Genomic DNA, 85,958 nt, shown 5'->3' with positions numbered 1-85,958 from the left:
GGCCGGTCGGATCGGCCGGGGGCCGATCGCACCGCCCCATCCGGAAGCCGGCGCGATCTCGCGCTGTGGGCGCCTACAGAACCTGGCCGATCGAACCGCCACTCGGCGCGACCGCCCACCGACCGTCACAACTCCGACGCCACACGGGTCAACCTCCGGCCGCCGCCGTTGATGACCGAGCGCCGCTTCGGCACATCGTGAACGTGACGACCAGGGACCTGCGGGCCGACGCCGTAGCCCACCTGGCCTACCGCTCCCCGCACCGGCCTCACTCTCCGCCACCATCACCCGGCTACTCTGACCCCGCAGGGCCTGACCCGGCCCCTAGGCAACCACGGCGCGAGATCGCGCCGGTGTTGGGATTGGGCGGTGCGATCGGCCCCCGGCCGATCCGACCGCTCAATCCCAACACCGGCTTCCAGGCGATCTCGCACGCCTCGGCGAAGCCGAGGCAAAAAACACAGCCGAGGCGAAAGGACACGGAGTGGACGTCGCCGAGGCGCTGCCCACGGCCGCCGAGGTGGTCCGGCGGCGGCGGGTCGCGTTTCGGGTGAGTGCGCACGTCGCGTGGGTACTCGTGCTCGCCGTGGCGACGGAGCTGCGTGTGGGCCGGTTCGGCTTCCATCCGTCCGACCAGGGCTTCATCCTCGCGCAGGCGTGGCGGGTGTTGCAGGGCGAAGTGCCGCACGCCGACATCATCTCCGCGCGGCCGCTCGGCTCGGCGATCCTGCATGTGGTCGATTTCGCGCTGCCGGGGCCGCTGTTCTTCGCGTCCAGCGGTCTGGCGATGGTGCAGATCACCCTCGCGACGATCGCGTTCGCCGTGCTCGTGACGCGGCGGCCGGTGCTGTCGTGGGGACCCGGCCGCACGGCGCTGGTCGCGGCGGCGGCTCTGCTGAACCTCAACGGCTTCCCGCTCATGGCGTGGCACACCGTCGACGGGATCACGCTCACCGCGTGCGGCGCGTGGGCCCTGGATTCCGGGCTGCGCAAGGGAAACCCGTACGCGCGGCTCGGCGGGCTCGCGCTGCTGGGCGCGGCGGTGTTCGTGAAGCAGAGCTTCGTGCTCGCCGCGGTGATCGGGCTGGTCTGGACCTTGTGCTACCCGAACCGGCTGCGCCGCCTGCCGGGTGACCTGCCGGCGTTGGGCGCGTTCGGGATCGCCTACGTGGCCTGGGTGAGCATCGGCGGCGGCTTCGGCGAGATGGTCGGGCAGCTGACGGGCGGCGTGCCCGCGTACGGCGAACGGCTGCTCGGCCTGTGGCTGGAAGACCCACAGGTCCTGCTGCACCCTCCGGTGCGGGAGCTCACGTTCTTCGCCGCCATCGCCGTAGTGCTGCTGGTGCTGCGGCTCGCGGGCGAACGACTCGGCGCGGCCGGGCGCGCGGCGTCGTGGCTGCTCGCGCTCGGCGGCGCGGCCGCGGTGGCGTGGACGGTGGTCGACGGGCGGCTCACGGCTTCGTCGCGCTGGGCCGACGTGCTGTGGTGGATCCTGGCCGTCGCCGTCGTGGTCCACGCGACCGTGCGGCGCAAGGTTTCCTGGGCTGGGCTGCTCGTACTCGCGACGGGGTTCATGACGAGCCTGTCGTGGGGCAACGACACCCCGACGCTGCTCACCGGCTCGCTGGCGCTCACGGCGTTGCTGCTGCTGGGTTTCGTGCTGCCGGACCTTTCCCCGGTGCTGCGCCGCACGTGGCTCACCACCACGGCAGGCCTGGTCACGGTGGCACTGTGCGGCTGGGCGGTCGTGGCGCACCACGACGAAGCCGCGTACCTCGACCTGTCACACGACAAGCTCACGGCCGACCTCGGCACGGTCAGCCCGGCCATGCGCGGCATCCGCACGAACCCGGCGACCTACACCTACGTCGCCCAGATCCGCGACTGTCTGCAGCGCTACCCGGCCTCCCGCGTCGCGGTGCTGCCCGACAACCCGTTCGCGTACCCGGCTTTCGGGCTGCGCAACCCGTTCCCGCTGGAGTGGCCGCTGCCGTTGGAGATCGTCGGTGACGCGCCGCAGCGCATGCTCGCCACCGCGGCGGACCTCGATCGCGAGGGCGACTACCTGGTGCTGTTCGAAACCGTGCCGAACAAGACGCTGGCGCAGGGCGGCCCGGTGCCCGCTCATGTGGCGGTGGATGCGCCGATCGTCGACTACCTGGGGCTGGAGAACGCCTTGCGCGCGCGGCTGACCGGACAACCGGTGGCGTGCGGGAGCTTCGTCGGCAAGTGGGTGCGCTGAGGCTTCAGTCCGGCAACGTGTCGTCGGGCGAGCCGGCCGCCAACGTCGCGAGGACCTCGAGCGCGGCCGCGAGGGTTTTCTTGGGTGGAGCCGAAACCGCGAGCCGCACGGCGTTCGGCGCGTGCCCCGGCAGCACGGCGAACGAAGCCGCCGGCGACAACGCGATGCCGTGGCGGGCGGCGGCAGCCACGAACGTCTCCGCGCGCCATTGCTCAGGAAGCTCCCACCAGCGGTGGTACGCGGCCGGATCACCGACGACCGTGAACCCGGCGAGGCACTCGTCGAGGATCGTGGCGCGCTCGGCCGCGTCGATGCGCTTCGCGGTCTCGACCTCGGCCAGCGCGCCGCCGGTGATCCAGCGCGTGGCGGCCTCCATCGCGAACCGCGTCGAACCCCAGCCACCCGAACGGACGGCGCCCGCGAGCCGCGCGGTCCAGGCCGCCGGCGACACCACGAACCCCGCGGTGAGACCGGGCGCGACCCGCTTCGACAGGCTGTCGACGAACACAGTGCGCTCGGGCGCGAGCGCGGCCAGCGGTTCGACATCCGGGCGCAGGAACGTGTAGATCCCGTCCTCGATCACCGGCAGGTCGAGGCGCCGCACGGTGTCGGCCAGCTCGGCGCGGCGCGCGGGCGGCATGGTCGGCCCGAGGGGGTTGTGCAGCGTCGGCTGCACGTACAGCGCGCGCACGGGCGCCGCCGCGTGGGCGGCTTCGAGCGCGGCCGGGACGAGGCCGTCGGCGTCGGTTTCGATGGGCACGAGCTGGGCACCCAGCCGCGTGGCCAGCGCCTTCACCACGGGGTACGTCAGCGCCTCGACCGCGAGCCGCTCGCCCAGCGGCACGAAAGTGGAGATCGCGGCGGCGATGCCCTGGCGGCCGTTGCCCGTCACCAGAACCGTCGCCGGGTCGGGCTCCCAGCTGCCGCGAGACAGCAGTCCCGCTGCGGCTTCACGCACCGCTTTCGTCCCCGCGGCGCCGACGGGGTGCAGCGCGTCCGTGAACACGTCGGCGCGAAGCAGCGGCTCCAGCGCGTACGCGAGCTTCGCGGATTGGCTCGGCAGCACGGCGAAGTTGAGCTCGAGGTCCACGCGCGCGTCGCCGGGTTCGGCCAGCGCGGGCTCGGGCGCCGGGCGCGCGGCCCGTACGAAGGTGCCCCGGCCGACCTCCCCGACGGCCAGGCCGCGGCGGATCAGCTCGCCGTAGACGCGGGCGGCGGTGGAGCCGGCGATGCCGCGGTCGCGCGCGAACCGGCGTTGCGGCGGGAGGCGGTCGCCCGGCCTCAGCCGCCCGGCTTCGATGTCGGCGGCGAGTTCGTCCGCGACGACCCGGTAGTCATCCATCGCCACCTTCGCTTACGCCGTGAACCGCACAGAACCCCGTCCGCATGATGACACCGGCTGGTCACGTTCGGCGAATGCGACCCAGGGAACTCCCCGAACGAGGGTCACTAGGTTAGCCTAACCTGTGTGGACCAGACGATCGCGGAAGCACCGGCCTTGACCGAGCCCCGGCTGCACGCCGAGGAACTGACCCTCGCGTACGACGGGCGCACCGTCGCCGAAGACCTCGGCGTGGTCATCCCGGACAAGTCTTTCACGGTCATCGTCGGCCCCAACGCTTGCGGCAAGACCACGCTCCTGCGCGCGCTCGCGCGGATGCTCAAGCCCCGCAAGGGCTCCGTCTACCTCGACGGCTCGGTGATCTCCAGCTACGGCGCCAAGGAGGTCGCGCGCCGGCTCGGCCTGCTGCCACAGAGCTCCGTCGCGCCCGACGGCATCACCGTCGCCGATCTCGTCGCGCGCGGCCGCTACCCCCACCAGCGCCTGCTGCGCCAGTGGTCCCGCGACGACGCCGCCGTGGTCGCCGAGTCCATGGCGGCGACCGGCGTCTCGGACCTGGCCGAGCGGCTCGTCGACGAGCTGTCCGGCGGACAGCGCCAGCGCGTGTGGATGGCGATGGCGCTGGCCCAGCAGACCGACCTGCTGCTGCTCGACGAACCCACGACTTACCTCGACATCGCGCACCAGATGGACATTCTCGACCTGTGCGCGCAACTGCACGCCGAACAGGGCCGCACCCTCGTCGCCGTGCTCCACGACCTCAATCACGCCGCCCGCTACGCAACCCACATGATCGCCATGCGCGACGGCCAGGTGCTCGCCACCGGAACGCCCGAGGAGGTCGTGACGGAGGAGAACGTGGAGAAGATCTTCGAACTGCCGTGCCGCGTCATGCCGTGTCCCGAGACGAGCACCCCGCTGGTGATCCCGAAGGCGGGCCGGCGCGCCGCATAGTCGTTAGATTGGTGCCGGAGGTGCCATGACCCGCGAACTCTGGACCGCAGTCGACGACTACCTGGCCGAAGCCCTGCTCCCCGCCGACCCGGTGCTCGACGCCGCCCTCGCCGAGTCGGGCGCGGCCGGCCTGCCGGCCATCGCCGTGTCGCCCACACAAGGCAAACTGCTCAACCTGCTCGCCCTCACCGCCGGCGCCGGCTCGATCCTTGAGATCGGCACGCTCGGCGGCTACAGCACGATCTGGCTCGCCCGCGCCCTGCCGCCCGGCGGCACGCTGGTGACCTGCGAATACGACCCGAAGCACGCCGCCGTGGCGCGCGCGAACCTCGACCGCGCCGGCTTCGGGCCCGACGTGGCCGACATCCGCGTCGGCGCCGCTCTCGACACCCTGCCCACGCTCACGGGGCCGTTCGACTTCGTCTTCATCGACGCCGACAAGGCCAATCTCGCGCCTTACGTCGCCGAAGCCGTGCGGCTTTCGCGGCCGGGCACCACGATCGTGGTCGACAACGTCGTGCGCGACGGTGCCGTGCTCGAGGCCGCGAGCACCGACCCGTCCGTGCGGGGCGTGCGCGAGATGTTCGCGGCTCTCACCGGCGACGACCGCCTCGATGCCACCGCGATCCAGACGGTGGGAGACAAGGGTTACGACGGTTTCGTCCTCGCCCGCGTGCGCTGACCTGATCGCTTCCGTGAAGGGCGCCCGTGAACGGCGCCCTTCACGGCACGATCAGCGACCGGGCGGCGCCGTCTGCTTCGCGAGCGGAGGCGCGAACCTCGGCTCGATCCCACCGTTCTCCTTGATCGGCTGCCCCTGCTCCGCCTGCACCATGAACGTCCGCCAGATGTCCGCGGGCACGGTCGAACCCACCAGCTTCTTCCCCTGCGCGTCGAACAGCCGCCGTTCGTCGTCCGAGCCGACCCAGACGGCCGTGGCCAGCTGCGGGGTGTAGCCGATCGCCCAGGCGTCCTGGTTGTCCGACGAGTTGCCGTGCTGGAACTCGCCCGTGCGCAGGGCGGCGGGGCGGCCGTCGGGCAGGAACGTCTGCAGCACGTTCGTCACCTCGGCGGAGATCTTCGCGCTCACCCCCGGGTCGTCGGAGAACGCGGGGTGCGACTCGTCGTCGTGCTGCCACACGACGCTGCCGTCCTGGTCGAGCACCTTGTCCACGAGGTGCGGCGTCACGCGCATCCCGTCGGCCGCGAAGGTCCCGTACGCCCCGGCCAAGTCCAACGGCCGCAACGGATACCGCCCGACGGCGAGGCCCGAGCCGATCAGGAACCCGTCCTTCTCACGCAGGGTCGGCGAGCCGTCGACCGCCTCCGGGATGCCCGCGTCGCGGGCCGCGGCGCTCACCGCGTCGGCGCCGACGCGTTTGGCCAGCCCGATGTACGGCGTGTCCGCGCCCGAGGTCATCGCGGTGCGCAAGGTACAGGTCGCCGGGCATTTCTGCGGGTACTCGAAGTCCTCACCCAAGAAGTCGATCTTGCCCGGCGCGGCCGTGGGTTCGTCGGGCGAGACGCCGGCGCGCAGACCAGCCGTGAGCGTGAAGGGGTAGAACGCCGAGCCTGCCGGGTGTTCCGTGCCGGCGTAGTCGCGGACGCCGTTGTCGCCGCCGTCGTACGCGCGCACCGCCCCGGTGGACGGGTCCACGGACACGAGCGCGCCCCGGAACTCCTTCGGCTCGCCCTTCAGGCGGTCGGCCAGCGTCGAGCGCGCGGACGCCTGCGCCTTGCGGTCGAGCGTGGTCTGCACGACCAGATTCCCTTGCTGCAGCCGGGAAAGCGAGAACCCGTCCTGTTCGAGCTCGCTGAGCACTTGCTGCTTCACGTGGTACTCGTCGTAGGTCACGCTCGCGCGAGTCTCCGACGGCGGCAGGATTTCCTTGCCGGGGTAGGCCATCGTGGCGGCGTCGGCGGGCTTGACGTAACCGCGCTGCACGAGCTTGTCGCGCACGTACGTCCAGCGTTTGGCCGCGTGTGCGTCGCCGGAAACGGCGGGGTCGTGCACCGAGGGCGACTGGATCATCCCGGCCAGGAACGCGGCTTCGCTCCAGGTCATGGAGTCGTCGAGCGGCCGGCCGAAGAACGCGTTCATCGCCGCGGCCGGGCCGAAGGTGCCGCGGCCGAAGGAGATGATGTTCACGTAGCTGGTGAAGATCTGTTCCTTGCTCTGCTGTTGCGTGATCTTCGTGGCGAGCACCAGCTCCTGCAGCTTGCGCCCGAGCGTCGCGTCGTCATCGCCGGTCGACTTCTTGATGTACTGCTGCGTGATCCCCGAGCCGCCGCCGACGCCGGTCAGGAACGCGCGGCCGATGCCGGTGGGGTCGAAGCCAGCGTTGTCCCAGAACGTCGGGTCCTCGGTGGCGATGATCGCGTCGCGCAGCTTCGAGGGCACCTTGTCGTAAGGCACGAAGGATCGGTCGCCGTCGGCGGGCAGGACCTTGAGCAGCTCGCTGCCGTCGGAGTACTTCAGCTCCACGGTCTTGTCGAGCGAGGCGAGCACGTCCTGCGGGCTGCGGACGTCCATCAGAAGGTAGGCGACCCAGAACGCGATCAGCGGCAGGCCGACGAAGACGCCGAAGCCGCAGTACGCGATACGGCGGATCTTGCGCCACCGGCGGCGACGGCGGGCGCGGGGATCATCGGGCGGCTCGTTCGTGACACTGCTGGTGGCTCCATCCGTCTCGGCATCCGTGTCGCGTAGCACGATGGGACGACGGCCGGACGGGTGAAAAGGTTGTGCGGTTCGGTGAGAAATTCACGGCGGGTCACGACAGGAAGGCACGCAGCAGCGACGCCGTGCCCTCGATGTGCTCGGTCATCGCGTGGCGCGCGGCCACGGGATCGCCGGCGAGGATGGCGTCGACGATCGCCTCGTGCTGGGCGTTGGAGTGCTCCAGGTTGGGCTCGAGCAGGGGGATGCGGTCGAGCAGCTGGTTCACGCGCGTGCGGGCGTCGGCCATCGCCGTGGTGAGCGAGCTCGACGCCGTGACCTCGGCGATCGCGAGGTGCAGGCGGGAGTCCTTGCGCCGGTAGTCGACCAGGTCGGCGGCCGCGGCCTCCGCGAGCGTGGTCTTGAGGTGCTGCCGGTCGGCCGGGCTGAGCGTCCGCGCGGCAGCGGCCTCGGCGGCGCCGGTTTCGAGCACGTGGCGCAGGCACAGCGCGTCCTCGAAGGCGGCCGCGTCGATTTCTCGCGTTTTGCTCGGTGGCGGCTCGGGCAGGTTCTCGTTCACGAACGTGCCGCCGTAGCGCCCTCTTCGTGACTCCACGTAACCCGCGTCGGCCAGCGCGCGGATGGCCTCCCTGAGCGTCACCCGGCTCACCCCGAGCCGCTCCGCCAGCTCGCGCTCCGACGGCAGCCGCTCCCCCGCACCGACCACGCCGAGGCGGATGGCCTGCAGTAGGCGTTCGACGGTCTCCTCGAACGCGTTGCCCGCGCGCACCGGCCGGAACAGCGCCTCGTTCGCGCTAGCCACCGACGTCTCCACGATGGCGAGTCTAAGCCCGCCTGATTGCAGAGACTTCTTTGCAAAGGATCCTCTGCGGTCTACAGTGGTGCCATGAGCTCCCAGGGACGCACCGAACGGATCCTCGACGCACGCACCCTGCGCGCGCTCGCCCACCCGCTCCGGATGCGCCTTCTGGACCTCCTCGAACGCGACGGCCCCGCGACGGCCACCGGGCTGGGCAAGCGCGTCGGCGAGAGCTCCGGTACCACGTCCTGGCACCTCCGCCAACTGGCCGACGCCGGATTGGTCGCGGAAGACCCCGGCCGAGGCTCGAAACGCGAACGCTGGTGGAAAGCAGCACAGGACTCGACGACCATGCGCGCCGGCGACTTCGCGGGCGACCCGGAACTGGCCGGGCACCTGGCCTCGTTCCTGCACCAACTCGTGGTGCAGCGCTACGAGGAGGAGGCGCGATTCGTTGCCGAGCTGCCACGGTGGCAGGACAACTGGGAACAGAACGCCTCGATGGCCAGCAACCAGCTCTCCCTGACGCCCGAAGAAGCCCGGCGAATGTCCGACGACATCCTCGCCGTGGTCGACCGCTACCGCCGGCCCGCCCGCCCGGGCGACGACGCGGTGGTCACCCACTGGGCCGCGTTTCCGCGCACCGCCCACCCGGAACCCGACGCCGAATCCACCGAAGAACTGGGGACACCATGATTCCGCACGACTTCACCGAACACTTCGTCCACGCCCGTCAGGCCGAACTGCGCGCCGCCGCTTCTCGCCACCGCGTCACGGCCCGCCACCGACCCCGCACCCTGCCCGCGCCCACCGCCCGCCAGCGCCTCGGCTGGCTGCTGGTCCACACAGGATTGCGCCTGGTGACTGACCGGGGTCAACGACCGCAGATCACCTTGCCGGCTTGAGAATCGGCCGGGCTTCAGTCCACTAAGGACTTCCGACTCCCGCTTCAGCCGCCAGTCCACCGCGCCATCCGCCCCACACTCGGCCTCGCGCCTTCCTCCCAGCCGCTCCCTCTCCACACGGCTGATCCATTCGCCCAGCGAAAGGACCGCTCGTGCGGAGAGCGAAGCTTTTCCGCACCAAGACAGAACGCGTTCGATCACTGATGCCCGCGTTCGCCGCTGTGGTGTGTCGGTGAGCGCATGTAGGTTCGGTGGCTCGCGTGTCGTCGCCGATTTTCCAGGTGTGTCGCAGGCGCCCGTCCTGCTGGGGCGGCCGGTTTCGGCCGCCCCAGCAACCGACCCTGCTTCAGCCTGCGCGGCCCAGCAGTCACGGTCTCTTCCGCCGAGCCCGGTATTCCTGTCCGCGCTTGTCTGACTGCTTGTACACGGCGTCCGGTGATTCCGGTGCCGGCCACACGGAGATCCGGTAGTCCTCGACGGGGTCCCAGACGTTGAGATGAGGCGCGATGTCGCGGCCGCGCGCGTGCACGCGCAGCCGGTAGGAGCCGGGTCCCGAGTGGGCCAGCTCGGGGAAATCCGGAGGATCTTCCCCCATGCCGGCGACGATGAGTTCCCCGTACTCCGAATCCACCGAGACCTCGGCTACTTCGTCCCAGCCGTCGAGCTCGACCGAGTCGGGTGCGGTGTCGAGAGCCTGCACGGTCACGGTGACCGAACCCGTATGGATGCCGGTGAGGACAACTGCCCCGTTGATGAAATCCGTCCCCACGAGACCGTTGGCGTAAGCAAGGCTTGGGAACGGCAGGTCCGCGCTCAAGTCCCTGATGGCGAAATTCCCGTGACTCATGCGCAGGTCAGCGGTCTCCGTCCACACCGGCTTGTTCATACGCCCACCCATCGCTCGCCCGCCCCCGTAGATCGCTGTCAAGAACCGCGTAGTGCCCCAAACGCAAGATGGGACCGTTCGCCCTCCGAACGGTCCCACCAAAGCCACAGAGCGCTCAGCACTCGATGACGTTCACCGCCAGTCCACCGCGCGCGGTTTCCTTGTACTTCACCGACATATCGGCCCCGGTCTCGCGCATGGTCTTGATCGCCTTGTCCAGAGTCACCACGTGACTGCCGTCCCCACGCATCGCCATCCGCGCAGCGTGGATCGCCTTCGAGGCGCCCACGGCGTTGCGTTCGATGCACGGGATCTGCACCAGCCCGCCGACCGGGTCACAAGTAAGACCCAGATGATGTTCGACACCGATCTCCGCCGCGTTCTCCACCTGAGCCGGCGACCCGCCCAGCACCTCGGTCAACCCTGCCGCCGCCATGGCCGAGGCCGAGCCGACCTCACCCTGGCAACCGACCTCCGCGCCCGAAATGGACCCGGTCTGCTTGAGGATCGAACCCAGCGCCCCCGCCGTCAGCAGGAAAGTGACGATGCCGTCGTCCGAAGACCCGCGGATGAAGCGCTGGTAGTAGTGCAGCACAGCCGGGATGATCCCCGCGGCGCCGTTCGTCGGAGCCGTGACCACGCGCCCGCCCGCGGCGTTCTCCTCGTTCACCGCCAGCGCGTACAGGCTGACCCAGTCCATGGCGTACAACGGATCCCCGACGCCGTCCTCGGCGATCAGCTTGTCGTGCAACGCCTTGGCGCGCCGCGGGACCTTCAGGCCGCCCGGGAGCACGCCCTCGTGGGCGATGCCCGCCGAAACGCAAGCGGCCATCACGTCCCAGATCTCCAGCAAGCCGGCCCGAACCGAAGAAGCGGGACGCCACGCCAGCTCGTTCGCCAGCATGATCTCGCTGATCGGCAGCCCCGTCGCCGCGCAGTGGCTGAGCAGGTCGGCACCGGTGCGGAACGGGTACGGCACCGGCGTCGAGTCCTCCACGAACACCGCGTCCGTCTCGTACGACTCGTCGCGCACGAAGCCGCCGCCCACGGAGTAGTACGTCCGCGTGCGCAGCTCGGAAGAGCCGGAGAAGGCCCGGAACACCATCCCGTTCGGATGCGCCGGCAGCGACTTGCGCCGGTGCATCGTCAGGTCGACATCCTCGTCGAACGAGATCTCCCGGACGCCACCCAACAGCAACCGCCCCGAAGACCGGATCGCGGCGACCCGCTCGGGCACTGTCTCCGTGTCGACGGACTCCGGACGCTCACCCGACAGCCCCAGCAGCACGGCCTTGTCACTGCCGTGGCCGAACCCGGTCGCGCCGAGCGAACCGAACAGCTCGGCCTGCACCCGCGTCACGCGGTCCAGCACGCCGTCGTCGACGAGACCGTCCACAAAGGTCCGCGCGGCCCGCATCGGGCCGACCGTGTGGGAGCTCGACGGCCCGATGCCGATGGAGAACAGATCGAAGACGCTGATCGCCATTGACCCGCCCCTTCCCTCTAGTGTCTGGCCAGCAGCGAGCTGGCCTCTTGCGCTGCGGGGCCTTCGGCCGCGAGGTGCGCCAGGTTCTCCGGCAGCTCCTCACCGCGGTGGGCCTTGGTCTGCGCGTAGAGCCGGCCCGCGCGGTACGACGAGCGCACGAGCGGTCCCGCCATCACGCCGCTGAAACCGAGCGCCTCGGCCGTCTGGGAGTGCTCCACGAACTCCTCCGGCTTCACCCAGCGGTCCACGGGGTGGTGCCGCGGCGACGGGCGCAGGTACTGCGTGATCGTGAGGATTTCGCAGCCCGCCTCGTACAGGTCGCGCATCGCGGCCCCGACCTCGTCGGGCGTCTCGCCCATGCCGAGGATCAGGTTCGACTTCGTCACCAGCCCGGCCTCACGGGCCTTCGTGATGACCTCCAGCGAACGCGCGTAGCGGAACCCGGGACGGATGCGCTTGAAGATGCGCGGCACCGTCTCCACGTTGTGCGCCAAAACCTCCGGCCGCGAGCCGAAGACCTCGGCCAGCTGCTCGGGGTCGGCGTTGAAGTCCGGGATCAGCAGCTCGACACCGGTGCCCGGGTTGAGCTCGTGGATCTGCCGGACGGTCTCCGCGTACAGCCAGGCCCCGCCGTCATCCAGATCGTCGCGCACGACGCCCGTGACGGTCGAGTACCGCAAACCCATGGCCTGCACGGATTCCGCGACCTTGCGCGGCTCGGTGCGGTCGAGGGCGGACGGTTTCCCGGTGTCGATCTGGCAGAAGTCGCAGCGGCGGGTGCACTGGTCCCCGCCGATCAGGAACGTCGCCTCACGGTCTTCCCAGCACTCGTAGATGTTGGGACAGCCCGCTTCCTCGCAGACGGTGTGCAGGCCCTCCCGGCGCACCAAGCCCTTCAGCTCGGTGAACTCCGGCCCCATCCGCACCTTCGTCCGGATCCACGACGGCTTCTTCTCAATGGGCGTCTCGCTGTTGCGGACCTCCAGCCGCAGCAGCTTGCGCCCCTCGGGCTGCGCGCTCATCGCGACAGGTCCGAGTACAGCGGGTGCTTCTTCGCCAGCAGCTCCACGCGCCCGCGCAGCGTCTGCGCCACGGAGTCGTCGAAGTCCGGCTTCAGCGCCTCGGCGATCACGTCGGCGACCTCGGCGAAGTCCTCCGCGCCGAACCCGCGCGTGGCCAGCGCCGGCGTACCGATGCGCAGGCCGGAGGTGATCATCGGCGGCCGGGGGTCGAACGGCACCGCGTTGCGGTTCACCGTGATCCCCACGGAGTGCAGCCGGTCCTCGGCCTGCTGACCGTCCAAAGCAGACTGGACGAGGTCCACGAGCACCAGGTGCACGTCGGTGCCACCGGTGAGCACGCGCACACCCGCCTCGGCACAGTCGGAACGCGACAGCCGGTCGGCCAGGATCCGCGAACCCTCGAGGGTGCGCTCCTGCCGCTCGCGGAACTCGTCGCTCGCCGCGATCTTCAGCGCCACGGCCTTGGCCGCGATCACGTGTTCCAGCGGCCCGCCCTGCTGACCGGGGAACACCGCCGAGTTGATCTTCTTCGCCAGCTCCTCACGGCACATGATCAGGCCGCCGCGCGGGCCGCCGAGGGTCTTGTGCGTGGTCGTGGTGACGATGTCCGCGTGCGGCACCGGCGAAGGGTGCAGCCCCGCGGCCACCAGGCCCGCGAAGTGCGCCATGTCCACCATCAGGCGAGCGTCGACCAGGTCCGCAATCCGGCGGAACTCCGCGAAGTCGAGCTGGCGCGGGTAGGCCGACCAGCCCGCGATGATCAGCTTCGGCTTGTGCTCCACGGCCAGCCGCTCGATCTCGGCAATGTCGACGATCCCGGTCTCTTTGTCGACGTGGTAGGCCACGACGTTGTAGAGCTTGCCCGAGAAGTTGATCTTCATCCCGTGCGTCAGGTGGCCGCCGTGCGCCAGGTCGAGGCCGAGGATCGTGTCGCCCGGCTTCAGCACGGCGAACATCGCCGCCGCGTTGGCCTGCGCTCCCGAGTGCGGCTGCACGTTCGCGTGCTCGGCACCGAACAGCGCCTTCGCCCGGTCGATCGCCAGCTGCTCGACCACGTCGACGTACTCGCAGCCACCGTAGTAGCGACGGCCGGGGTAGCCCTCCGCGTACTTGTTGGTCAGCACCGAACCCTGCGCCTCGAGCACACCCACGGGCGCGAAGTTCTCCGACGCGATCATCTCCAGCGTCGACTGCTGGCGGTCGAGCTCAGCCGCCACGGCCGCGGCGACCTCCGGGTCCACATCGGACAGGTGGGCGTCGAACGTCGTCATTCAGTTCTCCTGGGTGAGCGCGGCGTACGCGGTCGCGTCGAGCAGCTCCGGGACGTCGCCCGTGAGCCGCACCTTCAGGAGCCATCCTTCGGTGTAGGGGTCGGAGTTCACGATCTCGGGGGTGTCCGATGTGGTCTCGTTCACCTCGACGACCTCGCCGCTCACCGGCGAGTACAGCTCGCTCACGGACTTCGTCGACTCGACCTCGCCGAACACCTCGCCCGCGGTCACCGTGGCGCCCACGGCGGGCAGCTGCACGAACACGATGTCGCCCAGCGACTCGGCGGCGAAGGCGGTGATGCCCACGGTCGCGACGCCGTCCACGACGGACAGCCACTCGTGTTCCTTGGTGTAGGACAGGTTCTGAGGGATGCTCACGGTGCTGGAATCCTTTCAGTGCGGCGCAGCCGCTCCGTTGAGGGTGGCGGTGGGGCGGAGGCCGGGCTCTCAGGCTCGGGAGTAGAAGGGCAGGGCGACGACCTCGACGGGCTCGATCCTGCCCCTGATGTCGACGGAAAGCTTCGTACCAGGCTCGGCGTACGCCCGATCGACGTACGCCATCGCGATCGGGTAACCCAGCGTCGGCGAAAGCGCACCACTGGTCACTTCGCCCACCGAAGCGTCGCCGGAAAGCACGGCGTAACCGTGCCGCGGCGCCCGGCGACCGGTGGCCCTCAGCCCGACCCGCACGCGCGGAACGTCCGCCTTCGCCAGTTCCTCCAGCGCGGCCCGGCCCACGAAGTCACCCGGCTTCTCGAACTTCACCACGCGGCCCAGGCCGGCGGCGAACGGGTTCAGCTCACGCGAGAGCTCGTTGCCGTACAGCGGCATCCCGGCTTCGAGCCGTAGCGTGTCGCGGCACGCCAGCCCGCACGGCACCAGCCCGAACGCCTCACCGGCGTCGGTCAGCGCCCGCCATAACGCCGGCGCCTCGGCTGCCGGCACGTACAGCTCGAACCCGTCTTCACCCGTGTAACCGGTGCGGGCCAGGAGCACGTCGTGCCCCTTCACCACGGCGGGCACGCTCGCGTAGTACTTCAGCGCGCCCAGGTCGGCGTCGGTCACCGCGGCCAGCACGTCGACCGCGCGCGGGCCCTGCACGGCGATCAAGGCCGTGTCCGCGGACCGGTTCTCCACCACGGCGTCGAACCCGGCCACGCGCTCGGCCAGCGCTTCGGCGACCACGTCGGCGTTGCCGGCGTTGGCCACGACCAGGTACTCCTCGTCGGCGAGCCGGTAGACGACCAGGTCGTCGAGCACGCCGCCGTCGGCGTCGCAGATCATCGTGTAGCGGGCGCGGCCCGGCTTCACGCCGGTGAGATAACCGACCAGCGCGTAGTCGAGCACGTCGGCGGCCTGCGCGCCGCGGACGTGGATCTCGGCCATGTGCGACAGGTCGAACAGCCCGGCCGCCTCGCGCACGGCCTTGTGCTCGGCCAGCTCACTGGCGTAGCGAACCGGCATCGACCAGCCCGCGAAGTCGGTGAACAGCGCACCCAGTCCCTTGTGGACGGCGTGCAGGGAGGTCTCTCGGGCTGCGTTTGATTCAGGCACGAGTCTCAGCCTTCGTACGCGTTGAGGGGCGGGCAGGAGCAGACGAGGTTGCGGTCACCGCGCGCCCCGTCGATCCGGCGCACCGGCGGCCAGTACTTGTTCTTGCGCGACACACCCGACGGGTACACCGCCAGCTCACGGTCGTAGTCGGCGGTCCACTCGCCCACCAGCGTCTCCGCCGTGTGCGGGGCGGCGCGCAGCGGGCTCGTCTCGGCGGTCCAGCGGCCGGCCGCGACCTGGTCGATCTCGTGGCGGATGGCGATCATCGCGGCGCAGAAGCGGTCGATCTCGCCGAGGTCCTCGCTCTCGGTCGGCTCCACCATGAGCGTGCCCGCGACCGGGAACGACATCGTCGGCGCGTGGAAGCCGTAGTCGATGAGCCGCTTCGCGACGTCGTCGACGGTCACGCCGGTGTCCTTGGTGATGCCGCGCAGGTCGAGGATGCACTCGTGCGCGACCAGGCCGTCCTGCCCGGTGTAGAGCACCGGGTAGTGCGGCGACAGGCGGGCGGCGACGTAGTTGGCGGCGAGCACCGCGACCTTCGTGGCCGCCGTGAGGCCGGGCGCGCCCATCATGCGCACGTACGCCCACGAGATCGGCAGGATCGACGCCGAGCCGTAGGGCGCGCCGCTGATCGGGCCGACACCGGTGGCCGGGCCCGCGGCGTCGAGCAGCGGGTGGTTCGGCAGGTACGGCGCGAGGTGCGCGCGCACCGCGACCGGGCCGACGCCGGGGCCGCCGCCGCCGTGGGGGATGCAGAACGTCTTGTGCAGGTTCAGGTGCGACACGTCGCCGCCGAACTCGCCCGGCTTCGCCAGGCCCAGCAACGCGTTGAGGTTCGCGCCGTCCACGTACACCTGGCCACCGCCGTCGTGCACGATCTTCGCGAGCCGCTCGATGCCGTGCTCGTACACGCCGTGGGTGGACGGGTAGGTGACCATGATCGCCGCGAGCGTCTCGCGGTTCGCGTCCACCTTGGCCTGCAGGTCTTCGAGGTCGACGTTGCCCTCGTCGGTGCACTTCACCACGACCACGCGCATGCCCGCGAGCACCGCCGAAGCCGCGTTGGTGCCGTGCGCGGACGACGGGATCAGGCAGACCTCGCGCTCCGGCTGGCCGTTGGCGTGGTGGTAGCCGCGGATGGCGAGCAGGCCCGCGAGCTCACCCTGGCTGCCGGCGTTGGGCTGCAGGGAAACCTTGTCGTAGCCGGTCACCTCGGCGAGCCAGCCCGACAGCTGCGCCACGAGCCGGTGGTAGCCCTCGGCGTCCTCGGCCGGTGCGAACGGGTGGATGCCCGCGAACTCGCGCCAGCTGATCGGCTCCATCTCGGTGGTGGCGTTGAGCTTCATCGTGCAAGAGCCCAGCGGGATCATGCCGCGGTCGAGCGCGTAGTCCAGGTCGGCGAGCTTGCGCAGGTAGCGCAGCATCGACGTCTCGGAGCGGTGCGTGCTGAACACCTCGTGGGCCATAAAGCCACTTTCGCGCACGATGCCGCTCGGCAGCGCGGTGGCGGTGGCCCCTTCGGCGTCCACACCGAACGCGCGCAGCACCTGCGCGAGGATGTCCGGCCGGGTGACCTCGTCGCAGGCCACGCGCACGTGGTCGGCATCGACGTGCCCGAGGTTGATGCCCGCCTCGCGCGCGGCCGCGTGGACCTCGGCGGCGCGGCCCGGAACGTGCGCGACGACCGTGTCGAAGAACGATTCGTGCACGATCTCCACGCCACCGGCGCGCAGGGCCGCGGCGAAGCCCGCCGCCAGCTCGTGCACGCGGGTCGCGATGGCCTTCAGGCCGTCCGGGCCGTGGTACACGCCGTACATCGCGGCCAGCACGGCCGGCAGCACCTGCGCGGTGCAGATGTTCGATGTCGCCTTCTCGCGGCGGATGTGCTGCTCCCGCGTCTGCAGCGCGAGCCGGTACGCCATGTTGCCGTCGGCGTCCACTGACACGCCCACCAGCCGGCCCGGCAGCGAACGCTCGAGCCCGGCGCGCACGGCCAGGTAGCCCGCGTGCGGGCCGCCATAGCCCAGCGGCACGCCGAAGCGCTGCGTCGAACCCGCGGCGACGTCGGCGCCGAACTCGCCCGGCGAGGTGATCAGCGTGAGCGCGAGCAGGTCGGCGGCCACTGTGTACAGGGCGCCCGCGGCCTTAGCAGCCTCGGAAATGGCGTGGTAGAAGCCGCGGCCGCGCAGCGCGCCCGAAGCGCCCGGGTACTGCACGACGACGCCGAAGAACTCTTCCGGAAGCCCGGTGAGCAGGTCGCGCACCTGCACGTCGATGCCGAGCGCGGCGGCGCGCGTGCGCACGACCGCGATCGTCTGCGGCAGGCATTCGGCGTCGAGGACGATCACATTGGACTTCGACGTCGACGAGCGCCGCATCAGCGTCATGGCCTCGGCGACGGCGGTCGACTCGTCGAGCATCGACGCGTTGGCGGTGGTCAGGCCCGTGAGGTCGGCGACCATCGTCTGGAAGTTCAGCAGCGCTTCGAGCCGGCCCTGGGAGATCTCCGGCTGGTACGGCGTGTAGGCGGTGTACCACGCGGGGTTCTCGAGCACGTTGCGACGGATCACGCCCGGCGTGACGGTGTCGGAGTAGCCGAGGCCGATCATCTGCGTCATCGGGCGGTTGAGCGCCGCGAGCGCGCGCAGCTCCGCGGTGGCTTCCTCTTCGGACGCCGCGGCGGGAAGGTCCAGGTCACGGGTGGCGCGGATGGCGGACGGGACGGCCGACTCCACGAGGGCGTCCAGGCTTCCGTAACCGCATTCGGCGAGCATCTTGGCCCGCTCGGCCTCAGCGGGGCCGATGTGGCGGACGTCGAACGGTGTGGAGGTGATGGGAGCTCCTCTTGCCGGGCACCGGGCACAGTGGTGCGCTGGGAACTCCCCCTCTGTCATGGGCACCTGAGAGTTTCACCGCACAGCGCGGCTTTCACCTTGGGTGAGGCGCGGGTGCGCCTGCTTTCCAGAGTGGCCTCGCGCGAAGCGGTAGTGGGTACCTGAGAGATTCCGGGGAGTTTGCTCCTTCGGTGCCCCACCGGTCTCATGGGGGCTCTCCCGCTCCTGCTCGAACGGCCCGGTATTCACGTTTGTGTGCTGGCGGCCACGGTACCTGCCGCTTTGTACGCCAGTCTACCTCGGACGGTTCACGCCACACCCGCCGAGCCGCGGCTGAAGGTGCGCAGGTGACGGGTCTGCGCGCGGAGCGTCACGGGGACCTTCGTGATCTTCGGCGGTCCTGCCAGCAACGCGCACAGGTCGGCACAGCGCGTGAGCAGTACGGCGAGGTCGCGCAGCTCCTCGTCGTCGGTCCCGAGGCAGGACTGGGCGCACAGCGACAGCAGTCGCGCGGCCTCGCCGCACATCGCCTTCACGGACATACGCACCATCGCGACGTCGGCGGCCATGCCGGAGCAGCGGTCGAGCGTGTCGGCGCACAGGCGCGACATCGACGCCGCAGCGAGCATGACCGGTCCCATCGTGGCCGGCTCGCTGCCAGGGTCGGCTTGTTCGGCTCGCCGCGCGAACGCCCGTTCGCACCGCACCCGGCACAGTTCGCAGAGGTCGGCGATCTCCTGCAGCATCGGAGACGCTTCGCGGATCGGCATGGCACCCTCCCGGACCGGGCGACCGGGCCGGTCGCCACGGTTCCGGTCTACCCACCGCGAAACCGGACAGGGGGCGTCGCCACCGGAACAGGCGGAAGATCAACCCGTCCCGGTGACGTCTGTCCGAAAGCTCTGTCTAAAGGCTCTGTCTAAAGCGGAGTGACGTACGCGCCCGAAATGCCACCGTCCACGAGGAACTGCGACGCCGTGATGAAGCTGGCGTCGTCGCTGGCCAGGAAGGCCACCGCGGCCGCGATCTCCTCCGGCTCGGCGAACCGGCCGACGGGCACGTGCACCAGCCGCCGCGCGGCGCGTTCCGGGTCCTTCGCGAAGAGCTCCTTCAGCAGCGGCGTGTTCACCGGTCCCGGGCACAGCGCGTTGACGCGGATGTTCTCCCGCGCGAACTGCACGCCCAGCTCGCGGCTCATCGCGAGCACCCCGCCCTTCGACGCGGTGTAGGAGATCTGCGAGGTCGCCGCACCCATCACGGCCACGAACGACGCCGTGTTGATGATCGAACCCTTGCCCTGGCGCCGCATGTGCGGCAGCGCGGCCTTGCAGCACAGGTACACCGAGGTCAGGTTGACGCGCTGCACGCGTTCCCATGCCTCGAAGCCGGTGGTGAGGATCGAGTCGTCTTCAGGAGGCGAAATGCCGGCGTTGTTGAACGCGACGTCGACCGCGCCGAACTGGTCCACGGCCGTCTGGAACAAGGCCTCCACCTGCTCGGGATCGGTCACGTCGGCCTGTACGAACAGTCCCCCGACCTCGTCGGCCGCCGCCTTGCCCTGCTCGGGCGTGAGGTCGCCGATCACGACCTTCGCGCCCTCGCTCGCCAGCCGGCGCGCCGACGCGAGGCCGATGCCGCTGGCCCCGCCCGTGATCACGGCGACGCGGCCCTCGAAACGCTGCACCATCTCTCTCATTCCTCCGTGCTCAGGAAAACGTTCTTCGTCTCGGTGAAGGCCGTCGGCGCGTCGGGTCCCAGCTCACGGCCGAGGCCCGACTGCTTGAACCCGCCGAACGGCGTCCAGTACCGCACCGACGAGTGCGAGTTCACCGAAAGGTTCCCCGACTCCACCCCGCGCGCGACGCGGAAGGCCCGCCCGACGTCGCGCGTCCAGATCGACCCGGACAGGCCGTAGTCGGTGTGGTTGGCCATGCGGATGGCGTCGGCCTCGTCGTCGAACGGCACGACGGCCACGACCGGGCCGAAGATCTCGTCGGCGGCCAGCGGGTCGGCGAGGCTTGCCGGCGTGACGACGGTGGGCGCGAACCAGTAACCGGGCCCTTCGGGCGCGCTACCGCGAAACGCAACAGGTGTCGCGTCAGTGACGTACGACGACACCTTCGCGTGGTGCGCCGCGGAGATCAGCGGGCCCATCTCCGTGCCGTCGTCGCCGGGATCGCCGACGACCACGCCCTGCACCGCGGGCTCCAGCAGTTCCATGAACCGCTCGTGGACGCTGCGCTGCACGAGGATCAGCGAGCGCGCGCAGCAGTCCTGGCCGGCGTTGTCGAACACGCCGTACGGCGCCGTCGCGGCGGCCTTCTCCAGGTCGGCATCGGCGAACACGACGTTGGCGTTCTTGCCGCCCAGCTCCAGCGTCACGCGCTTCACCTGCGCCGCGCAGCCGGCCATGATCTGCTTGCCGACCTCGGTGGAGCCGGTGAAGACGACCTTGCGGACCAGCGCGTGGTCCACGAACCGCTGCCCCACCACCGAACCCTTGCCCGGCAGGACCTGGAACACGTCCTCGGGGATGCCGGCCTCGCGGGCGAGCTCGCCGAGGCGGATCGCGGTGAGCGGCGTGAGCTCCGCGGGCTTGAGCACCACGGTATTGCCGGCCGCGAGCGCAGGCGCGAAGCCCCAACCCGCGATGGGCATCGGGAAGTTCCAGGGCACGATCACGCCGACCACGCCGAGCGGCTCGTGGAAGGTCACGTTCACCCCGCCGGGCACCGGGATCTGTTGCCCGATCAGGCGTTCCGGGGCCGCGGAGTAGTAGTTCAGGACGTCGCGGACGTTGCCCGCTTCCCACCGCGCGTTGCCGATGGTGTGGCCGGAGTTGGTCACTTCGAGGCGCGCGAGGTTCTCGAGGTCGGCCTCGACAGCGTCGGCGAAGCGGCGCAGCAGCCGCGCACGATCGCCGGGGGCGACGGCTCGCCAGGCGCCGAACGCGGCGTGCGCGCGGGCGATCGCCGCGTCGGTCTCCTCGGCGCTCGTGAGCGCGACCGACCGCACCACCTGTTCGGTGGCGGGGTTGATCACGTCGAACATCCTCGTCACTTGCGCTCCTCTGCTGCTCGGGCTGCGGCTTGGGCGGCTGCTTCGGCTGCTTCGGCCAAGGCCCGGAACAGGCGGACGTCGCCGGTGTCCTGCTCGGGGTGCCACTGCACGCCGAGCAGGAACTCGTCACCGGGCAGCTCCGCGGCCTCGACGGTGCCGTCGGCGGCGTGCCCGGACGCGACGAGGCCGTCGCCGAGCCGGTCGATGGCCTGGTGGTGGTAGCAGTGGCCCTTCGTCTCGGGCCCGAGCAACGCAGCGGCGCGAGTGCCGCCGACGAGGGTGATGCTGCTGGTGCCGAACGTCGCGGGCGCCGGCTGGTGCGCGGTGTCGCCGAGGGACTCGGGCAGGTGCTGGCTGAGCGTGCCGCCGAGGGCGACGCTGATCACCTGCAGGCCGCGGCACACGCCGAGCACTGGCTTGCGCGCCTCGCGGGCCGCCTCGAACAGGCCGAACTCGAAGGCGTCGCGGTCCGGGCGCGTATAGGTGGCCGGGTGTGGCTCGGCGCCGTACTTTTCCGGCTCGACGTCCGCGCCACCGGTGAGCACGAGCCCGTCCACGCGGTCGACGAGGCTCGCGTACGCGTCCGTCAACGGCGGCAGCAGCACCGGGATCCCACCGGCGGCCACCACGCAGTCGGCGTAAACCCGGTGCAGCAGCGTGGCTTCCGTGTCCCACGCGAGGAACTTGGCCTGCTCGACGTAGGTGGTCAGCCCGATGACGGGTTTTCGGGCGGCGTGCTCAGAGACGTTCGAAGCCACGGATGAGCTCCCAATCGGTCACGGCCTTCTCGAACGCCTCCCGCTCCACGCGGGCGGCGTTGAGGTAGTGGTCCACCACATCGTCGCCGAAGGCCTCGCGCGCGATGCGGCTGCCCGCCAGCACGTCCGCGGCTTCACCCAAAGTGGTCGGCACGGTCGGCTTGTCGGAGCCGTAGGCGTTGCCCGTGAACTCCGGCTCCAGCGGCAGCTCGTTCTCGATGCCGTGCAGGCCGGCGGCGATCAGCGCGGCGACGGCGAGGTACGGGTTCACGTCGCCGCCCGGCACGCGGTTCTCCACGCGCAGCGAATCACCGTGGCCGACCACGCGCAGCGCGCACGTGCGGTTGTCGGTGCCCCACGCGACGGCCGTCGGCGCGAAACTGCCGCGCACGAACCGTTTGTAGGAGTTGATGTTCGGCGCGAAGAAGTAGGTCAGCTCGCGCAGCGCGGCCAGCTGGCCGGCGAGGAAGTGCTCCATGGCCTTCGAGAAGCCGTGGTCGCCGTCGCCGGGAAGGACCGCTGACCCGTCCGTGCCGCGCAGGCTGAGGTGGATGTGGCAGGAGTTGCCCTCGCGTTCGTTGTACTTCGCCATGAACGTGAGGCTCTTGCCCTCCTGCGCGGCGATCTCCTTGGCGCCGTTCTTGTAAACGCTGTGGTTGTCGCACGTGGTGAGCGCCTCGGCGTAGCGGAACGCGATCTCCTGCTGCCCGGGGTTGCACTCGCCCTTGGCCGACTCGGGGTACAGGCCGGCGCCCGCCATCTCGTTGCGGATGCGGCGCAGCAGCGGCTCGACGCGCGCGGTGCCGAGCATCGAGTAGTCCACGTTGTACTGGTTCGACGGCTTGATGCCCTGGTAGCGCTTGTCCCACGCGGCTTCGTAGCTGTCGTCGAACACGATGAACTCGAGTTCCGTGCCGACGAACGCCTGCAGCTTCTTGTCGGCCAGCCGCTCCAGCTGCCGCCTGAGCACCTGCCGCGGCGACACCGCGACGGGCCCGCCGCCGTCGACGCGCTCTACGTCGGCGAGCACCAGCGCCGTGCCCTCCTGCCATGGGACGAGGCGAAGGGTGGTGAAGTCGGGGCGCAGCACGAAGTCGCCGTAGCCCGCATCCCACGAGGAGATCGCGTAGCCGTCCACGGTGTTCATGTCGACGTCGACGGCCAGCAGGTAGTTGCACGCCTCCGTAGCGTGGCCCACGACCTCTTCCAGGAAGTACTCGGCCGAGCAGCGTTTGCCCTGGAGCCGGCCCTGCATGTCGGTGATCGCGACCAGCACCGTGTCGATCGTTCCGGCCGCCACCTGCTCACGGAGCGCGTCGAGCGTGAGCAACCCTCGCCTGCCAGCCATGGCACCGCCCCAAAGGTTTGGATGGGATCCTTTGCGGGTTCTTCCTACCGGCCGGTGCTCGCGGGGTCAATCCGGCCAAAGGTACTGTTGGATTCCATTGCGTAAGAGCCTCGTATGTCCGGCTTGCCCGGCTGAGAAGAATCTGTGAATCGTGGGGGTGTGGGACCAAACGCGCCGTCTCGGGCGTTGGACGGGACAAGAGAGGTGAGAGGGATGACAGAAGCATTCACGCAGTCCACGATCAGCCGGCAGCAGGCGCGGCCACAGCTCCCGACCATGCCCACAGGCTGGCCGATCGGCTCCTACGAGTCCTACGAGCAGGCACAGAAGGCGGTCGACCACCTCGCGGGCACCGACTTCCCGATCAGCGACGTCACCATCGTCGGCATCCAGCCGATGCTCGTCGAGCGCATCGCGGGCCGCATGAGCTGGGGCAAGATGCTCAGCAGCGCCGCCATGTCGGGCGCGGTGTTCGGCCTGTTCCTCGGCCTGGTGCTCAGCCTGCTCAACCCCGCCGCGGGCCTGTTGTCCATCGTCATCGGCCTCGTCGCGGGCGTCGCCTTCAACCTGCTGTTCGGCGCCCTGGGCTACGCGGCCAACCGCAACAAGCGCGGCTTCGTCTCGCAAAGCCAGCTCGTCGCCCAGCGCTACGACGTCCTGTCGCAGCCCCGCAACGCCGAAAAGGGCCGCGCCCTCCTCGCGGACCTCGCCGCCCGCTCGGCCTTCGGCCACTGACGTAGCTCCCGAAGCTCGGGCGCCTGGGTCTCGAACCCGGGCGCCCGAGTTCTTTTTTGCCCACGTGCTGTGCGGCCGGGTCCGGTCAGACCTCCTGCCACGTCACCCCATCCGGACGCATGCCTCCGCTCCGCAAGAAATCCCGCGCCGCCTGCCTGACCACTGGCAAGGGCACCTCCACGTTGTCCTGAATTTCGCGCTCGTGCGTCATGTAGTCGTAGGCCAACCTCGCACCGGCTGGGTTGCCGTCCCAGGTCACGACACCACCCGACGGATCGGCGTGCGCGACGAATCCCCGATCGCCATGCACACCCAGCTGGAGAATCGCCCAGCCGTCGTCGTCGCGGCGGGACTGTTCCGCCACGACACACAACTCCGTGAGCAGCTCGTTGGCCCGTGCCGTCAGCTCATCCGATCCACTGATCAGCTCGGCGGCCTCGCCCCCACCCGGCGAGATCCACCTGCCGTGGGGCTTCTGACCCCTGCCGCGAGTTACGGGCGGCGGCAACTCGCGACGCTCGGCTTCGACGCGGCTCTCGAGCGCACGTCACTCACAAGACGGAACCGGGGGAGCAGCCCCGACCTCTGCTCCCCCGGCCCCTCGCGCGCTCTACCTCGTCGGCGGAGCAGGACTGGCCGGCGAAGTCGTCTTCGCCGGGGCCGACGACGTCGGCTTGGCAGGCGCACTGGAAGGAGCACTCGGCGCCGAAGTCACCGGCTTCGGGATCGCCGCGGCAAACGGCACGCCCGTCTGCTCGTGGCAATACCCGAGGTAGCCGTTGTAGCCGTCGCGGTTGCCGTTGGCGTCCTGGACGCCCTGGACGAGCTGCGGGCGCGGGAAGCGGTTGTCCTCGCCGACCTTCGAGCGGGTGCCGGTGTCCTGCTCGCAGCCATAGCGGGTGACGGTCAGCGGCCGGCCCTGGTCGTCGTAGAGGTAGACGTCCGTGAGCGGCTTGCCGGAGGCGTCGAAGGCGTAGACGTTGTCGACGTCCTCGTTGCCGTACCGCAGCTGCTGGTTGCCGTAGGTGTCCGTGGACGGCGACGAGTACGACGTCGTGTCCGGGTAGTACGTGCGGTGGGTGATCAGGTCGATCGCCGCGCCGAAGCCGCCGAACGCGCCGCCGATCACGAACGCCGACACCGGCACCGCGATCCACAGCAGCCGCCGGTCGCCGCCGGTCTTCGGCCCGGCCCAGATCGCCGCCGCTGCGGCCGCGATGAGGAACGGCAGCAGCAGAACCGCATACGAGTGCCGCACCATGAGCAGCAAGCCGAACCCGATCAGGGCCACCGCGCACACCACCCACCACGCGGGCTTCAGCGAACGCAGGTACGCCACGGCCTTGTCGCCCTCACGGTTCGAGCGCCACGACTGCACCGACTCCCGCGTCCGCACGACCTCGGGCAGCTCCAGCACGGCCGAAACCCCGCGGTGGAACAGGAAAATCAGGCTCAACGCGAACACCGGCGCCAGGAGCAGCAGACCCAGCAACCTGTCCGGGTCTAGGCTCACCGCCGCCGCGAAAGCGAACAACGCGAGCCCCGCGGCGCAGAACACCAAGCCCCACAAGGCAAATCTCGCTGCGAACAGGCTCGGGGCCTTCGCCGGAGCCAGCACGGCCGTGGCCGCCTCGGCACCCGCGGGCGCCGGCGGATAGCCCCCGGACGCCCGCAGCTCGGCCGCGTAGCTCTCCGGCGAGCCGAGCCGTTCGATGAGCTGCTCGACGCGCGCGTCGGCCCCCAGCTCGGTTTCCATCTCGGCCAGGTGCGGCCGGACGTCCTCCAGGATCTCCTCGATCTCCCCCGCGGGCAGATCGCCGAGCGCGGTGCGGACCCTCGCCAGGTACACGCGCACCGCGGTGGGCTTCTCCGTACTCATGCTGCCTCTCCCAGTAACCCGTTCATCGTCGACGCGAAACTCGCCCACGTCTTCCCCGACTCCTGCAGCCGCGCTCTCCCCGGCTCGTTCAGGCTGTAGTACTTGCGGTGCGGGCCCTCTTCGCTCGGCACGACGTACGACGTCAGCAACCCGGCCTTGTACAGCCGGCGCAACGTGCCGTAAACGGAAGCGTCTCCCACTTCCTCCAGGCCGGCCACACGAAGTCTTCGGAGCACGTCGTAGCCGTACCCGTCGTCTTCGCGAAGCACGGCCAGCACCGCCAGGTCCAGCACTCCCTTGAGCAGCTGACTGATCTCCACGGCACCCTCCAGTCTTGCGCTTGGAACGGTACCACGCATTGCGCAGTAGTGCGCACGGCGGACGGCCATTCGGCGGAAACCATCCGCGCGCAGAGGTGAAGATCAGACTGGAACGCCCAGCTCACGCCGGGTTTCGCGCCGCACGTCGGCCACCAGAGCCGAGCGCCGCCACGCGCGCGTCACCTCTATGAGCCACGCGGCCTCGGCACTCACGTCGGCGGCCACGGCCCGGCTCACGGGCGCGTCGGCATCGTCGGGCTGGAACCGGTGGTCCGCTTCGCGCGCGACGAGGGCCGCCGCGAGCGTGGCGGCTTCGACGGTCGCGGCCACCCGGCGCGTCGGCACGCCGTCGCGCAGGGCGCGGTCCACCACGCGCGCGGGCAGGTCCGGGTCGAAGTACGGCCGCAGCGCGAGGTGCCCGTCGCGGATCTCGATCACGCGCCGGTAGAGCGCGAACTCCGCACCGCGCCCGAGCCCGCTCGCCGGATCCAGGGCGATGCCCGGCACGGCGTCGCGCAGCACCGTCCACAGTGGCTCGATCCGGCGGTAGCCGCGGTACGCACGCACCCAGCGGAACGGCGTGGCGAGCGACGGCCCCCACACCGACAACGTCGACCCCGCCACCGCGAGCACTACACACGTGGCCCCCAGCACCGCGGCCGGCAGGTCCTCCGTCGCCCCGACGCGGCCATCCGAGATGAGCGCGGCCACGTCGTCGAGATCCCACAACGTCCACGCCACCGCCGCCACCACTCCGGCGAAGATCAGCCACAGCCCGGTGCGAAGCGAACCCGCGCGGGCGCGCGTGGCGAAGCGCGCGAAGAACACGGCGACGAGCGTCAGGCTGAGCACGCCGTACACGACGAACACCAGCTCGTACGCGATCAGGAACGGTCGCCCCTCAGCGGCGACGACCGTCTCGTCGCCCCAGCGGTCCGGGCCCGCAACGGTGAACAGCACGATCTCCACCGCGATCACGAACCACGACAGCACCGCGTGCCAGCCCAGGCGCGCGTCGGCGCCGAAGCGCATCGAGCGCGTGAACGCGACCGTGAACCCGATCGCGCCGAACTTGGCGAGGTCGCCGGCGAGCGGCGCGTACTCGGCGTACCAGCGGTGGTGGCCGGCCAGCTCGTCCATCGCCGGCATGCCGTCGGTGATGCCGAGCGCGATGCAGATGCCGAAGCCAGCGAGGAACCACAGCGTGCGCGCCGGCTGGTCGCGCCCGGCCTCGAGCAGCTTCACGCCGAAGCCGGCGAACCCGAGCACGCAGGCCAGGTACGCCAGCGTCTCGATCACGGATTCCGGCGGCGCGGGCGGCCGCCGAACATGTCGTCCATGCGGGCCATGCCGCTGTCCGGTTCCGGCCGCGGCGCCTGCACCTTCGCCACGCGCTGGGCGAGCAACGACGCCACCAGCTCGGCTTCCTGCTCCTCCACCGCCGAGTACGTGGTCCGCCCCAGCACGCGGCGGACCAGCTCGGGCGAAAGGTTCGGCATCAACGCACGGCTCACGGCGATGTCGATCGCCGCGCCTTCAGCGCCGGCGTCGGACCCGACGTGCCCGCACAGCAGGTGGCCCACCTCGTGCAGCAGGATGTGGCGCCGGTGCAAGGCCGTGGTGTTGGTGGGATAGAGGATGTAGTCGGCGCGCGCGGTGCTCATCAGCAGGCCGCACGGCCCGCCGGACGGCGCGTTCACCGGCATCAGCTCGATGGGCCGGCCGCGACCGGCGGCGATGCCCGCCACGAACTCGGCGGCGTCGAAGGGCTCGGGCAGCGCCGGCGCCTCGGCCAGGCGACGGCACCGTCGCCAGAGCTCGCGCTGCCGGTCCGCCACCGCTCAGTCCTCCTTCTTCACGCCGCTTCGCGCGGCCTCCCTCCGGGCGATCGCGTCGATCATGTCGCTGATCGTGTCGAGCCCGTCGGGCGAGAGCGTGATGGCCCGCAGCGCCACATCGCGGACACCGGCGTCGCGCAAGGCGCCGAGCAACGCCAGCTCTTCCGCGATCTTCACGCTCTGCTCGTCGTCGAAGAAGTATGCCGGAGGAACGCCGAAAAACTGCGCGAGCGCCTCGAGATGACGCTTCGTGGGGTTGTCGCGACGCCCGGTGCGCAGCTGCCAGAGGTACGTGGTGGAGAAGCTCTCCCCCGTCGCCTCACGGCACGCGCGGGCGACTTCCTCGTGGCTGTACTGCTCGCGGTCGGGCCGGCGCACGACGTGGAACAGCTGGTCGATCTTGTCGGCCAGCGACGATCTGTCCGGCTCCGTCATGCTGCTCCTCTTCCGCCGCGTTCATCCTAGTTGATCGCCCCGACAGGCGCATCAACGCGAGCTGCGGGGCCGCGGCTGGCACTTCGGGCAGGAGTAGGACGAGCGGTTCATGAACGGTTCCCGCCGGATCGCCGTTCCGCACCGGCGGCACGGTAGTCCCTCCTGGCCGTACGCGTCGAGGGAACGGGAAAAGTACCCGGATTGCCCGTTCACGTTGACGTACAAGGCATCGAAGGACGTGCCGCCCACGGCGAGCGCGGCGTTCATCACCTCGCCGGCGGCGGCCAGCAGCGCGCTCCCCTGGGCGCTGGTGAGCTTGTCGGTGGGCCGGGTGCCGTGCAACTTGGTGCGCCACAAGGCTTCGTCGGCGTAGATGTTGCCGACGCCGGAGACGAGGGTCTGGTCCAGCAGTGCGCGTTTGACCTCGGTGCGCCGCGAACGCAACGCCTTCACCGCAGCCGCCGGGTCGAACCGCGCGTCCATCGGGTCGCGCGCGATGTGGGCGATGGTGGCGGGCAGCAGGTCGCCCTCGACGTCGGCGAGATCGTCGAGCGCGAGGCCGCCGAACGTGCGCTGGTCCACGAACCGCAGCTCCGGACCGTCGTCGTCGAAGCGGACGCGCACGCGCAGGTGCTTCTCGTCGGGCGTGCCCTCGGGCTGCACCAGCATCTGGCCGCTCATGCCGAGATGCGCGAGCACGGCCTCACCGTGGGACAGCTCGAGCCACAGGTACTTGCCCCGCCGGCGCGCAGCCTCGACCACGACACCGGCCAGACGGCCGGTGAAGTCTTCGGCGCCGAGGGCGTGCCTGCGAATCGCGCGCGGGTGCAGGACCTCGACCTTGCTGACGGTGCGACCGGCCACGTGGGCCGCGAGGCCGGCGCGCACGACCTCGACCTCGGGAAGTTCGGGCATGGCGTCCATTCTGCCCGTGCGGTACGACAGTTCCGGGCCGGCGGGCGTCAGCCTTCGGACTTGGCCGAACCGTCGGAGCCGTGGCCCAGCTCTTCGGAGAGGGCGCGCCACGCCGTTTCGGCGGCCTTCTGCTCGGCTTCCTTCTTCGTGGTGCCGGAACCGTCTCCCAGCGGACGACCCGCGACGAGCACCGTGGCGGTGAACTCCTTGCGGTGGTCCGGACCGGTGTCCTCCACGCGGTACTCGGGCACGCCGAGACCGGAGGAGGCGGTCAGCTCCTGCAGGCTGGTCTTCCAGTCGAGACCGGCCCCGCGCAGGGGCGCCTCGGCCAGCAGGCCGTCGAAGAGGTGGTGCACGAGCTTGCGCGCGACCTCGATGCCGTGGGCCAGGTAGGTGGCACCGATCACGGCTTCGAGACCGTCGGCGAGGATGCTCGCCTTGTCCCGGCCGCCGGTGAGCTCTTCGCCCTTGCCCAGCAACAGGTGCGCCCCGAGTCCGCCCTCACCCAGCCCGCGGGCGACACCCGCCAGCGCGTGCATGTTGACGACGCTGGCGCGCAGCTTCGCGAGCTGGCCTTCCGGCAGGTCCGGGTGCGTGGTGTACAGGTGGTCCGTGACGACCAGGCCGAGCACCGCGTCGCCGAGGAACTCCAGCCGCTCGTTGGGCGGGAGCCCACCGTTCTCGTACGCGTACGAGCGGTGGGTCAGCGAAAGCCGAAGGAGCTCGGGGTCGAATTCGACCCCGAGCGCCTCGAGCAGTGTGATGGGATCGGCCGCGGGTCCCCCGGCGGACTTACCCCCCATGGTCGGCTGCCCGATCAGGCGGGCTCGACGACCTGGCGGCCGTTGTGCTGGCCGCACGTCGGGCACGCGATGTGCCGGAGCTTCGGCTGGCGGCAGGCGCGGTTGGAGCAGGGCACCAGCTGAACCGGAGCCGCCTTCCACTGGCTGCGGCGCGCGCGCGTGTTGGATCGCGACATCTTCCGCTTCGGGACGGCCACGAGTAGATCTCCTTCAGACTGTCTGCCCGCGTTCACGAGCCGAACTGACTTCTCCCGGATCGAGCTGGACGCTCGTCAGGCTTGCTCTCCGGAGCCGTGCGCAGGCTTTTCGCCCGCGTTCTCGTCGAATCGCTCGACCAGCGCGGCCCACCGAGGGTCTATCTTCTCATGCCCGTGTCCGGGCTCGAGATCGGCCCACTTGACGCCGCATTCGGTGCACAGCCCGGCGCAGTCCTCCTCGCACAGCGGCACGAGGGGAAGCGCCAGGACCACGGCGTCGCGGACGATCGGTTCGAGGTCGATCCGGTCGTCGATCAGCCGCGGGATCTCGTCCTCGTCGGTGGTCTCTTCCGTGGCCGTGCCGGGGTAGGCGAACAGCTCGGTGAGGTCGACCTCGATCTCCTCGGTGAGGGGGTCGAGGCAGCGCGAGCACGTGCCGGTGGCGGTGGCGCTTGCCGTACCGCTGACCAGCACACCCTCGACCACGGATTCGAGGAGCAGGTCGAGCTCGAGGACGGAGCCGGCCTCGAGCGAGATGACGTCGGGCACACCGAGGGCGGCCTCGAGCGGCACACTCCGGCGCACGTCGCGACTCAGGCCGGCGCGCCGGCCGAGCTCACGGGTGTCGACCACCCACGGGCTCTTGTCGTCGAGCTGCGCGGGGCGGGTGTTCTGGGCAGGGTTCTCTGACATCGGATACCAGGGTACGCAGGGTGCGCCAGTGGTTTCGCGCTGGTGCCGAGCGTCACTCCCGCAGGGGGTCAGACCTGGTAGTCGTACAGCGTCGGACGGCCGCCGCTGCCGCCCAGGTTCACCGGGGAACGCAGGTGGTTGCGGCCCGAGTCGACGGTGCGCAGCGTGGTCGCGAGCAGCTCCGAGAACTCGGCGAGCTTGCCGTCCACGTACGCGTCGCAGTCGGCGCGCTGGCGGTCGGCCTCGGCGTGGGCCTCGTCGACGATGCGGGCCGACTCGGCATGCGCGGCCTGGACCACCTCGGTCTGCGAGACGAGCCGCGTCTGCTCGGCGCGGGCGTCCTCGATGGCGCGCTCGTAGGCGTCGCGGCCGGCCTGGATCATGCGCTCGGACTCGGCGCGGGAGCGGTCGGTGAGGTTCTGGTACTCGGCCTGCCCCGCGGCGACCATGCGCTCGGCCTCGTTGTGGGCGTCGCCCATCATCTGCTCGGCGCGGGCGCGCGCGTCGGCGAGGATCCGCTCGGCCTCCGACGCGGCGTCGGACACCGTGCGCTCGGCCTCTTCGTTGGCGCCGGCCACCGTCTCGCCGGCTTCCTTGCGGGCGGCGTGCAGCAGGTCGTCGCGCTTGTCGAGCACGTCCTGGGCGTCGTCGACCTCGCCGGGCAGCGCGTCGCGGACGTCGTCGAGCAGCTCGAGGACGTCACCGCGCGGCACGACGCAGCTGGACGTCATGGGCACCCCGCGGGCCTCTTCGACGATCGTGACAAGCTCGTCGAGTGCCTCGAAAACCCGGTACACGGCCACTCCCTCAAGCAGTAATCCCCGTTCGCTACCGATCAGTCTGCCCGCTTGCCGGCCTGAAGCGGTGAACGCGCGCCGGACTGGGCGTGTCCTCTTGCGAACGACTCATGACGCAGCGTGCCGCCCCACCCGGCGCGGGTGGGGCGGCACGCAGGCCGGTCAGGGATTTCAGGAGTTGAGGTCGATCGCCTTGAACGTGGAGTAGCGGTCCGGCGTATAGGCCAGCTCGCCGCCCTTGCCCTTGATCACGCGGTCGTTGGTGCCCACCGGGAACAGCTGGTAGTAGCCCGCGGCGCAGGCCGGCAGCACGCCCTCGCGGTTCTCGTAGGTCTGGCCGGTCGCGCCGCTGCGCACCTGGTTCACGACCGACTTCGCGGCCGAGGACAGAGTGGAGTAGCCGATCTTCGCCAGGCCCGAGAGGTTGCCGCAGGAGCCGGTGTCGCCGCCGCCACCGTTGACGTCGATGACCTTGAAGGTCTCGTAGTGGTCGCCGGTGTAGAAGTACTCGCCGCCCTGGCCGGTGATGATCCGGCGCGTGCCGCGGTTGCTCGCACCGGGCGTGGGCACGGTGTACTCGTGGTAGTAGCTCGAAGCGCAGGACGGCAGGATGCCCTCACGGTTGTCGAAGACGACGCCGTCGTTCTTCGGGTACGGGAAGGGCCCGCCCTTCTGGATCAGGTTGTAGGTCGTCGTCGCCTCCGCGGGGAGCGAGGACAGCGATGTGTGCGAGAAGCCCGACAGGTTGCCGCAGGAGTTCTGCAGCACGGACGCCGGCGCCGCCGGGGCAGCGGGCGCCGCGACCGCGGCGGTGCCCAGCCCGAGGAATCCGACCAGCAGCGCGAACAGGACGGTCGCTAAACGCGAACGGTGGTTGGCCATTTTCGGACCGTAACCCGATCGGATGGTCGCGAGGCTGCCGTCAAGTGAACAGCTTCGAGCGTTCCCCGAAGTCCCGACGATGGTCGCAACCCGTTCGGGCGAATGCGCCGGATGAACGTGCGAAACCGCTCGGATCTTGTTCGGGTACGAACCGGATCATGTTCGCGAACGAGCGTTTTTCGTTCGGGACCGAGCTCAGCCCTGATGCGGGAACACCTTGCGGAGCCGTTCGAACACCACCGGCGGCACGAGCCGCTCAACGTCGCCGCCGAGCGCCGCGACCTCCTTCACCAGCGAGCTGGAGACGAAGCCGTAGGCCGGGTTGTTAGCCATAAGCAGCGTCTCGAGGCCGGTGAGCTCACGGTTCATCTGGGCCATCTGCAGCTCGTAGTCGAAGTCGCTGACCGAGCGCAGGCCCTTGGCGACGGCCGCGATGTCGTTCTCGCGGCAGTAGTCCACGAGCAGGCCCTGCCACGAGTCCACGCGCACGTTGGGGAGGCCCGCGGTGATCTCGCGCAGCATCTCCAGCCGTTCCTCGACGGTGAAGAGGCCCTTCTTGCTCTTGTTCACCCCCACCGCCACCACTACCTCGTCGAACAGGACGGAGGCCCGCTCGATGATGTCGAGGTGTCCGTTGGTGGCCGGATCGTAGGAACCGGGACAGACCGCACGCCGCATGCGCGGACGCTACCAAGCCGCGACGCTGCGCGCGCACTTCGTGACTGCTGCGTCACACCTGTGATCGACACGTGTACTCGGCCCAGTGCAGGGCGGTGTCGCCGTACTTCTTGTCGCGCGTGGGCGTGTAGGCGCCGGGCCAGTCGGGCGCGCCGTCGCGAGCGGCGCGTTCGATCACCACCAGGGCGCCGTCGGCGAGCCAGCCGCCTTCGTCGAGCGCGGCCAGCACGGAGCCGAGCGCCGCGGCGTCCACGGCGTACGGCGGATCGGCCAGCACCACGTCGAACCGGGCGGGCGCGGGCGCGGCGACCACGGCCTCCACGGGGGCGGCGCGGACCGTGCCGCCCAGGCCCAGGGCGCCGACGTTGCCACGCAGCACGTCGGCCGCGCGGCGGTCGGCCTCCACGAACCAGGCCTCGGCGGCGCCGCGGGAGAGGGCTTCGAGGCCGAGGGCGCCGGAGCCGGCGTAGAGGTCGAGCACGCGGGTGCCGTCGAGCTCACCGGCCACTTCGAGCGCGTTGAACAGGGCTTCGCGCACGCGTTCGGACGTCGGGCGGGTCCCCTTGGGCGGCACCTTGAGCCGCCGCCCGCCCGCCTTCCCCGCCACGATCCTCGTCACCCCGCCATCTTCGCCGAACGTCGCGGTGTGGCGTTGGGCAGGACTTGCTGAATCACGCGCGCGCGGGCGCGTACAGTCGTTCTTCGCCCTCGTGAGGCATCGAGTCGTTTAGGAGCGTTGCGTGTCGGAACCCCGGGTGAGACGGGCGGAGATCGCCGTCGAGCAGGCCCACGTGGATCGGGTCTACACCCGGCTCGCCGAGCTGCGGGTACAGGCCGAGGCGATGCGTACGAAGGGCTACGAGCTGGGGCAAGGCGCCCAGCGCGAGGCGATTTTCGAACAGGCCTCGATGCTTTTCGAACGCGACATGATGGTCTTCCACGCCAACCAGACCCTCCAGACGCTCGACGCCGAGTACGAGGGCCTCGTGTTCGGCCGGCTCGACCACCTCGACCGCGACCACATCTACGTCGGCCGCCTCGGCATCCGCGACAACGAGTTCGACAACCTCGTCACCGACTGGCGCGCGCCCGCCGCCGCGGCGTTCTACCAGGCCACGGCCGAGGAGCCGATGGACGTGGTGCGCCGCCGCGTCATCCGCTGCTCCGGGCAGAACGTGCTCGACGTCGACGACGACGTGCTGATCCCCGACGCCGTACCCGAGGACATGCAGGTCGTCGGCGAGGGCGCGCTCATGGCCGCGCTCGGCCGCTCCCGCGGTGAAAAGATGCGCGACATCGTCGCCACGATCCAGAAGGAACAGGACGAGGTCATCCGCGCGCCGTGGCGCGGTGTCACCGAGATCACGGGCGGTCCGGGCACGGGCAAGACGGCCGTCGCCCTGCACCGCGCCGCGTATCTGCTGTATCGCCACCGCCGCCAGCTCGGGGGCGCCGGCGTGCTCGTGATCGGGCCGTCCGGCGTGTTCACCACGTACATCTCGCGGGTGTTGCCGTCGATGGGCGAGACGAACGTGGAGCTGCGCGCCCTCGGCGAGGTGCTCGACGGCCTCGCCGCCACCCGCCAGGACACCTCCGAGCTCGCCGCGATCAAGGGCTCGCTGCGCATGCGGAAGGTGCTGCTGCGCGCGTTGCGCGATACACCGCCGGAATCGCCGCAGGAGATGCGCATCGTCTACCGCGGCGAGGTGCTCAAGCTCTCGGCGCGCGAGCTGGAGAAGGTCCGCCGCAAGGCCCACACCCAGGGCGCACCGCCCAACCGCGCGCGCGTGCGCACGGCCGAGCTGCTGCTGGGCGCGCTCGCCGACAAGGCCGAGGAGTACGCGAAGGCCGACGGCAAGCAGCTCGACCGCGCGGAGCTGATCAGCGACCTCGGCGAGCGCATCGAGTTCCACCGCTTCCTCGTCGTCTGGTGGCCAGTCCTGTACCCGGCGCAGATCCTCAAGTGGCTCGGCGACGAGAAGCGCCTCGCCGCGGTCGCGAAGGGCGTGCTCAACCGCCACGAGATCTCCCTCCTCGCCGCCGACTTCGCCGACCGTTCGCGCGGCTGGTCCGTCGCCGACGTCGCCCTGCTCGACGAGCTGCGCGTCCTCGTCGGCCCCGAGCCCAAGCGGCGCCGGCGCCAGACCGTCCTCGAGGCCGAGCCCGAGCGCGGCAGCACCGGCGGCGGCACCCACCGGCCCGAGCACTACGACGAGTACTCCCACGTCGTCGTCGACGAGTCCCAGGACCTGTCCCCCATGCAGTGGCGCATGGTCGGCCGCCGCGGCAAGTACGCCAGCTGGACCGTCGTCGGCGACCCGGTGCAGAGTTCCTGGCCCGACCCCGACGAGGCCGCCGCCGCGCGCGACCAGGCCTTCGGCGTGAAGACCACCCGCCGCCGCTTCACGCTGCGCACCAACTACCGCAACTCCGCGGAGATCTTCGACCTCGCCGCGAAGGTCGTCACCGGCCACGCCCAGGCCGACGAGCTCCCCCGCGCCGTCCGCACCACCGGCATCGAGCCCGAGGTCCGCCCCGTCGAGGCCGGCGCCCTGGAAGGCGCGACCCAGGCCGCGGTGAAGGAACTCCTCGGCTCCGTCGAAGGCACCGTGGGCGTCATCACGGCCATGGACCGCGTCCCCGAGGTCACCGCCTGGTTCACCGACGAGACCGACGAACGCCTCAAGGTCGTCGGCAGCCTCGACTCCAAGGGCCTCGAGTACGACGCCGTCGTCCTCGTCGAACCCATGGACCTCGTCACCGAGTCCTCCACCGGCCGCCGCGTCCTCTACGTCGCCCTCACCCGGGCGACCCAGCACCTGATCGTCCTGGCCTCCAACCCGGACTGGCTGCCCACCACCTGACCCGCCCGCCTCCAGCCATTTGCCTCTCAGCGGCGACGCCCCGTCTGGCTCGGCATCTCCGGTCTTGGCCAGGTGATCGAGTCGACCGGACTCTCGGACCCCGCGCCCGCCGTGCTCCCAGGTTCCGCGGCCGCCGCGCTCCCGGGGGCCCTGCAAGCACTGGCCGGCCCGGGCCTCGGCCGGCGAGCCGCGCGGCCGCGGCCGGGGTGGACCGGACGCCGGTTCGCCGCTGATCGGCGACACCCGCGCGACCCAGACGCCGAATGACCCGCGCCCATCAAGGGACCGAAGTCCATCGTCCGACCGTGAGGCTGGCCACAAGCACGCCACGCACCCGCCCTCTCCGACTCGTCCGCGTCCGCGCCGTGTCGCCGGGGTCGCGGGCCCGGCGACACGGCGCGGCCCGGATTCGCCACTGATCGGCAATGGCCTCGCCTGCCGCGGCGACCAGGACATCCACCCGAGCCCGGCACTCCGGCTGAGGCCACGCACCCGAGTTGACCGTGGCCGCAAGCCCGGCCCCCGGCCCGACCACGGATTCGCCGCCGAGTGGCGAAACCCTCGCCGCCCGGCGGCGAACCGTCGGTGCGTCCGATCTCGACCGAACTCCGGCCACCCGACCCTGACTCGCCGGGAAGGGAACAGCCGTCGTGTGCGTTACTGCTCAGCGTGAGTTCTCTGCCTGACGTCCCGCTGTCCGTGCTCGACCTCTCCCCCGTCTCGGACGGGCACGGGGTCGGCGAAGCGCTGCGCAACACCATCGACCTAGCCCGGCACGCCGAGCGGCTGGGGTACCGCCGCTACTGGCTCGCCGAGCACCACAACATGCCGGGCATCGCCAGCTCGGCCACGGTGGTGCTGATCGGGACCGTCGCCGACGCCACGGAGTCGATCCGGGTGGGGTCGGGCGGCATCATGCTGCCCAACCACGCGCCGCTCGTGGTGGCCGAGCAGTTCGGCACGCTGGAGGCGCTGCACCCGAACCGCATCGACCTCGGCGTCGGGCGCGCGCCCGGCACCGACCAGCGCACGGCGCTCGCGCTGCGCGGCCCCGGCGGGCTGTCCGCCGAGAACTTCCCCGAGCAGCTGATGGAGCTGCTCGAGTACTTCGAGAGCGACCCGGCGCGCGGCGTCAACGCCGTGACCGCCGAGGGCAACAAGCCGCCCCTGTGGCTGCTGGGCTCGTCCGGCTTCAGCGCGCAGCTGGCCGGCCGCCTCGGTGTGCCGTTCTCGTTCGCGCATCACTTCGCGGCCGAGAACACACTGCCGGCCGTGCAGCTCTACCGGGAGAACTTCCGCCCGTCCGAGACGCTGGCCGAGCCGTACGTGATGCTCGGCGTATCCGTGGTCGCCGCGGAGACCGACGAGCGCGCGCAGTTCCTGGCCGGCCCCAGCGGGCTGACGTTCCTCAGCCTGCGCCGCGGCCGCCCCATCGCGCTGCCAACGCCCGAAGAAGCCGCCGAGTACCCGTACACGGAGATGGACCGCGCGTTCCTCGCCGACCGGTTCGGCTCGAGCATCATCGGCTCGCCCGAGACCGTCCGAAAGGGACTCGACCAGCTCCTCGCAGACACGGGCGCCGACGAGCTCATGGTCACCACCATGGTCCACGGGCACGAAGACCGCCTGCGCTCCTACGAGATCCTGGCGGACCTCAAGAACTGACGGCACGAAGAAGAGAGATCCCGGCCCGGGTGGCCGGGATTTTTCTTTTCCGTTCCCCGCCACTAGTTCCTCGTCGTCGCTCAAGGGCAACACGGACCAACGCTGTGCACGACACCCATCCGTCTTGTATCATGCACGTGATACAAGACAGGGGGATCACACCATGCACCTCGACTCCGTGGTCGGCGTCGCGATCGCTTGCGGCCTGTTCGGCTTGGCCATCCTGTTCGTGCTCTGGCCAGGCCAACGCCAGGGCGCGCGCCTGCTCGCCAAATGGGGCTTGCCCGACGCGACCCCGGACCAGGTGTCCGTGGCCGTGCGCTACCTGCGCCGTCGCAGGTTCTGGTATCCGTGGCTCTTCGTGGGCCTCCCGTTCATTCCCGGCGCGGCGGACTTCGCGAACTCCATCGACCTCAACGCGATCATGACCGTGCTCCTCCTCGGCGGGTTGATCGCCGAAGTGCTCGCGCAACGTCCGTCTCCGAGCGCGCGACGCGAAGCCGTGCTGGCGCCACGCGGCATCCTCGACTTCGCCCCGTTGTGGGCGATCATCGTCTCCGCGCTGGCAGCGCTCGCCGCCGCGGCCCACCTCGCCGTGATCGGCGAATGGACGTTGTTCGGCATCACCGTCGCGGCCACCGCCGTCGCGTGGGGCGTGGTGCTCCTCGCCGTCCGACGGCCGGCCGCGGGTGATCCCGACGTCGACCTGGCGCTGCGCTGCCGCAGCGCACGCGTCGCGCTCGGGCTCGCCACCGGCATGTGCGCCTGGCCCGGCGGCAACTTGCCGTCGTTCCTGGCGTTCGTCATCACGCTGGCCGCGTTCATCGCTATCGCCACGCCGCCGCGGAAACTGCCCGCGCCGGTGACGGTGAAGTAGATGCCGTTGCGAGTGACCGTCGACGCTGACAACGGCATCGCACCCTGGCGTCAGGTCCACGACCAGATCGTCCGCGCGATCGGCACCGGCGCGCTGCCGGTCGACGCCCGGCTGCCGCCGATTCGTCAGCTCGCCCGAGACCTCGGGCTCGCCTCCGGCACGATCGCGCGCGTCTACCGCGAACTCGAGGCTGCCGGCTGGGTGACCACGGCGCGCGCCAAGGGAACAGTCGTCACCAGCTCGGCCGAGCGGCCGGACCGCGCCTCACTACTGCGCGATGCTGCCGCCGAGTACGCCCAGCGCGTCCGGGAGCTGGGTGTCGATCCTGAGGAAGCCGTCGATGCCGCGCGGGCAGCCCTGAGCGACGTTCCGCAGGACCAGCAGTGATCCTCTAAACCCCGGCCGGCGAGCTTTTCGCCATTTCGCAGACCATCTCCGGTACGGCTCGGGCACACCTCCTTCTGGCCGTACGCACTCGTGGTCGCGCACCGGGGCGAAGATCACCGCCGAAGCGGAACCGCCCGTGGGCAAACGGGTTCAGTCCTGCAGCAGCACCCTCCCCACCGCGGCGATCACGGGTTCGAGGATCTCGAGCTCCGTGCCCACGCATTCCGTGATCCCCGCGCCGATGACGTCCATTTCGGACAGTGCATCGATCGCCCGGACAAGCTCGCTGACCGTCAGCCCACCGGGCTCCGGATAGTTGACACCGCCGAAGGACGCCGGGTCCAACACGTCGAGGTCGAGGTGCAAGTACACCTGCTCACAGCCGGACTCTCGCAGCGTCGCGGCAGTGTTGTCGGTGCGTACAGCCAAACCTCGGCCGATGGCCTCTTCCTCCGGGGCATCGAAAGCCCGCGTTCCGAACAAGGCCACCCGGCCGGCTTCGAGCGCCGGGCTCGCCGCGAACTGCTCGTCACCCTCGCCGAGCAGCGACCGCAGCACCATGCCGTGGAACGCGCCCGAGGGCGACGACGAGGCCGTGTTCAGGTCGGGGTGCGCGTCGAACCAGGCGACGCCTAGCGCCGGGCCGTAGCGGTACCGCGCGACGCCGATCGGCACGAGCTCGACCCCGCAGTCGCCGCCGATCGTCAGGACCGGGCCGCCAGGTGCTTCCAGCGCGGCGAGTTGCGCCCCTCGGTTCGTGCCCGTGAGCACGGCCCGGTTGGCGACGCCCGACACCGCGTCGGAGGTTTCGGGGTCCTGGTGGATGTGGTGCACCGGCAGGCCGAGGACGTGCCCGGCCAGCTCGGAAAGCGCGAGGCAGCCCTCGACCAGTCCCCGTGCCCGGGGGCCGATCGCGCCCTGCCACTGCGGCACCGCGTTGATCAGCATGCGCCCGACGTTAGCGCGGCGACGCCGGTCGAGACGAGCCCGAGACGGCGCGAACGGTCCATTCGCGCCGTGATGGCACGAATGGACCGTTCGCGACCGTCGAAACTGGCGCCGCGGCGCGCTACTCGAGCACGATGAGGAGGTCCCCGCCCTCGACCTGCTGAACGGAGGTGATCGCCAACCGGCCGACCTTGCCCGCCGCCGACGCGGTGATCGAAGCTTCCATCTTCATAGCCTCGATCGTCGCCACGGTCGCGCCGGCCTCGATCTGATCGCCTTCCGCCACCTGCAGCGTCACCACACCGGCGAAGGGAGCGGCGATCTGCTTCGGGTTGCCCTTCTCGGCCTTTTCGGTCGCGGGCACGTCCGAGGCGATGGAACTGTCGCGGATCTGGATCGGCCGGATCTGGCCGTTGAGCGTCGACATCACCGTGCGCACACCGCGCTCGTCGGCTTCACCGATGGCTTCGAGCTCGATGAGCAGCCGGACACCGGGCTCCAGGTCGACCGCGTACTCCTCACCCGGGCGCAGACCGTAGAAGAAGTCCTTGCTGGACAGCACACTCGTGTCGCCGTAGGCCTCGCGGTGGGCTTCGAACTCCTTGGTCGGGCCGGGGAAGAGAAGCCGGTTCAGGGCCGCGCGCCGGTTGTCGGCGAGGTTCTTGCGGTCCTCTTCGGACAGTTCCGCCACAGGCTTGGCCGCCGAACGGCCCTCCAGAGCCTTGGTGCGGAACGGCTCCGGCCAGCCGCCCGGCGGGTCGCCGAGCTCGCCGCGCAGGAAGCCGATCACGGAGTCCGGGATGTCGAACTTGTTGGGCTCGGCCTCGAAGTCCGCGGGTGAGACGCCGGCGCCCACGAGGTGCAGCGCGAGGTCGCCGACCACCTTGGACGAAGGCGTGACCTTCACGAGGTGGCCGAGGATCTTGTCGGCCGCGGCGTACATGGCCTCGATGTCCTCGAAGCGGTCGCCGAGGCCCAGCGCGATGGCCTGCGTGCGCAGGTTGGAGAGCTGGCCGCCCGGGATTTCGTGGTGGTACACGCGCCCGGTGGGCGACGCGAGGCCGGCCTCGAACGGCGCGTAGATCTTGCGCACACTCTCCCAGTACGGCTCGAGGTCGCCGATCGCCTGCAGGTCGAGGCCCGTGGTGCGCTCGGAGTGGTCGGTCGCCGCGACGATCGAGCCGAGCGAGGGCTGCGAGGTGGTGCCGGCCATGGACGCCACGGCTCCGTCGACCGCGTCCGCGCCCGCCTGGATGGCGGCGAGGTAGGTCGCCAGCTGGCCGCCCGCGGTGTCGTGCGTGTGGATGTGCACGGGGAGGTCGAACTCCTTGCGCAGCGCCGTCACGAGCTTCGCGGCGGCCGGTGCGCGGAGCAGGCCAGCCATGTCCTTGATGGCCAGGATGTGCGCCCCGGCGCCCACGATCTGCTCGGCCAGCTTGAGGTAGTAGTCGAGCGTGTAGAGGTTTTCGTGGGGATCAGAGAGATCGGAGGTGTAGCAGAGCGCCACTTCGGCGACGGCGGTACCCGTTTCGCGCACGGCTTCGATGGCCGGCCGCATCTGCTCGACGTCGTTGAGGGCGTCGAAGATGCGGAAGATGTCGATGCCGGTTGCGGCCGCCTCCTCGACGAAGGCGTGCGTCACCTCGGTGGGATACGGCGTGTAGCCCACGGTGTTGCGGCCGCGCAGCAGCATCTGCAGGCAGATGTTGGGCACGGCCTTGCGCAGCTGCTCGAGGCGTTCCCACGGGTCCTCGGCCAGGAAGCGCAGGGCGACGTCGTAGGTGGCGCCGCCCCAGCACTCGAGGGACAGCAGCTGTGGCACGGTCGCGGCGACGACCGGGGCCACGGCCAGCAGATCCTTCGTGCGCACGCGCGTGGCGAGCAGCGACTGGTGGGCGTCGCGGAAGGTCGTGTCGGTGACGCCGAGCATCGGCGACTGCCGCAGCCAGCGGGCGAAGCCGGCCGGGCCCAGCTCGGTGAGCTTCTGCTTCGAGCCATCCGGCGGTGTCACGTCGGCGGGCAGCTTCGGCAGCTTCGCCGTCGCGTCGAGGGTGCGCGGGCGCTCGCCGTGGGGGCGGTTCACCGTCTGGTCGGCCAGGTAGGTGAGCAGGCGCGTGCCGCGGTCCGCCGAGTGGCGGGCGGTGAGCAGGTGCGGGCGTTCCTCGATGAACGACGTGGTGACGCGGCCTTCGCGGAAGTCCGGGTCGTCGAGCACCGCCTGCAGGAACGGAATGTTCGTGGAGACACCGCGGATGCGGAACTCCGCGACCGCGCGGCGGGCGCGGCCCACAGCGGTCTTGAAGTCGCGGCCACGGCAGGTGAGCTTCACGAGCAGCGAGTCGAAGTGGGCGCTGATCTCCGTGCCGGAGAACGCGGTGCCGCCGTCGAGCCGGATGCCGGAGCCGCCCGGGGAGCGGTAGGCGCTGATCATGCCGGTGTCGGGGCGGAAGCCGTTGGCCGGGTCTTCCGTGGTGATGCGGCACTGCAGCGCGGCGCCGCGCAGGTAGATCTTGTCCTGCGAGAGGCCGAGGTCGGCCAGCGTCTCGCCGGAGGCGATGCGCAGCTGGGACTGCACGAGGTCGACGTCGGTGACCTCCTCGGTCACCGTGTGCTCGACCTGGATCCGCGGGTTCATCTCGATGAACACGTGGTTGCCCTGGCGGTCGAGCAGGAACTCGACGGTGCCGGCGTTGCGGTAGCCGATCTTGCGCGCGAAGCGCACGGCGTCGGCGCAGATGCGGTCGCGCAGCTCGGGGTCGAGGTTCGGCGCGGGCGCGAGCTCGACCACCTTCTGGTGGCGGCGCTGCACGGAGCAATCGCGCTCGTAGAGGTGGATGACGTTGCCCTCGCCGTCGGCGAGGATCTGCACCTCGATGTGCCGCGGTTCGACCACGGCCTTCTCGAGGAACACCGTCGGGTCGCCGAAAGCCGACTCGGCCTCGCGGGCCGCGGCTTCGATGGACTCGCGCAGCATCGCCGGGTCCTCGACGCGCCGCATGCCGCGGCCACCGCCGCCGGCGACGGCCTTGACGAACACCGGGAAACCGAGGTCGTCGGCCGCGGCCACCAGGGCATCGACGTCGCTGGAGGGCTCCGACGAACCCAGCACCGGCACGCCGGCCTCGCGCGCGGCCTTCACGGCGCGCGCCTTGTTGCCCGTGAGCTCGAGGATTTCGGCGCTCGGGCCGACGAAAGTGATCCCCGCCTGCTCACAGGCGAGCGCCAGGTCCGGATTCTCCGACAGGAAGCCGTAACCCGGGTAGACCGCGTCGGCACCCGCCTTCTTGGCGGCCTTGACGATCTCCTCGACGGAGAGATAGGCGCGCACCGGGTGGCCGGGCTCCCCGATCTCGTAGGCCTCGTCGGCCTTCAGCCGATGGAGCGAGTTGCGGTCTTCGTGCGGGAACACGGCAACCGTGCCCGCCCCCAGTTCGTAGCCTGCGCGGAACGCTCGGATCGCGATCTCACCGCGGTTGGCCACCAGCACCTTGCGGAACATGCCCGGTCCTTCCCGTTTCGGATCGGTAGTGAAGGCACGTTACCCGGTTCTTCTCGCCCTCCGGGAGCTGAAGTCCAAGTGATGGACATCATGCGCGCCGACCTGCGTGCATGATGCGGGGATCTGGGGCTCGCCGCAACAGTCAGGACGTCGGTGCGGCCAGGGTGCAGAGCAAACGGTTGGCAGTGCCGGAAGGCACGTTTTTCAGCACGTCCGGGGTCGCTGCCTGCACCAACGCCTTGTCGACGTCGGCCGGCGCGGCGTCCGGGTGCAGGGATCGGTAGACGGCAGCGGCGCCCGCGGCGACGGCCGCGGCCATCGACGTACCCGATAACGTGCCGACGTCCGACGAGCCCGCGATGGGCGCCGGGATGTCGACGCCCGGCGCGTAGAGGTCGACGGGCGTCCCGAAGTCTGAGAAAGTCGCCACCTGGTCCTGCACGTCGCTCGCCGCGACGGTGAGCGCGGCCGGGACCCTCGCCGGCGAAACCTGGCTGTCGTCTTCGCCTCCTTCGCCCGCGGGGACGACGGTGGGCATCACCGCGGCGAGGCCGGCCACGGCGTTGTCGAGTTGCTCGTTGGCGACACCGCCGATGCCGAGCACGGCGACGGCCGGTTGGTGGGCGTTCTGAGCGACCCAGTTGATGCCCGCGATGATGTTGTCGGTGGATCCGCCGCCGTCCTTGTCGAGCACGCGGACCGGGAAGATCTGCGCGGCCTTGGCGACGCCGTAGCTGCGGCCGGCGACGATGCCGGCGACGCGGGTGCCGTGGCCGTTGGTGTCGGAGGTGTCGGCGCCGGTCGTCAGGAAGTCCTTGCCCGGCTGGACGCGGCCCTGGAAGTCGGGGTGCTTGGCGTCGACGCCGCTGTCGATCACGTAGACCGTGACGTCGGCGGCGTCGGATTCGTAGCGGTACTTCTGGTCGAGGCCCGTCCGTTGATCGATCCGGTCGAGCGCCCAGCTCGGGGGGTTGACCTGCGTGCCACCGGCCGCGAGCGCGGGCGAGTTTCCCGCCGCCACCAGCAGGAACACCGTTGTCGCCGAAAAAAGACCACGAGCCGTTCGGTTCCGCATTCCTGCGTCGTATCCCGAGCGCGCGGCGACGGCAACTCGACGTCACACGATGGGCTGGTCCGTGTTTGGGCTCGAAATCCGGTTGCCCACTCGCCGGTGCGCGGCGAAAGTGATCATGGAGCGAACCGGGGGGAACGATGAGCGCCAACGCGTACGTCGCCGTTGTCCTCTACGAGGCAACGAGCGATTCGCCCACGTACGAACCGCTGTACCGCGAAGACTTCGTGCTCGTGTATGCCGAGAGCGAAGAAGCCGCGCGCGAAGCCGTGGCCCGGCGCGTCGAAGGCGAGGCGGGCAGCCACCGCAACGAGCAGGGCGAGCTGATCACGTTGCGCTGCAAGCGGGTGGTCGACGTCGCACGCGCCCTCGATGACGACCTCACGCGCGACGCCGACCTGTACGCCCGGCACTTCCGCGATTTCGCCGCCTATCGGCGATTCGAACCGCTGATGGACGACTAGCTCCGGGGCACGTGGTCGCTGACGGACATCGTCGGCAGGTAGACCAGGGCATCGAAGGCCTGGATGACGTCCACCTGGGTGAACATGTGGGCGTGGCGCATGCTCGTCGGGCCCGCCAAGCCTTTCGCGCGGTTGGCACGCAGGTCGACGAGGCAGGCGTCGGAGCCGGCGAGGGTGGCTTCGACGCTGTCGTCGGCCGGCGGCGGTAGCTCTTCGGGGTGGACGCGGAAGCCGAGGCGTTCGCCCTCGTCCGGGGTGAGGCCGCTGGTGGTCCCGGTGCCGGCGGTGACGCCGAGGGTGAAGTAATCGTCGCCGAACTCGGCGGCCAGGTGGGTGCCGGCCGAGGGGAAGACCATGCCGGGCGCCGCGGCGAAGGGGACGCGCTGGAGGTGTCCGTTGTGGACCATCACGACGATCTTCGCGCCTTCGCCGTGTAGGCGGCGAAGCAGCTTCACGGTCGACGCCATGTATGTGTCGCGCGACGAACTCTGCATCGGCGGCGCGACGCCCGCCATCATCGCCGCCAGCTCGCGCAGGTACATGTCGATGCGCAGGGCGCCGAGGGCGTGGTGCTCGGCGATGGCGTGAGCGTCCCGGTCGCGCCACTGCGAGTAGACGGGTGCCAGCGATTTCAGGTGGGACAGGAGGGCGGTGAAGGCAGCCGTGGCGGCGTCGCGCGCGGGGGCGGCCATCGCCGCGTAACGGCCAGGGGCGACGGCACTGCTGACGGACGCGTATGGCCCCGAAGCGGTGAGGCCGGCCTCGACCATCGGGACGACGTCGGGGGCCACGTCCTCGAGGTAGCGCTGCACGGCCTTCAGCGCGGGCACGGGTGAGCCGCCGGAGCTCGGGACGTCAAGGCCGGCGTAGCGGACGCCGCCGTGGCCGCGGAGCCAGGTGAGCATGTCGTGGGCCTCGGGTGAGTCGCCGAGGGAGAAAGTGAAGCCGTCTCGCCCGATTTCGGCGACGTCACCGGGAGCGCCGCGCAGCCAGCCGTCGACGAGCTCGCCCTCGGCGAACCCCGACTCGAACCCAAGCACGGTGAAGCCGCGTTCCTCGACGAGGTGGCGCAGCAGCCGGTTGCGGAGCTCGCCGAACTCGCGGATGTGGTGGTTGTTCTCCCCGATCGCGACGATGCGCGCGTCTCCGATCAGGTCGGCGATCGATGAGACGTCGTCGGGCGAGAAAGGTGTGCGGAAGTCGAGGTCTGGCATACTGGGCACACTAACGCAACTGGAGTCGCACTTGGCAAGCGAATTGGCCGGAACCCGCCGACCGGGTGGGCGCACGGAACGCACGCGCCTCGCCGTGCTGCAGGCGACGCTGGACCTGCTCGCGGAGCGCGGCTTCACGAACCTCACGGTGGACGCGGTCGCTGACCGTTCGGGCGTGCACAAGACCACGATCTACCGCCGCTGGGAGTCGACGGACGGGCTCGTGGCCGCCGCGCTGCGCATGGGCACCGAACAGCCGTGGACGGCGCCCGACACCGGCTCCCTGGCCGGCGACCTGGCGGAGACGCTGCTGGAACTCGTGCAGTACTTCACCGAGCCCGGCCTGCGCGAGCTCCCGACGGCGTCGGTGCTGGCGGCCTTCCACTCCCCGCGGGCGGCGGAGGCGCTGCACGGGTTCTACGAGGACCGGCACGGCCGCTCGGCGGTGATGGTCACGCGGGCGATCACGCGGGGCGAGGTGCCGGCCGGGACCGACGCGGCGGAAGTGGTGCGGATGGCGAGCGGGCCGATCTTCTACCGGCTGTTCATCTCCCGCGAGTCGTTGACGGCGGCTGACGCGCGGGTGGCGGCGGAGGCGGCGGCGGCGGCGGCGCGGGCTGGGGTTTTCGTGCGGGATCCGGTGGGCGGGGGCGCGGGGTTGGAGGCTTGACCTCGGTGTCGCCGGTGGGTGGCAACGAGTTGTGGGCCGCAATGATCGTCGACGCGGGAACGCAGCCCATGCGGCGGCGAGAATCCGGTTTCTCCGAAGGAGTTCGGGTGACCACGACGGACCTCGGCTGCCGACTGTCTTGGCCCGAGATGTTCGAGGTGCTGAACACGAAGCCGGTGTTCCTGTTTTTGCAGGCGTTGCAGCCCTGACCAGGCAAACCGGCGATCGCCGTTGAGGGGCGAAAAGGGTCAGCCGCGGGGAGAGGTGCGATAGCGGACTTCCTCGATGGTGACCGTGCCGTTCGCGAGGGATTCGACCTTGGTGCGGCCGTCGGGGGTCCAGCCGGTGCGTTCGTAGAAGGTGCGGGCGCGGGTGTTGCCGGCGAGGACCCAGAGGGTGGCGGTGGGGAAGTCGGTGGCCAGGGTGGTGAGGGCGTGGGCGTGGAGGGCGCGGCCGTAGCCCTGGCTCCAGAATTCGGGCAGCAGGTAGATCGACGCGAGTTCGCCGGTGTCGGGGGTGGCGTCTTCGTCGCGGCTGGGGCTGGAGGCGGCGAAGCCGGCGATGGTGCCGTCGGGGGTTTCGGCGACGAGGACGGTGTGGCGGGGCGCCGGGGCGGTCAGGCTTTCCGCCCAGAAGGCTTCGCGGCGGGACGCCGAGAGGCCGGCGAGGAAGTCGGCCGGGAGGAGGCCGGCGTAGGCGGCCTGCCAGGAGCCGACGTGGACGCGGACGATGCCGGGAGCGTCCGCGACGACGGCGGGGCGGATGGTGACAGCCGAGCCAGGTGTGGTCGTCAGGTCGGAAGCAGCAGAGCTCGACGAAGTCACAGCGCCAGAGCCGAAGGTCGACGACGGCACAGCCCTGGAGCCGGCACTGAACACCGAAGCAGGCTCCGCACCAGAGCCAGAGCCCGAAGCAGGCACAGCGTCGGAGCACGAACGCGAACCTGAGCCAGAACCAGCCGAACGGCCCGAGGACTCCGAGGACTCCGAGGACTCCGACGCAGTCAACTCTTCTCCAAGTACTCCGCGCGCTCCATGTCCACCACATCGGACACCATCTGGGCCAGGCCAGGGTACGAAGCGAGCGTCGGGTCGCGCACCACGATTTCCTGGGACTGGGCGCGCGCCTCGGTGATCACGTCTTCGTCGCGCAGGAGCGAGAGCAGCTTCAAGCCCGAGCGTTTCCCGGACTGGGCCGCGCCGAGGATGTCGCCCTCGCGGCGGAGTTCGAGGTCCAGGCGGGACAGTTCGAAGCCGTCGGTGGTGGATTCGACGGCGGCGAGGCGTTCGCGGGTGGCGGTTCCGTCCAGCGTCTCCGTCACCAGCAGGCACAGGCCCGGCACGCTGCCCCGGCCGACGCGGCCGCGCAGCTGGTGCAGCTGGCTCACGCCGAAGCGGTCAGCGTCGAGGATGACCATCGCGGTGGCGTTGGGGACGTTCACGCCGACCTCGACGACGGTGGTCGCCACGAGGACGTCGATCTGGCCGGCGCCGAAGGCCCGCATGACGGCGTCCTTCTCGTCGGCGGGCATGCGGCCGTGCAGCGCCGCCACGCGAAGGCCCTTCAACGGCCCGCCCGCCAGCTCCGGCGCCACGTCCAGCACGGCGAGCGGCGGGCGCTTGTCGCTCTTGTCCGACGGGGGCTCGTCGCCGATGCGCGGGCACACGACGTACGCCTGGTGTCCCTTCGACACCTCCTCGCGCACCCGCTCCCACGCCCGGTCGAGCCACGCGGGCTTCTCCGCCACCGGCACCACGGTCGTCTTGATCGGCGAGCGCCCGACGGGCATCTCGCGCAGCGCGGACGTCTCCAGGTCGCCGTAGACGGTCATCGCGACCGTGCGCGGGATCGGCGTCGCAGTCATCACCAGTACGTGCGGCGAAGTGGAGTCCGAACCGCGCGAACGCAGGGCGTCGCGCTGCTCCACGCCGAAGCGGTGCTGCTCGTCGACCACGACGAACCCGAGGTCGGCGAACTGCACGGTGTCCTGGATCAGCGCGTGTGTGCCGACGACGATGCCTGCCTCGCCGCTCACTGTCTCCAGCAGCGACTTCTTGCGTTCCTTCGCGCCCATCGACCCGGTGAGCAACGTCACGCGCGTGGCCTTCTCCGCGGCCCCCAGCTCCCCCGCCATGCCGAGCTCGCCGAGCATTTCCCGCAGCGAACGCGCGTGCTGCGCCGCCAGCACCTCGGTGGGCGCGAGCATCGCCGACTGCCGCCCCGAATCGACGATCTGCAGCATCGCCCGCAGTGCGACCACGGTCTTGCCCGAACCCACCTCGCCCTGCAGCAGGCGGTTCATCGGGTGCTCGGTCGTCAAGTCCGCGGCGATCTCGTCGCCGATCGCGCGCTGGCCGGCAGTCAGGTCGAACGGCAGGCGCTTGTCGAACGCGTCGAGCAGCCCGCCGTCGGTGTGCGGGCTGGCCTTCGCCGGGCGCGACACCGCGGAATGGCGCCGCTGCGCGAAAATCAGCTGCACGGCCATCGCCTCGTCCCACTTGAGACGGTGGCGCGAAGTCTCCAGGTGCGCCCAATCTTCGGGCCGGTGGATGCCGCGCAACGCCCGTTCGAGACCGGGCAGCCCGTGCTGCTTCAGCACGTCGGCGGGCATCGGGTCGGCGTCGACCTCCAGCACGTCGAGCACCTGCCGCACGCATTTCGCGATCGACCACGTCGGCATGCCCTGCGCCGCCGGATACACGGGGATGATCTCGGCCAGGAAGTTGTCGACGGCCTCGGCTTCGCGTTCGGCGTCGAGCAGCTCGTACTCCGGGTTGGCCAGCTGCAGGGTGTCGCGGAACGCCGTGACCTTGCCCGCGAACAGGCCGGTCTTGCCCGGCGCCAGTTCCTTCTCACGCCACGCCTGGTTGAAGAACGCGCAGGCCAGCCGACGTTTCCCGTCGGTGATGACCATGTCGAGGATCGTGCCGTTGCGCGACTTCATGCGCCGCTTGCTGATCTTCTCGATCCGCGCCAGCACGGTCGCGTGCTCGCCCAGCTCCAAGCCGGCGATGTCGGTGAGCTCGCCGCGCTCGGCGTAGCGGCGCGGGTAGTGGCGCAGCAGGTCGGAGACGGTCTCGATGTCCAGCGCACCCGACAGCGCTTTCGCCGTCTTCGCGCCCAGCAGCAGCGGCAGCTTTTCGCGCAGCCCGGCCATTTCTATTCGACCCCCATCAGCAGCACGGCTCCGGCCTGGCCACTGGCATAACTCGTCAACTCCACTTCGGGGTGCTCCAGCCGCAGCTGCTCGGCGAGCTCCGCGGTCACGCCCGGCGGGGCGGCGGCCCCGCTCAGCACGGTGACCAGCTCGCCGCCGAGCGTCAGCATCCGGTTGAGCACGCTCATCGCGGCCGCGACGAGGTTCGTCTCCGAGGCCGGCGCCGGTTCGATCAGCACCACCTCGTCGTCGACCAGGCCGATCACGTCACCGGACTGGGCCCGGCCCACCCAGGTTAGCGACTCCTCGCCCGCGATCCGCACCTCGCCACGCCTGGTCGCCGCGGCGGCCTCGGCCATGGCGACGACGTCGTCGTTGACCCGCCGGCCTTCGTCGTGCACCGCGAGCGCGGCCAGCACCTGCACGGGCGACGTGCACGGGATCACCACGACGTCGCGGTCGCCCGCCATCGCGTGGCCCGCTGCCGCGTCGGCCGCGGCCGTGAGGTCGAGACCGCCCGGCAGCACGGTCACGTGCCTACCCGCGGCCTCGTTGAACAGCCCGATCATGTCCTCGACGCCGGGTTTCCCGCCGTCGGGCACGGCCAGCACGGCGACGCCCTCGGCCCGCAGCAGCTCGGCCAGCCCTCCGCCGTGCACCACGGCCACCACCGACCGGTCCAGCCCGCCACCCGGCTCGATCGGCGTGGGCGTGAGCAGCGGTTCGACGCGGATCCGGCGTGGGCGGCCCAGCTCCAGCCCCGCCTCGATGGCCGCGCCGATGTCGGCGCAGTGGACGTGCACGGCGTGGCTGCCCGAACCGTCGCCCGCCACCGTGACGCTGTCGCCGAACCCGCTCAGCTCCTTGCGCAACGCCGGCAGCCGCGCCTCCTCGACGCCGTCCAGCAGGTACATGACCTCCCACGCGTACGGCGCGGGCTCGGCGGCAGCAGGCGCCTCGACGGTGGCCGTGAGCTCGTGCTCGGGCTGCGTCGCGGTGCCGCTGATCACGCCGGCCAGCGCGTCGAGCACGGCGACGAGCCCTCGTCCGCCAGCGTCGACGACCCCCGCTTTCGCGAGGGCCGGCAGCTGCTTCGGCGTCTCCTCCAACGCGGCCGCGGCCGCCGCGGCGACGGTGGCGGCAACGTCGGCCAGCGACCGCGTGTCCTCCTGAACGGCTGCGGCCACGACGTGCAGCACGGTCAGCATCGTCCCGGCGACGGGCCGGCTCACAGCGCCCGTGGCGATCCGGTCGGCGTGCGCCAGCGCGGCCGCGAGACCGGCGCCGTCGAGGTCGTCGCCCTCCGCCGCCCAGTCGGCGATCCCCCGCACGACCTGGGAGATGATCACGCCGGAGTTGCCGCGCGCGGCGGCGACGGCGCCCTTCGCCAGCACGGTCAGCGCCTCGGCCACGTCCGACGGCTCCGCGGCGGCCAACGCGTCGCGCGCGCCCGTCAGCGTGTGCAGCAGGTTCGAACCCGTGTCGGAGTCCGCGACGGGGTACACGTTGATGCCGTTGATCGCCGGGCGCAGCACCTCCAGGCTGCGCACGCACGCCGCCGACCAGGCCGACACCGCCACCACGTCCAGCACCCGCACCCCGTAACCTCCTCGCTGGTTCCCGCGAGGGTATCGACTTCACGAGTGTCGATCCCGTAGGACTCGACCTCGCAGGCGTCGATCCTGCCGGAGTCAATCTCGCCGGTACCGCTCCTGCAGGTACGACCCCGTGCGGACCCTACCCAGACGAGTAGTTACTATGGTCGAGTTGCCCAGCTGGTCTGGGCGCCATTCTTTGTCCCATATCCAGAGGAGTTCGACGTGGCTGCCGTGTGCGACGTCTGTGGCAAGGGACCGGGCTTCGGCAAGTCGGTCTCGCACTCCCACCGGCGTACCAACCGCCGGTGGAACCCGAACATCCAGACTGTGCACGCCAAGATCGGCGTGTCCCAGCGCAAGCGCCTCAACGTGTGCACCTCGTGCATCAAGGCGGGCAAGGTCGTCCGCGGGTAAGGCGAAAAGCTTGGGATGGCGAGTGCTCGTGGAGAGCACTCGCCATTTTTTTCGCCTCACGTGTCTTCTGGGGGGGCGAACCCCCAGACCCCCGCCAGGGGCAAGCCCCTGGACCCCCGCGAGTGGTCACCACTCGATAGAGCCGCCTCTTGTCACCTCAGGAAGTCGGTCAGCACGGCGCGCAGCGATTCCGGGGCGTTGAGGACGCCGTGGTCCTGGCCGGGGATCGCCTCGTACCGCGCGTGGGGCACGGTCTCGGCGACGGCCCGGGCCGAAGCGGCCATCCACGCCTCCCCGGCACCGCCCGACAGCACGAGCGTGGGCACGGCGACGGCGGCCAACCGGTCGGCCGGCAGGCGGCCGCCGGGACCGGTCACGGTGATGTCGTAGGGCAGCGTGTGCGCGTAGCCGGCGAACCAGTCCCACACCGGTTGCCCCTTCATGGCCGCCACGCCTTCGGGCGGCACTGACACGCCTTCGGTCAGGAACAGCTCCACGGCGCCGTCGCGATCACCGCCGGCCACGACGGCGCTGATGCGCTCCGCGAGGTCTTCACCAGGGCGTGGCCGCTGAGAGTCCACGATGAACGGCGGCTCGTATACGGCCAGCTTCGTGATCGGCAGCCCCCGGGCCGCCGCTTCGAGAGCCAGGATCGCGCCCGACGAGTGGCCGAAAACCGCCGCCGCGCCGCCGACCGCGTCGATCACGGCCAACAGGTCGTCGAGCTCGCGCTCCACCGAGTACACCGGCGCGTCCCCGCTCTCACCACGGCCTCGCCGATCAACGGCAACGCCCTGGAACCCGGCTTCGGCCAGCACGACGGCGAGCGCGGCCACGGTCGTCCGGTCATTCACGGCACCGCCGACGAGCAGCACCGGCGACCCCGCGCCGTAGGTGTCGAACGCGATCGGCGTGCCGTCGGCGGAAGTGACGGTGGTGGTCATGGCTGTCCTCCTGGGTGTCGTTCTCACCTTGGAGGTCGGAGCGACGACCCGCGACCGGACAGGCTCAGGGAAGTTTCCACTCCACCGGCGCCGCGCCCTGGTCGGCCAGGAGCTGGTTCGCGCGGCTGAACGGCCGCGAGCCGAAGAAGCCGTTGTGCGCCGAAAGCGGGCTCGGGTGCGCCGACTCGATGCACGGGATCTCACCCAGCATCGGCCGCAGGTTGCGGGCGTTGCGGCCCCAGAGGATCGCCACCATCGGCTCGTCGCGGGCCGCGAGCGCCTTGATCGCCTGCTCGGTCACCTGCTCCCAGCCCTTGCCCTGGTGGGAGTTCGACTTGCCGGGCTGCACCGTCAGCGCGCGGTTGAGCAGCAGGATGCCCTGGTCGGCCCACGGGGTGAGGTCGCCGTTGGTCGGCAACGGGTGCCCGAGGTCCTCGGCGTACTCCTTGTAGATGTTGACGAGGCTCTTCGGCAGCGGCCGCACGTCGGGCGCCACCGAGAAGCTCAAGCCGACCGCGTGGCCCGGCGTCGGGTACGGGTCCTGGCCGACGATCAACACCCGCACGTCGTGGAACGGCTGCTTGAACGCCCGCAGCACGTGTTCACCCGCCGGCAGGTACGTACGGCCCGCCGCGATCTCCGCGCGGAGGAACTCCCCCATCGCGCTGACCTGCGGGGCCACGGGCTCGAGGGCCTGCGCCCAGCCGGCTTCGACGATTTCCTGCAGCGGTCGTGCGGTCACGGCCCGCGAGCCTAGCGCGGTGCGAGCGGGGTCACCGTGGCGGGTCGAGGCGCCGCAGCTCTTCGCGGAACCGTGCGCCGCGGCGCACGTACGAGTCGACCACCGTGGCGATCTGCTCGGCGGAGAACGACTTGTTCGGCCGCACCTTCGCCGGCACACCGAGCGCGATCTCGCCCGGGCCCACGTGCGAGTTGTACGACAGCACCGCGCCGGCGCCGACCATTCCGCCGTCCTCGATCACGGTTCCGTTCAGCACCACCGAACCCGACGCGATGAGGCAGCCGGTGCCGATCACCGCACCCTCGACGTGCACGGCGTGGCCGATCGCCGACGACGGCCCCAGGATCGTCGGGTGCCGCTTGGTGCAGTGGAGCACGCAGCCGTCCTGCACGTTGGAGCGTTCGCCGATCTCGATGTAGCCGTGGTCGCCGCGCAGCACCGTCTGCGGCCACACGGAAGCGCGCGGGCCGATGCGGACGTCGCCGATCACGGTGGCGTCGGGGTGGACGTAGGCGTCCGGGTGGATCGAGGGTTCGAGGTCGCCGAGCGCGTAGATCGCCAAAGCCGTCTCCCGTTGGTCACACGAGGTTCTTGCCGAAGCACCGGTTGTCGGGTTCGTCCTTGTACACGCCGAAACCCGCGATCGCCGTGTAGCCCGACGAACCGTAGAGGGCGATCGCCTCCGGCTGCTCGGTACCCGTCTCCAGCACGGCCCGCAGCCGCCCCGCCGCGACCGCCGTGCGTTCCAGCTCCGCCAGCATCACGCGCGCGAAACCCTTGCCCCGCGCGGATTCCACGACGTACATCCGCTTCAGCTCCACGTCGCCGGGGCTGAACACGGGCGCCGGCCCGTCGTGCGCGCGCCACGCGCCGGAGGCCACGGGCACGCCTTCGAGGTAGCCGACGAGGAACAGTCCACGCGGGGGCGCGAACTGCGAAGGGTCCATCGGCGTCGAGTCTTCGCTGCCGTAGCGGCGCACGTACTCGAGTTGCACTTCCGCCATCAGCTTGGTCGCGTCGGGATGGTCGTACGCGACCGCTCGGATCTCCACGGCGACGAGACTAGTGCTGCTGCCAGTGCTCCCAACCGCCTTCGTGACCATAATCCTTGCCGTCCACGGTCACGCCGGATCCCGGCATCGTCACCGCGCCGATCTTGCGCCAGCCCTCCGGCAGCTCGTCGAACGGCGGGAACGTCGCCGCCAGCGCGTGGTCTTCACCACCGGTGAGCACCCAGCGCAGCGGGTCGGCGCCGAGCGCGGAGCCCACTTCCTGCAGCCGCGTGGAAATCTCGAGCTCCGCGGTGCTCACGTCGAGCCCGACGTCCGACGCCTTGGCGATGTGCCCCAGGTCGGCGAGCAGCCCGTCGGAGATGTCGATCATCGACGTCGCGCCGGCCAGCGCGGCCTGCGGCCCGGCCGGGTACGGCGGTTCCGGGCAGCGCTGCGCGTTCACGACCCCGACCGGCGAACGGAACCCTCGCCGCAGCACGGCCAATCCCGCCGCCGCCCAGCCGAGTCGCCCGCAGACGGCGAGGACGTCGCCGGGCCGGGCGCCGGAGCGCGTCACGGGTTCGCGGTCTTCGAGGTCACCCAACGCGGTGACACTGATCACGATCTGGTCGGCGCTCACCATGTCGCCGCCGGACACCCCGACGCCGCCGCGGGTCGCCTCGGCCCACATGCCGTTCATGATCTCGGTCACGAGCTGGGCGGGAGTGTCCGGTGGACACGCGAAGCCCACGAGGACCGTGGTCGGTTTCGCGCCCATGGCCGCGACGTCCGACAGGTTCACCGCCACGGCCTTGCGCCCCACCTGCTCGGGGCTCGACCAGTCGAGGCGGAAGTGCACGCCCTGGACCAGCACGTCCGTGGTCGCCACCACGCGGCCGTCGGGCGCTGCGACCACGGCCGCGTCGTCGCCCGGGCCGAGCAGCGTTGCCGCCGGCTGGCGACGCCCGTTGGTGACCGCCTGGATCAGCGCGAACTCGCCTGTCCCGGCCACCGAGCCATCGTCCGGTGACACCGGTCACCTCCTGTTTCTCTCCGTGTACGAAGCCTCGACCACCGACAGTCGGATCCCCTAGGTTTTTCCCGGGGCTGGCGATACCTTGCCTACACCGTTCCTACCTCGACTCCATCGCTACCGACGAAAGGGCACGCCGTGGTCCACGCATACATCCTCATCCAGACCGAGGTCGGCAAGGCGGCCGCGGTGGCGGCGGAGATCTCCGGTGTGCCGGGCGTCACCAGCTCGGAGGATGTCACCGGTCCCTACGACGTGATCGTGCGCGCGACCGCGGAGACCGTGGACCAACTGGGCCAGCTCGTGGTCGCGAAGGTGCAGAACGTGGAAGGCATCACCCGGACCCTGACCTGCCCGGTGGTCCACCTCTGAGACGTGGTGCACTTCGGGGGTGGCAGATTCCGACACCGGCGCACCCCCGCGGGTGGTCCTCGTGGTCGCGGCCGTGCTCGTGGTCGCGCTGGCCGTGGTGGTCGCCTTCTTCGCGGTGACGAAGAAATCGGCGCTCAGCGGCGAGGGCGTCGCGAGTGGACCGCTCCCCCTCGTCGCCGTTCCCGCCCCTCAGGCGACCACGCAGGCGTGCACGACGGTCGTCGACGCGCTGCCCTCGACCTTGAAGTCCAACGGCCAGGACCTCGTCCGGCGCACGCTCGCCCAGCCCGCGCCGAAGGCCACCGTCGCCTGGGGTGACGGCGACGCGATCGTGCTGCGGTGCGGGCTGGACCGGCCGCCGGAGCTCACCCCGACCGCGCAGCTGCGCTTGGTCAACGGCGTGCAGTGGCTGCAGGTCACCGAAGACGCCGCGGCCACGTGGTACGTGGTGGACCGCGACGTCTACGTCGCGTTGACCGTCCCCGACTCGGCCGGGACCGGTCCCCTGCAGACGGTGTCGGACACCGTCAACGCGAAGCTGCCGGTCAAACCCTTGAAGTTCTGACCGTCCGGGCGGCGATCTCCTCCAGCGAGTCGCCCGTGGTGCGTGGCCCCAAAACGGCGACGTCGACGATCAGCACCACCATCGCGGCGGCCACGACGGCGAACATCCTGGTGGCGCCCTGCGCCTGCAGCACCGGCAGCAGGATGAACGGCATCGCCGCGGTGGCCAGGCGCGAGAGCGCGTACGCCGAACCGGCGGCCGTGCCGCGCAGCGACGTCGGGAACAGCTCGCCCTGGTAGGTGTGGAAGGCGTTGGAGAACACGTTGCTGGCGGCGGTGTAGCAGAAGCCGAACACCGCGATCGCCACACCGGCTGTCGAGTAGCCGAACGCGAGCCCGAACACCGCCATCGCCGCGGCGCTCGCGACGATCAGCCACTTGCGCTCGATCCGTTCGATGACAGGGATCGAGAGCGCGGAACCAATCGGGTAGCCGAGGAACGTGATCGCGCTGAACGTCAGCGAGTTCACGAGGCTGAACCCCTTGGCGGCCAGCACGATCGGCACGAGCGAGCCGAAGCCGTAGTAGCCGAACGCTTGCAGCAGCTGGAAGATGTAGAGCATCGACGTGCGCCGCGCCCACGGCTTGCGCAGGAGCGCGGAGAACCGCACGGGTTCCGGCGCGGGCGGTTCGGGCGCGGGTTCCGGGAGCGGTTGCGGCGCCGAGGCTTCGAGCTTGCGCACGATCTCGTCGGCTTCCGCCTCTCGCCCGCGAGCGGCGAGCCAGCGGGGCGACTCCGGCAACGTGAACCGCAGACCCCAGACGACGGCGGCGCCGAGCGCGCCGATCACGAACAGCCAGCGCCAGCCGTCGACACCGAGCGGTGAATGACCGGCCAGCGCCCGCGCGAGGAACCCGGCGGCGGGCACGCCGCAGAAGCCGAGCGTGTACGCCCAGGCTGTCGCGCGACCGCGGGCGCGCGCGGGCAGCAGGTCGGCGAGGTAGGCGTCGGCGACGGGAAGCTCGGCGCCGATGCCGATGCCGGCGATGAAGCGGCAGACCACGAGCATCCAGACGTCCGTGCTGAACGCGCCGAGCAGCGTGAAGACCGAGTACAGGCCGAGCGTCAGCAGGAACGCGCGGCGCCGGCCGAGCTGATCGGCGAGCTTGCCGAGGCAGACGGCACCCACGAACGCCCCGACGAACGCTGACGCGAGCACGTACTTCAGCGCGTCGGCCGTGACGCCGAACTCGTGCGTGAGCACGGTGCTGATCGTGGACGCGAGGAACAGGTCGTAGAGGTCGAAGAACGTCGCCACCCCCACCACGGCGACGAAGTACCGGTGCCGGCGGGTGACCGGGAGCCGGTCGAGCCGGGATGCGATCTGCACGCGTTGTCTCCTGCCCTGGCTCGGGCTTGCCGCGCGCGGGCCACGTCGGCGTCACCCGGTGCCACCGGATGATCACTGTAGTGGGTGACGTCGTTCGTCGGTTCGGCGGTTGTGGTCCGATCCTTTCCTGCGGCTGTTCATGATTTCGAAACAACGGAAACACCGAGTTGTTCCGGGCGACATCATCGGGAAATGCCGGGCCGGTGAAATTCTCCGTGATATCGGGCCTGGAATGTCAGGAGGTTTCTTTTCTTCACCGTTTGCACTTTCGCTCGACCCTGATCGTCGCAGCTCCGGGTCGACCGTTTCTCGTTGTACCCCTTGGCCTTTCGACCCCACGGTGCGCCGAGTGGACCTGTCGCGCGCCGAATTCCGCCTCGGAAAGGAATCACCAGTGCCGCCGATAACCGTGATCTTCGTCGTCTCGGGACTCGCCGTTTGGCTCAACGGCTTGGCATTTCTCGGGATCGGCGCCAAACCCGTCGAGGACGGCCCGAATCCACTGACCACGGTCGGCTGGGTGACGCTGCTCGCCGGCGTCGTGGACCTCCTGCAAGCCGCCGTGATCATCGCGACGGCGCCGCCCGCGACGGGCGTCCCGTTGGCCGGAATCGTCACGTTCTACGGCACGTTCTTCACCACGCTGGGCGTGACTCTCATGCGCGGCCTGGACCTCCGGCCGGTCGGCAACCTGGCCGTGGCGGTGGCCGTGGTGCCGCTGCTGTGGTGGAAATTCTTCGACGGCAGCTGGATGCTGCACTCGATCCTCGTGGTGTGGCTGGTCGCGTTCCTCGCGGTGGCAGCCACGACCTACGGCAAATTGCCCGGCAAGGTGCTCGGCGGGATCCTGACCTTCACGTCGCTCTACACGTTCCTGACGCCGGCGGCGCTGCTCGCGCTGGGTAAGTCGATCCCCTGATCACGTGACCACACAGGGTCACCCGGGTGGGTGACCCTGTGTGGCGTCAGCGGAGGCCGGTGCCGCGGGCGATGGCGGTGTCGATGAGGGTCGACAGGAGCGTGCTGTAGTCGACGCCCGTGACCTCCCACATCTTCGGGTAGGCGGACTTCGTGGTGAAGCCGGGCATGGTGTTGACCTCGTTGATCACGAGGTCGCCGGCTTCGGTGACGAAGAAGTCGACGCGGGCCAGGCCCTGGCAGTCGAGCGCGCGGAACGCCTCGACGGCCATGGTGCGCAGGCGGTCGGTGAGGGCGTCGTCGAGCTTGGCCGGGATGTCCAGCTCGGCGTCTTCGCCGAGGTACTTGGTCTCGAAGTCGTACCAGGCGTCCTCGCCCTCGGCGAGCACGCGGATCTCCGCCGGCAGCGACGCTTCCACGCGGCCGTCGGGGAACTCCAGCACCCCGCACTCGACCTCACGCCCGACCACGGCGGCCTCCACGAGCACCTTCGGGTCGGTGCGGCGGGCCAGCTCGATGGCGGCGTCCACATCGGACCAGTCGGTGACGCGCGAGATCCCGACGGACGAGCCCGCCCGCGAGGGCTTCACGAAAACGGGCAGCCCCAAACGTTCCCGGTCATTCTGGGCCAAAGTGGACTGTCCACGGCGGAGCGCCGCGTACGTGCCCACCGGCAGCCCTTCCGCGGCGAGCAGCTTCTTCGCGTACTCCTTGTCCATGGCGGCGGCGCTGGCCAGCACGCCCGGGCCGACGTAGGGGATGTCGGCCATCTCGAGCAGGCCCTGGATGGTGCCGTCCTCGCCGAACGCGCCGTGCAGCACGGGGAAGACCGCGTCGACGGTACCGAGCACCTCGGTCGCCTGCCCGGGGTCGACGGTGCGCAGCTCGCGGCTGGTCGGGTCGCCCGCCAGCACGAGCGCGCGGCCGGACTCCACGGTCGGCAGCTCGCGGCCCTGGATGCTCAGCTCCTTCGGGTCGCCGGTGCCGAGCACCCAGCCACCCTGCGGGGTGATGCCCACGGGGAGCACCTCGTAGCGCTCCGGATCCAGGTTCGCGATCACGCTGCCCGCCGACAGGCACGAGATGGTGTGCTCGCTGCTGCGCCCGCCGAACACGACCGCCACGCGGATCTTCTCAGCACTCATGGTCGCTCACCGTACCGGGTGACCACGCTCAACGGCGCGCACCCGGCGTTGCGACCGGTCCCCCGGCCCGTCCACCGGCGGGGGTGGTGGGTGCGGGTTGGGCATGATCAGGTGCTTGTTCGACGCTGGGGTGCCGCCGGATGCAGGCGCAGTCGGACCGTGACGGACGCCTCCCGCCGGTTGCCCGAGCGGACCAGTCGCGCTGCACACCGGTCACCACGGGACCGCTCGCGCTGGACGCCGGTCACTCACCGAGTCCGCGGGCCCCGACCGCGGGCGAGCACATCGGCCACGCGGTGCGGCCAGGGTCGGCCGCGCCGTGGCAAACGCGCCGCGACGAGGAGCACGCCGTATCGGCGGGGGGTCGACTGGTCCTTTGACGCCACAGCCGAGCGGCTATGGCGTCAAGGACCACTCGCGCTGCACGCCGCTCACCGCCGCAGCCGAAGCCGAAGCAGCACTACCCTCGGGGTCTGCGAAGCAACGCCGCCAGCGGCGGCATCGGCACGAGAACCTCGCAAGCGCGCCCCGCAGCGCCGAGAGCGACGACCGAGGTGCCACTGGACCACTCGCGCAGCACGCCACTCGTCACCGCCGGCGGAAACGCCCCGGACCTGCCGGTCTGCGAAGCAACGCCGCCAGCGGCGGCACGAGAGCCTCGTGAGAAAGGCCCGCAGCGCCGAGAGCGACGACTGAGGTGTCGCTGGACCACTCGCGCACCACGCCTCTCGTCACCACAGGCGAAGCATCGCCACCCTTGCGGTCAGCCAAGCAACAACCCGCCGCCAGCGGCGGCATCGTCACGAGGACCTCGCCAGCGCGCCCCACGGCACCGAAAGTGACGGCTGAGGTGCCACCGGACCGCTCGCGCAGCACGCCACTCGTCACCGCAGGCAGAGAAGCCCCGGACCTCGCGAGCAAACCCGCCTGCGGCCGCGCCGACACGAGAGCCTCGCGAGAAAGGCCCGCAGTGCCGAGAGCGACGACCGCGGTGCCACTGGGCCGTTCGCGCGGTGCGGCGGCCGCTGCGGAAGGCGCCGCACATCGGCCGTCAGCGGAGCAAACCCACCAAAGCCGGCAGCGCACTCACCAACGCCTCCCGCGAGCAGCCCGCATACCCGAGCGCAACCCCGTGCACGGTCGGTGTCCCGGCGAAGTGGCGGGCCAGCCCGTCCAGGCGGATGCCCTGGCGTTCGGCCTCGGTCAAGCAGCGGGTTTCCTGCGCGGCGGACGCGAAGGGGACCACGAGGTGGGCACCGGCGTCGTCGCCGAGGATGGGGATGGTGGCGGAGGTGAGGGCGTCGGACAGCAGAGAGCGTCGTTCGGCGAGTTCGCGGCGGAGTTTGCGCAGGTGGCGGCCGAGGTCGCCGTGGCGGGCGAGCTCCACCAGCACGCGCTGGCCGGCCGGGGAGGGGCGCGTGCCGGTGAGGTCGCGGTAGGCGAGCACGGCCTCGGTGACCGAGGCGGGCGCGACGAGCCAGCCGGCGCCGAGCGTGGGGGTGAGGATCTTGCTCGTGGTTCCCAGGTGGACGACGACGTCGGGCGCGAGGGCGGCCAGCATGGGCAGCGGGGCGACGTCGAAGCGCAGCTCGCCGTCGTAGTCGTCCTCGATGACGAGCATGCCGTCGGCGCGGGCGCGTTCCACGAGCTCCACGCGGCGCGCCGCGCTCATGCGGCTGCCCATCGGGTACTGGTGCGCCGGCGAACAATAGACCGCCCGCGCGCCGGCGGGGATCGCGTCGGGGCGGAGGCCCTCCTCGTCGACGGGCACGCCCACCACAGTCAGGCCGGCGGACCGGAACGCCTGCACGGCCCGCTGGTAACCCGGTTCCTCGAACGCCACCACCGCGCCGCGCCGCAGCACCGCGGCGGCGAGCTCCACGACGGCGGCCGTGGTCCCGCCCGTCGCCAAGACCGAGCCGGCGGCCAGACCGCGGTGCCGCAACAGGTGTTCCGAAACGGTCGCGCGGTACTCGGGCAGGCCGGCGCGGTGGGCGCGGACCAACGGCTCCGGGTCGGCCGCCGCCCGCCACGCGCGGCGCCAGGCCGCGCGGTCCAGACCGGCCGCCCACGGCGTGCCCGGCGTCAAATCCAGCACGGGCGCCGTCTCGGGTTCCGGCGCGAGCGGTCCCGCCGGGGACACCGACGCGGCCGCGCGCGTCGGCGGTGTCGTCACGTACGTGCCGGAGCCGTGGCGCCCGGCGATCCAGCCTTCGGCGTGCAGCTGCTCGTACGCGGCCGAGGTCACCGTGCGCGAAACCCTGAGCCGCTCGGCCAGCGCGCGCGTGGACGGCAGCCGGTCGCCGCCGCGCAGGTGCCCGCTCGCGGCGGCCTCGCGCAGGGCGTCGGCCAGCTGCACAGCCAGCGGCGTGCTCACCTCACGGTCGAGGCTCACCGGCAGCGCGGTGTCGGCGTACGACACGAATCCTCCTCGAACCGAACTGAGAAAGTGGACTTCCCAAGTGTAGAAGAAGTGGCCGTTCAACACGTCCACTCACCCGCGCGACACTGCGGACATGACGAGCCTCTCGCCGACCCCCCGCACGACCCTCGGCCGCAAGAAGAACCGCGCGGCCACCGACCGCGCGACGCTGCACGCCGTGCTCGACGAGGCCCTGATCTGTCACCTCGGCCTCGTCCGCGACGGCGCGCCGCTCGTGCTGCCCACCGGCTACGGCCGCGACAGCGACACGCTCTACCTGCATGGTTCCACGGGCGCGGCCAGTCTGCGCACCGCCGCACCGGACCTGGACGTCTGCGTCACCGTCACGCTGCTCGACGGCATCGTCTACGCCCGCTCGGTCAACAACCATTCCATGAACTACCGCAGCGCCGTCATCCTCGGCCGCGCGCGCCTCATCACCGACCGGGACGAGAAGCTCCACGCCTTGCGCGTGCTCACCGACCACCTCTCCCCCGGCTCGTGGGACCACGCGCGCGGCGTCAACGCGAAGGAGTTCGCCGCCGTCTCCGTCCTGGCGCTCGACCTCGCGGAAGCCTCGGTGAAGCTGCGCGCCGAAGGCCCTGATGACGAGCCGGAAGACGTGAGCGCCGACGAAGCCTGGGCCGGCGTCCTCCCGGTGAAAACTGTCTTCGGCGAGCCCGAACCCTCCGCCGACCTGCCCGCCGGCTGGAGCGTGCCCGAGCACGTCACCGGACGCGTCACCCAGCCAGAGGCAGCCGCACGGTGAACACGGTCTGGCCCGGCCGGCTCATTACCTCGACCGTGCCACCGTGTTCCACCACCAGCGAGTGCACCACGGACAGGCCCAGACCGGTGCCACCCGCCGACCGCGTGCGCGAGTTGTCGACGCGGAAGAACCGGTCGAAGATCCGCTGCTGATCCTCCGGCGAGATCCCCGGCCCGGCGTCCTCCACTCGGATCACCGCGAGGGAATCCAGAACGCTGACCGACAACCCCACCCGCGTCCCGGAAGGTGTGTGCACGGCCGCGTTCGCCAGCAGGTTGTCGAAAATCTGCCGCAGCCGCACAGGATCCGCGTCGACGAAAACCGCCGAAGTACCCAGCGAAATCTCCAGCGGATGCGCCGGCCGCCCCACCCGGAACGCGTCTGCGGCGGCCTCGGCAATCGGGACAACGTCCACTCGTTCGGGCCGCACCGGCGGCTCCGCGTCGTGGGCGTCGAGGCGCGCGAGCAGCAGCAGATCGTCGACGAGCACGCTCATCCGCGCCGTCTCCTCGCGGATCTTCGCCAGGTGCGCCTCGCGTTCCTCGGGTTCGTTCGCCGCCGCGTACCGGAAAAGGTCGGCGTAGCCCCGGATCGACGTGAGCGGCGTACGCAGCTCGTGCGACGCGTCGGCCACGAAACGGCGAAGGCGCTCGTTGGCGGCCGTCCGCGCGGCGAGCGACGACTCGATGTGCGTGAGCATCACGTTGAACGCCGTGCGCAGCTCCGCCACCTCCGCGCCGCCACCTGCGCCCGTCGCGCGCACCGGCAGGTTCGCGGTCCCCGTGAGGTCGTGCGACGCGATGTCGTGCGCCGTGCCCGCCATGTCCGACAACGGTTGCAGGCCGCGGCGCAGCACGAGCCGTCCCACCACGACGAGGATCGCCAGCGCGATGAGGAACGCGATCACCTCGACCAGCACCAGCTGCCGCACCGTGCTGTCCAGATCCGCCTGCGGCGCCGCGCTCAGCAACACCGTTCCGCTGCCGGCGGAATCCGTGGCGACCGGGCACGCGCGTACGCGATAAGGCCCGTCGCCGTGGATGTACACCGTGCGGAAGACGTCTCCACTCGTGGCGTCGGACGCGACGTCGGCGAGCGGCGTGATGTCGGTCGGCAGGTTGCTGCCGGGCTGCGGCGTCGCCACTCCCCGGTCGACCTCGAACACCGCCGAGAACCACGAGTAGACGATTTCCGGGTTGCCGTGCGAGCTGCGCAGCCCCGGCACCTGCGCGACCTGGCTCGTCTTGAGCTGCTCGTCGAGACGACGGCCGAGGTAGCCGTGCATGAACCCGACCGTGACGGTCCCCACGATCGCGAACACCACCAGCGCCAGCGCGCCGAGCCCGAACGCCAGCCGGGTGCCGAGCCGCGACGCGCGCCACGCGGCGTACCAGCGGCGAGCCCAGCGCCGCAGCCGCTTCACCGGCCTGCCCGCACGACGTAGCCGACGCCGCGCACGGTGTGGATCAGCGGTTCGGCGCCGTCGTCGAGCTTGCGGCGCAGGTGCGAGATCACCAGCTCGACGACATTGGACCTGCCTCCGAAGTCGTACTCCCACACGTGGTCGAGGATCTGCGCCTTCGTGAGCACGGCCGGCGAGCGGCGCATGAGGTACCGCAGGAGCTCGTACTCGGTCGGCGTCAGTTCCGCGAGCCGATCGCCGCGACGGACCTCGCGCGTGTTCTCGTCGAGCGTCAGGTCCGCCACGCGCAACACCGCGGTGCGCGGCGCGGGCGGCGCGGCCGCGCTCCGGCGAAGCACCGCCCGCAGCCGCGCCATCAACTCCTCGACGGAAAACGGCTTCACGAGGTAGTCGTCGCCACCACGGGTCAAGCCGGCGATGCGGTCGGCCGTCGCGTCCTTCGCCGTCAGGAAGACCACGGGCACGGCGTGGCCGTGTTCGCGCAGGCGGTCGAGCACGGTGAAGCCGTCGAGGTCGGGCAGCATCAGGTCGAGCACCACGATGTCGGGTCCGAACTCCGCCGCGCGGCTGAGCGCCGCCGCGCCCGAACCCGCGGTCACGGCCTGCCAGCCCTCGTAGCGGGCGACGGTCGCGACGAGATCGGCGATGTGCGGTTCGTCGTCGACGACGAGCAGCCGCACCGGGGTCGGGTTCTCCACCCCACCATCCTCCGTGACCACCGCGCGGGCGCGCGAGCGGAGCGCGCGGCCGACAGCCAGTCGACAGGTTCCGCCCAGATCCGCCACAGTTCCGCGGCGACGCTGGCGTTCGTGACACCCGAGCCGAAGGGATTCCCCGTGAGCGTCCTGACCCCGATCGCCGTCCCGCCCCGCCCCGCGGTGGCGCCCCGCGTGGTCGCCAAGGCGTGGATCTTCGCGTTCCTGGCGGCCAACATGGTGCTCGCCACGGTGTTCTTCGCCGTCGGCGACCTGTCGGACGACCCGCTGATCAGCGCCGGGCGCCTCGCCGGCATCTACGCGGCGCAGGCCATGGCCGTGCAGCTGCTGCTCGTCGCGCGCCTGCCGTGGCTCGACCGCCGGCTCGGTATGGACCGGCTCACGTCGTGGCACCGCTGGACGGGCTTCAGCCTGCTGTGGCTGCTGGTCGCGCACGTGGTGCTGGTGGTCGTCGGCTACTCCGCCATCGAGCGCACCAACGCGGCCGACGAGCTGGTACAGCTGGCCAACACCACCGAGGGGATCCTGCGCGCGATCGTCGCGTTCGTGCTCATCCTGGTGGTCGGCGCGGCTTCCGCCCGCTTCGCGCGCAAACGGATGGCCTACGAGACGTGGCACTTCGTGCACCTCTACACCTACGCCGCGGTGGTGCTGGCCTTCACGCACCAGATCACCGTCGGGCAGTCGTTCGCGAGCCACCCGGCCGCCCGTGCGTACTGGTGGACGCTGTGGCTGGGCGCGGGTCTGGCCGTGCTGGCCGGGCGCGTGCTCTTGCCGTTGCGACGCAACCTGCGGCACCGGTTGCGGGTGGTCGCCGTGGTGCCCGAGTCGCCCGACACCGTGTCCGTGTACATGACCGGCCGCGACCTCGACCGGCTGCCGGCTCGCGCGGGGCAGTTCTTCCTGTGGCGCTTTCTCACGCGTGACCGCTGGTGGCAGGCCAACCCGTTCTCCCTCTCGGCCGCACCCGACGGCCGCACGCTGCGGCTGACCGCCAAAGCCGTCGGCAGCTCCAGCGCGAGCCTGCGGTCGCTGCGCGTCGGCACGCGTGTGTTCGCCGAAGGCCCGTACGGCGCCTTCACCACCATCCACCGGCAACGGCCCAACGCGCTGCTGGTCGCCGGCGGCGTCGGCATCACGCCGATCCGTGCCCTGTTCGAAGACGTGAGCGGCCACGTCGTGCTGCTCTACCGCGTGCGGACACCGGCCGACGCCGTGCTTCTGCCCGAGCTGCACGCGCTGGCCAAGGCCCGCGGCGCGGTCGTGCACGTCCTCAGTGGACCGTCGGATCTGCACGGCCCCCACGGCCCCGCGCTCGGTCCCGCCGCGCTCCACGCGCTGGTACCGGACATCGGCGACCGCGACGTGTTCGTCTGCGGTCCGCCCGGGATGACGTCGGCCGTGCTGCGCAGCCTGCTGGAGCTGCGCGTGCCCGGCACCCAGGTCCACGCCGAACGCTTCAGCCTGGCCGCGTGAGGAGCTTCCGATGAAGAAGACGATTTTCGTGGTCGCGCTGTCGATCGCCGGGTTCGTGGCCGTGTGGCGGTTCGACCCGACGCCGGCGACGAGCAGCACCACCACGAGCACCCCTGCTCCGACAGCCGGCGCCGCACCGTCCACTTCGGCCGGTTCCGGCTCCGTGACCACGCAGGGCAGCGCCGAGCCGACCGAGTTCGGCACAGTGCAGGTGCAGGTGTCCTTCTCCGGCAGCCGGATCACCGACGTCACCCTCGTGCAGCAGCCGGACAGCGGCCGCGGCGTCGACGCGATCCCGCTGCTGCGCGAGGAGGCCCTGCAGGCGCAAAGCGCGGACATCGACACCGTCTCGGGCGCGACGCAGACCAGCGAGTCGTACATCAAGTCGCTGCAGGCGGCGCTCGACGCGAAGGGCTCGTGATGGCCACGCACGTCGAGCAGGTGATGGGCCTGCCCGTGTCGCTCGACCTGCGCGACGAAGGAGACTTCACCGGCGCCGTCGCCGACGCGTTCCGGTGGCTGCGCGAGGTCGACGCCCGCTTCAGCCCGTTCCGCTCCGGCAGCGAAGTGTGCCGCTACGACCGCGGCGAAACCACCGAACTCAGTGCGGACCTCGACGAGGTGCTCGGCCTCTGCGCGTTCTACGAAGACCTCTCCGGCGGCGCCTTCTCCGCCCGGCTGCCGGGCCGTGGCCTGGACCCGTGCGCCGTCGTCAAAGGCTGGGCCGTGCAGCGCGCGGCCGATCGCCTCCACGCGGCCGGCGCACGCCGGTTCTGCCTCAACGCCGGCGGCGACGTCGTCACCGCGGGCGAGCCGGAGTCCGGACGGCCGTGGCGCGTCGGCATCCGCCACCCCGAACAGCCCGAAGCGGTCTGCGCCGTGGTCGCCTCCCGCGACGGCGCCGTCGCCACCTCGGCCGCGTACGAACGCGGCGCCCACGTGCTCGACGGCCGCACCGGTCTGCCCGCCACCGGATTGTTGAGCGTCACCGTCGTCGCCGAAGACCTCACGCACGCCGACGCGCTGGCCACCGCGGCGTTCGCCCTCGGCGCCGACGGCATCACCTGGGTCGCCGAACAACCCGGCTGTGACGTGCTGATCGTCGACGCCCGGCGGCGTGTCCACCGCTCCCCCGGCCTCGCGCTCGCCTGACCCGAGTGTCCACAGTGCACTCGGTGAGATTCCGACCAGTGCCGACGTGATGCCGTTGTCACCGGATGTTCACGGTGGTGGTGAAACGCGGACCGGCGAGCCGCGTCGTACTGAGCGTGCTGCGGTTGACGACGGTTGCCGGTGTGGTGTGTGTGGTGGTCGCACCGTTCTTCTCGGGCGGCGCGACGAGAGCGAGCGGCGTGGGGCTGCTGTGGTTCGTCGCCGGGGCGCTCGTCGCCGCGGCGCTGGGGCTGGTGCGGTCGCGCAAGGTGCGGGTCATGGCGGCGGTTCTCGGGATCGCCACCGCAGTGGCCGCCGTGGTGCGGCTGGTGCTCGACGTGCGTGGCGGTGTGCCTGGCCTGGACACCCCGGTGCTCGCCGTGGGAGCGGTGGGGTGGCGGTCGGGCTGCTCGACTCCACGTCGTGGCGAATCCGTCCGCTCGGCTTGCTGGTGGCCGTCGTCGTGCTGGCCGCGACGATGGGGGCGCCGTTCGCCGCCGACCGGGTCGCCACAGCGAGCACGACCCGCGGCGTGCCGGACCTGACCCCCGAACCGGTGGCCGAAAAGCCCGGTGGCCGACACTGGTCCTGGCATCCACCGGCCGACGTGAGCGCGATGGTGGCCGCGGGGCACGGGGTCGTCGTCGCGGCCGCCGACGGTTCGCTGACGGCGCTCGACGGGCTCGACGGCAGCCACGACTGGTCCTACGCCCGGCCCGGCACGAGGGTCCACGCGCTGCTCGCGTCCGCCGACCGGCGCACGGTCGTGGCCGCTTTCGCGTCGAAAACCGACAGCGGCAACGACCTGGTGGTCGTCCTCGACGCCGACACCGGCACCGCGCGCTTCGACCGCGTGGTGCCGTCGGTTCTCGTCGAGACCGGGGAGATCCTGGTGGGCACCAAGACCTTGACCATCCGCGATGACGCGTACACCGGCTACGACATCCAGACCGGCGACGAACTCTGGCACTGGTCCGCGCCGACAGGCGTGCACGAACCCGTACCCCTTGCCCGCGCAAGCCCGGACGGTGGTGCTCGCCGCGCTGGAGTGCGGGCGTTCCGCGGGACTCGTCGCGCTCGACGAGGTGACCGGGCACGAACGATGGCGCCATGTGGTCGAGACCACTGGACCCGACGATGAACGGCTCGACATCTCCCCCGCCACGACCACCGACGGCGCCGTCGTGTGGCTGCGGCTCGTCGGCCGCGCCGCCGCCCCCGGCTCTGTCTTGAACGGCCTGTTCGACACCGAGACGGGCCGGCTGCTGGCCCAGCCGGCCCGTCTCGGTGGGTGCGGATGGACGTGGGACCGATTCCCGTGATCGAGCAGGAAAAGACGTCCGCCGAGGCCCTCGACCCCGGCACCGGCACCACGCACCCGATCGACCTAGGCGCCTGCCCCGAGCGCTCGGCCGACGCCACCACCCGGCACACGTATCTCCGCGCGTGCCAGGACACCGGCCGCCACCTGACTCTCCTCGTGCAGAGCTTCGACGGCAGCACGCCGACCAGCCGGGTGGTGTGGATGGACGGCTGGGGCCCGCTGTCGTGTCTGCGGCTCGTACCGGCGCCAGGTGCGATCGTCTTGGCGGGCAGCACCTACTGCGTCACACCCACACCGGTCGTCGGCTTCCCCGGCTGAGGTCGGCGAAACCGCCTCGCGTGAGTCCGGTCTTTTCGGGCAGACTGCGATCACCGCGACCGAGCAGGGGAGACCGATGCCGTCCATCGTCGAGAACACCACCTTCGACTGCGCCGATCCGTATGCGCTGGCCCAGTTCTGGAGCGGCGTCCTCGGCCGGCCCATTGCCGAGGAGGACGAGCCGGGCGACCCGGAGGTCGGCATAGAGCTCGACCACGGCGGCACTCTGCTGTTCATCCGCGTGCCCGATGGTAGCTGACACTGAGACGTAACCGCCGAGTGAGGTCACGCAGGGGCAGGCTTCGTCACTCTGCTGGCACCGACCGCGCACCCTATGTACCCTGGTCAGCGGCGTAGTGGATCTAGCGGCACGGGCGGTGAGATGGTTTCCTCCGGTTCTGGTCATGGGGCCGCGGGCGGCCGTCGCTGTCAGAGCTGCGGTGCGGCGCTGGCTGCCGACAACACCGCGCGCTTGTGCGGGAAGTGCCACCGTGAGCAGCGCGACCAGCTCCGCACGCCCCCCGCTCAGCTCAGGAACGAGTTCTTCGAGACGAACGAGTTCCGAGCAGCGTTTGAGAGTCAGCACATGGGCAAAGTCTTCAAGGCGTACCGGAACCATCCTCGGCACCTCCAGCTCTTCGGCAAGGGACTCAACCAAGAGCTTTTGGGGCGTTGGCTTGGGCTTACGCAAGCCCAGGTGAGCAAGATCGAGAACGGCAAGCCGGAGCAGAACCTAGAAGTTCTGCGGAACTACGCGCGGGTTTTGCACCTTCCCCAGCATCTTCTTTGGTTCGATTTTCCAGGCCAGAGCCGCCTTAAGGCGTCACAGCCGCGAACCGGCAAAGACTCGAACCCAAATGAAAAGCTGATCGTTCCGCAGTCGCAAGATGAGATTCTGCTCGCAAATACGGGCATGGACACGCTCGAACTGATCAACCGAATTCGGTCTTCTGCAATCAATTCATCGACCGTCGATGCCATCACGATCAAAGTCGAGCAGCTGTGCTGCGACTACGCACACATGGATGCGCAGGAGTTGATACAGACCGGCAGAGAATGGCTCAGCAAGATGACTGAGCTACTCGGCGGCCGTCTCAGCCTCGCGCAGCATCGAGATATTTTGAGCAACGCAGGGATGCTTTCATTGCTTGTCGGTTGCCTTGAAAACGATCTCGGCGACCAAACGGCCGCCGAGGCTACTCGACGCATGGCATTAGACCTGGGCAAAGATGCTGGCGAACCCGGCATTGTTGGCTGGTCCCATGAAATGCTCGCATGGTTTCACCTGACGGCAGGGAACTACCGCGCAGCCATTAATGCAGCAGAGGCCGGAATCCAAGCAGCGCCGTCTGAATCCGTAGCAGTGCAGCTCTACGGCCAGCAGGCAAAAGCATATGCCCGCATGGGCAAAGCGGAAGAGGTATATCAAGCGCTGGAAAAGGGTAGCGCTTTGCTTGACAAGTTGCCGTTCCCAGAGCGTCCGGATAATCACTTTGTTGTCGATCCCGACAAGTGGGACTTCTACGCGATGGACACCTACAGGATTGTTGGCCAAGACGATCTTGCGACGCGTAACGCCCTAGAAGTTATGCGGCGTGGCGTCCAGCCTGACGGCAAGATCATTACGCCAATGCGTAACGCTGAGGCACAGTTGACTCTAGGTGTGATTGCCGCACGGCGCGGCGAGACTGATGAAGCCGCCACGCTGGGCCTGGAAGCATTGCAGAACGGTAGGCAGAGTCGCCCTTCGCTTCTCATGGTTGCATCCGAACTGGAACATGAACTCGACACTTACGGAAAACGTGCCGGGGCAGACTTTCGCGATTTGTTCGACGAGATCAAACGCACATCGTGAACACGCCTGATCTCGTCATTCAATCGTGGTCCTGAGGTAGACGGCTAGAACTTCAGCATGGGCAGCAGAAGTCAACCGCTCAAGCATCATATCCTGCAAAAAGCCATTTTGTGCCAAATGACGCAGACTTGGCACGACCACGTGGCGGGTGTCAGTACACACAAGTTCGGAGATCAACTCGTCAAAGGCTTCCCGTGAACCACAATTGAACTCAAAGAAGAAGCGGACAAGACGCAGCCCCTGCCCCTTGGAATAAGCAACGACTCGGTTTTCAAGCCGTCGAATCTTGTCGTCCGCCACATCGCAGGGGACCCGCATGTAGCCGTACGCACGCGACAGCTTCAAATCGGCCCGCGTTTCGAGTGCCTCTGTCATTTCTACTCCATCTATTTAATTGAGGCGACGGAGTGCGTCCAAGACGCGCTTCATTTTGGCGTGGTCAGGAGTCTCAAGTGGTTGGACGTTCGTTCCGGGTTTGAGCGCCTGCCCTGGGGAGCGCTGCGGCAACGGCAGAACACCCGACATGCGCCCATCTTGGAGCCGATCGGCCTTCAACGGTTCACCTCATGGTCGTCGGGAGTCGTTCCGGCAGACAGGAGATTCCCCGCTCCAGGCGAGTAGCGGAGGCAGGTTTCACACGGCATTCCAGCTACGGCGTCTAGTTGTTCGAGGTCCTGGGTCACGAAAGTGGCACCGCAGAGTGCCACAACCCCGGAAAGACCCCGGTTTGCGTTTTCAGAAAGGGAGAAGAGATGACATACCCGTTTAGTCTCCCCCACAGTGCCAGGCTTGGGGCGAGCAACCATGATTCGCACTGTCACAGGCGCGCGCCTTTACTTACCAGTGCGACACGACCAGGAAGGACCCTCCTGAGTGACGCGAGCAGCAGCCCCAGCCGGGCACGCTTCCGACGCCTTGACATCCGCTCTTCCACCGTGGGCAAGGTGCGCAGTGCGGTCAACGTTGCACCACAGCGCGGACACGGATGGCCAGGTTCGGAGCACATCGCCGCAGCCGCGAACCGGATTCCGCATAGTCCGACAAACCAACCGTCCGACAATAGCCCGGCGGTCATGGCTGGATCTGATACCAGGTGATCCACGGCTTGACCGGCGGACGTGATGGCGGTGAGGTGCAGCGTCACCGCTCCCTTTTCCGGGCCGTTCATATTTCCCCTCTTTCCCACGTTGTTTATCCCTGCCGATGTCTCTAGTAGCTGTCGTATGGCCGCCATTCAACGCAAGTGGGCCGCGTTCGCGTTTCGAGCCATTCGAGTAGCGCCGCCCGCGTTTGCGATACCGGGATTAGCGCAGTGCGCGGGAAGACAGCCCCGGTCGAGCCATTGAAAATAAGGTCAAGATCATGGACCGGCCGCCGGGGGTTGTAGGAATTAGCTATGGGCATGGCCGGATCGTCGTTGTCCATGTAGTTCAGTGCAGCAAGGCCGCGTGCAGTGGAAACGCTGAATCGGAGCTGGTGATTGGGGATGGGGCCGGTTTTTGAGCTGCGATACTCGACGTCGCCGACGAACAGGGTCGTCTCCCAGTGGACGTGATCCGTCGCCAGGATCGCATCAACCAGGTTGACCGACTCCCTCAGTCCGTACGTGACGCGCGCAACGCCCGTGGTCAGCGAGGCCGTGAGGATCATGCGGGGGTCACGTCGCTAGAAGCGAGATACGGGGCCATGAGCGGTTGCCTGCCCTTGCGATCGACTGTCAGGGGTAGATGACAACCGTGCAACCCCAGCCCGGACGCGTCTATATCAATCCGGGAATGCAGCATGCCGCGCCGGAATATCCGCAGGTGAGCCACCTGGACCGCGTTAGGCGACGGCTCCGCCTTTCGCACCCCGCGCATGAGCGTCCGGCACCATCCCCAAGACCCGCGTTCGAGCAAGTCACCAGGCTCCGTCACGACCCACCCTGCGAGCCTCTACGGCGGAGTTTCCGCAGGTCAGAGGATTCCGGCCTGAGAATCTTCATGATCAACATACCAGTCGAGAATATGTCTTCAAATTTATTCTTTCTGAGAATAATGGATGAGACCAATTCACGGCCTGAGCTGGGGATATTCCGCAAGCGGAATAGCGATATGCAAGCGCAAGAATAGTGGTTTCTTTCGCCCCGCGGCTTACTTGAGTTATCGGTTCGCACAAGCGGGCCGGTTCCTCAACCAAGGGAACCAAAACCATTATGAGTAACCATGTTTCTCGCGCCATTTCGACCGGCGTGTTTACGATCCGGGAAACCAGCTGGGTTCTCGGTGTCAGTGAGTCCGAGGTGTGCCGGTTGATCCGAGTGGGCGTGCTGCCCCAGGTTCGCCGTCGCGGTCGGCTGGTCGTGCCCGCGTATGTGGTGGCGCGGCTCCTGCCTGCTCCCAGCGACAGGGGGCAGCAGTGAACTACGAAGAGGAGTTCTACTCCGACATTGCCGCTGGGCTCGACAGGTTGGAGGCCGTGCCGACCTGGGCACTTTCCGAAATCGTCACCCGTGATGGCGCTTGTATGTGGGTGTCGGCCTGTCCTGAAGACCATGAGTGGACCGGGGATGAGACGAGCGATCGGGCCGTGGCCGCGCGGATCTGCGCCGGTTGTGGCCTCCGGGACGAGTGCTTGGAGCTGGAGTTCCGCACGGCGGGGTTCGCCACGCTCGGCGTGTGGGGTGCGCTGGCCGAGGACGACCGGCGTGCCGCCCATCTCGCGTGGTCGCGGCGACGGGACGGGGGCCGGGCATGAACCTGACTCCTACCCAGTTGCTTGCGGCGTTGGCAGTGGCACTCGTCGTGTTGTGGCTGTCGCGTGCGTCGGCCCGTCGTGCCCGGCGTGAGGCGGACGCGGCCCGGGCAAGCGCACGGCTGTTGTCACTGACAGGTCGGGTTGTGGCCGGGGCAGTGCTGCTCACGGCGGTGCAGTGGATGGCGTTCACGTATCCCGGTTCGCCGTGGCTGCTCCGCGCTGCTGCGCTCGGGCTGCCTGCTCTGGTCACGTCCTACACGCTGACCAAAGCGCTCACGGTGACCGCCGTGGACGTCCGGCGTGAGACGCGGCGGAGTGGTCGCCGATGAACACTCCAAGCAACGGCGGTTTCGAGCCGATCGAACGGGTTGCGGAGCAGGTGGACCGCCTGTGCTGGTCGGGTGTGCTGCTCGGGCTGGCATTCACGATGACCAATGTTCAGCAGTTCGCCGCGAACGGTGCCACGGCGTGGTCACTGCCGTGGTTCACGGCATGGCTGCTCGACCCCATGGTGTCGGTGGTGCTGCTGTCGATCCTGCGGGCCGAACAGGTCACGGCCCGCTACAAGGTCCGCACTGGCGGATGGGTGCGCGCGGCGAAGTGGTTCACGCTCACGGCCACGTATGTCATGAACACTTGGGAGGCGTTCACGGCCGGAAGTCCGTCGCGGGTGGTGCTGCACTCGGTACCGCCGCTGGTCGTGTTCGTCGCCGCTGAGGCCGTGACCGACCTGAGGGACAAGCTCGGTGCCGCTCTGTCGGCTGCCCAGTCGGCAGTGGGTCCCGTGGCGTTCATGAACGCCACTGCTCAGCGGCACGCGGACACCGCCGGACCTCAGCCGGCATCGACGGCAGACACCGCGCCGGCGGCGCCGGCCGGGCCGATGCCGGCTGAGCTCACCTCGGACAACACCGCAGGTGAACCGAACCCATCGACGGACACGGAGCCTGAACGTCGGCGGGCAGGACGTAAGTCGTTCGCCGAGTACCTGGCCGTTGCCCGGAAGGCACGGACGCCAGAGGTGATCGTGACGCCGGCGTGGGTCCGGGAGGTCACAGGATGCTCGCGCGGGTTGTCCTCGCGCCTCGCGGCCACGCTCAAGACCGAAGGGGGTGGCCGGTGATGACGAACTCGGAGAACCCGCACGACTCCGGCCGCACCGACGAGGGCGAGCTGGTGCCGAAGGTCTACGACGCGGAAATCGTCCCCGACAACGATGGAGCGGCCCGGGACCGGCGGCCCGCGCCGGTGGTCCGGCGTGCGGCGATCGAATGCACGGGCTACCTCATCCGCCGTGTACGCGAGTCCGACCGGATCGCTCGGTGGCGCGGGCTGGTCGCCTATCGGGCCCGCAAGCTGCCGTTGGACCTGCTGCGGTTGCTGTGGTTCCTGCTGCGCGGACATACCCGCTGGGTCGTGAAGGGATGGACCTGGGCTACGTACGCGGATCTGCGCAGCGATGTGCGGCAAGCTCGGATGGCGGGCGACGCCCAAGCCCGCCGAGAGGCACAGGAGACTATCCGGGCAGACGCGAAAGTACGGTGGGCCAAGCTCGGTATTGGCGTACGCCGCGCCGTGGTCACTACGGCCGTGGTCCTGGTCGTGCTCGTCCTGCTTGCGCTGACGAACATGCTGTTCGACCGGGCAGACATGCCGCGTTGGCTGGCCACGATATACGGCGTCCGGGACTTCTGCGGTGCGGCAATCGGTGTCGTGGCGCGGTGGCTGGCCGTCCTCGGGCCGGTCGGTTGGATCGTGGCGGCCGTGTGGGAAGGACGCGACCGCACACCAGGCGCGGCCTGGCTCACCCGACCCGACCGTGCCGACGCGGAGTCTTGGGTGGACGAACGCATGATCTCCCGGGCCCTCGCACATCTTGCGGTCGCGCCGCTCAACGCGTTCTTCAAGAGCGGTGGGGAGCTCGTCTACCTGACGTCGGCGCGCAAGGACGGAGATGGGACGTTCGCGCGTATCCGATTGCCATTGGGCGTCACCGCCGACATGGTGGCCGACCGCCGCACGACACTCGCGGCGAACCTCGGCCGTGCCTCCCTGGAAACCTGGCCCACCAAGGGCGATGAAGACGGAGTGCTGGACCTCTGGGTTGCCGACAAGGGCACCCTTGCCGGTGGCGCTGGTGACTGGCCGCTGCTGCACGACGGCACGGTGGACGTGTTCGAGGGCGTGCCGTTCGGGCTGACTCAACGCGGGCTGATCGTGAACGCGCCTCTGCTGGAGGCCAACTGGCTGATCGGTGGACGCCCCGGGCAGGGCAAGACCTCGGCGATGAGGACCCTGCTGCTCGGCGCGGCGCTGGACGCCACCGCCGAACTGTGGGTCTACGTGATGGGCGAAAGTCCCGATTTCGAACCCTTGAGGCCGCGCCTGAGCCGCTACCGGATGGGGATGGACGACTCGGTGGCCGCCAACGCCGTAGCAGCCCTTAGGGACCTCACGGAGGAGATGGAACGACGCGGCCGGACGCTGGGCGCACAACCGGGTCAGCCGCCGAAGGTGTCCCGCAAGCTCGCCGACCGCCCCGCGCTCGGACTGCACCCGCTGATTCTGGGCATCGACGAGTGCCACGAACTGTTCCAGCACAAGAAATATGGCAAGCAAGCCGAAGAGCTGGCTGTTCGCCTGATCAAACGCGGCCGCAAGTACGGCATCATCCTGCTACTGGCCACCCAGTCGCCGACGAAGGACAGCATCCCCAAGGAGATCACCCGCAACGTGTCGTGCGGGGTGGCGTTCGCAGTTGCCGATCACATCGCCAATGACGGACTGCTGGGAGCGGGCCGGTACCGGGCGGGTATCCGCGCAACCGAACTGCGGATGAAAACCGACCGGGGCACGTGCGTGGCCGTCGGCATCACCGATGAGCCGTGGGAGCTGGTGCGCGCCTTCTACGTGCGCTTCGAAGACGGAACCGACATGGTCAGCCCTGTCATCACCCGGGCGATGGCCCTGCTCGCCGAGCAAGGGCGGCAGCTAGCCGTAACCGCACAGGAGGATGACGACGCGGCGGCACCGGTGGACCACCTGGCCGATATCGAGGCGGCGTGTACGGGAGAGAAGCGTGTGCGCACGCAAACCGTGCTCGCCCGGCTGGTCGCGCACAATCCCGACGAGTACGACGGGTGGACCCTCACCGACCTCTCTGCCACCCTTGCCCGCCACCACATCGCACCGGTCAAGTCCCACGGGATCATGGTCATCCGGGCCGGCGACGTAGCGTTCGCGCTCGCGGTCCGCGAGGACGAACCGGCGGGGGAAGACCCTGGGGAGGCCAAGGGGAGCCGGGGAGTTCTCCCCCACTCCGCAGACACCCCCGCTCCCCCACCTGAACAGGGAAAACCCCGGCGGGGGAGGCCGAAGAACGCCGACCGGGACACCTCCGCAAAACCCGCAAAACCGGCTGAGTCGCCAACGCAGCCGGACTCCCTCCCCTGCGACGGACACGCCGAGGGAGGCGGCGATGACGGATAGAGCGGAGAGCACGGCCGACCCTCCGGAGCGAGCCCGCGCAACCCGTGCTCTGGACGACCCAATCACGCTGGGGCGGGCGGCACGCATCGTGCGACTAGCCCTGGCCCGTAAGACCGGACGGCCTGATGAAGACCACACACTCAAGGCAGAGACACTCACGCCCCCATAACAATCCTGAACACGGCCGGGCTCCCCACCGGGAGACCCGGCCCTTTTTTGGCAATCTTCTTCTGCACCCCGACGTGAGACAAGCCGGCGTCGCGTTGTTCGCGATCCTGGCGTCGGTGCTCTCCGGCTGGGCGATGTGGCCCTGGGCCGGTGCCCTGGGCGCATTGATCGTGCTCGCGCTCTCAGGTGCGCGGCTGCGCCTCGACCCGGTCTACACCCTCGCTGCGGCGCTGCTCGTGACCGACGTGTGGTTCCTCGCCACGGTCAACCCCTCGTGGTGGGCCGTGCTCGCCGGCACCGTGGTCACCGGCGCAGCGACCCTCAACCTGCGGCTCCGGACCCGCCGGCGCGAGACCCTCGGTGCCCTGGCGCTCGGGATGCTGCTGGCCGGTGGGATCACCGGTCTGCTCGTCGACGCCGCTCTGGCCCGCGCAGACGCCGAGCGGGACCTGCAGGCCGCGCACCACGCCGCAGTGCCGCGGATCCTGCCCCACACTCCCGGGGCGATGGTCGCGTTCCTCGTCGAACGGATCGGCCACCCGACCCCCGGCAACGTCGCCGACGCCTGCCTCGCGTTCAGCCCCCACGCCCAGCAGCAACTCGCCGCCGCGCACCACGCCGAAGATGTCCTCCTGGTGTTGCAGGGACTCCATCTCCAGATAACGCCTCCACGGTCAGCCCGGCCGCGGCCAGCGAAGCGCGGTTGTGTCGCTGCAGCGCGGTGAGCGCGGCGGGTTCCGGTGGTTCGGGCAGCAGCACCGGCTCGAGCTCGACGGGGGCGTCGCCGACGCGGAAGTCGAAGCTGTGCCCGCCGACGTGGCCGTCCGCCAACGTGCACGGGCTGTACTCGCCGAACTCATTCGGCTCGGTTGCGACGGCGGGGCAGCCTGCCCAAATCTTCAGCTCCCGAGCGGGGTTGGTGACGTCGAAGGCCAGCCACCACTCGTCCTCGCCGCTCTGCTGGCCGAAAACGAAGTGCCGGCCCTCGTGCCGAGGTTCGAGCTCGCACCAGTGCAGCGGCTCCACCTCGTTCGAGGTGCCCGGCAGCGTCGCCAGGAACTGCCATTCGCCGACGGTGCAGAGCACGGTGGCCCCGCACCCGACCTGCACCCGGCTCACGCCCGTTCCCCTTCACACGATCGATGAACTGGTGATCATCTCCCGGTACGGTAGCCCGGCCGCGCCGCCAAGCTCACCGATCCGCGCGGGCCGCGACGCGTCCGACTGGCTGGACTCGCCGAGAGCCTCCACCACTTGTCGGTGCTGGTCGGTATACCGGAAGTTCCCCTCCTGCACGGAAGGAACCTGGCCAGCCCATGACGAAGTACGTGCACAAGATCTACGAACCCGAGCTGCGCCACCTGCTCCGGATCGACGCCACCCAGCCCGCGTTCTTTGGAGCACGGCCACACAGACCTTGACGCTTCTCCGGTAGCAGGCCAACTGCCGGCGGTAGGTCAGGCTGGCGGCTCGGGCTTGTTTGTACTTGGCGATCTCGTCCAGCTTGGTGCGCTGCTGCTTGATTGCGTCGACCGCTCTGCGCAGCGTCGCGCGAGGAGGTTCCCAACGACACGCCGCGCTCTGTCCTGCCATGGTCCGGACCTTCCGGGCGGAGGCAACCGGATCCGGAGACCGCAGCCGACCCGGACGACTGGGTCCGCCGCCACCACACCCCCCGTGTAGCCTTTCAACACACGACGCGGGGTGGAGCAGCTCGGTAGCTCGCTGGGCTCATAACCCAGAGGTCGCAGGTTCAAATCCTGTCCCCGCTACAGCGAAAAGGCCCGGTTTGCACATGGTGCAGGCCGGCCTTGCTCATTGGCGGATCGGTGGCGGATCCGCCAACTTTGCGAGACTGGTGCCTGAACCAGGCGACACGGCGTTCAGCACGGTGGCGAGCTCCGTGGCCACGCCGGCCGGCCGGGAGATGTACAGCTGGGCGTACAGCCAGCCGTCGGTCTCCAGGCCCTCCGGGTCCACACCCGCGCTCGAGAGCGTGTCCAGGATCTGGGTCTGCTCCTCCGCCGAGGCGAACCTCCGCTGCCGGAACACACCATCGACGCGGGCGCTCTGGTAGCCCAGCTCGGCCAGGCCTGCCGCGACCGGGTCGTAAGAGAACATCCGCAGCACAAAATGCGCCATCCACGGACGCGACCCGTGCGCGATCCGGGCGATGGTCTTGTCCGTGACGTACCCGACGCAGCCGGTCGAGATGACGAGGTCGACCCCGGCCAGCAGATCCTGTTGCGCCGGCGTCGGATCGTCCCGCTCAAAGTCCGCATGGATCGTGGCGTCGATGAAGCCGGCCGATTGCGCATAGGCCAGCGCCGGACCCGAGTTGTCGAGACCGATAAAGCGGACGTGTTCGGTACCCGCGCGCGAACGGACCCAGCCACGGTCGGCCGCGAGCAGCGCTTCGTGGTCGAGGGCGAGCACATCCGGGCCCGTGTAGTAGTCGTAGAGCTGGTCCATCGTCACGTCGCACCGTTGCAAGACCGCGTTGACGCCATACGAGCAGCCGACGTCGAGCACGGTCGGTTCCGCGACGCCGCGTTCGGCGCGGTACTCCTCGATCAGCTTGCTGAAGTAGGGCTTGGCCAGTTGTGGAATGAGGTAGCCGACCCCGCTCAGCGTGCCGAAGAAGGCACGCGGATCCGGCTCGGCGTAGATGTGATCAAAGGAGATCTTGCCGGTCGAGTCGATGGGCACCCCGGTCTCCTTACTAGACGATCTGGCGCCTCGGATGAGACGGTTGCGGGCCGGGCCTCGCTCACCCACATTCGCGGGTTGCCGGGCAGGGGCTGACGGCTCGGCCTGAGCCTACGAGTGTGGGCCTCGATGGTGGGATAGCTGGCGGGTGGAACTCGTCGGGGATCCCGCACGCTAAGCGCTCAAGCAGGCGGTCGTGGCAGCCCAGCTCGACGGCGCGACCTGGGCCGACGTCGCCCAGGCGCTCGAGGTGACCCCCCCCCAGACCGCGCACGAAACTGTCGGTGGTGGTCTGCCTACGAAGGGTCGAACCGGAGTCGAGGAGGCCCTGCCCGATGCCCGACGTCCCCCTGTACCACCGCGGTGAGGTGCCCGAGCACCTGATGACCACACGCAGCTGGCCGCGACCGGCCGGGTATCGGGCGATCTGGCTCGCCCCGACGGTTACCTGCTGGTGGAGCTGTTCGACTCCCGCACCCGGGGCAAGGAGTTCGTGGCGGAGCCAGCAGCACAAGCGAGGGGTGCGGCCGCTGATCAACCCGGGCGCACCCCTCGCCCGAATCGGCATCAGATGGCTATGCGACACCATCGGCGCACCTAGCAACCGCGAACACCCTGCGTAACAGATTTGCCCACAGTTCCGACTACCACCAGCACACTTGACCAAGGGATTACGACTTGTCCAAGCGCCTCCTCCTGCTCACCGCCACGGCGTTCGCCGCGTTCGGCCTGACCGCATGCGGCAACAACGCGCCGCCCGCCGCCCCGCACCACGACCAGGCCGAGATCGTGCCCATCACACCGCCGGCCGCCGCCGCACCACCCTCCGGGACGCCCACCTACCTGGCGAAGAGAGTCGGGGAACGCGCCGGAATCACCAACAGGGACGGCAGCGAAGCAGTCGACTTCTGGATCACGAAGATCAGCGTGGACCCGAAGTGTGACCCCTACAGCCAGCACGAGGCGGGCGGCAGACACACGGTCGTCCTGGACGTCACCGTGAAGACCTACACCGACAAGATCGCGGGGCAGCGCCTAAGCCCGTTCAAGGTTCTGCCCGGCACGATCAATCCATTCTCGCTCTCGACCGCTGGCAGCACCGGTGTCACCAGACGGATCGAGACGGACAGGTGCGTGACGACGCCGAAAAAGCTGCCGTCGACATACGCGCCCGGCCACGCCTACACGGGGCAGATCGCGTTCGCCACGCCCTACAAGAGCGGCAAAGTCCAGGTGACCCAGAGCTCCGGTTACTTCCAGAACAGCACCCTCGGGTGGGAGTGGTCGTACTGATCATCGGATGACCGGCAGAAGGCCCCAGATCGTCATCGCAGCGGCCGGGGCCTTCTCTCGGGTTCACGGCCGTCCGGGCCGTCGAGGGCCGGCAACCCGGTGAGCACCCCCCGACGGCGGCGGGCATTGGCGCGGGAGACTGAGCGAGATCGCCGGCTGGACCCTTGGCGAGTTGAGCGAGCCTCAGGCGTAAGTCGACGCTGTGGCCACGGTAACCGGGCAGTGAGCAGCCAGTTCGCCAGCACCAACTTCCCCAACCTCGACGTCGTCGACCGCGGAGACCACCCCGAACAGGGGTGATCAGCGCGCCATGCCCGAGTGCGGCTCGCTGCGGTTCTCGTAGAACAGCGGGGGTCACGGCAGTCGAGCTGGCAGCGCCGGGTCTTCTCCGGCGGTGATGAGGTCAGCGAGGGTGGGGGCGGCGGTGCCGGCGAGGTGGCCCGAGTGCGGGTGCACGGTATCGGCGAACGACCTCGCCGCGGCATAGGTACGGGGGAGCCCAGAAGCTCTTCGGCCAGCCGAGCACCACCGTCATCCACAATTCGCATGCACCCGGATCAATTCTGAGCAGGGCCAGGAGAATTCTTTTCGCTCCCGAAAAAGCGGGCCGGGCTGCACTATGAAGAACGCCCCGACCGGCGATCGGGGCGTTCGATAAGCCGAAAGCTCAGCTATTTAACATGCCCTCGACTGCACCGTTCGACGAATTGAAGTCGCCCGACACATCCTGGCCTGCCTCCTTGAGCTTCGCCGCCTGTTGAGCATCCTTCAAGGCCTGCTCCACCACATTGTTCGTCGCCCGCTTCGCCGCGTCTTCCTGGTCCCGAGTTGTCGTTGTTCTCTCCTCTGATCGGTTTCCATTGTGCTCCAAGCGCATATTCGGCAATGCCCCTAGCTGCGCACATCTATGGATTTTTTGGCCGATTTTACCCAGCTCTTCGTCTCCGACAAGCTATTCGTGCTGCCTTTTCGTCTGGAACTAGATCGTAAGGTGAACCCTTTTTGAGGCGATCTCGTTCAAGCTCGCCGATCGCCGGGGCGGCTCGGGGTGAGGAGCGGAACCCCGAATCGCTCGGGCCATCCTCCACACGACAGCCTCACGTGGCTGCTGGCCGCGTGGCGGCGACCCGTCGACGCCGAGCCTCTCCCGACGTCGCTCGGTGGCGCGGCGATACACCCCGCTGGCTGGCCGACTTTCGGCAGCGGGGCCTGATCAAGGCGCTGGCCGTGACCGGGCCGGCGCCGCATGCGGTCATGCGCCGCTCGGTGCGCAGCTGCATCCGCAACACGGTGGACGCCATGGCCGCGGCCACCACTCCCAGGACGAGTAAGCCGACGCTGTACCAGTTGAACTCCTGGGTCAGGACCCGCACCCACGGTGGTCAGCTCGCGGTGCCGCCGGCTGCGCGACCCACGGCCGGGGGACCTGCTCGCCCTGCACGAGCCGAACCAGTCGCAGCAGGGACAGATGATCAACGCGACGGTGGTGCACGCGAAGACGTTGCTGCACCCACGGGTGCCACAGCCGGACGACGGCCGGATGTACCGGTGCCTCACCGAGGCACCCGGCCGGGTGGCGGGCAGCCTCGTGCCGCTGTGCACGCTGACGTTCGAGCTCGCCGGCGGGCAGCTGTGGCCCCAGGTCGCGGATTGCCCGAACAGCCCCGCGGTCGCCGGCGTCGTCAGTTCTGTTGATCAGGCGGGCGGACGTCCCAGCTGATCGGGCTTCGTCGTCGGCGCCATCCAAGCGGCGCACGCCGCGCATGCCGGTCCGGTGGGCGGACTCGCGGCCCGGTCTACCGAGGGTAGAGGCGCCGCCGCGGGAAGTCGGCAACCCGGTGAATCGCTCGTCCAATTAGGTGTCTATCTGGTGAATTCGCCGCTAACTGGTTCAGACCATGCGGAGTATTGCCGGGTTTCATCCTCCGACCGGGACCCACAAGGGTGATACGGCGGAGCAACTGGAGGAGTACAACGATGAGATACAAGATGGGCGCGGTTCTCGCCGCGGCAGCGTCGTTAACGTTCGGCTTGAGTGGCGTCGCGAACGCCGCGCCCGCGGCGACCGATCAGGTCGCCCAGGTGCCGGCTGCCACGGCCTTGGCTGCTTGCGCGGGCCCCGTCTCGCCGGACGGCGGCGCCGGAGCCTGCTTCAACCCGACCGGGGAGCACCTGCTCAACTGCGACCTCCTCGCCGACGGCCACCACCCGGAGGTCTACTACTTCCGGTCAACCTCCCCCAACACCCTGCGCCACATCAGCGACGCGCCCGAGGCCGGCAACTGCGTCGACCACAACCTGGCCGACATTCCCGAATCCGGCTGGATCGACGTCCAGGCATGCAACTACGAGGGCAACACGGAACTCAGCTGCAGCAACTTCGTGCGCGAGTACGCCGCGGGCTGAGCACTCACACTGAAAGATCTGAACCACCGACCCCGGAGCCCACCATCTCTGGAAAGAGACGGTGGGCTCCACCCGCGTGCCGCGTTCTTCGCGAGGCCCTCGGTGCCGTGGTCAACCAGCGGGACGCATGACATTAGGCATTGAACTTTCAGTGCATGGTTTGCTCACTCGTCGTTCTCGGCGGGCTGGTGGTGGTCAGCCGGCCGGGGGCATGACCACCTGCTGGGGTGTGAGGTCAGCGGGGCGGAAGCCTCGCCAGGCGACGCGGCGGAGGCGTCCTTCGCGGGTCCAGGAGCGGTAGGCGACCTGGCCGACAAGCACGGGCTCGACCCATTGCGTGCCGTGGGCGTATTCGGGTGGGACGGGGTGGGCGAACGGGCTGGTCTCACGGGGAATCTGGGCGAGCAGCCGGTCGAGTTCGACGAGTGCTTGGCGGGTGAAGCCGGAGCCGACGTCGCCGACGAGACGGAGCTGACCGTGCTGGTCGTGGGCGCCGAGGACGAGGCTGCCGACAGTGTCCGCGCGGCTGCCATGGCCGGGTCGCCAGCCGCAGACCAGCAAGTCCTGTGTGCGGATCAGCGGGTGCTTGATCCAGCTGTGGCTGCGGCGGCCGGGCAGGTCGTGCGAGCCGATTTTCTTCGCGACAAGGCCTTCAAGCTGGTGTTCGCGGGCGATCGTTAGCAGTTGCTGCGGGTCGACGTCGCGATAGGCCGGCGTGATCACCGCGTGGGCGTCCTCGAGCGGGTGGAGCGCCTGCAGCAGCTCCCGGCGCTTCTCGTAGGGCTCACCGATCAGCATCTTCCGGCCGAGCATGAGCACGTCGAACACGTAGAACGACGCCGGGTGACGTGCGAGCAGCTCGCGGCGGGGCCGCAGTTGGTGGCGCGTCTGCAGATAGCCGAAGTCGGGCCGGCCCGCTTCGTTGAGTACGACGATCTCGCCGTCGAGGACCGCGACCCTGCCGTGCAGAGCCTCGGGTGAACACGCCGGCGAGGTCGGGGAAGGCCGGTGCGAGGTCGTTGCCGTTGCGGCTGGTCAGCTTGCTGGCCCCGCCCGGGCCGACGCGGTAGCAGCAGCGGAAGCCGTCCCACTCGAACTCCAGCGACCACCCGCTCCCGCTGGGCAGGTCGCCGTCGACGGCCAACATCGGCGCGATGGCGTAGGGCATCCCGTGGATGTCCGCGTCGATCGGAGCCCGCATCGCTCACCACCGCCAGCATTCAGCCGTGCTTGCTGTCCTGCGCTCGACGGTAACCCGGGTGCACATCAACACCGTCGTGCGCTGGAACACCGACGCCGCACCAGACTGGAGCCGCGCTTCGACGAGCACGGCGACCTCGTCGCCGACCTGCACGACACACGCGTGGCGCCGCCCGGTCGCTGATTCACCACCGCCGCCACTGTGGACCGGACGAGGCAGAAACGGCACGCGGCGCTGGTGCCGTGTGCCGAGTCGGTCGAAGTCGGGCGTCAGTCGCCGGCGCGGAGTTCGGTGTTGATGCGCTGGGCGTCGTGG

General features: G+C 69.8%; 84 protein-coding genes, 1 tRNA gene and 1 riboswitch. Of the genes, 34 read left to right on the top strand and 51 right to left on the bottom strand.

Annotation, left to right across the window (positions count from 1 at the left end; genetic code table 11):
- Positions 1–484: 484 nt before the first annotated feature.
- Positions 485–2,242: a hypothetical protein gene (locus ABZU76_RS44525; RefSeq protein ID WP_354882309.1), complete on the top strand. Its 1,758-nt coding sequence runs from the start codon at positions 485–487 to the stop codon at positions 2,240–2,242.
- 4 nt (positions 2,243–2,246) lie between these two features.
- Here ABZU76_RS44525 and ABZU76_RS44520 read toward each other — a convergent pair whose 3' ends face one another.
- Entirely contained in the window at positions 2,247–3,584 is a 1,338-nt protein-coding gene (locus ABZU76_RS44520; RefSeq protein ID WP_354882306.1) for a PLP-dependent aminotransferase family protein, read from the bottom strand.
- 126 nt (positions 3,585–3,710) lie between these two features.
- Between ABZU76_RS44520 and ABZU76_RS44515 the strand changes: the two genes are divergently transcribed.
- Positions 3,711–4,538: an ABC transporter ATP-binding protein gene (locus ABZU76_RS44515; protein ID WP_354882303.1), complete on the top strand. Its 828-nt coding sequence runs from the start codon at positions 3,711–3,713 to the stop codon at positions 4,536–4,538.
- A 25-nt stretch (positions 4,539–4,563) separates the two neighbouring features.
- Positions 4,564–5,220 (top strand): O-methyltransferase, encoded by a 657-nt coding sequence (locus ABZU76_RS44510; protein WP_354882300.1) that lies wholly within the window; start codon positions 4,564–4,566, stop codon positions 5,218–5,220.
- A 51-nt stretch (positions 5,221–5,271) separates the two neighbouring features.
- Here the strand turns inward: ABZU76_RS44510 and ABZU76_RS44505 are convergent, their stop codons facing one another.
- On the bottom strand, positions 5,272–7,149 hold the full coding sequence (locus tag ABZU76_RS44505) for a transglycosylase domain-containing protein (protein WP_354882319.1): 1,878 nt from the start codon (positions 7,147–7,149) through the stop codon (positions 5,272–5,274).
- Between the two features lie 163 nt (positions 7,150–7,312).
- Entirely contained in the window at positions 7,313–8,035 is a 723-nt protein-coding gene (locus ABZU76_RS44500; protein WP_354882317.1) for a GntR family transcriptional regulator, read from the bottom strand.
- 69 nt (positions 8,036–8,104) lie between these two features.
- Between ABZU76_RS44500 and ABZU76_RS44495 the strand changes: the two genes are divergently transcribed.
- Both ABZU76_RS44495 and ABZU76_RS44490 read left to right on the top strand, forming a co-directional pair.
- Positions 8,105–8,713: a helix-turn-helix domain-containing protein gene (locus ABZU76_RS44495; RefSeq protein ID WP_220237691.1), complete on the top strand. Its 609-nt coding sequence runs from the start codon at positions 8,105–8,107 to the stop codon at positions 8,711–8,713.
- Positions 8,710–8,922 carry a hypothetical protein gene (locus ABZU76_RS44490; RefSeq protein ID WP_354882297.1) on the top strand — a complete coding sequence of 71 codons (213 nt, stop codon included), beginning with the start codon at positions 8,710–8,712 and terminating at the stop codon, positions 8,920–8,922. Before ABZU76_RS44495 ends, ABZU76_RS44490 begins: the two co-directional genes overlap by 4 nt.
- Before the next feature lie 367 nt (positions 8,923–9,289).
- Here the strand turns inward: ABZU76_RS44490 and ABZU76_RS44485 are convergent, their stop codons facing one another.
- The 12 genes from ABZU76_RS44485 to ABZU76_RS44430 form a co-directional block, all read right to left on the bottom strand.
- Positions 9,290–9,808, bottom strand: coding sequence for a hypothetical protein (locus ABZU76_RS44485; protein WP_354882294.1), 519 nt, complete (start codon positions 9,806–9,808; stop codon positions 9,290–9,292).
- Positions 9,809–9,923: 115 nt separating this feature from the next.
- Positions 9,924–11,294 carry an L-serine ammonia-lyase gene (locus ABZU76_RS44480; RefSeq protein ID WP_354882291.1) on the bottom strand — a complete coding sequence of 457 codons (1,371 nt, stop codon included), beginning with the start codon at positions 11,292–11,294 and terminating at the stop codon, positions 9,924–9,926.
- 17 nt (positions 11,295–11,311) lie between these two features.
- Positions 11,312–12,316 carry a lipoyl synthase gene (lipA, locus tag ABZU76_RS44475; protein WP_354882289.1) on the bottom strand — a complete coding sequence of 335 codons (1,005 nt, stop codon included), beginning with the start codon at positions 12,314–12,316 and terminating at the stop codon, positions 11,312–11,314.
- Positions 12,313–13,587 carry a serine hydroxymethyltransferase gene (glyA, locus tag ABZU76_RS44470; protein WP_354882286.1) on the bottom strand — a complete coding sequence of 425 codons (1,275 nt, stop codon included), beginning with the start codon at positions 13,585–13,587 and terminating at the stop codon, positions 12,313–12,315. Before glyA ends, lipA begins: the two co-directional genes overlap by 4 nt.
- Complete coding sequence (gene gcvH / locus ABZU76_RS44465; protein WP_354882283.1) at positions 13,588–13,965, bottom strand: glycine cleavage system protein GcvH; 378 nt, start codon at positions 13,963–13,965, stop codon at positions 13,588–13,590.
- A 69-nt stretch (positions 13,966–14,034) separates the two neighbouring features.
- The gene (gcvT, locus tag ABZU76_RS44460; RefSeq protein ID WP_354882280.1) at positions 14,035–15,141 is read right to left on the bottom strand and encodes a glycine cleavage system aminomethyltransferase GcvT; all 1,107 of its coding nucleotides are present in this window, start codon (positions 15,139–15,141) and stop codon (positions 14,035–14,037) included.
- A 5-nt stretch (positions 15,142–15,146) separates the two neighbouring features.
- On the bottom strand, positions 15,147–18,038 hold the full coding sequence (gene gcvP / locus ABZU76_RS44455) for an aminomethyl-transferring glycine dehydrogenase (protein ID WP_354882277.1): 2,892 nt from the start codon (positions 18,036–18,038) through the stop codon (positions 15,147–15,149).
- Between the two features lie 78 nt (positions 18,039–18,116).
- Positions 18,117–18,210, bottom strand: a riboswitch (glycine riboswitch).
- Positions 18,211–18,286: 76 nt separating this feature from the next.
- Positions 18,287–18,748 (bottom strand): hypothetical protein, encoded by a 462-nt coding sequence (locus ABZU76_RS44450; protein WP_354882274.1) that lies wholly within the window; start codon positions 18,746–18,748, stop codon positions 18,287–18,289.
- A 149-nt stretch (positions 18,749–18,897) separates the two neighbouring features.
- Positions 18,898–19,665, bottom strand: coding sequence for a 3-oxoacyl-ACP reductase (locus ABZU76_RS44445; protein ID WP_354882271.1), 768 nt, complete (start codon positions 19,663–19,665; stop codon positions 18,898–18,900).
- A 5-nt stretch (positions 19,666–19,670) separates the two neighbouring features.
- The gene (locus ABZU76_RS44440) at positions 19,671–21,029 is read right to left on the bottom strand and encodes an aldehyde dehydrogenase family protein (RefSeq protein WP_354882314.1); all 1,359 of its coding nucleotides are present in this window, start codon (positions 21,027–21,029) and stop codon (positions 19,671–19,673) included.
- A 5-nt stretch (positions 21,030–21,034) separates the two neighbouring features.
- Positions 21,035–21,796, bottom strand: coding sequence for a gamma-glutamyl-gamma-aminobutyrate hydrolase family protein (locus ABZU76_RS44435; RefSeq protein ID WP_354882268.1), 762 nt, complete (start codon positions 21,794–21,796; stop codon positions 21,035–21,037).
- Positions 21,777–23,144 carry a glutamine synthetase family protein gene (locus tag ABZU76_RS44430; RefSeq protein WP_354882265.1) on the bottom strand — a complete coding sequence of 456 codons (1,368 nt, stop codon included), beginning with the start codon at positions 23,142–23,144 and terminating at the stop codon, positions 21,777–21,779. Before ABZU76_RS44430 ends, ABZU76_RS44435 begins: the two co-directional genes overlap by 20 nt.
- 213 nt (positions 23,145–23,357) lie before the next feature.
- Between ABZU76_RS44430 and ABZU76_RS44425 the strand changes: the two genes are divergently transcribed.
- Positions 23,358–23,879 carry a general stress protein gene (locus tag ABZU76_RS44425; protein ID WP_354882262.1) on the top strand — a complete coding sequence of 174 codons (522 nt, stop codon included), beginning with the start codon at positions 23,358–23,360 and terminating at the stop codon, positions 23,877–23,879.
- Between the two features lie 85 nt (positions 23,880–23,964).
- On the opposite strand, the gene ABZU76_RS44420 is transcribed toward ABZU76_RS44425, so the two are convergent.
- From ABZU76_RS44420 to rsmD, 14 genes are all read right to left on the bottom strand, one after another.
- Entirely contained in the window at positions 23,965–24,387 is a 423-nt protein-coding gene (locus tag ABZU76_RS44420) for an Imm1 family immunity protein (protein WP_354882259.1), read from the bottom strand.
- Between the two features lie 102 nt (positions 24,388–24,489).
- Positions 24,490–25,758 carry a hypothetical protein gene (locus ABZU76_RS44415; RefSeq protein ID WP_354882256.1) on the bottom strand — a complete coding sequence of 423 codons (1,269 nt, stop codon included), beginning with the start codon at positions 25,756–25,758 and terminating at the stop codon, positions 24,490–24,492.
- Positions 25,755–26,078, bottom strand: coding sequence for a PadR family transcriptional regulator (locus tag ABZU76_RS44410; protein ID WP_220237677.1), 324 nt, complete (start codon positions 26,076–26,078; stop codon positions 25,755–25,757). Before ABZU76_RS44410 ends, ABZU76_RS44415 begins: the two co-directional genes overlap by 4 nt.
- A gap of 102 nt (positions 26,079–26,180) precedes the next feature.
- The gene (locus tag ABZU76_RS44405; RefSeq protein ID WP_354882253.1) at positions 26,181–27,377 is read right to left on the bottom strand and encodes an MAB_1171c family putative transporter; all 1,197 of its coding nucleotides are present in this window, start codon (positions 27,375–27,377) and stop codon (positions 26,181–26,183) included.
- Positions 27,374–27,916, bottom strand: a complete 543-nt coding sequence (locus ABZU76_RS44400) for a hypothetical protein (RefSeq protein ID WP_354882250.1) — start codon at positions 27,914–27,916, stop codon at positions 27,374–27,376. The genes ABZU76_RS44405 and ABZU76_RS44400 overlap by 4 nt, the downstream gene beginning before the upstream one ends.
- 3 nt (positions 27,917–27,919) lie before the next feature.
- The gene (locus ABZU76_RS44395) at positions 27,920–28,351 is read right to left on the bottom strand and encodes a helix-turn-helix domain-containing protein (RefSeq protein ID WP_220237674.1); all 432 of its coding nucleotides are present in this window, start codon (positions 28,349–28,351) and stop codon (positions 27,920–27,922) included.
- Between the two features lie 51 nt (positions 28,352–28,402).
- Entirely contained in the window at positions 28,403–29,266 is an 864-nt protein-coding gene (mutM, locus tag ABZU76_RS44390) for a bifunctional DNA-formamidopyrimidine glycosylase/DNA-(apurinic or apyrimidinic site) lyase (RefSeq protein WP_354882247.1), read from the bottom strand.
- Between the two features lie 47 nt (positions 29,267–29,313).
- Positions 29,314–30,069, bottom strand: coding sequence for a ribonuclease III (gene rnc, locus ABZU76_RS44385; protein ID WP_354882244.1), 756 nt, complete (start codon positions 30,067–30,069; stop codon positions 29,314–29,316).
- A gap of 14 nt (positions 30,070–30,083) precedes the next feature.
- Entirely contained in the window at positions 30,084–30,266 is a 183-nt protein-coding gene (rpmF, locus tag ABZU76_RS44380; protein ID WP_354882242.1) for a 50S ribosomal protein L32, read from the bottom strand.
- 75 nt (positions 30,267–30,341) lie between these two features.
- On the bottom strand, positions 30,342–30,959 hold the full coding sequence (locus ABZU76_RS44375; RefSeq protein WP_354882239.1) for a DUF177 domain-containing protein: 618 nt from the start codon (positions 30,957–30,959) through the stop codon (positions 30,342–30,344).
- 68 nt (positions 30,960–31,027) lie between these two features.
- Positions 31,028–31,756 (bottom strand): DivIVA domain-containing protein, encoded by a 729-nt coding sequence (locus tag ABZU76_RS44370; protein ID WP_220237669.1) that lies wholly within the window; start codon positions 31,754–31,756, stop codon positions 31,028–31,030.
- Positions 31,757–31,927: 171 nt separating this feature from the next.
- On the bottom strand, positions 31,928–32,638 hold the full coding sequence (locus ABZU76_RS44365) for a ribonuclease domain-containing protein (protein ID WP_354882235.1): 711 nt from the start codon (positions 32,636–32,638) through the stop codon (positions 31,928–31,930).
- A gap of 195 nt (positions 32,639–32,833) precedes the next feature.
- The gene (gene coaD, locus ABZU76_RS44360; protein WP_354882233.1) at positions 32,834–33,316 is read right to left on the bottom strand and encodes a pantetheine-phosphate adenylyltransferase; all 483 of its coding nucleotides are present in this window, start codon (positions 33,314–33,316) and stop codon (positions 32,834–32,836) included.
- A gap of 52 nt (positions 33,317–33,368) precedes the next feature.
- Positions 33,369–33,935 carry a 16S rRNA (guanine(966)-N(2))-methyltransferase RsmD gene (gene rsmD, locus ABZU76_RS44355; RefSeq protein WP_354882230.1) on the bottom strand — a complete coding sequence of 189 codons (567 nt, stop codon included), beginning with the start codon at positions 33,933–33,935 and terminating at the stop codon, positions 33,369–33,371.
- Between the two features lie 121 nt (positions 33,936–34,056).
- Here rsmD and ABZU76_RS44350 point away from each other — a divergent pair, with 121 nt between their 5' ends.
- From ABZU76_RS44350 to ABZU76_RS44335, 4 genes are all read left to right on the top strand, one after another.
- Positions 34,057–36,180, top strand: a complete 2,124-nt coding sequence (locus ABZU76_RS44350) for an ATP-binding domain-containing protein (protein ID WP_354882227.1) — start codon at positions 34,057–34,059, stop codon at positions 36,178–36,180.
- Positions 36,181–36,849: 669 nt separating this feature from the next.
- Positions 36,850–37,845 carry an LLM class flavin-dependent oxidoreductase gene (locus tag ABZU76_RS44345; protein WP_354882224.1) on the top strand — a complete coding sequence of 332 codons (996 nt, stop codon included), beginning with the start codon at positions 36,850–36,852 and terminating at the stop codon, positions 37,843–37,845.
- 163 nt (positions 37,846–38,008) lie between these two features.
- Complete coding sequence (locus tag ABZU76_RS44340) at positions 38,009–38,722, top strand: hypothetical protein (RefSeq protein ID WP_354882221.1); 714 nt, start codon at positions 38,009–38,011, stop codon at positions 38,720–38,722.
- Positions 38,723–39,109, top strand: a complete 387-nt coding sequence (locus tag ABZU76_RS44335) for a GntR family transcriptional regulator (protein WP_354882218.1) — start codon at positions 38,723–38,725, stop codon at positions 39,107–39,109.
- 150 nt (positions 39,110–39,259) lie between these two features.
- On the opposite strand, the gene ABZU76_RS44330 is transcribed toward ABZU76_RS44335, so the two are convergent.
- The 3 genes from ABZU76_RS44330 to ABZU76_RS44320 form a co-directional block, all read right to left on the bottom strand.
- Positions 39,260–40,057 (bottom strand): arginase family protein, encoded by a 798-nt coding sequence (locus ABZU76_RS44330; RefSeq protein WP_354882215.1) that lies wholly within the window; start codon positions 40,055–40,057, stop codon positions 39,260–39,262.
- Positions 40,058–40,178: 121 nt separating this feature from the next.
- Positions 40,179–43,556, bottom strand: a complete 3,378-nt coding sequence (locus ABZU76_RS44325; protein ID WP_354882212.1) for a pyruvate carboxylase — start codon at positions 43,554–43,556, stop codon at positions 40,179–40,181.
- A 142-nt stretch (positions 43,557–43,698) separates the two neighbouring features.
- Positions 43,699–44,631 (bottom strand): S8 family peptidase, encoded by a 933-nt coding sequence (locus tag ABZU76_RS44320; protein ID WP_354882209.1) that lies wholly within the window; start codon positions 44,629–44,631, stop codon positions 43,699–43,701.
- A gap of 137 nt (positions 44,632–44,768) precedes the next feature.
- Between ABZU76_RS44320 and ABZU76_RS44315 the strand changes: the two genes are divergently transcribed.
- Entirely contained in the window at positions 44,769–45,092 is a 324-nt protein-coding gene (locus tag ABZU76_RS44315; RefSeq protein WP_354882206.1) for a DUF4288 domain-containing protein, read from the top strand.
- Here ABZU76_RS44315 and ABZU76_RS44310 read toward each other — a convergent pair.
- Positions 45,089–46,306, bottom strand: a complete 1,218-nt coding sequence (locus ABZU76_RS44310) for an erythromycin esterase family protein (RefSeq protein WP_354882203.1) — start codon at positions 46,304–46,306, stop codon at positions 45,089–45,091. The genes ABZU76_RS44315 and ABZU76_RS44310 overlap by 4 nt on opposite strands.
- Positions 46,307–46,337: 31 nt before the next feature.
- Between ABZU76_RS44310 and ABZU76_RS44305 the strand changes: the two genes are divergently transcribed.
- Positions 46,338–46,976: a TetR/AcrR family transcriptional regulator gene (locus tag ABZU76_RS44305; RefSeq protein WP_354882201.1), complete on the top strand. Its 639-nt coding sequence runs from the start codon at positions 46,338–46,340 to the stop codon at positions 46,974–46,976.
- A 248-nt stretch (positions 46,977–47,224) separates the two neighbouring features.
- Here the strand turns inward: ABZU76_RS44305 and ABZU76_RS44300 are convergent, their stop codons facing one another.
- From ABZU76_RS44300 to ABZU76_RS44290, 3 genes are all read right to left on the bottom strand, one after another.
- The gene (locus tag ABZU76_RS44300; RefSeq protein ID WP_354882198.1) at positions 47,225–47,800 is read right to left on the bottom strand and encodes a GNAT family N-acetyltransferase; all 576 of its coding nucleotides are present in this window, start codon (positions 47,798–47,800) and stop codon (positions 47,225–47,227) included.
- A gap of 179 nt (positions 47,801–47,979) precedes the next feature.
- Positions 47,980–50,133, bottom strand: a complete 2,154-nt coding sequence (recG, locus tag ABZU76_RS44295) for an ATP-dependent DNA helicase RecG (RefSeq protein WP_354882195.1) — start codon at positions 50,131–50,133, stop codon at positions 47,980–47,982.
- Positions 50,134–50,135: 2 nt separating this feature from the next.
- Positions 50,136–51,731, bottom strand: coding sequence for a DAK2 domain-containing protein (locus ABZU76_RS44290; protein ID WP_354882192.1), 1,596 nt, complete (start codon positions 51,729–51,731; stop codon positions 50,136–50,138).
- A gap of 222 nt (positions 51,732–51,953) precedes the next feature.
- On the opposite strand from ABZU76_RS44290, the gene rpmB reads away from it, so the two are divergent.
- Positions 51,954–52,145 carry a 50S ribosomal protein L28 gene (rpmB, locus tag ABZU76_RS44285; RefSeq protein ID WP_091623274.1) on the top strand — a complete coding sequence of 64 codons (192 nt, stop codon included), beginning with the start codon at positions 51,954–51,956 and terminating at the stop codon, positions 52,143–52,145.
- Positions 52,146–52,297: 152 nt separating this feature from the next.
- On the opposite strand, the gene ABZU76_RS44280 is transcribed toward rpmB, so the two are convergent.
- The 5 genes from ABZU76_RS44280 to ABZU76_RS44260 form a co-directional block, all read right to left on the bottom strand.
- Entirely contained in the window at positions 52,298–53,089 is a 792-nt protein-coding gene (locus ABZU76_RS44280; RefSeq protein ID WP_354882189.1) for an alpha/beta hydrolase, read from the bottom strand.
- Positions 53,090–53,153: 64 nt separating this feature from the next.
- Entirely contained in the window at positions 53,154–53,831 is a 678-nt protein-coding gene (locus ABZU76_RS44275) for a uracil-DNA glycosylase (protein ID WP_220237651.1), read from the bottom strand.
- A 31-nt stretch (positions 53,832–53,862) separates the two neighbouring features.
- Complete coding sequence (locus tag ABZU76_RS44270; RefSeq protein WP_220237650.1) at positions 53,863–54,393, bottom strand: gamma carbonic anhydrase family protein; 531 nt, start codon at positions 54,391–54,393, stop codon at positions 53,863–53,865.
- Between the two features lie 16 nt (positions 54,394–54,409).
- On the bottom strand, positions 54,410–54,883 hold the full coding sequence (locus ABZU76_RS44265) for a GNAT family N-acetyltransferase (RefSeq protein WP_354882185.1): 474 nt from the start codon (positions 54,881–54,883) through the stop codon (positions 54,410–54,412).
- Between the two features lie 10 nt (positions 54,884–54,893).
- The gene (locus ABZU76_RS44260) at positions 54,894–55,856 is read right to left on the bottom strand and encodes a thiamine-phosphate kinase (RefSeq protein ID WP_354882183.1); all 963 of its coding nucleotides are present in this window, start codon (positions 55,854–55,856) and stop codon (positions 54,894–54,896) included.
- A gap of 138 nt (positions 55,857–55,994) precedes the next feature.
- On the opposite strand from ABZU76_RS44260, the gene ABZU76_RS44255 reads away from it, so the two are divergent.
- Together ABZU76_RS44255 and ABZU76_RS44250 are read left to right on the top strand one after the other, a co-directional pair.
- Positions 55,995–56,228, top strand: coding sequence for an Lrp/AsnC ligand binding domain-containing protein (locus tag ABZU76_RS44255; RefSeq protein WP_220237647.1), 234 nt, complete (start codon positions 55,995–55,997; stop codon positions 56,226–56,228).
- 19 nt (positions 56,229–56,247) lie between these two features.
- Positions 56,248–56,793, top strand: coding sequence for a DUF3515 domain-containing protein (locus ABZU76_RS44250; RefSeq protein ID WP_354882180.1), 546 nt, complete (start codon positions 56,248–56,250; stop codon positions 56,791–56,793).
- On the opposite strand, the gene ABZU76_RS44245 is transcribed toward ABZU76_RS44250, so the two are convergent.
- Entirely contained in the window at positions 56,774–58,123 is a 1,350-nt protein-coding gene (locus ABZU76_RS44245; RefSeq protein WP_354882177.1) for an MFS transporter, read from the bottom strand. The two genes, ABZU76_RS44250 and ABZU76_RS44245, sit on opposite strands and share 20 nt — an antisense overlap.
- A gap of 394 nt (positions 58,124–58,517) precedes the next feature.
- On the opposite strand from ABZU76_RS44245, the gene ABZU76_RS44240 reads away from it, so the two are divergent.
- Entirely contained in the window at positions 58,518–59,042 is a 525-nt protein-coding gene (locus tag ABZU76_RS44240) for a hypothetical protein (protein ID WP_354882174.1), read from the top strand.
- 46 nt (positions 59,043–59,088) lie between these two features.
- Here ABZU76_RS44240 and ABZU76_RS44235 read toward each other — a convergent pair whose 3' ends face one another.
- Both ABZU76_RS44235 and ABZU76_RS44230 read right to left on the bottom strand, forming a co-directional pair.
- The gene (locus tag ABZU76_RS44235) at positions 59,089–60,186 is read right to left on the bottom strand and encodes a D-alanine--D-alanine ligase family protein (RefSeq protein ID WP_354882171.1); all 1,098 of its coding nucleotides are present in this window, start codon (positions 60,184–60,186) and stop codon (positions 59,089–59,091) included.
- 1,051 nt (positions 60,187–61,237) lie between these two features.
- On the bottom strand, positions 61,238–62,608 hold the full coding sequence (locus ABZU76_RS44230) for a PLP-dependent aminotransferase family protein (RefSeq protein WP_354882168.1): 1,371 nt from the start codon (positions 62,606–62,608) through the stop codon (positions 61,238–61,240).
- 94 nt (positions 62,609–62,702) lie between these two features.
- Here ABZU76_RS44230 and ABZU76_RS44225 point away from each other — a divergent pair, with 94 nt between their 5' ends.
- Entirely contained in the window at positions 62,703–63,377 is a 675-nt protein-coding gene (locus tag ABZU76_RS44225; RefSeq protein ID WP_354882165.1) for a pyridoxamine 5'-phosphate oxidase family protein, read from the top strand.
- On the opposite strand, the gene ABZU76_RS44220 is transcribed toward ABZU76_RS44225, so the two are convergent.
- Both ABZU76_RS44220 and ABZU76_RS44215 read right to left on the bottom strand, forming a co-directional pair.
- Positions 63,349–64,800, bottom strand: coding sequence for a HAMP domain-containing sensor histidine kinase (locus ABZU76_RS44220; RefSeq protein ID WP_354882162.1), 1,452 nt, complete (start codon positions 64,798–64,800; stop codon positions 63,349–63,351). The two genes, ABZU76_RS44225 and ABZU76_RS44220, sit on opposite strands and share 29 nt — an antisense overlap.
- A complete protein-coding gene (locus ABZU76_RS44215) occupies positions 64,797–65,498 on the bottom strand; it encodes a response regulator transcription factor (RefSeq protein WP_354882159.1) in 702 nt (233 codons plus the stop codon). Before ABZU76_RS44215 ends, ABZU76_RS44220 begins: the two co-directional genes overlap by 4 nt.
- A gap of 138 nt (positions 65,499–65,636) precedes the next feature.
- On the opposite strand from ABZU76_RS44215, the gene ABZU76_RS44210 reads away from it, so the two are divergent.
- Genes ABZU76_RS44210 through ABZU76_RS44200 form a run of 3 tightly spaced genes read left to right on the top strand, consistent with a single transcriptional unit; the run spans position 65,637 to position 68,144 of the window.
- Complete coding sequence (locus ABZU76_RS44210; RefSeq protein ID WP_354882156.1) at positions 65,637–66,992, top strand: ferredoxin reductase family protein; 1,356 nt, start codon at positions 65,637–65,639, stop codon at positions 66,990–66,992.
- Between the two features lie 10 nt (positions 66,993–67,002).
- On the top strand, positions 67,003–67,413 hold the full coding sequence (locus ABZU76_RS44205) for an FMN-binding protein (RefSeq protein WP_354882153.1): 411 nt from the start codon (positions 67,003–67,005) through the stop codon (positions 67,411–67,413).
- The gene (locus ABZU76_RS44200) at positions 67,413–68,144 is read left to right on the top strand and encodes an FAD:protein FMN transferase (protein ID WP_354882150.1); all 732 of its coding nucleotides are present in this window, start codon (positions 67,413–67,415) and stop codon (positions 68,142–68,144) included. The genes ABZU76_RS44205 and ABZU76_RS44200 overlap by 1 nt, the downstream gene beginning before the upstream one ends.
- Before the next feature lie 58 nt (positions 68,145–68,202).
- On the opposite strand, the gene ABZU76_RS44195 is transcribed toward ABZU76_RS44200, so the two are convergent.
- Positions 68,203–68,424: a hypothetical protein gene (locus ABZU76_RS44195; protein WP_354882145.1), complete on the bottom strand. Its 222-nt coding sequence runs from the start codon at positions 68,422–68,424 to the stop codon at positions 68,203–68,205.
- 114 nt (positions 68,425–68,538) lie between these two features.
- Here ABZU76_RS44195 and ABZU76_RS44190 point away from each other — a divergent pair, with 114 nt between their 5' ends.
- The 5 genes from ABZU76_RS44190 to ABZU76_RS44170 all read left to right on the top strand — a co-directional run bounded on the left by ABZU76_RS44190 (position 68,539) and on the right by ABZU76_RS44170 (position 71,641).
- Positions 68,539–69,285: a PQQ-binding-like beta-propeller repeat protein gene (locus ABZU76_RS44190; protein WP_354882142.1), complete on the top strand. Its 747-nt coding sequence runs from the start codon at positions 68,539–68,541 to the stop codon at positions 69,283–69,285.
- Positions 69,257–69,466, top strand: a complete 210-nt coding sequence (locus ABZU76_RS44185; protein WP_354882139.1) for a hypothetical protein — start codon at positions 69,257–69,259, stop codon at positions 69,464–69,466. The genes ABZU76_RS44190 and ABZU76_RS44185 overlap by 29 nt, the downstream gene beginning before the upstream one ends.
- On the top strand, positions 69,463–69,786 hold the full coding sequence (locus ABZU76_RS44180; protein WP_354882136.1) for a hypothetical protein: 324 nt from the start codon (positions 69,463–69,465) through the stop codon (positions 69,784–69,786). The genes ABZU76_RS44185 and ABZU76_RS44180 overlap by 4 nt, the downstream gene beginning before the upstream one ends.
- 76 nt (positions 69,787–69,862) lie before the next feature.
- Positions 69,863–70,045 (top strand): VOC family protein, encoded by a 183-nt coding sequence (locus tag ABZU76_RS44175; RefSeq protein ID WP_354882133.1) that lies wholly within the window; start codon positions 69,863–69,865, stop codon positions 70,043–70,045.
- 327 nt (positions 70,046–70,372) lie between these two features.
- Entirely contained in the window at positions 70,373–71,641 is a 1,269-nt protein-coding gene (locus tag ABZU76_RS44170) for a helix-turn-helix domain-containing protein (RefSeq protein WP_354882130.1), read from the top strand.
- 15 nt (positions 71,642–71,656) lie between these two features.
- On the opposite strand, the gene ABZU76_RS44165 is transcribed toward ABZU76_RS44170, so the two are convergent.
- Complete coding sequence (locus ABZU76_RS44165) at positions 71,657–72,016, bottom strand: hypothetical protein (RefSeq protein ID WP_354882127.1); 360 nt, start codon at positions 72,014–72,016, stop codon at positions 71,657–71,659.
- A gap of 834 nt (positions 72,017–72,850) precedes the next feature.
- Positions 72,851–73,291, bottom strand: a complete 441-nt coding sequence (locus ABZU76_RS44160; RefSeq protein WP_354882124.1) for an Imm1 family immunity protein — start codon at positions 73,289–73,291, stop codon at positions 72,851–72,853.
- 747 nt (positions 73,292–74,038) lie between these two features.
- On the opposite strand from ABZU76_RS44160, the gene ABZU76_RS44155 reads away from it, so the two are divergent.
- The 6 genes from ABZU76_RS44155 to ABZU76_RS44130 all read left to right on the top strand — a co-directional run bounded on the left by ABZU76_RS44155 (position 74,039) and on the right by ABZU76_RS44130 (position 79,806).
- Positions 74,039–74,377: a WhiB family transcriptional regulator gene (locus tag ABZU76_RS44155; RefSeq protein WP_354882121.1), complete on the top strand. Its 339-nt coding sequence runs from the start codon at positions 74,039–74,041 to the stop codon at positions 74,375–74,377.
- A 143-nt stretch (positions 74,378–74,520) separates the two neighbouring features.
- Complete coding sequence (locus ABZU76_RS44150) at positions 74,521–74,706, top strand: hypothetical protein (RefSeq protein WP_354882118.1); 186 nt, start codon at positions 74,521–74,523, stop codon at positions 74,704–74,706.
- Complete coding sequence (locus tag ABZU76_RS44145) at positions 74,703–75,500, top strand: hypothetical protein (RefSeq protein ID WP_354882115.1); 798 nt, start codon at positions 74,703–74,705, stop codon at positions 75,498–75,500. The genes ABZU76_RS44150 and ABZU76_RS44145 overlap by 4 nt, the downstream gene beginning before the upstream one ends.
- Positions 75,500–77,866 (top strand): hypothetical protein, encoded by a 2,367-nt coding sequence (locus ABZU76_RS44140; RefSeq protein ID WP_354882112.1) that lies wholly within the window; start codon positions 75,500–75,502, stop codon positions 77,864–77,866. Before ABZU76_RS44145 ends, ABZU76_RS44140 begins: the two co-directional genes overlap by 1 nt.
- Before the next feature lie 242 nt (positions 77,867–78,108).
- Positions 78,109–78,759, top strand: a complete 651-nt coding sequence (locus tag ABZU76_RS44135; RefSeq protein ID WP_354882110.1) for a hypothetical protein — start codon at positions 78,109–78,111, stop codon at positions 78,757–78,759.
- A gap of 973 nt (positions 78,760–79,732) precedes the next feature.
- Positions 79,733–79,806 (top strand) — tRNA-Met (locus ABZU76_RS44130).
- A gap of 43 nt (positions 79,807–79,849) precedes the next feature.
- On the opposite strand, the gene ABZU76_RS44125 is transcribed toward ABZU76_RS44130, so the two are convergent.
- Complete coding sequence (locus ABZU76_RS44125) at positions 79,850–80,743, bottom strand: class I SAM-dependent methyltransferase (RefSeq protein WP_354882108.1); 894 nt, start codon at positions 80,741–80,743, stop codon at positions 79,850–79,852.
- Positions 80,744–81,421: 678 nt separating this feature from the next.
- Here ABZU76_RS44125 and ABZU76_RS44120 point away from each other — a divergent pair.
- The 3 genes from ABZU76_RS44120 to ABZU76_RS44110 all read left to right on the top strand — a co-directional run bounded on the left by ABZU76_RS44120 (position 81,422) and on the right by ABZU76_RS44110 (position 84,442).
- Positions 81,422–82,036, top strand: coding sequence for a hypothetical protein (locus tag ABZU76_RS44120; protein ID WP_354882106.1), 615 nt, complete (start codon positions 81,422–81,424; stop codon positions 82,034–82,036).
- A 1,378-nt stretch (positions 82,037–83,414) separates the two neighbouring features.
- On the top strand, positions 83,415–83,756 hold the full coding sequence (locus ABZU76_RS44115) for a hypothetical protein (RefSeq protein WP_354882103.1): 342 nt from the start codon (positions 83,415–83,417) through the stop codon (positions 83,754–83,756).
- A 257-nt stretch (positions 83,757–84,013) separates the two neighbouring features.
- A complete protein-coding gene (locus tag ABZU76_RS44110; RefSeq protein WP_354882100.1) occupies positions 84,014–84,442 on the top strand; it encodes a hypothetical protein in 429 nt (142 codons plus the stop codon).
- Positions 84,443–84,637: 195 nt separating this feature from the next.
- Here ABZU76_RS44110 and ABZU76_RS44105 read toward each other — a convergent pair whose 3' ends face one another.
- On the bottom strand, positions 84,638–85,378 hold the full coding sequence (locus ABZU76_RS44105; RefSeq protein WP_354882312.1) for a DNA ligase: 741 nt from the start codon (positions 85,376–85,378) through the stop codon (positions 84,638–84,640).
- Positions 85,379–85,958 lie beyond the last annotated feature (580 nt).

Source organism: Amycolatopsis sp. NPDC005232 (assembly GCF_040607795.1).
In the GTDB taxonomy this organism is placed as follows: Bacteria; Actinomycetota; Actinomycetes; order Mycobacteriales; family Pseudonocardiaceae; genus Amycolatopsis.
The sequence above is the reverse complement of the archived record's forward strand: the minus strand, read 5'-3'. Positions and strand labels throughout refer to the sequence as shown.

Coding starts and splice junctions, on each gene's coding strand:
- ABZU76_RS44335 (WP_354882218.1), top strand. CDS start 38,723: ATGCCGTTGCGAGTGACCGTCGACGCTGACAACGGCATCGCACCCTGG.
- ABZU76_RS44235 (WP_354882171.1), bottom strand. CDS start 60,186: ATGAGTGCTGAGAAGATCCGCGTGGCGGTCGTGTTCGGCGGGCGCAGC.
- ABZU76_RS44175 (WP_354882133.1), top strand. CDS start 69,863: ATGCCGTCCATCGTCGAGAACACCACCTTCGACTGCGCCGATCCGTAT.
- lipA (WP_354882289.1), bottom strand. CDS start 12,316: ATGAGCGCGCAGCCCGAGGGGCGCAAGCTGCTGCGGCTGGAGGTCCGC.
- ABZU76_RS44320 (WP_354882209.1), bottom strand. CDS start 44,631: ATGCGGAACCGAACGGCTCGTGGTCTTTTTTCGGCGACAACGGTGTTC.
- ABZU76_RS44485 (WP_354882294.1), bottom strand. CDS start 9,808: ATGAACAAGCCGGTGTGGACGGAGACCGCTGACCTGCGCATGAGTCAC.
- ABZU76_RS44200 (WP_354882150.1), top strand. CDS start 67,413: ATGGCCACGCACGTCGAGCAGGTGATGGGCCTGCCCGTGTCGCTCGAC.
- ABZU76_RS44310 (WP_354882203.1), bottom strand. CDS start 46,306: ATGCCAGACCTCGACTTCCGCACACCTTTCTCGCCCGACGACGTCTCA.
- coaD (WP_354882233.1), bottom strand. CDS start 33,316: ATGCGGCGTGCGGTCTGTCCCGGTTCCTACGATCCGGCCACCAACGGA.
- mutM (WP_354882247.1), bottom strand. CDS start 29,266: ATGCCCGAACTTCCCGAGGTCGAGGTCGTGCGCGCCGGCCTCGCGGCC.
- ABZU76_RS44510 (WP_354882300.1), top strand. CDS start 4,564: ATGACCCGCGAACTCTGGACCGCAGTCGACGACTACCTGGCCGAAGCC.
- ABZU76_RS44425 (WP_354882262.1), top strand. CDS start 23,358: ATGACAGAAGCATTCACGCAGTCCACGATCAGCCGGCAGCAGGCGCGG.
- ABZU76_RS44330 (WP_354882215.1), bottom strand. CDS start 40,057: ATGCTGATCAACGCGGTGCCGCAGTGGCAGGGCGCGATCGGCCCCCGG.
- ABZU76_RS44440 (WP_354882314.1), bottom strand. CDS start 21,029: ATGTTCGACGTGATCAACCCCGCCACCGAACAGGTGGTGCGGTCGGTC.
- ABZU76_RS44140 (WP_354882112.1), top strand. CDS start 75,500: ATGACGAACTCGGAGAACCCGCACGACTCCGGCCGCACCGACGAGGGC.
- ABZU76_RS44165 (WP_354882127.1), bottom strand. CDS start 72,016: ATGACAGAGGCACTCGAAACGCGGGCCGATTTGAAGCTGTCGCGTGCG.
- ABZU76_RS44340 (WP_354882221.1), top strand. CDS start 38,009: ATGCACCTCGACTCCGTGGTCGGCGTCGCGATCGCTTGCGGCCTGTTC.
- glyA (WP_354882286.1), bottom strand. CDS start 13,587: ATGACGACGTTCGACGCCCACCTGTCCGATGTGGACCCGGAGGTCGCC.
- ABZU76_RS44170 (WP_354882130.1), top strand. CDS start 70,373: ATGGGCAAAGTCTTCAAGGCGTACCGGAACCATCCTCGGCACCTCCAG.
- ABZU76_RS44145 (WP_354882115.1), top strand. CDS start 74,703: ATGAACACTCCAAGCAACGGCGGTTTCGAGCCGATCGAACGGGTTGCG.
- ABZU76_RS44415 (WP_354882256.1), bottom strand. CDS start 25,758: ATGAGTACGGAGAAGCCCACCGCGGTGCGCGTGTACCTGGCGAGGGTC.
- ABZU76_RS44280 (WP_354882189.1), bottom strand. CDS start 53,089: ATGACCACCACCGTCACTTCCGCCGACGGCACGCCGATCGCGTTCGAC.
- ABZU76_RS44365 (WP_354882235.1), bottom strand. CDS start 32,638: ATGGCCAACCACCGTTCGCGTTTAGCGACCGTCCTGTTCGCGCTGCTG.
- ABZU76_RS44205 (WP_354882153.1), top strand. CDS start 67,003: ATGAAGAAGACGATTTTCGTGGTCGCGCTGTCGATCGCCGGGTTCGTG.
- gcvP (WP_354882277.1), bottom strand. CDS start 18,038: ATGACAGAGGGGGAGTTCCCAGCGCACCACTGTGCCCGGTGCCCGGCA.
- ABZU76_RS44445 (WP_354882271.1), bottom strand. CDS start 19,665: ATGGTGCAGCGTTTCGAGGGCCGCGTCGCCGTGATCACGGGCGGGGCC.
- ABZU76_RS44315 (WP_354882206.1), top strand. CDS start 44,769: ATGAGCGCCAACGCGTACGTCGCCGTTGTCCTCTACGAGGCAACGAGC.
- ABZU76_RS44160 (WP_354882124.1), bottom strand. CDS start 73,291: ATGATCCTCACGGCCTCGCTGACCACGGGCGTTGCGCGCGTCACGTAC.
- ABZU76_RS44325 (WP_354882212.1), bottom strand. CDS start 43,556: ATGTTCCGCAAGGTGCTGGTGGCCAACCGCGGTGAGATCGCGATCCGA.
- ABZU76_RS44375 (WP_354882239.1), bottom strand. CDS start 30,959: ATGTCAGAGAACCCTGCCCAGAACACCCGCCCCGCGCAGCTCGACGAC.
- ABZU76_RS44395 (WP_220237674.1), bottom strand. CDS start 28,351: ATGACGGAGCCGGACAGATCGTCGCTGGCCGACAAGATCGACCAGCTG.
- ABZU76_RS44520 (WP_354882306.1), bottom strand. CDS start 3,584: ATGGATGACTACCGGGTCGTCGCGGACGAACTCGCCGCCGACATCGAA.
- ABZU76_RS44450 (WP_354882274.1), bottom strand. CDS start 18,748: ATGCCGATCCGCGAAGCGTCTCCGATGCTGCAGGAGATCGCCGACCTC.
- ABZU76_RS44480 (WP_354882291.1), bottom strand. CDS start 11,294: ATGGCGATCAGCGTCTTCGATCTGTTCTCCATCGGCATCGGGCCGTCG.
- recG (WP_354882195.1), bottom strand. CDS start 50,133: ATGGCCGGGCTGCGCGAAAAGCTGCCGCTGCTGCTGGGCGCGAAGACG.
- ABZU76_RS44495 (WP_220237691.1), top strand. CDS start 8,105: ATGAGCTCCCAGGGACGCACCGAACGGATCCTCGACGCACGCACCCTG.
- ABZU76_RS44195 (WP_354882145.1), bottom strand. CDS start 68,424: ATGACCCGCACCTTGCGCGACCGCACCAGCCCCAGCGCCGCGGCGACG.
- ABZU76_RS44490 (WP_354882297.1), top strand. CDS start 8,710: ATGATTCCGCACGACTTCACCGAACACTTCGTCCACGCCCGTCAGGCC.
- ABZU76_RS44110 (WP_354882100.1), top strand. CDS start 84,014: ATGAGATACAAGATGGGCGCGGTTCTCGCCGCGGCAGCGTCGTTAACG.
- rnc (WP_354882244.1), bottom strand. CDS start 30,069: ATGGGGGGTAAGTCCGCCGGGGGACCCGCGGCCGATCCCATCACACTG.
- ABZU76_RS44430 (WP_354882265.1), bottom strand. CDS start 23,144: ATGGCTGGCAGGCGAGGGTTGCTCACGCTCGACGCGCTCCGTGAGCAG.
- ABZU76_RS44225 (WP_354882165.1), top strand. CDS start 62,703: ATGACGAGCCTCTCGCCGACCCCCCGCACGACCCTCGGCCGCAAGAAG.